Origin of the sequence: Novosphingobium sp. 9U (assembly GCF_902506425.1) — a bacterium.
Taxonomy (GTDB): Bacteria; Pseudomonadota; Alphaproteobacteria; order Sphingomonadales; family Sphingomonadaceae; genus Novosphingobium.
The window spans coordinates 2,350,775-2,464,923 of record NZ_LR732469.1; the positions used below are offsets into that span (position 1 = coordinate 2,350,775).

The window sequence follows — 114,149 nt, forward strand, 5'->3', positions numbered from 1 at the left end:
GTCGGAGCAGTCGCCGGCACGCTCGAACAGGGCGGTGGCGCGATTAAACACGTGCGTCAGCCTTCGCCGCTGTGAGGCTGCCTTCCGCGAGCAACTGAGGGCCAAGACCGTAAGTACGCAGCGCGGTACCTGCGAAAAGGTCAGCGCGCTCGCTTTCCGTCAATGCCCCGGTCAGGCGCTTGAACGCGTTCCACAGGGTTCGATACGAGTACATCGCCTTGTCGACCGGGAAGTTGCTCTCGAACATGCAGCGCTGCGCACCGAACAGCTCGATGCAGGTCTCGACATAAGGCCGCCAAGCTTCGGCAAGCTCTTCGGAGGTGGGCGGCAGCGGGCGCTCATGCCATGTCGGGCCGCACACGATCATGCCGAAGCCGCCGACCTTCACGTGCACGTTCGGGCATTGCGCGAGCGCCGCCATGTCCTTGCGCCACGTGGTGAGCAGTTCCGCCTCGCGTCCCTCGTATGGTCCGACGCCGAGAATGCAGCCGATGTGGTCGAGCACGATCGTCAGCCCGGGCAGCGCTTGCGCCATTTGTGTGAGTTCGGGAATCTGCGCGTGATAGAGCATGGCGTCGTAGACGAGGCCTTGCCGTTCCAGGGCCTGCAAGCCCTGACGGTAAGCTGCATCCGCAAGCAGACCTGCCGGCGCAGGGCGCAGGACGATGCCGTTGGGGAACAGCTCGTCGCGCGACACCGAGTGGCGGATGCCGCACAATGCATCGCTTGCGACATCGAAATGCGCTTCCAGCACGTCATTGACCAGTTCGCCCAAGGTGAGGTCGGCATGCGCAACGATGCCCTCGGCAATACGCGTCGCGCATCCACCCGCGCGTGCGGCGGCGCGGACCGCCATGAAGGCCTCGGTTTCACCCACGGGAGCGAGGCTGGCGGGGCCATGTTGGCGATAGGCATAGTGTGCCTGAACCGCGACAGTGGCGCGAACGTCATGCCCGTCGCTGGCGTCCGCGCACAATTCGTCGAGCAAGTACGGCTCGCCGTGCTCTTCCCACAAGTGATGATGCGGATCGATGATCGGCAGCGCCGGGTCGATGACCTCCTCGACGCGCTGCGACAGCCAGTCTGCTCGTGGTGGCGGGTACCGGAACTTGCCGGTCACATCCAAACCCATCAGTTCATCTCCATCCCGCTTCCGATCTTGTTTCGGGATTTTGCCGAATGCAACCGGAAAGAATCGCGTTTTATCCTGCGCGTTGTCGCTAGCACATGCTTGTAGACGAATTTTCATAATCCGACAAATCGTCGAATTTGAGATTGACGGCGGCAATGGTGCGGCATACCACCAAGCCAAGGGCGGTGGCTCCAGCCGATGAATCGGCGGCGCATAAGCCGGCTTTGCTGGAACGAGGATTGCACTGATGGCGCTAAAGAAGGTGGCGGTCGTAGCGACTGCCCAGACCGAATTGCGGCCTGCCTGGCGGGACGCACAGCATATCGACCTAATCTCGTCGGTCGTCACTTCCGTGTTCAAGGGATCGGGTTTCTCGATCGACGACGTCGACTTCGTGATCGACTCCGGGAGCGACGTGCTCGACGGCCGCTCAATCTCGAACTGCGGCTTTTTGGGTGCGCTCGGTGCGCACCACAAGGAAGAGGCGCGCGTCGAAGAAGACGGCATCTATTCGGCGCTCTACGGCGTCAACAAGATCCGCTCGGGCGCCGCTTCGCTGGGTCTCATCGTGGCCTACTCGAAGCCCTCGGAATCGATCGTCGACAACTACTGGGTCTCGCAGGTCGATCCTTATTACCAGCGGCCGGTCGGCTTCAGCCAGCGTGCCGCCAGCGGCATCCAGGCCCAGCGCTACCTCGCTGCGAGCGGCTTGTCGGAGCGCCAGATCGCCGAGATCGTTGCCAAGCGGTGGGAAGCTGCACAGGCGAACGGCGGCGTTCAGATCGACAGCCTGCCCGATGTTGACGCGGTGCTCGGTTCGTCCGAGTGCGCAGCGCCGCTCACCGACCTGATGATGGCGCGACCCCTCGATGGCGCTGTCGCCATCCTGATCGCCAGCGAAGACCTGGCGCGCCGCAGTGGCGGCAATCCGGTGTTCGTCACCGGCATGGGTTCGGGCACTGACAGCCACTCTTTTGCAGATCGCGATACCTCGCGATTGCGTTCGCTAGAGAGCGCAGCGGCCATGGCGGCTCGCGCATCGGGCTGGTCGGCGAAGGAAGCTGATATTGCCGAGATCAGCGCTTCGTCGGTCGTCGGCGAACTACTCGCGATCGAAGGCCTTGGTCTCGCCGAAAGCGGCAAGGGCCTTGATCAGGCCTTCGACGGCAAGGTCGCGGTGAACCGCTCGGGCGGCGCACTCCCTGCCGATCCGATCATGGCGACGGGCCTCGTGCGCATGGTGGAAGCGGTGCGCCAACTGCGCGAGCCGCAGCTCTACGGTGGCGGCAACCCGCAGCGGGCCGTCGTTCACGGCGCCATCGGCGTCGGCATGCAGGGCAACTGCGTCTTCAATCTCGAGGTTTGATCATGGGTCATCATGTAGGAATTGTCGGCGTTGGCCAGACGCACCACGCGCGCCGCCGTACCGATGTCGGCCCCGCCGGCCTCGTTCGTGAAGCGGTCGATCGCGCGCTCGCCGATGCGAAGCTGACGATCGAGGATATCGACAGCGTCGTCGTCGCCAGCGGCCCTGTGCTGTTCGCTGCCGTCAACCACCCCGAGCTGTGGGTCGCCAACGCGATCGGCGCGCAGAACAAGCCTGTCATGCGCGTCACCAGCGGCGGCGGTGCCGGCTTTGCCGGTGCACTCGCAGGCTATTACCAAGTGGCGGGCGGCTATGCCCAGCGCACCCTGGTGGTCGCTTACGACAAGCTGTCGGAAGGGCCGCTGCAGTACTCGATCTCGACGCTTTACGACCCGTTCTGGGGCCGTGAGTTCGCGGTCGGCATCATGGGCTTCTCGGCCGCTTACTGGCGTGCCCGCATGGACGTGCTCGGCCACACGGAGGAAGCGGCCGCGATGGTGGCGGTGAAGAACCGCGGCAATGCGGTGAACAACCCCTATGCGCACTTCAAGAAGCCGACGACGGTGGAGGAAGTGCTCGCGTCCAAGCCACTGTGCTGGCCGATCAAGCTGCACGACGTGCCGCCGATCTCGGACGGCGCTGCCGCCATCGTCCTCTCGAACGAGAAGATGGCGCATCACTCGACCGACCGTCCCGCCTGGATCCAGGGTATGGCTTACTGCTGCGAGGCCGACAATGCCGCCGAGCGTTCGCTGATGCTGTCGGAGCCGCTCGCGCTTGCATCGAAGATGGTCTACCGCGCCGCCGGCATCACCAACCCGCGCCGCCAGTTCGACGTGGTTGAGGTGCAGGAGCCGTACTCCTGCTTCGAGCTCAACTACTACGAGAGCCTCGGTCTGTGTCCTCCGGGCCAGGCGGCCGAGCTGATCGCTTCGGGCGCCACCCAGCTCGACGGCGACATCCCGGTCAACCCTTCGGGCGGCTGCATGGGCGCAAACCCGATCGGCGCGGTCGGCGTGATCCGCCTGATCGAGGCCGCGACGCAAGTCATGGGCCGCAACGAGAGCCACCAGATCAAGGACGCCAAGCTCGCGCTCGTGCAGTCCGGCGGAGGCTGGGCAAACTTGCGCGGCTGCGCCGTCCTGAGCGCTTGAGGGAGAGCAGACATGTACTCAGCACCCGAAACACAGCCGATCGAACTCCCCACGTTCCATGCGGAAATCAGCCTTCCCTACACGCTGACCCCCGGCAAGGCGGTGGGCACGTTCCTGGCCGAAGTGAAGAACCGCCGCATCGTCGGCACCCGCTTCCCCGATGGCACGGTGATCGCGCCGGCGCAGGACTTCTCGCCTACCCATGGCGAGATGATGGAGAGCTTCGTCGAGGCTCCGCAGACCGGCGAACTCACTGCCTTCACCCGCTCCGACGGCCACATCATCGGCTTCATCAAGCTGGATGGCTGCACCAACGAATTCGCCCATCGCATTCTGGGCGACTTTGGTGACCTCAAGATCGGCCAGCGCGTGCAGGCCGAGTGGGACGACAGCGTCCAGGAGTCCGTCCTTGCGATCAAGGGCTTCCGTCCGGCCGCCGATGCGCCGGTGGGTTCGGTCGCGCCGCTGAGCGAAACCGAGGAAGCGCTGGGCACGATCAAGTACGCACTCTCGCTCCCTTATGAGCATGCCTATGGTCCGTATTACGGGCGCATGTTCGACGAGATTAAGGAGAACGGCCGCGTCATGGGCGTGCGCTCGCCGGGTAGCGACCTCGCACTGTTGCCCCCGCGCGAGGTGGACGACATCTCGCACAAGCACACCGGCACCTGGAAGACGTGCGCCGACACCGGCACCATCCGCGGCTGCTCGATCATCAACATGGAGTTCCTGGGCCAGACCCGCGAGCCCCCTTACGTCTATGCCGAGATCGTGCTCGACGGCGCCTCGACCCGCCTCATCCATATGATCGAGATCGAGAGCCTGGAGCACGCCAAGGAGCACATCAAGCCGGGCACCCGCGTCCGCGCAATCTGGAAGGAAGGCGAACGCATCGGATCGATGGCTGACATCGACCGCTTCGAGGTGATCGAAGAGTGAGCAACTGGACCGTCACCTCCCTGCGCATCGGCGAGCTGTACCTGCCTCACGGGGCAGGGCTGCAGCGCGACCCGATCCATGTCTGGCTTGCCCGTGACGGTCAGCACAATGTGCTGATCGACACTGGGATGGCCGACGTGGCGCTGGTCACCAAGCGACTCAAGGTCGAGGGCTGGGGTGGCGGTCACGCGACACTGACCAAGGTTCTGGCCGAAGAGGGCCTGACGCCCGGTGATATCGACCATATCGTCCTGACACACGGCCACTTCGACCATGCCGAGAACCTCGACTTGTTCCCGGACGCCTGCGTGGTGATCCAGCGAGACGAGATCTCGCACGCGGCGGATCCGGTGCCTTCGCAGCGGATCTATTACTGGGCCTCGACGATCGGCAATCTTGTCGCACGCCGGCGGGGATCGCAGATCCGCGCGCTGGACGGCGACTGCGATCTGTTCGAGGGTTTCCGCATTCTCAAGGTGCCGAGCCACACGCCCGGCATGCAAGTGCCGATTATCACCACCGAGAAGGGCAAGGTGGCAGTCGCCTCGGACTTGGGCGACCACTATCGCTACTGGTATCCGGCCGACCCGCGCGCCACGGACCGCCCGCAGCGCTCGCTGTCCGACGCGTTCATGACCGGCAACATTCGCAGCGAAAGCGAGCGCGACTGGCAAGCGGCGATGCGCCGGGTTCGCGACGCTTCCGACATCGTCATCCCCGCCCATGACTTCCGCATTCCGGTCCGCGTGCCGGAGCAGTGGTTCGCAATCCCGGAATCGACCGCCGGCGACTTGGCTCACGAGCCGCCGCCGTCGCCGACCTCCTGAAAGGCCTCCCGAGCATGTCCTACGAAAACATCATCGTCGAGGTGAGCGACCGCATCGCCACTCTGACGCTCAACCGTCCCGACGCGATGAACGCGACCACCGATGGTCTCTATGGCGAGATGGCCGATGCGTTGCCCAAGCTGCGCAAGGATCCCGAAGTCTCGTGCGTTATTCTGACCGGGGCAGGCCGGGGCTTCTGCGCCGGCGCCGACCTCAAAAACCGCCGTACCGACCTGACGCCGCTGCAGTTGAGCGCGCGTCACCGCTGGATTCTCAAGAACGTGCTGCAGCCGCTGCACGATATCGAGAAGCCAGTGATCGCCGCCGTTAACGGTGCGGCCGCGGGCGCCGGTGCGAACATGGTGCTCGCCTGCGATTTCGCGATCGCCAGCGAGAACGCCAGCTTTACCCAGGCTTTCGCGAAAGTCGGCCTGGTGCCTGATCTGGGCGGCCTGTTCTTCCTGCAACGCGCCGTCGGGATCGCCCGGGCCAAGGAGCTCGCCTATTCCGCGCGCAAGGTGGCCGCGGCAGAGGCACTGGAACTCGGCCTCGTGCAGAAGGTCGTGCCACATGACGAGCTGCTGTCCACCGCACGCGAGATGGCGCTGGCGATCAGCCGAAATGCGCCAACCGCGATCGGCATGATGAAGACGCTGTTCAACAAGTCGCAATACGCCACCTTCGACCAGATGGTCGAGTACGAGGCCTACGCGCAGACCGTCGCCTTTGTGTCGCCCGACTACATGGAAGGTGTGATGGCTTTCCGCGAGAAGCGTGCTCCCGAGTTCAAGGGCGGCGCCGCGCAGACCGACGACCAGACCTGGCGCTGAAGGGAGGCAGTCGATGGACTTCAGCTATTCCCCCGATGAGGAAGATTTCCGCCAGCGCCTGCGCAGCTGGCTGAAGGACGCACTGCCGATCGGCTGGGGCGAGACCGTCTTCGAACCCGAGGACGAGGAGGAACGCTACATGTTCCGCCGCGACTGGGACCGTAAGCTGCACTCGGGCGGGTGGACCGGCATCAATTGGCCGATCGAATACGGCGGTCGGGGTGCTACCCTGGTCGAGCGGGCGATCTTCGCCGAGGAAATGGCGCGCGCGCGGGCTCCCGAAAGCCTGAACATCATCGGTCAGAACCTCGCCGGGCCGACGATCCTGACGTACGGCACGGAGGCGCAAAAGGCGCGCTTCCTGCCCAAGATCATCTCGTCGGACGAGATCTGGTGCCAGGGTTTCTCCGAGCCCAACGCCGGCTCCGACCTCGCATCGGTCCGCACGCGGGCGGAGCGGCGTGGCGACAAGTTCATCGTCAATGGCCAGAAGATCTGGACCAGCTACGCACAGTTCTCGCAGTGGTGCTTCGCGCTGGTGCGGACGGACCCCGACGCGCCCAAGCACAAGGGCCTGAGCTTCCTACTGATCGACATGAGCAGCCCGGGCATCTCGATCCGGCCATTGCGCCAGATCTCGGGCGAAAGCGAGTTCAACGAGACCTTCTTCGACGATGTCGAGGTGCCGATCGAGAACCTCGTCGGCGAGGTCAACGAGGGCTGGAAGATCGCCATGACCACGCTCGCCTACGAGCGCGGTCCGGAGGATTGCCTCGGTCGCCAGATCCGGTTCAAGCAGGAGTTGGAGCATCTGATCGATGTTGCGGCTGAGACGCCGCGTCAGGACGGGGTCCTGACCGACGATCCGTTGGTGCTCGAAAAGCTCGGCCGCTCGATCGTCGAAGTCGAAGCCATGCGCCTTGCCGCCCTGCGCAGCTTCAGCCGCTACCTGCACGGCGAGAGCCGCGGACCCGACGCCTCGATCATCAAGCTGTACTGGAGCCACGCGGCGCAGCGCATGTATGAAAATGCGCTCGACATCCTGGGCCCGGAGGCGGTGATATCCGGCAACGATCCGCAGGCAGCCGCCGGCGGCAGGTTCCAGATGAGCTACCTGCAGTCCAAGGCCTTCACGATCTACTCCGGCTCTTCGGAGATCCAGCGCAACATCATTGGCGAGCGGTTGCTCGGCCTGCCGCGCTGAGCGCATAACAGGGGTCAAATATGGATTTCGCCTTCAATGAGGAGCAGCGCAGCCTCGGCGAGACGGTCGCCAAGGTGCTGGCCGATTTCCCGGCGCTGACGGGACCCGATCCCGAGCGCGGGCAGGACGACGCGGCCTGGCAGGCTCTTGCCGAGCTCGGACTGTTCTCGCTGCTGGTGAGCGAGGCTGACGGTGGCGTCGGCCTGACGCTGATCGACGTTGCGCTTGCGGTAGAGGCGCTGGGCAGTGGCCTTGCACCCTCGCTGGTCGCGTCGACGCTGATAGCCACCGAACTGCTCAACCGTTTCGGCACGGCCACTCAAAAGGCCAAGTTCCTGCCGCAGGTCGCTGCCGGTGAACTGCGGATCGCGATCGCGGCGGCCGAGGCGGGCGTGGGCGACGCTCCCGGTGCTGTGGCTTGCAGCTCGACCGGTGGAAGGTTGAGCGGAACCAAGATTGCAGTTGCCGGTGCAGTCGATGCGGACTTGCTGCTGGTTCTCGCCAAGGGCGAGGCAGGCCCCGCGCTGATCCTGGTCGATCCAACGGCTTCTGGAGTCACGATCCGTGAGCATGAAGCGCTCGATCCCTCTGCTGGGCTGTGCGAGGTGCGCCTTGCCGATGTCGCCGTCGAAAGCACGGCCATCTTGGGGCAAGGCTCGGCAGGAGAAGCGGTTGAGACGCTGATCGATGTCGCTGCTACCTTCCATGCTGGCATGGCGATGGGCATCGCTGCGCGAATGCAGGACCTTGCGGTTGAGTACGCCAAGACACGGCAGCAATTCGGCCAGGCAATCGGCGCGTTTCAGTCGATCAAGCACCGCTGTGCCGACATGGCCGTGGCGGTCGAGGTGGGCAGGGCGACCGCATACTACGCATTCTGGGCTTGCACCGGCAACGAGCCTGACCGTTCGCGCAGTGCTTCGGCTGCCAAAGCCTACTGCTCAGAGATCGCGCGAGACGTGTGCAACGATGCGATTCAGATCCACGGCGGTATGGGTTTCACCTGGGAGCTTGGCCTGCATCGCTATCTGCGCCGCGCCAAGGTGATCGAACACGCGTTCGGCGGTCGTGCGTGGCACTATGCCCGTGTCACCACCGAGACGCTGGCGATGCGCGGCGACACCGGCGAGGCGTTGCCAGAGCGCCGGGTGGCTTGAGATGGCTGACACGAACGCCTCTGGCGACGACCGTCTGCTTCGTGACCTCGAACTCCTGAACGAGCTGTTCGCGCAAGGCGGCTACAAGGAGCTGCGCGTCGTTGGCCCCAACGTCAGCGTGCTGCTGTCGGCACAGGCGCAGAGCGCCTCCGTGCTTCAGTCGGGCGGCAATGCGCTCGCGCCGCTGCCGGCGTTCAGTGCCTCGACCGTACAGGCTGCCGCAGCTTCGCAACCTGCTCCGGCTGCGGCGCCGGCCAGCAAGGGAGCGATCGATCCCGCTTGGGTCGCGGTCAATGCGCCGAACCTGGGTACCTTCTACCGCTCACCCAAGCCCGGCTCTCCGGCCTTCGTGGAAGTCGGGCAGAAGGTTGCCGTGGGAACCGAGCTGTGCCTGATCGAGGTGATGAAGCTGTTCACCTCCGTCCGCGCTGAAGTTGCCGGCACCATCCGCCACATCGCCGCGGCCGACGCCGAACTGGTCGATGGCGGACAGCCGCTGCTCTACATCGAACAAGAATAACGCTGGGCGGCCGCCAGAGCCGCCAGGAGACATTGCTGATGGCCCATATCCAGTTCCTCGACGAAACCATGCGCGATGGCCAGCAGAGCCTGTGGGGCCTGCGCATGCGCGCCGGCATGGCGCTGCCCGTCTCGCCGCTGCTCGACCGTACCGGCTTCACCACCATTGACCTGACAGGCGGCGGCATGCTCGACGTGCTGACGCGCTATTGTCAAGAGAACTACTGGGAGGGTCTCGACCTCCTGGTCGCCTCGATGCCCAACACGCCGGTGCGGGCGGGCCTTCGTGCAAACGCCAACGTCACCTTCAGCGTCAGCCCAAAGGCGCTGATGGACCTGTGGGTGCGCCGCCTGTGCGCGCACGGCGTGCGCTCGTTCTGGATTTACGACGTGCTGTTCGGCATCGACAACATGCTGCGGCTCGCCAAGGTCGCGAAGGAATCGAACGCGCAAGTCGCCGCGGCGGTGATGTTCGCGCTCTCGCCGGTGCACACCAACGAGTACTTCGCCGAGAAGGTGCGCATCCTCGCCGCCAGCCCGGACGTCGATAGCATCCTGCTCTACGACACGGCAGGCGTGCTGGAGAAGGAGCGCCTAGTTGGCCTGCTCCCCGGCATCGTCGCCGCGGCGAACGGCAAGCCGATCGAGTTCCACGCCAACAACCTGCTCGGCATGTCGGCCAAGGCGTACCTCGATGCGGTCGACCTCGGCGTTTCGGTGCTGCACACCGCGAGCAAGCCGATGGCGAACGGGCCTTCGGTGCCCTCGACCGAGATCATGGTGCGCAACATCGAGCTGAAGGGACACACCCATTCGCTCGACACCAGCCTGCTCCAGCCGGTTGCCGACCACTTCCGTGCGGTCGGGAAGGCGGCTGGCTTCCTGGTCGACCAGTACGCCGAGTACGACGCCTTCTCCGAAGAGCATCAGATCCCCGGCGGCATGATGGGCACGTTCAAGGCCCAGCTCGACATGCACAAGATGACCGACCGCCTGTCGGACGTGCTCGACGAAGTCGCCGCCGTGCGCCGCGATCTTGGCTATCCGGGCATGGCGACCCCGTTCAGCCAGCTGGTCGGTATCCAGGCGGTGCTCAACGTCGTCACCGGCAAGCGCTACGGCACCGTACCTGACGAGGTCGTTCAATACGCAGCGGGCTTCTACGGCGACACCGTGGCACCGGTCGATCCCGAGGTCATGGACCGCATCATGAGCAGCCCGCGCGCCAAGGAAGTGCTCGACAACCCGCCGCCCGATCCCGATCTCGAGACCCTGGAAAAGCAGTACGGGACCACCGACCCGGACGAGCTGATCTTGCGCGCATCGGTGCCGCAAGCTGACATCGACAAGATGCGTGCGGCAGGTCCGGTACGCCGTGACTACCCGCTGCTCTCGACGCCCGAACTGGAGCAGGTGCGCAAGCTGATGGGTGTTGCGACGATGCCGGTCGTGGAGATCAAGTCGGCCGGGCTCGAGCTGTCGCTGCGCCGCTGATCGTCGATATTCGGGGACAAGGGGAGGGGCGCCAGGTTGGCGCCCCTTTCTCGTTTCAAAGAGCGGTCAGGCCGCCGTCGATAATGTACTCCGTGCCGGTGATGAAGCCGGCCTCGTCGGAAGCCAGGAAGACGACGAGGTTCGAAACATCCTCGACCTCGCCGACGCGCTTGATTGGCACGGAGCCGCTGGCGATGCCGATCTGCTCCTCGTCGAGCGCTGCGGTCATCATTGGCGTACGGATGTAGCCAGGGTGGACCGAGTTCGCGCGGATCTTGTGCTCGCCATATTCGATGGCGACCTGCTTGGTGATGCCGCGCACTGCGAACTTGCTCGCGGCATAGGCGACGTTCGGCGTGCCATAGATCGCAACGATGCCGGAAATGGAAGATACATTGACGATCGAGCCGCCGCCTGCGCGGATCATCGAGGGTACGACATGCTTGGTCCCCAGGAACACCGATGTCTGATTGATCCGGCACACCGTCTCGAAGGCCGCCAGGGAAAGCTCGGCCGCTTTCTCGCCCGGGCCCAAGATGCCGGCGTTGTTCACCAGCACGGAAACCGGGCCAAACTTTTCTTCGGCTTTGGCGACTGCATGTGCCCAATCGTCTTCCGACCCGACGTCGTGGCGCACGAACAGCGATCGCTCGCCAAGCTCTGCCTCCAACGCGGCCCCCGCTTCGGCGTTGATGTCGGTAAACACGGTGAAAGCGCCTTCAGCCACGAACCTGCGCGCGTGCTCCGCGCCCATGCCCTGTGCCGCACCGGTGATGATTGCGACCTTGCCATCCAGTCTGTTCATATTGCCTCTCTCAAATCCGACTCTTCATCGGTAAAACTTGTTGCAAGCAGCCAATACCGCTTGATCATTGCGGCATAGCATGGAAAAAAGCCGAGGAAAGTTTCTTTTATCGCACCTGCTGCAAGGGCGGGGCAGAGATCTTCCGGAGAGTTGAGTATGGAAATCGGAGCGCTCAATCCTAGCGATGTCCTGGCCCACGCGAGGCCGGCGAACGTGCCCGAAGACCGGGTGTTCGACTTCGACATCTACCGCGACATTCCCGAGGGCATAGACTTCCATCAGTTCTGGTTCGACCTGATGAAGACGGTGCCGCACCCGCTGATGTGGACTCCGCACAACGGTGGACACTGGGTGTCACTGCGTGGAGAAGCGTCGGATGTGGTGATGTCCGACTCGGAGCGGTTCTCGAACCACACCGTGCTGGTCCCCAAGGAGACTGCAGGCGAAGCGTATCGCCTGATCCCGCTTTCGCTCGACCCGCCCGAGCATCGCCCGTTCCGCAACCTCCTGAACGAGAACCTGGGGCCCAAGCCGCTCAAGCCGATGGAAGGCGCCATCGTCGATCTCACTGTCGAACTGATCGAAAGCTTCGCGTCCAAGGGCGAGTGCAACTTCGTCCATGACTTCGCCGAGCAGCTGCCGGTCACCATCTTCATGATGCTAGTCGATCTGCCGCTCGCCGATTTGCCCAAGCTCAAGCACCTGGCCGACCAGTTCACCCGACCCGACGGGTCGATGACTTACCCAGAAGTGCTGACCGCCTTCCGCGATTATCTGACGCCAGTCATTGCGGAGCGTCGCAACGGTGGCGGCGAGGATATGATCAGCCGCATGGTGAGCAGCCGCATCGATGGGCGTGAGCTGACCGACATCGAGGCGCTGAACATTTGCACCCAGGTGCTTGTCGGCGGGCTCGATACCGTGGTCAACATGCTCGGGTTCACGTTTTCCTATCTCGCGCGGGACCAGAAGCTGCGTCAGGCGATCGCCGCAGACCCTGCGCTGATCAACGACGCGCTACTCGAATTCTTCCGTCGCTTCCCAGTGGTCTCGTCGGCCCGCGAAGTACGCGACGATGTCGAGTTCGAGGGCGTGACGCTCGCAAAGGGCGACATGGTCATGTCACCGACGATCGTGGTCGCCATGGACACCGACGCTGGCGAAGATCCGCTCGACTTCCGCCTGAACCGCCCCGGCCGCAAGCACTCCACCTTTGGCAAGGGTTCGCACACCTGCCCGGGTGCCCACCTTGCGCGCATGGAGATGAAGATCGTGTTGCGCGAGTGGTTTGCGCGGATTCCCGAGTTCCGCTTGGCCGACGATGCGCCGCTCAGCTACACCAACGGCATCGTCGGCAGCGTCAAGCCGTTCCGACTGGTCTGGGACGTCTAATCTGGTGGGCCAGCCTCCTTACGGGAGGCCGGCCCTCAATCTGCTTCCAGTTCCAGCATCCTGACGATCCGCTCGGCGAATTCCGAGCCAGCCTTGGTGAGATTGCGCGGCTTGCGGTTCAGCAGCCAGGTGATGACGAGCTGGTTGGACCCGCCCAAGATCAGCGCCGACGTCTCAAGCAAGTTCTTGTCCTTGCTCATCCAACCCTCGGAAATGCCCTCGCGCAACAGAAAGCGGATTACGCGGGCGAAGTCGTTGAGGCTGTCGAGCAGCTCGGTCTCGGCAACAAAGACGCTGGGCCAGATCTCAAGGTAGAGAAGGCGTGCCCATTCGGCATGCTCGCGCGCGTAATCCGCCGACATGGTTAGGTAGAGAATCAGGCGTGCGCGCGCCGACAACGTCGAGGGTGCTAAAGCGCGATAGCCCTCGAAGAACTCCCCAAGGTGCGCCATGGGCACGTCGTAGGCGAGCTCCTCCTTGCTTTTGTAATATTCGTAGAACGTCGAGGTGGAGATCCCCGCCTCCGCTGCGATGTCTGCGATCTTGGAGCGAGAGATTCCGTCCTTAGCAAAGACGCGTAGCGCGCCCTTAAGAATCTGCTGCTCGGTTCGCCGACTCCGGTTTTGCTTGCGCTCGGTGTCCCGCTTCGCCCGTGTCGATATTTCCTCCAGCAGGTTATCCCAAGCTGTGCCGTCTGCCACATCGGCGGCTACTTCTGGCTGAGTCGCCAAACACTTTCTCCAAATCCGAACGCTTATCGACTTTGCCGTGCAGCACAGCCAGGGTCAACCGCCCAGCCATGGCTGCTCCGTAAAGCCGCGGAAAATGGCCAAGCTCCCAATGCGGCAAGCCTCGCTGGATGCTCCCATGAGGGGCTTGAGTACCCCAACCTAGCGGCGCTCATACAAAAATTTCCGACGAAATGTCGAATTAGGTTTGACGCCTCAGTTTGGCCCATGTACCTCTAAGTTCAACAGAGCGCGCCGATTGAGGTGACGCCGGGATGGGAGACGGAGATGCTGAGAGTGGCTATGACAATCGAACACTCCGTCGAAGACGTAGTTTGCGTGGTACAGCGAGCCGAGGTGTCGCGCTGATGCCTCTCGCTCAGGATCAGGCCGCTGCGCTGGTGGATGCATACAACCGCCAGGACTTTGCGGCGATGGAGCGGATCATCGCACCGAACGTCGATTTTGCGCATTTCAACCGCGACTTCGTTCTGAATGACCGAGACGAACTGATCGGCATTCTGAAGAAGTTTGCGAGCGACTTCATCCCCGATCGCCGCTTCGAAGAGCCGGAGCGGGTCCAAGTGGTCGGCGATACCGTAATTCGTGAAGGCTGGTACGTCGGCACGCCCCAAGTCGACCTGCCCGGCTTCGGCGATGCAGGGCAGGGCTTCCGGCTCAAGTTCTGCAGCGTCATGCGCTTCGATGACGCCGGCACGCTGGTCGAGTGGAAGGACTACGGCTGATCGACGCCGTCGCGTCCAAGTGCTTGTCCCATTTGCATAGGGTGAAGACATGAAGATCGGAATGTTTCAAACGCCGTTCCTGCGCCCCGAGCGCACCCCGCGGCAAGTTTTTCAGTGGGCGATCCAGCAGGCAGTCCACGCCGACAAGATCGGTTTTAGCGAGTACTGGATCGGTGAGCACGCGACCTTGAATTGGGAAGGCATTCCCAGTCCTGAACTGGTAATTGCGGCTGCCGCGCTGCAAACGCAGCAGATCAAGTTCGGCCCGCTGGCGCACTTGCTGCCATATCACCACCCCGCCACTCTCGCGATCCAGACGGCTTGGCTGAGCCAGATCCTGGAAGGGCGCTACATGCTGGGTGTCGCCAACGGCGCCTATCCCACTGACGCGGCGCTGCGTGGCATCAAGGACATGTCGCAAAACCACGCGATGATGCTCGAGGCCATCGACATCATGGAGCGCGTCTGGAAGGGCGAGCCGTTCGAGTTCGAAGGCAAGTTCTGGAACGCCGGCTTCCCCGAGGCGACTGGTGGCAAGCAGCTGCGCGACGTGCGGCCGTGGGGCGGCGACATCCACATGGCGATGACCGGCCTTTCCTCGCCGTCGCCGTCGATCGCTTTTGCCGGCACCCACGGTTACATCCCGGCATCGGTCTACGCCGGCAACGACTTCCTGCGCAGCCACTTCGCAACCTACCGCGAGAAAATGGAAGAAGCTGGCCGCCCTTCGGACCGCTCCATGCACCGCGTCGTGCGCGACGTGATCGTCGCCGATACCGACGAGGAAGCGCGCAAGCTGGCGATCGATGGCGGCATTGCGCACGCCTGGAACGAGTACATCAAGCCGACGTACACGCGCTTCGGCGTCCTCAAGGGCCTGTTGCACGATCCCAGCTTCGATCCGGACAAGGTCGACGGCGAATACCTGGCCGAGCATGTTTGGATCGTCGGTTCGGTCGAGACGGTTAAGCAAAAGCTCAACCACTGGATGGACGAACTGGGCGGCCCGTTCGGCACATTGCTGGTCTACAGCCACGATTACATCGACAATCCCGAGCCCTGGGAGCGGTCGATGGAGCTGCTGGTCAAGGAAGTCGCACCGCACGTCGGCGTCAGCCAAGAAGCGGCCGTGGCCTGACCCATGCGCCGCCTCGCCGGAAAGGTCGCGATTATCACGGGTGCCGCCCAGGGCATGGGCGAGGCGCACGCGCGGCTTTTCGTCGAGGAGGGCGCAAAGGTCGTCCTGACGGACGTGAACGAGCAGGGCGGTTCGGCTCTCGCAGCCGAACTTGGGCCTGACGCGATCTTCGTGCGTCACGACGTTTCCAGCCGGTCCGACTGGATGGACGTGGTGCAGCGCGCAGAGGATCACTTCGGCACCGTATCGGTCCTGGTCAACAATGCCGGGATCATCGGTCCGGTCAAAGGGATCCTCGATCTGAGCGAGGAGGAGTTCACCAGCGTGTTCCGGGTGAACGAGCTGGGACCCTTCCTCGGCATGCAGGCGGTGTTGCCGGGCATGATTGCGGCGGGAGGCGGTTCCATCGTGAACGTCTCCTCGATCGCGGGAATGCTCGGGACGCGGACATCGTCGAACGTCGCCTACTGTTCGACCAAGTTCGCGGTTCGCGGAATGAGCAAGCTCATCGCGGCGCAGTACGGCCATGCCGGCATCAGGGTGAACTCGGTCCATCCGGGTTACATCCTGACACCGATGATGGTGGCGGCGACGGACGAGAATGGCGGAGGCGCGGCGGACCTGATCCCGCTCGGCCGCTTGGCCAAACCGGACGAAGTCTCACGCGTGGTGCTGTTCCTAGCATCAGATGAATCCAGCTTCGTGAGCGGAGCGGAACATGTTGTCGACGGCGCAATGATCGCCGGTTGACGAGAAACCACGTCGGCAAGCTGCCTGAACAAGCGGCGCCCGACATCGGGAGGATGAGAAGCATGAAAGTCGATCTATTCCTGGCATCTGCCGGTATCGCCCTTATCGCTGCGGCAAGTCCTGCGCTGGCGCAGACCGCGCCCGGCGGAGCGCCATCAGGCGGCGAATCTACTCCGTCGTCCGCGGGCACGGCGGCCAACGCCCCCGGCACGAGCGCTAGCGTTGGTGCCAGCCAGACTGGCGACATCATCGTCACCGCCAACAAGCGTGAACAGTCCGCCAACGACGTGGGCTTGACGATTTCCGCCGCAAGCTCGGCCGATCTCGCGAACCGCGGTATCGCCGGCCCTGAGGATCTCGGCAAGCTGGTTCCCGGCTTCACGTTCACGCAATCGCTCTATTCGACGCCGGTCTACACGCTGCGCGGCATCGGCCTCTACGACGCGACCTTCGGCGCCGCACCGTCGGTGGCAGTCTACACCGACCAGATCCCGCGCAACGTGCCGACCATGTCTGACGCGCTCGATCTCGATATCGCCCGTGTCGAGGTTCTGAAGGGCCCGCAGGGTACGCTGTTCGGTCAGAGTGCGACCGGTGGTGCCGTCAACTATGTCCTGGGCAAGCCGAGCGACGAGTTCGAAGCTGGTGCCGACGCATCGTATGAGCGCTTCGATCGCTTCACTGCCAGCGGCTTCGTCAGTGGGCCGTTGGGTGAGGCTGTCAGCGCCCGCCTTGCGGTCAAGGGTGTCACCGGCGGCGCCTGGCAGCGGAGCATCTCGCGTCCTAACGACGAGAATGGCGACCAGCGCAAGATTATGGGCCGCCTCACGGTCGACATCCAGCCGATCGACGCGCTGAAGATCGAGCTGATGGCGACCGGCTCCAAGGACCGCTCGGATCCTCTCGCACCTCAGTATGCTGGCACGCTGCTCAACGTCTACGGATCGCAAGCTCAGTTGGCTGCATCTGGGAACCCTTACGGCTACGTCGATGCAGCCCGCTACGCCTCTCTTACGACGCCAACTTCGCCCGGCTATGACGCCAGCTTCACAGGCCGACAGACTGTCGTAGTTGGCCGGCTGCGCAGCCCCAATGCGAGAACCGCTGCCGGCGCCAACGCGCTGCTCGGTACGCCGATCAGCAACAACCCGCGCGACGCCGAATGGACCCCCGGTCTCTTGGGCAAGTCGGACAACAGCTACTACCAGTTCTCGGGCCGCGCCGACCTCGACCTGTCGGACACGCTCAAGCTGACTTACGTGGCAGCTATCGCCAAGAAGAAGCTCGACTATGCGCAGGATCTCGACGGTACGGTGGCCAGCGTTGTCGACGTTCCGCTCTCGGGCAATGTGCGTTCCTTCAATCAGGAACTGCGCTTGGCGATGGACACCGATACGCTCCATGCGATCGTCGGCGCCAGCTACGACAACGTGCGCACACAGCAGAACAACTTCTTCTTCCTGAACGACTACTCCGCGAACGCGGACCTGATCACGACCACGTCGAATGAGTTCTCGTCGCGGATGCGCAGCTACGGCATCTTTGGAAATGCAGAATTCGAAATCACGCCGAACCTGAACATCCAGGGCGGCATCCGCTATACGAAGAACAAGCAGGAAGCGACGTACTGCTACAGCGACCCTGCGTTCGATACGGGCCAAGGTGCCGCGACGCTGTTCGGGGCGGCCCTCAACAGCGTTCCAATCACCATTGCTCCGGGTCAGTGCTTCCCGACGACCGGCGATCTCCTGCTCGGGACCGCGCGTTCCACGCTCGACCCGGTCAATCGCAAGCTGACTGAGGACAACGTCTCGTACCGGATCGGCGTGAACTACAAGTTCGACCAGGGCACGCTGCTCTACGCTACGGTGAGCCAAGGCTACAAGGCGGGCATCTTCTCGGCGATCGGCGCTTCACGCGTGCTGCAGTACGCTCCGGCAACGCAGGAGAAGGTCGTCGCCTACGAAGTCGGCTTCAAGGCTCCGCTGGCGGATCGCGCAGTCCAGCTGAACGCTGCGGCGTTCTACTACGACTACAAGGATAAGCAGGTCCGTGGCCGCGTGCAGGACACCGTGTTCGGCTTGCTCGAGAAGATGTTGAACGTGCCCAAGTCGTACATCTACGGTCTCGAGGGCGAGCTGGTCGTGCGACCGGTGGAGGGTCTGCACTTCTCCGCCAGTGGCACGTACCTGAAGTCGAAGGTCAAGGGTGACTATGCCTTCACCGAGGACGGTGACGCGGTGTACAATGCTGCTGGCTATACCGGCAACTTCCGCGGGTCGCAGCTGCCCTATACCTCGAAATTCAGTGCGAACTTCGATGCGCAGTACGAGTTCCCAGTTACGGATAGCGCGAACGCCTTCTTGGGCGGCACCGTGGTGTACCAGGGCAAGCAGAACACCACGTTCCAGAACGCGGCGTTGCCGGCCGACGACTTCGAGATCAACGCCTATACGACGCTCGACCTTCGGGCCGGGGTCTCCAGCGCCGACGATCACTGGCGTTTGATGGTCTATGGCCAGAACGTGACCAACAAGGCCTACACCACGGCGATCTCGACCTACCTCGACACGCTGATCCGCTACCGCGGCAAGCCGGCGGTCTACGGTGTGTCGGTGAGCTACAAGTACTAAAGTTCTCCCCCCTGGGCGGGATCGGAATTCCCCTACCCCCTCCGATCCCGCCAATTTTCGATCTCTTCTTGAGGACAGCGCCGAATGAGTAGCGGTGAGTTGCCCGACAACCTGCAGACCTTGCTGGAAGAGTTCAGCAGATCGGGCCTGCGTGAACTGCATCTTCGCAGTGGGTCTTTCGAGCTTTACGTTTCCAGCGACAGTGCTGCGCCCAGCCCGTTGCAAGTACAGACAGCCCGCGCGCCGCAAGCCGCTCCGGTTGCTGCGGCTCAGGCTGCCCCGAAGCCGTCGGCGCCCCCTCCTGCTCTGGTGGCTCAACCTGCCTCCGCAACATCGGTGCCCGCCGGCGCCGTCATCGTCACCGCGCCAAACCTCGGCACGTTCTACCGCTCGCCCAAGCCCGGCGCTGCACCCTACGTCGAAGTGGGCGCCAAGGTCGCCGCTGGGGACGAGGTTTGCCTGATCGAGGTCATGAAGCTGTTCACGGCCGTGCGCTGCGAGACCGCAGGTACCGTGCACTCTGTCCTAGTCGAAGACGGCGCCATGGTCGAGGCCGGGCAGCCCCTGTTTGCAATTGTGGAGGCCTAATGGCGCTCAAGCGTCTCTTTGTCGCCAATCGCGGTGAAATCGCGCTTCGGGTCGTACGCGCAGCGCAAGCGTTGAACATAGAGACGGTGGTCGCCGTCTCCGATGCCGACCGGGATAGTGCCGCAGCCAGGCTGGCCGACCGTTCGGTGGTGCTCGGGCCCGCAGCGGCGGCGAGAAGCTATCTTGACCCGCGGCTCGTCGTTCATGCTGCGCGCGAGAGCGGGTGCGATGGTCTGCATCCGGGGTACGGCTTCCTGTCCGAGCGTGCCATCTTGCCGCGGCTCTGCGCGCAGCACGGCATCGCCTTCGTGGGGCCGGAGCCGGACGTCATCGATGCCCTGGGCGACAAGCTCCAGGCGCGCGCGATGGCCGGTGCAGCAGGCGTGCCATTGGTGCCCGGAAGCGAGTGCATCGCCTCAGCCGCCGATGCTCGCCGCGAGGGCGACCGCATCGGCTATCCGGTCCTGCTCAAGGCTTCGGCCGGAGGCGGCGGACGAGGCATGGTGATCGCCTACAATGGCGACGATGCGGAAGCCGGGTTCCACCGCGCCTCTGCTGAGGCCGTGGCTGCCTTCGGCGATGGCACGCTGTTCATGGAGCGCTTCGTGCCCGAGGCCCGGCACGTCGAGGTCCAGTTGATGGGCGACGGCAAAGGGAAGGTGCTGCACTTCGGCGAGCGCGACTGCTCCGTCCAGCGGCGCTACCAGAAGCTGATCGAGGAGGCGCCTTGTGCTGCCATGCCCGATCACTTGCGCGCGCAGCTGCACCGCTCCGCGTGCGATCTGGCCGCGAGCGTCAACTATCGCAACGCCGGCACGGCCGAGTTCCTGTATGACGTGCAGCGCCAGGAGTTCTATTTCATCGAAGTGAACGCCCGCATCCAGGTTGAGCATCCGGTCAGCGAGATGATCGCCGGCTTCGACTTGGTGCAGGAGCAGATCCGTATCGCGGGCGGCGCCGAGCTCTCGGTCAGCCAGGACCAGGTCAAGCTGACCGGCCATGCGATCGAGTGCCGCATCAACGCCGAGGACACCAAGCGTGACTTCCTCCCCAGCCCGGGCCGGGTGATGCGCTGGGAGCCGCCAACGGGGCCCGGCATCCGGCTCGACAGCCACATGTCGGCAGGGGCGATGATCCCGCCGTTCTACGACAGCATGGTCGGCAAGCTCATCGCGCATGGCAAGGATCGCAGCGAGGCGATCTCGCGCTTGGTCGACGCGATCGACAACTTCGCCGTTGAAGGCGTGGCTACCACGCTCGATCTGCAGCGCGCGATCATCACCCATCCGGACTTTGTGGAGAACCGGATCCATACTCGCTGGCTGGAGCAGGTCGTGCTGCCCGAATACAGCAAGAAGGCAGCCTGATCATGGGCGTCAAGACCGATCCCGCAGCAGCTGCGATCGACAACGCGCGCGCCATGCTCGAAACTTTCCTCGCGAGCGACTGGAAAGAGATTCACGTCGCGAGCGCAGAGCTGGAGTTGTTCATCGCGCGCGATAGCGGCGGTGCCAATCCGATGCGTGCGGCTTTGCCGGCAAACGAGGGCTCGGCGCTTGAGGCGCCCGCCGCGGGAGCCCATCACGAGGTGAAGGCGCCCCACGTGGCGACATTGGTCTCGGTGGTTCCTGAGGGCACCTGGGTCGAGCAGGGCGAGCCTGTCGCTCGGCTGTCAGTGCTCGACGAAGAAGAGGATCTACCCGCACCCGTGAGCGGGCGCTTGGCCTCGGCTACCCGGAACGCGGGCGACTTGGTCGAGTTCGGCGATGTCCTGCTGACGCTCGAGGAGGCCGCCTGATGTCGCAAGCGCCAGTGCGAATTGCCGTCTGCGGGGCAGGAGCCATGGGTTCGGGCATCGCCGAGATCGCTGCTCAGCGCGGTGCGAACGTCAAGGTGTTCGACGTCAACGCCGATGCGCTGGCCGGCAGCGAGGCTCGCATAACCAAGTCGATCGAGAAGCTCGCCGCTAAGGGCAAGCTCACGTCCGAAGATGCCGCTGCGATCCGTGGCCGCATGCAGTGGGTCTCCAGCCTCGACGAACTTGCGGACTGCGAACTGGTGATCGAAGCGATCATCGAGGACGCCGCCATCAAAGGTCGCCTGTTCGAGGGGCTTGAGGCCGTGGTGAGTCCGGAGGCGGTGATCGCCACCAATACATCGTCACTGCCGATCGGACGCCTCGCTCGCGCATTGAGCCGGCCAGAGCGCTTCGTCGGCATGCACTTCTTCAACCCTGCGACCGCGATGAAGCTTGTCGAGGTGATCAGCGGTCCGGCTACGGCGCCCGCGGCCGCACAACTGGTCATCGCTGCGGCCGAGACTTGGGGCAAGGTAGCGGTGCCGGTTGCCGACGTGCCCGGCTTCATCGTCAATCGCGTGGCGCGGCCTTACTACGCGGAGGCTTTCACCGCCTTGTCCGAGAAGGCGGCCGAAGCGCACGAGATCGACGCGCTGTTTCGCGCGGTCGGCTTCCGCATGGGCCCGCTTGAGCTGACGGACCTCATCGGCCAGGACGTGAACTTCTCCGTCGCCCGGTCGGTCTATGAGTCCTACTTCGGCCAGACCCGTTTCGTGCCGCAGCTGATGCAGAGCGCGCTGGTCGATGCCGGATGGCTGGGGCGCAAGAGCGGCAGAGGGATCTACGACCATTCCGAAGGCGCTCCACCATTGCCGGAGATCGCGGCTACTCGGGCGCAGGCGAACGGTGCTCACCGGACGGCCGCGGGCCAGCTCGCTCCGGGAGAACTGCTTGCGGTCGACGATGCGATGGTCGGAATGACGGCGGGCGCCACTGCCCGGTCGGCGGCGAAGCGGGTCGGCAGCGAAGTTGCCTTGATCGACTGGTTCACGCCCGACGGGCAAGGTCCCATTGGCTATTCCGCGTCGGGCCCGCAAGCGTCGGCAGCAGCCGAGGGCGTGATCGCCGCGCTCGGCCGTCCGGCAGTGCAGATAGCCGACCGCCCCGGGCTGATCGTCTGCCGCACGCTCGCGCAGATCGCGAACGCTGCGGCTGACGCGGTGTTCGAGCATGTCTCGGACGAACAGGGCATCGACTCCGCCCTGCGTTTTGGCGCCAACTATCCTTTCGGGCCTTTCGCCTGGGCCGACCGTGTGGGCCGCGCCACTGTGGCCCGGACGCTGCGCACGATCGCCGAGGAGACGGGCCAGGCGATGTACCTGCCCTCGCAATACCTGAGAGACTGATATGGCCGAGACTCCCGAGATCCTCCTCGTCGAACCGCAGGGCGAGGGCGTGCTGCTGCTGCGGCTCAACAGGCCGGAGAAGCGCAACGCACTTGCAACCGATCTCCTCACTCGCGTGGCCGACGCGCTGGATGCGGCCGCGGCTGACACGCAAGTGCGCGTCGTTGTGATCACGGGATCCGATCGCTTCTTCGCGGCAGGTGCCGACATCAACGAACTCGCGAGCCGCGACACCAGCGGCGCCTTGAGCGATCCGCGTCCGGCGATCTGGGCTCGGATTCGCACCTTCGCCAAGCCGTTGCTCGCAGCCGTCGAGGGTTGGTCGCTGGGCGCCGGCAACGAGCTGGTGATGTGCTGCGATCTGGTCATAAGCGGCGAGGGCGGCAAGTTCGGTCAGCCCGAGACCAACCTCGGGATCATCCCTGGTGCCGGCGGCACCGCGACGCTCCCGCGCCTGGTCGGACGTAGCCGGGCGATGAAGATGGTCCTGCTCGGCGAACCGCTGGGGGCTCGCGAAGCGATGGCTGCAGGGCTGGTCTGCGACGTGGTCGAGGATGGTCAGGCGCTCACCGCAGCTCTCGACATGGCGAAGACCTTGGCGAGCCGTGCTCCGCTCGCGATCCAGCAGGGCAAGGCCATGGTCCGCGCCGCCTTCGAAACGCAGCAGGCGGCGCATCTCGTCCTCGAACGGCACGCCTTCTCGGCATTGTTCGGTACCAAGGACAAGGCTGAGGGCACTGCCGCCTTCTTCGAAAAGCGCTCGCCCGAGTGGACCGGCGCCTGACGCGCGACGCGTGAAGACGCGCATCACAGAGCTGTTCGGGATCCGCTATCCCATCATCCAGGGCGGGATGCAGAACGTCGGCTATGCCGAGCTTGCGTCCGCCGTGTCGAATGCCGGCGGCCTGGGCTTGATCACCGCCCTGACCTTTCCCGATTCCGCAAACCTTGCTGCGGAGATCGCGCGCTGTCGTAGCATGACGGGCGCACCGTTCGGCGTGAACATCTCCGTTTTCCCGACGACGCGCCCGCCTGATTACCCGGCGATCGTCGCCGCCACTGCCGACGCCGGCGTGACCATCGTCGAGACCGCAGGTACGCCCGAAGTGCGCGGCGTCTGGGACATGCTGCTCGCGCGCGGCATCACGATCATCCACAAGTGCACCTCGGTGCGGCACGCGCTTTCGTCCGAGAAGCATGGCGTGCACGCGATCTCGATCGATGGTTTCGAGTGTGCCGGCCATCCCGGAGAGGACGACGTTCCCGGTCTGGTGCTGATCCCGGTCGCGGCCGACCAGCTAAAGGTGCCGGTCGTGGCGAGCGGTGGCATCGCCGACGGGCGCGGGCTTGTTGCGGCGCTGGCGCTCGGGGCAGAGGGCGTCAACATGGGCACGCGCTTCTGCGCGACCCGCGAGGCGCCGATCCACGCGCGGATCAAGCAGGCCTATCTCGACGGCGACGAACGCGAGACCGACCTGATCTTCCGCCCCTTCCGCAATAGCGCCCGCGTCGGACGCAATGCGGTCTCACAGGAAGTCCTGCGCCGCACCAGCGGTCCTGAGCCTCGCTATGAGGACATAGCCGAGCTCGTAAGCGGCGAGCGGGGCCGAGAGCTCCTGCGCACCGGTGAGATCGACACCGGCATCTTCTGGTCGAGCATGGCACAAGGCCTGATCCACGACATTCCAAGCTGCGCCGAGCTGATCGAGCGCATCATGGCCGAGGCACATCAGATCATCGAGCAGAGGCTGGCCGGTCGCCTGATCTAGATGCCCGGGCGGCCCAGGACGGCATCGACGCCCTTGCGGCTCGCCTCCGACCCGGCGAACCGTGCCGACGTGCGTTGCGCCGTCACGTAGGCGTCGAACCACTCGGTGCCTTCCAGCGATAGCGAGTTGCGCTTGCGCGCGCGCATGATCGCGCTGTCCTTGGCTGCAACCTGGCCAGCAAGCTCCAGCGCCTTGGTGAGTACTTCATCTTTCGGGACTACGTAGTTGAAGAAGCCGGTGCTTTCGATCTCTCGCGCGGTGAACTTGCGGCCGGTGTAGAGCATCTCGCGCAGTTTCGGTTCCGGCAGGCGCAGCGCCACGAAGCGGCCTGCGCAGCCGCTCAGCAGGCCATAGTCGATCTCAGGCAACGAGAAGGCGGCGTCCTCCGCGGCAACACGGAAGTCGCACAAGCTCGCGAGCACCATGCCGACGCCGATCGCGGCACCGTTGATCGCGGCGATGATCGGACGGTCGATCGCGTGGAAGCGCGGCAACTGCTCGTTGATAAAGGCGTAGCGCTCCAGCCGGCGCGCTTTGTCGATGCCCTTGAAGTCGTTGAGGTCCGCCCCGCCGCACCAGGCGCGCGCGAAGGAAGGTGCGGTGAGAACGAGTGCTTTCACGGCATCGTTGTCTTCGACAAGTGCGGCGATCTGCCCAAGGTCTTCATAGACCGAGAGCGAGACAGCATTCACCGGCGGCCTGGAGAAGACGATCTTCAGGACGCCTTGGTCGAGCCATTCGAGCGCGAACGACCCGATCTGGCGCGGATCAGTGGGCATCGAGGCCGCGGCGCAGTGCTGCTTGCACCGCCGCCTCGCTCTCGGGGCGTTCCACCAAGGCGGACGAGGCTTCCTGCGCCTCCAGGTAGGCGTCCATCCACTCCGGCCCTTCGAACATCAGCGAAGCCAGCTTGCGAGCGCGCAAGGCGGGCAGGGCCTTGCCGGCGATCTGATCGGCGAGGTCGAGCGCCAGGGGCAGCACTGCGGGCCGCGGCACGACGTAGTTGAAGAAGCCGGTGCTCTCCAACTCGCGCGCGGTGAAGGCGCGGCCGGTGTAGACCATCTCCCGGACCTTGGCCTCAGGCATGCGCAAGGTCGCGAGCAGGCCGGCACTGCCGCCGATCAGACCGTAGTCCACCTCAGGGCAGGCAAACTTCGCGCTCTCGCTGGCGACGCGCAAGTCGCACATGCCCGCCAGCATGACGCCGACGCCGATCGCCGCGCCATTAATCGCGGCGATCATCGGCCGATCTATGCGGTGGAAGCGCGGCAGGCGTTCGTTGATGTGGTCGTAGCGCTCCTTGCGACGGGCCGCGGTCATACCTTCGAACTCGCGCAAGTCGGCGCCGCCGCACCAGGCACGTGATTGCGCAGAGGCCGCAATGACGATCACCTTGATGCGGTCGTTCAAGTCGATGTGCTCGGCCAAGCGGCCGATATCGTCGTAGACCGAGAGCGACACGGCGTTCACCGGCGGTCGCGAGAACACCACCAGCGCCACGCCGTTTTCGCGCACCTCAAGCGAGAAGGCGCCAAAGCCCAATTGCTCGACAACTTGCGTCAGCATGTCAGGCCGCCATCTCGAGTTCGAGGCCAGTCAGTTCGCTCAGCTTGTCGAGAGTCAGGCCGTCCACCAGTTCGATCACGCGCGCGCCCTCGGGGCCGACGCTGAACACGCCCAGGTCCGAGTAGATGCGCGAGACGCAGCCCAGCCCGGTGAGCGGGTAAGTGCACACGTCCACCAACTTGCTCTCGCCGGTCTTGCTCAGCAGCTCCATCATCACAAAGACCTGCTTCGCGCCTACGGCCAGGTCCATGGCGCCACCCACGGCGGGGATCGCGTCCTTGGCGCCGGTGTGCCAGTTGGCGAGGTCGCCCTTAACCGACACCTGGTATGCGCCCATCACGCAGATATCGATGTGGCCGCCGCGCATCATCGAGAAGCTGTCGCCGTGGTGGAAGAAGCAGCCACCGGTGAGGAGGGTAACCGGCTGCTTGCCGGCGTTGATGAGGTCCCAGTCGATCGCGTCCTCGGCCGGTGCAGGGCCCATGCCCAGGATGCCGTTCTCGCTGTGGAGGAAGTAGTCGCGTCCACCCGGCAGGTAGTTCGCCACCTTTGTCGGCAAGCCGATGCCCAGGTTGACGTAGGCACCTTCGGGAATGTCGCGGGCGACCCTGGCGGCCAAGGTATCGCGATCCATGCGTTGCATCGTTTCCATCCTTCTTATGCCGCCTTTGCCGCAGGTGCCGACGCGAGCACAACCCGATCGACGAAGATGCCGGGCGTCACCACCGTCTCTGGGTCGAGCGTGCCGAGTTCGTCGATCTCGTCGACCTGCACGATCGTCTGCTTGCCGGCCATCGCCATGATCGGGCCGAAGTTGCGCCCAGCCTTGCGGTACACGAGATTGCCCCAGCGATCGGCAGCGCGGGCCTTCACCAACGCGAAGTCGGCATGGATCGGGTATTCCAGCACGTAGTGCTTGCCGTCGATCTCGCGGGTTTCCTTGCCCTCGGCCAGCATCGTGCCGTACCCCGTCGGGGTGAAAATGGCGCCGAGGCCGGAGCCGGCAGCCTGGATGCGGGCGGCAAGGTTGCCTTGGGGAACCAGCTCCAGCTCAAGGTCGCCGGAGCGATAGCGCTCCTCGAAGTGCGTGGATCCGGCCATGCGCGGGTAGGAGCAGATCACCTTGCGCACGCGATTGGCCTTGATCAGCGCGGCGATGCCGATCTCACCGGTCCCGGCGTTGTTGCTGATGATCGTGAGATCGGTAGCCCCGTGATCGACTACGGCCTCGATCAGCTCGGCCGGCACGCCGGCTTCGCCGAAACCGCTGATCATGATCGCGGAGCCGTCTCGAAGATCCTGCACGGCCTCCGCAAAGGAGGAAACGATTTTGTTGATCATGGCGTTGCTTTCTTCTTCGTTCGGGGCGGCGTCCTCCCGCCCTCGCGTTGTCTCACGAGACGGCCTCTTCCAGGTTCGTCGCTCGGCAATAGCTGCCTTTCATATAGACGAGCGGGTCACCCTCTGCACGTGCGCGCATGTCATGGATCAGGCCGATGAAGACCGAGTGTGTTCCGTATTGGTGATGCTCTTCCACTTGGCATTCGAAAGACGCAACGCTGCGCTTGAGCATGGGCTGACCCATGGGACCATCTTCCCAGGCACCGGCCACGAATCGATCGGCGCCGTTCAGCCCACGCTGGGCCGAGAAGATCGCAACCGTCTCGGTGTCGCTGCTGTCCAGCAGGTTTACGCTGAAGGCGCCGGAACGCAGGATGAGGTCATGGGCGCTTGCGCTGCGGTTGACGCAGACCAACAGCATGGGCGGATCGGCGCAGACCGAGTTCCATGCAGTTGCCGCCAATCCCGAGCGCTGGCCCTCTTCCGCAGAGCAGACGATAGCCACCGCGCCAGGCACCATACGCATTTGCGAAACAAAGCTGGCGCGATGGCTCTCCGCGTCGACGCGCGGCGGCATCGAAGCGCCCGAAATCGTCATTGCCCTCTCCAAATCCGATAAACTGTCGGATAACCCTACCGGCAATGGCGGGATTCGCAAGTGGTGATCACGCCGGGGATCTGCATGGCAGCTGCGGTTTCCCTGTGCTTGCGTATCGAGCGGTAGGACTGTAGGGCAGGCTACAAGCCGCACGATGAAGGTGGTTGTGCGTCAACACCGACGCGATGTCCGGAAAAACTCCGCTTGGGAAGGGGAACACTGTCCGATGAAGAAGCTCTACCCCGATGCCACCGCCGCGCTGGACGGCCTCTTGCGCGACGGACTGCTGATCGCCAGCGGCGGTTTCGGCCTGTGCGGCCTGCCCGAGCGGCTGCTCGATGCCGTGCGCGACAGCGGCGTCAAGAACCTGACGTTCGCCAGCAACAATGCCGGGATCGACAACGAAGGCATCGGCAAGCTGCTGCGCACCAAGCAGGTCAGCAAGATGATCTCGTCTTATGTGGGCGAGAACAAGGAGTTCGAGCGCCAGTACCTCTCGGGCGAGCTGGAGGTGGAGTTCTCACCCCAAGGCACGCTGGCCGAGCGCATGCGGGCGGGCGGTGCGGGCATTCCCGGCTTCTACACCAAGACTGGCGTGGGCACGCTGATCGCCGAGGGCAAGGAGACCAAGGTCTTCAACGGTGAGGAGTACGTGCTGGAGCAGGGCATCTTCGCCGACCTGGCGCTGGTCAAGGCCTGGAAGGCGGACGAGACCGGTAACGTGGTGTTCCGCAAGACCGCGCGCAACTTCAACGTGCCTGCCGCGACTTGCGGCAAGGTCTGCGTGGTCGAGGTAGAGGAAATCGTGCCTGTCGGCAGCCTCGATCCCGACGCGATCCACTTGCCCGGCGTCTACGTCCAGCGCCTGATCCTGGGCGCGCCCTACGACAAGAAGATCGAGTTTGTGACCACGCGCGAGAGGGAGACCGCCTGATGAGCTGGAACCGCGACCAGATGGCCGCTCGCGCCGCGCAGGAACTGCAGGACGGCTTCTACGTGAACTTAGGGATAGGCATTCCGACGCTGGTGGCCAACCACGTGCCCGCCGGCATGACGGTGACGCTGCAGTCGGAGAACGGGATGCTGGGCATCGGCCCGTTCCCCTACGCGGACGAGGTCGACGCCGACCTCATCAACGCGGGCAAGCAGACCGTCAGCGAACTGCCGCATTCCGCCTACTTCGATAGCGCGCAAAGCTTTGCCATGATCCGCGGCGGGCACATCGATCTCGCTGTGCTGGGCGCGATGGAGATCGCCCAGAACGGCGACATCGCCAACTGGATGATCCCGGGCAAGATGATCAAGGGCATGGGCGGGGCCATGGACCTCGTCGCAGGCGTCAAGAAGATCATCGTCGTCATGGAGCACACCGCCAAGGACGGCAGCCCCAAGTTCATCCCCGAATGCACCCTGCCGCTGACCGGCAGGAACGTGGTCGACATGATCGTCACCGACTTGTGCGTCTTCGCCCGGCCCGATCATGCAAGCGCCTTCAAGCTGGTGGAGCTTGCGCCGGGAGTGAGCGCCGAAGAGGTCGCGAGCAAGACCACGGCCAAGTACGAGTATGCATCGCCAACATCTACAATCACGTGAGGCATATCGCTCCACCGCCCCAGACATTTTCTCGCTTCATTTGCATCTTGAACGCTGTAGTCGGATCCTACCCTCTCGCGAGAGCCCGCCGCAGCAGTCCCCAGCAATTACTGGATCGGCAAATCGACAGAATTGCGGCATTGCTGACGCGAGATCGTTCCTTGCGGTTCGCGCATCTGCTGCGCACGGAGCAAATCGTGCCACCTGCAAGCTGCAGATACGACCTGAACCGCGGTCTCGCGCCTAGCAAGCGGGATGATCGATCTGGACCACCGAGTTGGCGCTGATCACTCGGATTAGCCGATAGCGCCAGTAGCAACGGTGAGGATGCCCAGGCCTATCGAAAGGGGATTGCGTAGGGCCATCCACCATGGGGGCGCTCGACCTGTGGTTGCGAGCCGGCGATCCACGAGGAGGCTGAGGAGTAGAGACACACCAAGCGCCGCCAACGATGGGCCCGGCCAAGTCGCGCCCACTGCCCAGGGTATGGCGGTGGCGAGGGCTAGCAGTGATGGTGCGACGGCGGCCAGCCAGACCCATGCCGGCGGCTCGTCGGCTGCGCGCGCGGCGAGGCCCCACCACATTCCACCCAGAAAACTCAGGATCAGCGCCGGATAGGCATAGCCGAGCGACAACGCGGAGAAGTGCCATCGGGCTGGGCCCAGGACCAGCACGGCGACCACAGCGGCTTGTGGAAGGAGGCCGGCGTACCCCAGGAGCCTCGGCAGCGCCGGGGGGCGTGCGGTGGCTTGCGACTTGCGGTTCATTGCTGCCGATCGCGCTCACGCCGAGCGCCGGCGACCATCTGCCGGGCGATCTCCCGCACCGCCTCGTCGTCCTTGGTAGCATCCTTGGCGTTGTCGCCGAGGTGATCGAGGCTGGCCTCTATGAAGTCGAGGAGACCGGGCTCGCGCTGTTCGACGTATTCCATAAGCTTGAACAGCACATGTTCGACGGCGATCTCGCGTCTGCGGGTCAGGACGGTTTCGTCGGTCATGTCACAGGCTCCTTGCTCGTGAGCGGAACGTTTCAGGGATCGCGGGGTGGCGCATGCGGTCATGCCTCAACGGGCACCTGGCTCGACGCGATCGCGGCAGCGGCCAGTTCGCGCACCGCGACACGCGCCTTTAGTCGGGCCGCCAGCAGCGCCGTGCCGCTCACCTTGCGCTGCACGAACAGCGTGTCCGCAGGTGGGACGTGCCAGGTGGCGCGGTCGGCGAGCAGGGCCTGCGCTTCCTCGCGGACCACCGGCGCAAAGGTGCGGTCACCGAAGTCGAACGGGCCGGGCCGGTTCATCGCTGCGTCGATCGCCGTGATGATGCGGTCGATTGCGGCGTGATGGCCCGTCATCGCGCCTTGTCCCAGGAAGCCGGCAGCCACCGCCGTCTCGCGAACCCGGTCGAGATCGCGCGCAAGTCCTGCCTCGATCAGCGCGCGATAGCCATTCGCTGTCTGCGGCGGCACCGGACGAGCGGCACCGAAATCCAGGAGCACCAAGCGCTTCGTATCCTGCTGCCAGCGATAGTTCGCGAAGTTCGGGTCAGTCTGCATCACGCCGAACGCGAACAGCTCACGCAACACTAGTTCGATCAGCGCCGTCATCGCGATGTCGCGATCCGCCTGCGGGGCTTGTTCCAGGCTCTCGATGGGGCCGCCTTCGACGAAGCTCATCGCCAGCACACGCGCGGTGGTGAGGCTCTCCTCCAAGTCCGGGACGACATAGCGCGGATCGTCCGCCAGTAGCTCGCCGAAGCGGCGCAGTTCGCGGCTCTCGCGCAAGTAGTCGGCTTCGTCCGCCAGCTGGCGTTTGGCCTCGGCGAGTAGCGGCGCAAGATCGATCGTATCGGGGAGAAGGTTGGAGAGGCGCAGCAGGGTCGCGACATTGTCGACATCGGCATCGATGCTGTCGGCGACGCCCGGATACTGGACTTTCACCGCCAGTGTGCGCCCGTCCGGCAAGGTGGCGCGGTGCACCTGGCCGATTGAGGCGGCTGCGATCGGTGTCGCGTCGAAACGGAGGAAGCGGCGGCGCCAGTCTGTGCCCCATTCCTGCCTGAGCACGCGATCGAGCTGCGCAGGTGGCATGCGCTGAGCCTGGTCGCGCAAGCGTGCGAGGATGAGGCTGAGCTCGGCGGGGAGGAAGTCGCCGGCGTCCATCGAAATCATCTGGCCCAGCTTCATCGCCGCGCCGCGCAAGTGGGCCAGCCGGTCCGCCAGGCGGGCGGCGTTCGCAGGTGTCATGATCATGTCGCTGAGGCGCGGCCGTTCGCCTTGCGCCAAGCGCCGCGCACCCTCAGCCAGCATCCCGCTCGCGACGCCGCCCGCCAACCGTCCGAACGTGCCCAATCGCGCCAACCGCCCGCGCGGAACTGCGCGGAAGCCGCTTCCTCGGTCTTCTGTCATGCGGGGATAGCAGTTGGCGCACGACAGGAGTTCCCTCGTGGTAGGTGTTTGCCCTCCGGGGTAGGTCGGCGTTCGTCTTGCCCAGCCAGGCTAAGCCCGCCGTCCCGATCGCAGCGCCGCCATGATGATGTCGCTGTAGACCCGGTGCGTTTCGCTGTCCGGACGGTCACCGACGATCGAAGGTGCAATCCCGAGCGATGCCGCCGGCGTGAAGGTCATCTCGCCGAAGTAAACGCCATCGGCACCGTTGTAGAGGTCGACGCGGACGAACTCGAAGCCTGCAGCCAGCGCCCGGGCGGCAGCTACCATCTCGGCGAGGCGGTTCGGCGTTGCCTCGATGAAGCTTGCGGGAGCCGCCAAGCCATCGCCAGGGTGCATCGGGGAGCAGTCTGGCAGGCGGAACAGGCGGCTCCAGGGCGTGCCGAAGCGGCTGTGGTCGACCTGGTACACCAGTGGCTCGCCTCCGACGCAGTAGAACTTGTAGTCGTCGGGCGAGCTGCCTCCTGTGGTCGGAACCATGGCTTCGACGATGACCTTCTTCGGCTGCTCGAAGTATTGCATCTCGCGTACGACCATCGCGTAGTCGCGGGTGGCGACGGCATGGAGCCGCTGCATATCGCCGGCGGACACGGTGCCGCTCAGGAAGATGGCGACACCGCTCGCATGCGTCGGCTTGGCAATCGCGGAGGTGCCGAAGAAGGGGCGCAGCAGGTCGTGTAGATCGGCGGCTGACGTGACCCCATCCATGTCGATGACGTGGAGCGTCTCGGGCGCTCGCAGCGTCGGAGCAAGGCGGCGAGCCTCGATCTTCGCCAGCTCCTTGTCGACGAACGCTCGCTCCGTCGGCGACCAGTCAGGATCGATCATCCGATGGAAGATGAAGTCATTCACCAGGGCCGCGGGATCGTAAGGCGCCAGCGGCGCACGTCCGAACCGGCGCTCGAACAGGGGAGCGGCGGCGAGGAGATTGCTCGCGCGCGTCAAGGACGGTGAGGAACTCGTGTCCGTTGGCCGAGCGCCGGCTGCAGCGCCTTTCACCGCGCCAAATCTGGAAGCATTCACTGCGGTTATCTCGCGCCGACCCGATAGATCGCGGTCTACCGGCAAAGGGCGCCCCGATCTACCATGCAGACGATTGCCCCTTGAACACGCTCGACAACACCGGTGTTTGGTGGTGACGCTTGGACCCAGGCGCGTGATCCCCTCGGCGCCGGTTTGAACGAGAGTGAGCGCGAGGCGTGGCATCGGTCCGTGTGACCCAGTTGAGCAAGCGGTTCGGACCGTTCCATGCACTGTGTCCGAGCGACCTGGATATCGAGGATGGCGAGTTCGTGGTGATCGTGGGGCCGTCCGGCTGCGGCAAGTCGACGCTGCTGCGCCTGATCGCCGGGCTGGAGGAGCCGTCCGGCGGTCAGGTGTTCATCGACAGCCGCGATGTCACCGATGTCGCGCCGGCGCAGCGCGGTCTGGCGATGGTGTTTCAATCCTATGCGCTCTACCCGCACCTCACGGTCGAGGAGAACATCGCCTTTCCGCTCAAGGTGCAGCGCCTCGGCAAGGCCGAAGTCCGCTCGCGGGTCGAGGCGGCCACCGAAGCGCTGCAGCTGACCGCGCTGCTGAAGCGGCGCCCCGCGGCGCTGTCGGGAGGGCAGCGCCAGCGCGTGTCGATCGCGCGCGCTATCGTGCGCGAGCCGCGGGTGCTGCTGTTGGACGAACCGCTGTCCAATCTCGACGCTGAACTGCGGGTCCGCATGCGGCACGAGTTCGCGCGGCTGCACGGCCGCTTGGGCGCGACAATGATCTACGTGACGCACGACCAGCTCGAAGCGATGACGCTGGCCAATCGGATTGTGGTCATGAGCGAGGGCCGGATCGAGCAGGTTGGCGCGCCGCTGGAGCTCTATGTGTCGCCGGCAACGCTCGCGGTCGCGCGGGCGATCGGCTCTCCGGGCATGAACCTGATCCCTGCGGTTCTCCAAGTCGTCGATGAACAGGGTGTCGTCGTGCGCTTACCCGGGGGCGAGAGGCTACGGGCGGACGTGCGCGCCCCCAGCGATGCGGTGGGCGAGGCGGTCACCGTGGGCCTCCGACCCGAGCACTTGGTGGCGGATGACGCAGGGCCCCTTGGCGGCGAGGTGGAGCTGTTCGAACGCCTGGGGCCGCTGTCGTTTGCGCACCTGGGTGCGCGCGGCGGGATCGACACGGTCGTCGCGCAGTTGCCGGGCGACCGGGTGATCACTTTGGGCGAGGCGCTGCGCTTCGGGGTGCCGCCGGCCCAGGTCCACGTCTTCGACGCGCAAGGGATCGCCTTGCCCCGGCTCAGCCCTTGACGCTGCCGCCCAGCAGCCCGCTGATGTAGTAGCGCTGCAGCGGCAGGAAGATCAGCAGCACCGGCAGTGTCGTCACCACGGATGACGCCATCATCAACTCGCCCTCGGAAGCATGTTCGCGCACGATCGCGGCGACGGCGACCGGGAGCGTGTACTTGTGCTGGTCCGTCAGCACGATCAGCGGCCACAGGAAGTCGTTCCAGCTGCCGAGGAACAGGAACAGCGCCAGGGTTACCGTGATCGGCGCCAGCAGGGGCAGCACGATCGAGCGGAAGATCCGCGCCTCGCTCGCCCCGTCCAGCCGGGCGGCATCGAGCATCTCGTCGGGGATGGAAAGCGCGGCCTGGCGCACGAACAGGATCGAGAACACGCCTGCCAGGCCCGGTAGGATCACGCCGGCATAGCTGTTCACCAGCCCCAGCTCCTTGAACAGCAGGAACAGCGGCAGCATCGCCACTTGCCCCGGCACCACCAGCGCCGCGATCAGCAGCTTGAGCAGCCGCTCGCGCCCGGTAAAGTGGAGCTTGGCGAAGGCATAGCCCGCGGGCACCGTCAGCAGCAGGCCCAGCACGGTTGCGATCACGGCCACCAGGAGGCTGTTGCCGAGCGCCGGCAGCACGCGATAGTCGAACCACGCGCCGTCGATCTCGCGCCGGACCAGCAGCTCGTAGTAGTTCTCCCATGACCAGCGCTCGGGCCAGAACGGCGGCGGGAAGTGGCTGGAGGCGCCGCGCGGCATGAACGAGACGGTGACCATCCACACCAACGGCACCAGCGTCACCGCCGTCAGCAGGGCGACCAGAGCGTTGGCGACGATCGCACGGGTGCGGCGGCGCCCCATCACAGCCACTGGTTCCGCTTGCCGATCCGCGTCTCGACGAAGGTGATCGCCAGGATCAGCACGAACAGCACCAGCGCCACCGCCGAGGCCTGCCCCAGGTTCCACCATTTGAACCCTTCGTCGAACATGAAGTAAAGCACGGTGACGGTGCTCTGCGCCGGCCCGCCCAGCGTCATCACGTAAGGCTCGGCGAAGATCTGCAGGAAGCCCGCGACGCTCATCACCGAGGCGAGCAGCAGCGTCGGCCCGATCGCGGGCAAGGTGACGTGGCGAAACCGCCCCCAGCGCGAGGCGCCATCGAGACGCGCGGCCTCCATCAGGTCCTGCGGCACGGCGGAGAGCGCGGCGGTGAACACGATCATGTTGTAGCCGAAGATCTTCCAGGTCACGAAGAGCAGGATCGCCGGGATCGAGGCATGCGGATCGCCTAGCCAGTCGACCGGCGGCAGGCCGAGCCATTCCAATGCGAAGTTGATCAGCCCGAAGCGGGTGTTGAGCAGGAAGCGCCACACCACGGCCGTCGCCACCACGGTGGTGACATAGGGCGCGAACAGCGCGACCCGCCACAGCGGCTTCCAGCGCACGGTGCTGTCATGCAGCAGCAGCGCCGAGGCAAGCGAAGCGCCGATCGCCATCGGCACGCCGAGCACCGCGAACAGCGCGGTATTGGCCAGAGCCCGCCAGAACAGCGCAGTGCGCAGCAGCTCCTCAAAGTTGCCTAGGCCGACGAAGCGCACGTTGTCCCAGTCGGCCAGCGCATAGATGCTGTAATCGGTCAGGCTGAGTGCCAGCGCCAGCGTGACCGGCAGCACCAGCACTGCGACGATGATCGCCAGTACCGGCGCGGTGAACAGCCAGGCGGTGCGCTCTTGGCGGGTCATGTGATGTGGCCTGCCTCGACCAGCGCGCGTCGCTTGGCGAGGATCTGGTCGACTCGCCCGTCGATCATCGCCAGGCCTTGGGGGATCGTCAGCAATCCGCGCACGATGCGTTCGGCGACCAGCTGGACCTCGATCTGGATGCGCTCCCACTCGACGATCTTGGGTGCCATCGCGGGCTGGCTCATCTGCTCGGCAAAGGGCCGCAGCACCGGCACCTTCAGCTGCGGCGAGGTCCAGGCGCTCGCGCGCGCCGGCAGGTTGCCGATCAACTGTTGGAAGCGCAGCTCGCTCTGTGTCGAGGTCAAGTGCCGGACCAGCGCCCAGGCGGCCTGCGGCTGCGCGGTCCTCGCGCTGACCGCCACGTTGGAGGCGATCATCGCCGCTGGTCCCACACCATCTCGCCCGGCAAGGCGCGCCACACCCCACGTCTCGCGCGCGATCTCGGCCCGGCGGCGATGCAGGTCGAGCAGCAGCGAGGGCCAGCTCGGCCACACCGCGTACCGCCCTTGCGCAAAGGCGGCGAAGGGATCCTGCACTTCGGTGGAGAGCGCTCGAGGGGCGAGATCTTCGGTGAACAGCGATAGGTAGAACGCGAAGGCGGCCTCAGCTTCCGGCGAGCGAAAGTTGCCGCGCGTGTCCTGATCGCGCAGCATCGTCATACCGGTCTGGTACAACATCGAGAACAGCGTGTCGGGCCAGTTCAGCAGCGTGAGGAACACGTATTCGTCGGGCTTACGCCGCTTAATCGCGCGGCCCATCGCGCGCCAGGCCTCCCAGGTGCTCGGCGGTGCCTCGTACCCTGCATCGCGCAGCAGATCGCGGCGGTAGAACTGCACTTGCGGCGCGGCGGACCACGGCACCGCAAAGTTCCGGCCTTTCACTTGCGCGAGCTTCAGCGCCGCCGGCACCACATCCGCCACGAGGTCGGGCGCTGGCACCGGAGCGATCGCACCGATCATCGTGAACTCGCCGATCCAGCCTGCCGGCAGGACCAGCACGTCGGGCAACGCGTCACCGGCAAAGGCCGTCAGCATCTTCTCGTGCGCCGCTGTCGAGGGGATCGACTGCACATCGACCGGGATGCCCGTCGACGCCGTGAACGCCGTCATCAGGAGCGGCGCGTAGTCACCCTCGTAGCTGGTTGCCCAGAACCTAAGCGGCACCCGCTCGGACCGCGATGCACAGCCGGACAGGGCCAAAGCGGCGGTGCCGGCCAGCATGCTCCTGCGCGTGATGTGATCGTGTCGGTGAACCCCCGCATATCCCATAAGCACGTATTGGCTAAGCGACCACGGTTGCGCCAGTTGCCCGAGGGGGCGACCGTAACAATTCGCATGTTCGTAGGTTCGCCCGGCACGGCTTTCTTTCGAAGCCGGCCAAGCAGGGGTGCTCAAGGCCATGACGACTACGATCACGATGCGCAGCGTGCTGCTCGCAGGCTCCGCCATGTTGCTGGCGTCATCGCCGGCGCTGGCACAGGAAGCGGCGCCCACCGCCGCGCCGAGCGCAGGGCAGAACGCAGCCGCGGCCGACACCATCGTCGTGACCGGATCGCGCATCCGCCGGCCCGACTATGCCGCGCCCAATCCGGTGGTTTCGTTCGATGCGGCCGCGATCGCGCAGTCTGGCAACACCAACGTCACCACCTTCCTCCAGCGCGTGCCGGCGCTGACCAACTCGCTCGACAGCACCCGCACAGCGGGCAACTCGCAGGCGGACGGCGCGCTGGGGCAGGTGGGCCTCAACCTGCTCGACTTGCGTGGCTTGGGTACTGCCCGCACGCTGGTGCTGGTCAACGGGCGGCGCCATGTCGCCAGCCAGCCCGACAGCGCCGCGGTGGACATCAACACCATTCCGACCGACCTGATCGAGCGGGTCGACGTGCTGACCGGCGCCGCCTCCGCAGTATACGGTGCAGACGGTGTCTCGGGCGTGGTCAACTTCGTGCTGCGCCGGGATTTCGACGGTATCGCCGCCCGCACCCAGTTCGGCATCTCCGAACAGGGCGATGCGGGCAACCGGTTCGCCTCGCTGATCGTGGGCCGCAACTTCGCCGAGGGCCGCGCCAACCTGACCCTCGCCTACGAGTACAATGCCGAGGACCCGCTCGCCAACGACGATCGCAAGTACCTGAGGAGCGCCAACCGCGCGAACTTCGTCAACCTGAACGGCTACGATCCGACGGTCGCGGGCAGCTACCAGAAGGGCCCGTTGCGCGACATCCGCTATCCGGACAGTTCGACTTACGGTTACGTCGACATCGGCGGCGTGCGTTATCGCGGCGACGGACGGATCTACACGCCGGGCACCGTCCTGCAGAACGACGGCTACTCGCTAGGCGGCGATGATACGCCGGTCGCCGGCTACATCGGCGACATCTTTCCCAAGACCGAGCGTCACGCCGTCAACCTGCTTGGCCGGTTCGAGGCATCGGAGGCTTTCAAGGTCAGCATCGAAGGCAAGTTCGTGCAGAGCACGGTGCGCACCTTCACCGGCTATGGCGGCAACTACCCGGCCACGGTCAGCCTCGACAACCCATACATCCCGGCAACCATCCTGAACGCGGCGCAGCAGGCGGGCCTCACGTCCATCGACATCAGCCGCAACAACTTCGACATTCCCCGCCACGGCGAGGAGGATCGCCGGCGCACCTACCGCGGCGTCGTCGATATCTCCGGCAAGATCTCCGACCACGCCAGCTACGACGCCTACTACACCTACGGCCGCACCGACGTGCGCGCGACCAAGCTGAACGACCGTTTGAGCGACCAGTTCACCGCTGCGCTCGACGCGGTGCGCGATCCTGCAACCGGGCAGATCGTCTGCCGCTCCGCCGCCGCGCGTGCCGCTGGCTGCGTTCCGGTCAACACCTTCGGGGCGAATACCGTCGACCCGGCATCTTACGACTACTATCTGTTCGATCCGGTCAGCAATGCCCGGCTGGAGCAGCACGTCGTCAACGCCTCGATCAGCGGTGATTTCGGCGCCTTGTTCGAGCTGCCCGGCGGTCCGGTCCAGTTCGCGTTCGGCGGCGAATACCGCCGCGAGTCCAGCCGCTTCCGCCCCGCGCAGGAACTGCTCGACAACGTCTTCTACCAGTACGACGAGTACGTGATCCCCACCGCGTCGAGCGGCAAGTTCGATGTCTGGGAGGCGTTCGGCGAACTCAACCTGCCGCTGCTCAAGGACCAGCCCTTCGCGCACCTGCTTTCGGTCGGTGCAGCAGGCCGGTATTCCGATTATTCGACGGTCGGCAGCACCAAGACCTATCAGTTCAACGGTGTCTGGGCGCCGGTCGAGGCGGTGACCTTCCGTGGCTCTTACGGCCAGTCGGTGCGTGCGCCCAACATCGCCGAGGTGTTCCGGCCGCGCACCGGTGACAGCGACTTCATCTCAGACCCGTGCTACCTCGGCGCTCGCGGCGACGGCACCCAGTACCGCGCTGCCAACTGTGCCGCGCTGATCAGCGGAGCCGGCGGCAATCCGGCGAACTTCTCCAGCGCCAACAATCCCAACGCCAACGTCAACATCCCGGGAGCCCGCCAGGGCAATGCCAATTTGAAGGCAGAGACCGCGCGCACCTGGACCGCCGGCGTGGTGCTGCGCCCCGGCTTCGTGCCGCGGCTGCAGATCGCGGTCGACTGGTACGACATCCGCATCAAGGACGCGATCAACACCGCCAGCGCTTCCACAGTCGCTGCCTTGTGCGTCGACCAGCCCAGCACCGACAACCCATTCTGCGACGCCATCAGCCGCCAGGCCGGCACCGGCTACATCGACAGCTACATCGTGCAGCCCGAGAACGTCGCGGCGTTCCGCACCGCCGGCCTGGAGTTCAACGCATCCTACCAGGTCGCGACCGACAGGCTGGGCACCTTCGACGTGCGCCTGGTCGGCGGGTACCTGCACCGTCTGGAGCAGATCCCCACCATCGGCGCGGACGTCGAGGACAACCGGGATCGTCCGTTCCGGCCCAAGTACAACCTGACCTTCTCGCCGAGCTGGACGCTGGGCGAGCTGACGGTGAACTACAACCTGCGCTGGCAGAACGGCGTGCGGCGCTTCGACCGGGTGGCGACCGACGGCGATCCCAGTTACGTCGAACCCAAGTACTTCCGCTTCAAGGAGCTGTGGCAGCACGACATCCGCGCGCAGTACCAAGTCGGCGAGGCGTTCGCGTTCTACGCGGGCGTGAACAACTTCACCGATCAGAAGCCGGACATCGGCTTCGAGACCAACGTGCCGATCTCACCAGTCGGGCGCTTCTTCTACGCAGGCGCGAAGATGACATTGGGAGCGAGTTGAAAAGCGGGGAGGGGGCCTTGTCCCTGCATGCTGCAGCGCACATAGCGGCGGCATGCACGACATCAACGAACTCTTCCCTACCGACCTGCCGCTGCCTGCCTACGACGTCGTCGTGCCCTGCTACAATCGTGCCCATGTGTTGGCTGATGCCGTCGCCAGCGTGCTGTCGCAGGAACATGTGCCCAGCCGGGTCGTGGTCGTCGACGACGGCAGCGTGGATGCAAGTGCCGCAGTCATCCGCGCGCTTGAGGACGCCCATCGCGGTGTCGTCATAGGCGCTACCCTGCCGCGCAACGTCGGCGCCTCCAACGCGCGCAATGTTGGCCTTTCGTTTTGCCGATCGCCTTGGGTCGCGTTCCTCGACAGCGACGATCTGTGGCTGCCCGGTGCGGCCGGAGCTTTACTCAGCGCGACGCTGATGGCGGAAGCAGACGTCATCGTTGGCCACTTCTGTCGCATGGAGGAGGACGGCGTCGTGCAGGCGCCCGAGTGCGGCTGGGATGGCGGGGATCTGCGTGCCGGGCTGGCCAGCGGCGGCGTAATCGGCCCCTCTTGGTCGATCGCGCGGCGCCAGACCGCCCTCGACGTTGGAGGTTTCGATCCGAGCTATCACAATTGCAATGACTGGGACTTCTACACGCGCCTGGCCGCCAATGGCGCTCGTTTCAGGCGCATCGAGGCGAGTGTCGCGGTTTACCGCACCGTTGCGGGCGCACGGCTCATGAACGACGCCAGTGTCGGTCTACAAAACGCCGAACGCGTGCTTGCACATCCCTACTTCAAAGGGGCCTAGCATACGACAGCTGACCACTGTTCAAGACGTCGCAGCCGTCCGCTGTCCGCGCCCGATTGTCTCAAAATAGCTGCCCATCAGCGAGCCGGGCCTGCTGCTGTGTCAAAGCGCTGAGTGCTAAACCCACGGATAGGACGAACGCGCTCCTCAGATGGCAGGCAGACCTTCGAGGAGCTTGTCGAGGGTGAGCGGATAATCCCGCACCCGAACGCCGGTTGCATTGTAGATCGCGTTGCCGATAGCCGCCGCGGCGCCGCAAATGCCCAGCTCGCCTATTCCCTTGGCATGCAAGGGGTTCGCCTGGATGTCACGCTCGTACAGGAAGTCCACTTCCAGCTGCGGCACGTCGGCGTTCACCGGCACGTGGTACTCCGCTAGGTCGCGGTTCACCACCTTGCCGCTGCGGGTGTCGTGGATCAGCTCCTCGGACAAAGCGGAGCCGATCCCGAAGGTCATGCCCCCCAGACACTGAGAACGCGCCGTTTTCTCGTTCAGTATGCGCCCGGCGGTGAACACACCCAGCATGCGCTTAACGCGAACTTCGCCCGTCACCACGTTGACTGCGACTTCGGCGAAATGCGCGCCGTAGCTTGCCTGATTGAACGTCTTGTCCTGGCGACCGCCGGTGATCTCGCCTGTCGCTTCCAAGCCGTCGCCGACGAGCTCGCGCAGAGGCACGCTGCGATTGCCCGATATGACCAGCCCGTCCTTCAGCGTCATGGACCCTTCGTCTACATCCATGGCCTTGGCGATCTGCTTGCGGAGCGCTTCGCACGCCAGGTAGACCGACGATCCCGATGAGGAAGCGCCCCACGAGCCGCCCGAACCGGCACCGGGAGGCGCATTCGTATCGCCCAGGTGCACGGTCACGTCCTCGAGAGGCAGGCCCAGGATTTCCGCGGTGATCTGACCCAGGATCGTGTAAGTGCCGGTTCCGATGTCGGTCATGTCGGTTTCGACGATCGCCTTGCCGTCCGCCGTGATCGACACCTTGGCTTCGGACTTCTGAAGCTTGTTGGACCGCGCGGCCGAGGCAACGCCGATACCGTACAGCCAATCACCGCGGCGATCGGTGCCGGCTGGCTTGCGGTTGTGCCACCCGAACTTCGCGGCACCCGCTTCCAGACAGGGGATCAACGCCCGAGACGAATACGGAATGTCCTTCTCGGGATCGACCTGCGGCTCGTTGCGCTTGCGCAGTTCGATCGGGTCGATGCCGATCTTCTCGGCAAGTTCATCCATCGCACCTTCGAGCGCGATCAAGCCCACCGCCTCGCCTGGTGCGCGCATGGACCCCGACAGCAACCAGTCGAGCCGGACGATGTCATGCGTGATCAGTCGGTTTTCGCCCTCGTAAAGGAAGTGCGTCGACATTCCTGTCGGTTCGAAGAAGTCCTCGCCCGGCAGGTTCGACACGAGCGTTTCGTGCCCGATAGCGGTCAACTTGCCATTGATTCCGGCGCCGAGCCTCATCCGCTGCTCGGTGTTCGACCGCCGGAGGGTCGCGTCGAATACCTGCTGGCGTGCCATTACTGCCTTGACCGGACGACCGAGCTGCTTGGCCGCAATGGCGGCCGCGACGCTCTCGGGCGCGATCCCAAGCTTCGATCCGAAACCACCGCCAACGAACGCCGAGACGATACGCACCTTGCTGGCTGAGACGCCGAGCGCCTTGGCGAGTTGCAGCTTGTCCGATGCGGGCATCTGGTATGAGCCGTAGAGGGTCAGGGCGTCGTCTTCCCACACTGCGAGGCTGGCGTGCGGCTCCATGGCGGCGGAGTTCTGGCTCGGCGTCGTATACGTCACGTCTATCGTGTGCGCGGCCTCGGCCATCGCCTTGTCGATGTCTCCCTGGCTGAAGTGCGGCGGGATCTGCTGCGGTTTGGGCTTCTCGGCTTCGCCGCGGTGGTCATCGAAGCTGTAACGTCCCTCCGCGGGGTCGTAGTCGATCTTGACCTGCAGCGCGGCGTCGCGTGCCGCCTCATAGCTTTCGGCGATGACGATCGCGACAATCTCACCGAAGTAGGCGATCTCCTTAACGCCTTGGGTCGGCGCCTTCGTCTCGCCACCCTGCTGCGGGTTGCGCAGGAAGGTCGCGTAATCCGTGATGACGTCGATCACGCCTGGCACGGCCTTGGCGCCCTCGGCGTCAAGCGACCTGATCTTCCCGGCACCAACTGTCGCCCGCACGAGGAAGCCGTAGGCGACGTTATCCAGCGTATACTCAGCTGCATAAGTCGCTTGCCCCGACACTTTCCTGGGGCCTTCGATCCGGTCGAGCGGCTTGCCGATCACATCCTGCGCCGATGTGTCGAGCAAGCTGTCAGGATGAGCCTTGTTCATGGTGAGCGAATTGGTGTCGCCGCCAAAGCCGAACATCGCTTATTCTCCCGTCAGATCGCGCAGGGTGGCGATCAGAACCCGGCGCGCGAGCGGGATCTTGAAGTCGTTCGAGCCGTAACCTTTAGCGTCCGACAGCAACGCGTCGGCCGCGGTCGTAAATACAGCGTCAGACGGTGCCTGGCCGATCAGCGCGGCTTCCACCGCAGGATCGCGCCACGGCATGTGGGCGAGGCCGCCGAAGGCGAGCGAAGCGGTCGCGATCCTGCCATCCTTGACGTCGACTACGCCAGCGATCGACACGAGCGCGAAGGCATAAGACGCGCGATCTCGGACTTTGCGATAGACCTGTTTACCTGCGGGCGGAGGCGGCAGTTCGATGTGGGTGATGAGCTCGCCCGCTTCGAGGCTATTCTCGATTTGCGGAGTGTCGCCGGGTAGCCGATAGAAGTCGGCGATGTGTATCCGCCGCTGGTCGCCTTCGTAAGTCTGGGTGATGATCGTCGCGTCGAGCGCACGCATCGCCACCGCCATGTCGCTGGGGTGGGTCGCAATGCAATGCTCTGAGGTGCCGAGCACCGCGAGCACGCGATTGAACCCCCCAATGGCCGAACAGCCAGTGCCGGGCTCGCGCTTGTTGCAGGGCGTTGCCGTGTCGTAGAAGTAATAGCAACGCGTGCGCTGGAGCAGGTTGCCCCCAGTTGATGCCTTGTTGCGCAGCTGCCCCGACGCACCGGCGAGCAGAGCCCGGCTCAGCACCTCGTACTTGTCCATAACCCGCGGATCGGCAGCCAGGTCGCTGTTCGGCACCATCGCGCCGATGGTCAGACCGCCATCGGCGCGCTCCTCGATGTCGCTGAGCGGCAGCCGGCTGATGTCGATCAGTTTGTCGGGCGTTTCGACCTGCAGCTTCATCAAGTCGAGCAGGTTGGTGCCGCCGGCTATATACTTCGCGCCTCTGACACGCGCATCGCGCACCGCGGTCTCGGCGGTATCCGCCTTAGTGTAGGCGAAGGTCTTCATGCGCCTGCCTCACTGGACTGGCGGGGTGCGACATCGATTGCGGCCTCGGTTTCTGCAAACTCCCGAATGGCATCGACGATGTTGGGGTAGGCTGCGCAGCGGCAAAGGTTGCCACTCATCCGCTCGCTGATCTCGTCATCATCGAACTCTGGCGCGCCCAGCTGGGCAGTCACGTGGCTCGGCCAGCCTTGACGCACCTCGTCGAGCATGCCGACGGCGGAGCAGATCTGCCCTGGCGTGCAATAGCCACACTGGTACCCGTCATGGCGAACGAAGGCGGATTGCAGCGGGTGCAGGTCCTCGGGCGTGCCCAGGCCTTCGATCGTCACGATCTCGTCATCCTGATGCATCACGGCAAGGCTGAGGCAGCTGTTGATGCGGCGACCGTTGATAAGCATCGTGCACGCACCACACTGTCCGTGGTCGCACCCCTTCTTGCTGCCGGTCAGACCCAGGTGTTCGCGGCACAGGTCCAGCAGGGATGTGCGGATGTCGGGCTCGGCGGTGTGGGATTGGCCATTGATCGTGAAGTGCAAGCGCTGTCTCGCAAATTTAGGGGCGTGTCACCCCTCAGATGATAGATAACGTAACGCGCTCGTTCGTGATTGTTTCCTTCGCCCCCTGGGTCACTACAGTCTGCCTGTCGCCCAAAGCCCTATCACTCGCGTCTTTCAATGAGTTGCAGGATCCCCATGTCGGCTCCGTCACGGTCGCCGCGCAGTGAGGCGAGGTCCAGTTTAAATGCGACTTCGCCGCCGGGCGACTGCACCGCAGGGTTTCCTGTCCAGTACACCACGCGGCAAACACGTTGAACGATGCGCCATCCGCGCGCTGTTCGAAGCCACTTGTCATCATAATAGCCGCTACCATCCCAAAGCGGTGAGCCGGCAACTGCATAGCGGATCAACCGCCACAACCCGTAGGTGTGGGACACGGCCGTATCGCCTTCAACAACCACGAGATGGTTCGTCATCATGTGCTGCGTGGCATCGAAGATTTCGTGAAAGGCGCCGAAGTCCTTCTTGAAGTCAGCGAGATTGGTCCAGCGGGACGTAGGGCCATAGTCCAGGATGCAGTCGTCATCGAAGATCCTGTCGAACAAGGCCCACCGCTGGGTGTCCATCGCGAGCCCGTAGAGATTGATTTGCTCGATGATTTCTTCGCGGTCTGCCATCTGCTTTTCCTTAGGTGCGGCACGGGGGCAGCATCTCTGTTCTCATAATGAGTTGCGCAGGGGCAATGACCAGCGGTGAGACCAGAGCGAACTCGCCATGCCACGATCCAACAGATCCGAAGCAACAGGCGCTGCACGAAGGTGCAACTGGCATGCGATGTGGAGGCATTTCAGCTGCGCGCCGGATCTGCCAGGACGTCCGAGGGCCTGAGACTTGGTGGCATTGTATGGAATTCGATGAGGTCATCCTCGGCCGCCGCAGCATCCGAGGGTACAAGCCGGATCCGGTGCCTGGGGACTTGATCGAAGAGGTCCTGCGGCTCGCAATGCGGGCGCCCTCGTCATACAACAGCCAACCCTACTACTTCCACGTCATCACGGGCGAGCCGCTGGACCGGATCAGAGCGGGCAACGTGGGCCGCATCCGCGATGGTCATCCGGATGCGCGTGAGTTTCGCACCGGTCAGCCATTTGCGGGAGCACACCGAGAGCGCCAGGTCGCGGTCGCCAAGCAGCTCCTGGGCGCGATGGGGATCAGTCGCGAGGATGCGCAAGGGCGTGACGAATGGGTGCTGCGCGGCTTTCGCCAGTTCGATGCACCGGTTTGCATCATCATCACGTACGATCGCCTGCTTGCCGACAGCGATGATACGGCGTTCGACTGTGGTGCGGTCGCCACCGCGCTCGTGAATGCCGCCTGGTCGCGGGGCCTGGGCGCTGTCATCAACAGCCAAGGCATCATGCAATCGCCGGTCGTGCGCGAAGCCGCTAGAGTGCCGCAGGATCAGGTGATCATGAAGAGCATCGCCTTGGGCTGGCCCGACATGAGCTTTGCCGCCAACACGGTCGTGTCCGAGAGGAGGACGGTGGCGGAAGCTACGACCTTCGTAGGCTTCGAAGACTGATAACCCGCGAGCCGAGAGCAAACCCGCCTCAGATATCCGAGTGCGGGAGCGGAGCGCTTTCAGGCCATTCAATGTCCAGGCGGACCCTGGTGAGTGTAAGCGTGGCGATGCGCCATGCTCCAACCTCCATGCGATAGCTCTCGTGGTAGTGGCCCCGGCCGGTAATGCTCTTCCAACCATAGGTGGGATGGTGATCATCCCAGACGATCACGTCCTGCATGGCCCAGATGGCCTTGGCATTCTGCTCGTCCACGATCTCGATTTCCGCAGTGAGACCTTGGTGACACGAGACGGCGAACGTCAGGCTGTTTCGCAAGCTCTCGGCATAGGTCAGCCCACTGGCGGAGTAGACTTCGCCAGTCGGCGTCAAGACCTTCATGTCGCGCGTGAATACGCTGGGGAGTTGGTCCCACAGCTTGCAATCCATGTAGCGGAAGTACCGCGCCTTCAGGTTCCGGATCTCCTCGATGGCGGTCAGCCGCGCGATCGGGTTCACATGTGCTCTCCTGTGGCGCTGCGAGTGTGTCGGCCGTCTTGTTCAGGCCGCGGCAGCTGGATCTTGCGTTCGCCGCAGCCGGTCGAACGCGAGCCCCGGGCCCTCGGCAAGGCGTTGCTCGATCATCTCGCACACGCTGATGGGATCGTGCTGGCTGGTGTCGATCTCGATATCGGAGACCGTGTTCGCGTAGATCGACTGATAGAACCAAGGCCGCAGCCGTGAGAGCCGATCGACGATCCTGGCGACCGCGTCGTCTCCGAGGATGTCGACGGGCAGCTTCTTGTCCATGGCGCGTTTGGCGACCCGGCTTTCCAGCACTTCGAAAGGCGGTTTGAGCGTCACCAGCAGGACCGGCAATCCGGCCAGCCGTCGTACGCAGTCTTCGAGCACGGGCGGATCGGTCAGCAGCAGGTGGTCGAAGATGATGTTGCAGCCCTGGCGCGATGCGGCCGCGAGCCATTCGTGCAGCGTGGCGAAGGCTTGCACGCCCTTGGGCCCAAACCTCCAGCGCAAAGGCCCGTTCGGAAGCGCCGGGTCGGCAGCCTCGGCATAGATCCCCTCGTGCGACTTGGGACCGTGATGCCCGTATTGCGCTGGCTGCGTGCCGGCGAGGAAGTGATCGATGCCGTACAGCAGCCAATAGTCGTCCGCGCGCTTCTGGAAGAGTTCGGCGGCGGTCGACTTGCCCGATCCCGAAGTGCCATTGATGATGACGATCTGTCCCGGCACGCTCACTCTCCCAGCCGCCGCTCGCCTCGCGCCATCTGGCGAAACCACTCGGAAGGGGCGAACTCCTGGTTGTCGCCCCAGTGCGTCACCCCGTCCCAGTCCCACTCGGCCAGCGACCAGACGACGGTGTGATCGGTGTACCCGGTGAAGACCAGGCCGGGGTCGATGATCCCCGACGCCTCCATCGTGCGGCCGAGCCGATCCGTCCCTTCGAACAGGACCTTCGCCGGACCGAAATCGCCATAGTCCACGATCGTTCGCTTACCCGAGACCAGGCTGCCGAGTTGGCCGTCCTTCCAGATGAAGCCGCCGATGCAGTTCGCTTCCCAGCCTTCACCCATGCACAGGGCATGGAAGGCGCTGTCCTGCGAAATCCCCCAAAAGTAACCGCCGCGCGCCAGCGACTCGTACTCCCGTGCACCGTACGAGGTGTCGCGCATGGAGAAGCAGTCCACCGCGAAGCTTTCTCCATGTCGGCGGATCGTCCCGGTCATGCGGCCGGGCTGCTCGATGTGAAACTTGGCGGTCGACTGCTGGCCTGGGTCGCCCGTGTGCAGCTCGTGGACGGGGCCAATCGCTTCCCAGGTCAGGTCGAGTTTGAAGCCTTCCTTGTCGTAGTCGATCTTGTAGCGCTGCAGCGGCTCGATCATCTTCACGCGCAGCGAGTTGCGCGCCTCCATGTCGAACTTGGACCCGCCCTCCGGCGCTGCCTGCAAGTGGCTCCAGTTGTAATACAGGCAGTTCCACTGAAACGTGCCGGTGGGATCCCACATGCACGGACCGCCGTTCAGCATGCCCATGTTCGGGCGAAAGTAGTACTGGATCATGCCGTGAATACGGCGTTCCGGGATCGAGAAGGAGAACCAGACGCTTTCGTTCCAGTAAGGACTTTCGGTGCGTCCTTCACCGAAGTGGTCGGCGAAACTCAGGTCGTTCATCGTCGCTCTCCCCGGTGCGTTCGTTCAGGTCGTGCGCTCTTGCACCCGCACGTTGCCGAACATCATGCCTTCGGCCGGGCCTCGCAGGACATCCATCGGGAAGACCGGCGGCACGGCGCTGACCTCGTCGAGGCGAGCGAGCTGCTCGGCCGAGATGTCTACGGCGAGTGCGCCCAGATTGTCCTCGAGCTGGGCCGGGGTGCGGACTCCGATGACCGGCGAGCTCACGGCCGGGTTGGTCAGGGTCCAGGCGACCGCGAGCTGGGCCGGCGTGCAGCCGATCTCACGCGCGACCTCGACCACGCGATCGGCGATGTCGAGATTCCTGGCGTTGAGCTTGCCGGTCACCGCGTTGATCGCCTTGCGCGAACCGATGTCGCTCATGTCGCCCGAGCCGAGGTCGGCGCGGGTGTACTTGCCGGTGAGCAGGCCGGCGCCGAGGGGCGACCAGGGCGAGACGCCCAGTCCCATCTCATGCGCCATCGGGATCAGCTCCCGTTCGACGGTTCGTTCCACCAGGCTGTACTGGATCTGCAAGGCGCAGAACTGCGTCCACCCGCGCAGCTCCGCAATGGCCTGCATGCGCGAGGCCTGCCAGGCCGGCGTGTCCGAAAGGCCGATGTAGAGCACCTTGCCCTGGCGCACGAGGTCGTCGAAACTGCGCAGGATCTCGTCCACCGGGGTGCGGAAATCCCACATGTGGAGGTAGAGCAGGTCGATATAGTCCGTGTTCAGGCGCCTGAGGCTATCCTCGACCGATCGGACCATGTTCTTGCGATGATTGCCGCTGGCGTTCGGGTCGCCCGGCTTGGTGGTCAACGAATACTTGGTGGAGATCACGGCGCCGTCGCGACGGCCCTTCATCAGCTCGCCCAACAGGACTTCGGACTGGCCCATCTGGCCGTAGAAGTCCGCCGTGTCGATGAAGTTGCCGCCGTGCTCGAGATACATGTCGACCATGGCGCGCGCCTCTTCGTCGCTGCTGCCCCATGAACCGCTGCCGACGCGGAACGTCATCGTGCCGAGCGCCAGCGGAGACACGCGCAAGCCGGAGCGCCCTAGCAGACGATAGTCATCGAGTTGCATGGCCACTTCAATCTCCCTTGCCACCGGGCTCGCCCGTTCGTGGGTCTGCTGCTGGCCCGTGGGTAACCGCTCGCCCCTGAACTCAGTAGCCAGCGCGCGGCATTGAAGGAAGGCGGCTTGCCGTGCACACAGATGAGCCGTCAGGCGACTACAAGTGAACCACGCTGCCGGCCGTATTAGGCATCGGCACCTGGGAGGCTACCAGGGCAGAAGCCCCGTCATGATGCGGAGGTTCACATGCGGTCAACTCTGCCTGATGCAGCACCCGCGGACTTGGTGAGCGAGTTTGAGCCGAGCCGTCCGGCGCATGATCCTATCGGCTCGTTCCTGCCAGCGCACGCCTGGCGCGCACGTCGGGCTCGATCCACTGCGAGGTCGGGTAGATCGGGGTCAAGGCGGTAGCCTCATCGAGACGCGCCATGTCGGCATCGTCCAGGTTCACGGCTGCGGCGCCGAGGTTATCCTCCAGCTGGTAGGACTTCGTCGCGCCCAGGATGATGCTGGTGACCGCCGGCTTCTGCAGCAACCAGCCGAGCGCCACTTGAGCGACCGAGATCTGGCGGGCGCCAGCGATGTCGCGCATCACTTCAAGCAGTTCGAAGCCTTTGTCGCGGTCGAACTTGAGGAGGTCGAAGCCAGAGAAGCGATTGTCCGCCTGGGACAGGCTTTCACGAGTGTAGGCGCCGCTCAGGAACCCGTAGGCGAGGGGGCTCCACACGGTCATGCCAAGGCCATAGCGCGCCATCATCGGCACGACGTCTCGCTCCACGTCGCGCCCGAGCAGCGAGTAGTACATCTGTCCGTGCGTGAATGGGGCCAGTCCCTTGGCTTTCTGAATCTCCATCGCCGCTGCAACGGTCCAGGCCGACCAGTTCGAAAAGCCTAGGTACCGGACCTTGCCCGCTCGGACGAGGGCGTCGAAGGCGTCGAGCGTTTCTTCCAGCGGAGTGTAGGGGTCTTCGCGATGGGCGACGTACATGTCGATCCAATCGGTGCCCAGGCGCCTGAGGCTCTCGTCCACAGACCACAGGATGTGGCGGCGCGACAAGCCGCCCTTCGTCAACTCGCGCTGTCCGGTTGATCGATTGCCCACCTTGGTTGACAGGATGACCTTGTCGCGATGCGGCCTCAGCGCCGCTCCGAGCAGGGTTTCGGACTCGCCGTCGGCATAGACGTCGGCAGTGTCGAAGTAATTGACGCCAGCGTCGATCGCGCGCGCGACGAGTTCGTCCGCCAGCTCGGCGCCGACCTTGTAGACCGAGCCAAGCGTGCGGTTGCCCTGCGTGAACGTCAACGCGCCCAGGGCGAGCCGCGACACGATGAGGCCACTGTTGCCAAGACGCGCGTACTGCATGGTCATCGATCGCCGATCCGGGGCCGCGCCGCTAGTCGCCAAAAGGGCGGCCAGCGGCGAGCGTTACATCATTTCGGACCCTTGCGGCCGCCCTTGCTGAGGCGCCATTCGGGCGGGTACATCTGGTCGTTGTCCTTGACCGCGTTGTTCAGGCCCTTGCCGAATGTCTCCTTGTCCAGGGTGAACTCTTCGGCATCGTTCTTCACCTGGCCGAGCATCGATTCCAGCCAAGCCGTCATGATGCTGCCCATGTACTCGCCCTGCTGCTGCTTGAAGACCTCGAACAGGGTCTTTTGCATGTAGACGACGTCGGTTGGCCGCGTAACCGAGCAGGCATGCGCGTACTTGGCCACTTCGTCCTCGAGCTGGTCCCTGGGCACGACGCTGTTGACGAAGTTGCAGTCGTACATTTCCTGGGCGGTGAAGGGCCGGCCGGTGAAGACCATCTCCTGGAATTTGCGCAAGCCCATCATCTGGGCCCACTGCCACATGCGCGGACCCCAGCCGACGTAGCGGAACGACGGGTGGCCGAACAATGCGTCGTCGGATGAGATGATCAGGTCGGCGTCGGCCGCCTGGTAGAAGTGCCAGCCATAGCAGTAGCCCTTCACCTCCAGGATGCTGATCTTTTTGAAGTCCTGCAGCGTGCGGCAACCGAAGTTGGGGTTCGCATAGAGCTGCGTCAGCTGCGCCAGGTAGCGGTAACTGCCCTTGGGCGGGTACTTGACGTCCTCGTCCTCGCCGATCCGGAACTCGTGCAGCAGCGAGTACTCGCCGTCCGAGGCCAGCATCTCTTCCTGCTCGGGCAAGTCGGCGCCGCCGCCCAGGTTGCTGCCGACGCCGCGGATCAGCAGCACCTTGACGTCGTCGTCCACATTGGCGCGGTGGATCAGGTCGGAGTAGCGCAACCGCGCCGCGATCGTCGGCGCGTTCAGGAAGTCCGGGCGATTGAGGGTGATCGTTGCGATCTTGGTCTTAGGGTCCTTCTCGTAGAGGATGATATCCTCTGGATCGGGGCGATCAGTCTTCGCCATGCATCCTGTCCTTTCCGTTTTCTGCGCCCGCTGGAATGCTGCTCGCCGCAGAACAAGCATGTCATTGCCAGCTTGTACCTTGGCGTCACAACCTCTTCACTCGGCGGTCGGCCCCGCAGCCGCAATGACTAACAGTGAACTCACAACACACTCGCCACGCCATGTGCCCGGCGAAGCTGATGGCCCGTGCGCCCGGGCGTCGACGGACTGATGATCCCAGCTACACGCTCCTCAAGCTCGATTGCGCTACCGCCCCTGAAACACCGGTGTCCGCTTCTCGGTGAAAGCCTTGGCGGCCTCGGCAAAATCTTCAGTGAGCAGGCCCACCACCTGTACGTGGTTCTCCAGCTCCAGAGCGCTCTCGAAGTTGGCCTCGAGATTGGCCCACATCACCTGCTTGGTGTGCTTGACCGAGTAGGGCGCGTTCGTGCCGATAGCTCTTGCGACGTCCAGCGCGCGATCGAGCAAGGCATCCCGGTCCATCAGGTCGATGACCAGGCCGATCGCCTGGGCCTCGGTGCCGCTCACCGCACGGCCGGTGAGCATGATCTCGAAAGCGCGGCCGGCGCCGACGAGCCGCGGCAGGTGGTAGCTGATCCCGCACTCGCCGGCGCTGAGACCGAGCTTCACCGCACCGACCAGGAACTTGGTCGAGGGTGTTGCGATGCGCACGTCGCAAGCCAGTGCGATGCCGAGCCCGGCGCCGACGGCAGCGCCTTGAATGGCGCCGATCACCGGCTGGCGCATCTTGTGCACCTGCGTCATCAGCCCCGAGAACACCTCCTGCAGCGCCATCCACTCGCCCGCGCCAAGCGGCGGGGCGTCGGCGGAGCTGACCGCCTTGAGGTCGAGCCCGGCGCAGAACGTCTCACCATCGCCGGCGAGCACGACGACCTGGCAGCTGCTGTCCTGGCTGACCTGCTGCAGCGCGGCCGTCAGCTCCGCCGCCATCGCGACAGTCAGCGCATTGCGTGCCTCCGCGCGCGCCATCCGCACGACAGCGATGTTCCCGTGGCGCTCGGTGATGATCTCAGACACGCAGGGGCTCCTGATGGTATGGGTGTGTCGTAGGCGTGGGCGCGATCTTGCGGACGTCGATGGGAATGCCGGAGAATAGCGGCATGAAGTTGATCGGCTGCAGGCGCTCGCCGAGCGATGTGAGCTGGCCGACGTTGCTGCCTCCGTCAGTGACCGGGTCCTCACCGCCGACCAGCGGACCGAACATGTGCGTCATCGAAACCACACCACGACGCAGCCGCGCGTCTTCCCTGGCCAAAGCTTTCAGAGTGCCGTGAGCGGAACGCAATTCCACCAGGTCACCGTCCTGCAGTCCGAAGGCGGCCATGTCGACGCTTGCCATATAGGCGTAGTTCACCGGCAGGCGGCTGCGGGTTCGCGCCGAGTCCCGGAATGCTCCATTCAAGGCATGAAGCACGCGGCGGCAGATCAGCTGCATCGAGACGGGCTGGGGCACCTCTCGTGCGAGTTCGGCCAGCTCGTGCGCAACGTCTGCCGGGCAAAGCTCTAGCTTTTGCTGCCAGCCCACGGGTGCCGGTTGAACGAAGTGCGGCTCCACTTCGGGTCGCACGCCGCCGGGACTGGCCTTGAGCGTGTCGAACGGCACGCGGCTCTCGCTGCACAGGAAGCGGCACAGGTCTTCAGGATCGGGCGGCTCTACCGTCGACAGCGACAGGGCAAGCGGAACGTCTTCATAGCGCAGGCCATAGGACCAGAACTTGAACTCGAGCGGCACGCCCATGCGGCTGGAGATGCGCCAGAAGAACTCCCAGTCGTCGATCAACCCGGCGGGCTTGGCGACGACCGGCTCGGTGTATTGCACGAACGGCTCCGGCGCGAGGGAGTCGGCCGAGACCGACAGGTCGTGGCGTTCGAGCGGGTGCGAGGAGGCGATGACGTAATCGGCCAGCTTGCCGGTCTCGTTCAGGCGCGAGTCGACCGATACGAGCAGCTCCAGCGCCTCGAACCCCGGCTTCGCTCGCGCGGGGTCGCCCACTGCCACGAGCGGATCGCCGCCGAACACGATCAGCGCGCGGATCCGGTCAGGGGAATCCGCCAGGATTTCGGCTGGCAGCAGTGCGGTCGGAAACTCACCCATGATCGGCCCGACATCCTGCGAGACGCACTTGGGTGCGTGCTCCCAGCTGCGCGTGGGTGCCAGCGCCATTTCGCGCGCGACCTTCGGCTTGAGAGTCCCGGGGTTGCGCACGCGGTCGCCAGCGCGGCGATAGCCGCCCGAGAGCACGTTGACCGCCTCGATCATGTGATCGGCCAGGTTCGAGTGCGCCGCCATCGACGGACCGGTGCCGCTGCCCACGGTGGGTCGACGCGCCTCTCCGAGCCAGCGGGCGGCGGTCTCGATCGCCTCGACCGGGACATCGGCCCGGGTCGAGGCAAGCTCGGGCGTGAAGGGCACTACAGCGGCGCGCAGTTCCTCCAACTGGCTGCAGTGCCGGGTTGCGAAGTCCCGGTCGTAAGTGCCATCGCGCAAGAGGATGTGCGCGATCGCGGCGAACACGGCGGCGTCGTGCCCCGGCAGCGGCTGGATCAGCAGGTCGGCATAGCGCGCGGTTTCGGTGCGCCGCGGATCGACGATGATGATCCGGCCGCCGTTCTGCTTGATGTGCTCGAATGCCCGGCCGGGCGCGCCGCTTTCGGACAACGCGAAGGGCGCCCCTTGATGCGTGACGACCGGATTGCCGCCGGCCAGCAGGACCAGATCGGCATCGCGGAACGCATGCCGCCCGCTGGCCATGATCCCCATGCGACCCATCGTGACCCACTTGGCCGACTGGTCGATCGTCATCGACGAGAAGAAGCTCGGTGTGCCGATCGCCGAGACCCAGGCTCGCTCCATCAGCCCGCCCAGCACGCTGCGATAGGCGCCGGTGCCGTGGTAGACCGCGATCGAGCGAGGGCCGTGCTCGGCCAGCAAGGCGGCCAGCTTGTCGCCGATCTCCTGCGTTGCGGTGTCGTTCGAGATTGGCGAGAGTTGTCCATGTGCCTGACGCTTCAGGCTGGCGAACAGGCGGTTCTCCGCCCCTTGCTGAAATTCGATGCTGGAGATGCCCTTGGGGCACAGATAGCCGCCGTAAGGGGAGTGGCTGGCATCGGGACGCGCGCGCAGCGGCACTCCGTCCTCGACGTCGATCTCCATGGCGCACAAGGCGCTGCAATTGCGGCAGAAGGTCTTGACCGTCTGCATCGTCATGCTGCGGGGGACTTCATGCTGCAACGAACTTGGCCATGTCAGGTCACCGCCGGTTCGAGTGTGGCCGCGACGTCCCGGTTGGTGGCGCGTGCGGCGATGTCACTGGCAGCGATGTAGCCGAACACCATTGCCGGCCCGATCGTGCCACCCGCGCCCGGGTAGTTGAGCCCGAAGGGGCTGCCGGTCGCGTTGCCGGCCGCATAGAGGCCCGGGATCGGCTTGCCGCTGCCGTCCACCACGCGCGCCTTATGATCGGCCTTGAGGCCGCCCTTGGTGCCAAGATCGCCAAGGTGGATTTGCACCGCGTAGAACGGCGCCTTGCGGATTGCGCCCAGCGCAGGGTTGGGCTTGCAGGTCGGATCGCCGAAGGTCTTGTCGTAGATGGTGGAGCCCCGGCCGAACTCTGGATCCTCGCCACGGGTGGCGTACTCGGTCATGCGCCGGGTCACGTCCTCGAGCTTGGCGGGGTTGAGATCGATCTTGCGAGCCAGCTCGGCAACGGTGTCGGCCTTGAAGATGTAGTGATCCCACCAATCGGCCGGGATCGACTTGTCCGACATGATCGCGGTCGGCAGGATGCCGCCGGCCGTGAACTTCTGGCGGAACACCGCGTCAAACACCAGCCAGCACGGCGTGTTGGCACCGGTTGCCAGCTGGTCTGCTGCCATTGCCGCGCCGAAGCGGTCATAGCTGCAAGCCTCGTTGACGAAGCGGTCGCCATTGCGGTTCACGCAGACGCTGTAGGGTCGGCCGACGTCGAACACGGCCTGGTGCACTTCCTCGAAGTTGGAGGCGGATCGGTTCGGCAGGATCATGGTCGGGGCCCACCAGCCCTCGTCCGTGTGTTCGGTCGCCGCGCCAAGCGCCTCGGCCGCGATCAGCGCATCGCCGGTGTTCGCGCCCTGCGGGGTGCTGGTCCACCAAATCGAGGTCTTGACCGGGTAGAAGCGGTCGCGCAGTTCCTGGTTCCACTCGAACCCGCCCGCGCAGACCACCACGGCATGGCGAGCTTCGATGTCGTAACGGCGGCCCAGGTGGCTGACGGTGACTCCGGTGACCTTGCCCTCGGCAGTGATCAGCGTCTCCAGCCTCGTCTCCAGCCGGATCTCCACGCCTTTCGCGTCCAGCCTAGCCAGGATCGGGCCGATCAGCGCCGCGCCCGACACGTAGAGTCGGTCACGCCTGGTGATCTTGCGGGTGCTGCGGTCCCGCCAGTAGCGGCCGATGACGTTGGCGACCATCTTCTTCCAGCCGGGCCCGCGCGCGGCGATGGTGAAGGTTTCTTCCAAGTTCATCGCATAGCGGTTGAACAGCTTGAAGCGCGGGTACTGCTCGCGCACCAGTGGGAACTTGTCGCCGAGCTGCCGACCGTCCCAAGGTGCCATGACCAGGCTGCGGTCAGTGCGCGAGCCGGGCAGCTCGGCGAAGTAATCGGGCCAGGGCATCGAGATCATGTTGATCCCTTCGCCGCCCAACCAGCCGAGCATCTCGCGGCCGGTATCGACATAGGCCTCCAGCCGTTCGCGATTGACCGGCTCCTTGATCACCGCATCCAGGTAGGTCAGCGTCTCTTCGCGGGTATCGGTGCTATCTCCCAGGCCGTGGTTCGGGATCCATGCGACGCCGCCGGAGGTTGCCGAGGTCCCGCCGTACTTGTGAGCCTTTTCCACCACGAGCACCTGCAGGCCGAGATCGCGAGCGCGCAGCGCCGCCGTCATCCCCGCCGCGCCGGAGCCGACGACGATCACGTCAAAGGTCTCGCTCATCGACATCCTCCCATTCTCTCGTATCTGGTGCCTAGCCATGATCGGCGTGGGGTTCGACTGCCCTTGGAGCGACACTGCGCCGCTGGGCTGGTAGGGCTGCTGATCAGGACAACTACCCCCGCGCATGGCAAGCATATACCGCGGTTCAACGTGCACCGGGACGCAGGGGAGAGCCAGTGTCGGCATTGAAGGGCCTGAGGATCGTCGAACTCGCCGAGCACGTCGCGGGCGAGTATTGTGGCAAGCTGCTTGCCGATTTCGGCGCGGAAGTGATCAAGGTCGAGCGGCCGGGAGGCAGCCCGACGCGGCATCTCGGGCCGTTCCTTGGTGACGAACAGGGCCCCGAACGCAGCGGGCTGTTCGCCTACCTCAACACCAACAAGCAGTCGCTCGTTCTCGATATCGGTACAGTCGAGGGCCGGGCAGGGCTGAAGGCGCTTCTGGCCAGTGCCGATGCGGTGATCGACGACCATGGGGCGCAGTGGCTGGAGACGGCGGACCTTTCGCCCACGCGCTTCCTTGATGAGCACCCTGGGCTGATCTTGTGCTCGGTCACGCCGTTCGGGCTCGATGCCCCTGCAGAGCGTGCCCATGCCACCGACCTCACCGTCATGCATGCCAGTGGCCTGGGCTATCACACGCCGAGCGCCGGCGATGCTGCCAAGCCGCCGTTGAAAGGCGCAGGGCGCTTCCAGGCGAGTTACGAGGCTGGGCTCGAAGGTGCGCTGTGCGTGGCCGCCGCGATCCACCGTCAGGCGCGAACGGGGCATGGCACTTTCATCGACGTCTCGGCGCAGGAGGTGCTCGCGGGGCGGCTGGACTACGTGCTGGGCCAGATGATCGCCGGCGACATGGACGTGAGCGAAAGCCGGCACCAATTCGATCTTGGCGGGCCTGCCGGCATCTTCCCGTGCCGCGGTGGCTTCATCTACATCTTCCTGTCGACGCCGGGGCACTGGCAGGCCTTGCGCACCTTGATGGGCGATCCCGAGGAGGTGCGAGAGTTTCCGGCCAATTGGCTGGAAGTGGGCCTGACGCCAGAGCGTATCGCCTTGTGCCGCAAGCACCTGGTGTCCTGGCTGGCGGGGCTCGACAAGGACGAAGCCGCTGCAATCGCACAGGAGAACGGCATCACGCTGGTGCCCGTGAATGACATGGGAGATCTCGCCCGGTCGCCCCAGGTGCAGCATCGCGGCTACTTTCAAACGGTCGAGCACCCCGAGGCGGGGCCCACGCTGTACCCGACGGTGGGCTACAAGCTTGGTGCGTCTCCGGCCAAGATCGAGGCACCGGCTCCGAAGCTGGCCAGCACGACGGCGGCTGCGCAGCGACCCGCGCGATCGCGCACTTTGCAGGCGCCGGGCAAAGGACCACTCGCGGGTGTTCGGGTGTTGGAATTGACCAAGGTCTGGGCTGGTCCCTTCGCCGGCAAGCTGCTCGCCTTCCTGGGGGCTGAGGTGATCCGGGTTGAAAGCCGGGGGTCGCTCGATGTGACGCGCACATTCGGGGTGAGCGACATGAACAAGGCGCCTGGCTTCATGGCGGTCAACCCGCAGAAGCTGTCCGTGCAGATCGACATGAAGAGCAAGGAAGGCCTGGCGCTGCTCAAGCAACTGGCCGGCACGTGCGACATCGTCATCGAGAACATGCGGCCCGGCGCGCTCGAGCGGCTGGGGCTGGGGTACGAGGCATTGAAGGCGGTACGTCCTGACATCATCCTCACCTCGATGAGCATGTACGGAGCGGAGGGTCCGCTTGCCTACCAGACGGGATATGCACCGTGCTTCGTGGCGCTCAGCGGGCTGAGTTCGCTGGTCGGCTATGAAGGCGAGCCTCCTTCGGGCATGAACATCCGCTACTCCGATTCCAGCTTCGGCGCGGCGGCGGCGTTCGCGTCGTTGGTAGCGTTGCGGCACCGCGAGGGCGTCGGCGAGGGACAGTTCGTCGACGTTTCCGCGGTGGAGATCCTCACCAGCCTGATCGGCGACACGGTAATGGACTTCAGCCTGAACGGGCGCGCTGCGGCATGCGACGGCAACCGCCACGCCGACATGGCCCCGCATGGGCTCTATCGCTGCACCGGCGACGACTGGATCGCGATCGCGGTACAATCGGATGCGCAATGGCGGGCGCTTGCAACCGCCATCGGCATAGGCGCCGATCCGCGGTTCGAGACGCTTGCCTGCCGAAAGGAAAACGAGGCGGAGTTGGACGCGATCGTGTCGGGCTGGACACGTGATCGGGAAGCGGGCCCCCTCTCGGGCGAGCTGCAGGCGCTGGGGATTGCCGCGGCAAAGAGCGCCAACTCGGTCGATCTGATCGGTGATGGCCATCTCTGGTCGCGCGGGTTCTACCGGCATGTCGATGACCAGGACGGTGAGGCGCGCGCCGTGCTCGGTCCTTCGTGGCGGATGAGCGACGAGGCCGAGATCACCCGCCCCGCACCGCGCTTGGGCGAGCACAACGCCTACATCCTGGGCGAGGTCATGGGGCTGGGTGCGGAGGAGCAGGACCGGCTTCGTGAAGCCGGGGCGCTGCGATAACCAGGTTACCCGCGGCGCTACCTCGTATGACCTCGCCCACCTCTCAGAGCGGGCGAGGTCGGAAACTCAGGTACGGTCCCGCACGAGTTCGTAGTCTCCGGCATCGTCCACCACGGCTCTCCAGCCGCCATATACGACGATGGTGGTGAAAGTCTCTTCGATGATCGCGGGCCCGGTGATCTCGTGTCCAGGGGCAAGCGTAGCACCGGCGTAGATCGGCGTTCCGCTGAACCCCTGGCCCAGGTTCGCGCGGCGCAGCTTGGCTGGCTCGGGCGTTCGCGGCGCCACACTCGTGCCTTTGAGGACCGCAGGGGAGGGCGTCTCGACGAAACTGGCAAGGCGCACGCCGGTGATCTCGGGCAACTCGTGCTCGCGGATGTGGCCGTACTCTTCCTGGTGGCGCCGGTTGAACAACTCGATCGCACGCGTGGAAATCGCGTCGTCGATGAAGCTCGAGTCGCCCAGACCCTTCCCCACATGCACATCGAAGGTGAGGGCGAAGTTCTGGCCCGGATAGCGCATGTTCATCTGGTAACGCGCGGTGATCTGGTCGGGCTCAAAGTTGGCTGCCTTGAAGTATCGGACTGCCCGGTCCGACAGGTCTTGCCACATCGCCGTCAGCCGCGCCGTGTCGGCCGACATGACCGGCACGATGTACGAGCGCTCCTCGTCGATGCTCGGATTGGCGACCAGCGTGCCCAGCGCCGAGAACGTCGGGGATGCCTTGGGCACCAGGACGCGCTCAATGCCCAGATCCTCGGCCTGGATCGCGGCGAACACCGGTCCATTGCCTCCGTAGGCGAGCATGACCATTTCCGATGGGTCGATGCCCTTGCCGGCGGTGATCCGGCGCACGCCTTGCGACATGTTGGCATTGACCACGCGCCAGCAATCGAACGCCGCCTCCTCCGCGCCGTAGCCCATCTGCCGTCCAATCTCGGCGAACGCCTCTTCGACGCCGGCGCGGCGCAGCGAGAAACTGCCGCCAGCGAAGCCTTCGTCGGTCGAGAGGATGCCGAGCATGACCAGCGCATCGGTAATCGTCGGCTGGGTGCCGCCCCGGCCATAGCAGATCGGCCCCGGTTCCGATCCGGCCGACGCCGGGCCGACCTGCAGTGCGCCGTTGTCGACGTGGCAGATCGAACCGCCACCGGCGCCCAGCGTCTCCACCTTCACCATCGGCACGCCGATCAGATAGCGGTGGTGCATGTTCCACCCCGCCTCGGCCGGAGCCTTGCCGCCGATCACGACCGAGATGTCGTAGGAGGTGCCCCCCATGTCGACGCACAGGATATCGTCGTAGCCCTTGGCCGACCCGACGTGGGCCGACCCGATCACGCCGCCGGCCGGGCCCGACGCCAGCACGCGGATCGGTGAGCCTTCGATGTAGTCGACGGTCATCACGCCGCCGCTGGCCTGCATGACCATCAGCTGGTTGGTGTAGCCCGCGTCACGCACGCGGTGCACCAGCTTTTCCAGATACGAATAGACGCGCGGCGCCACGTAGGCGTTCACGATGGTGGTGCTGGTGCGATCGTACTCGGGCGCGCGGGGCAGCACTTCGTGGCTGGTGGACACTTGTACGCCGGGCATCTCCTCCGCGACGATCTGCGCGATGCGCTTTTCGTGCGCCGGGTTCACGAACGAGAACAGGAGCGAGATGGCGACCGACTCCACGCCCTGCTTGCGCAGCCGGGCACAGGCTTCGCGCACCGCAGCCTCATCGAGCGGCTTGTGCACCGAGCCGTCGTGCAGCACGCGCTCGGGCACGGTCAGGCGGCGACGACGTGGCGTGATCTGCACGGGGGGCTCCAGGCGGACATCCCAGATGTCCTCCTTGAAGCCGCGCCGATACTCGATCTCGTCGCGAAACCCCTCGGTGGTGATGAGGCCCGTCACCGCACCGTTCATCTCGATCAGGGTGTTATCCGCCACCGTGGTGCCGTGGACGATCGCGTCGCACTGTCCCAGGAACTCGGCGAGCCCAAGTCCCTCCATCTCGGCGAGCTTCTGCAGCCCCGTCATCACCCCGATCGAGCGATCTTCCGGCGTGGACAGGTTCTTGTGAAGTCGAACTTGTGTTCCCTTGAGCAACGCGAAATCGGTAAACGTCCCCCCGATGTCGATGCCGACGCGATAGCCCATCAATTCCCCCTCAAGCGGCCGCAGCCCCAGTCAGTCAACGGTGGCCAACTCACGGCGCAGCGCATCCGTGGCGGCGTGATCGACAGCGATGTCGTAGTCCTCGATGCTGCCGGTGAGCACCACACCGTACTTGGCGCGCGCAGCCTCGATGCTGACGTATTCGTCCAGTACGTCTTCCTTCACGGCTTCCACGTCACGCTCCAGCGGGCGGCCAAAGCCGGCGCCGCCACCGTGCTGGTAGGCGATGACCGCGCCGGCCGGCAGCATGGCCTGCGCCGTCTGCTCTATCTTGCGCTCGTTCGGCGTCCCGACTTCGAAGTGGTTGGAGTAGGGGATGGCATCGTCGCCACCGCACATGCCGCGCAAAGGGTGGTCGGCGGAGACCATCCACGCCATCGCGGTGGTGGGTTGCAGCACCTGCTTCACGTTGAGACTGCCCGGAGCGCCGCGCCACTGCCCAGCGCCGCCGCCGTCCGTCTTCATCTCGCGGCTGATGTTGAGGATGGGGAAGCGCGTTTCGGCATCCTCGGCCTCGGAAAGGATGAGGCTGCCGAGACTTACCGGGCACGAGCCCCACCCGTCGATCCCCGGAACGGCTGAGACGTCCATCGAGCGGCAGTCGACGCCCTGGTCCATCCACATCGTCCCGGTTTCGTCGAAGCCGATGACGGCGTTGGGCATCCCAATCTTGTAAAGCTGGGGTGCGGAGCGCTCCGGTGCGACGTTGCTGAGCGCGAGGCACACCGCCTCGGTGATCTCGCAGGCCGGGTGGAAAGACCCGAGCGCGGCGGGCTTGTTCGGCGGCGGCTGGGCGATCGACCCTTCCGGAATCACCATGTCGACGGCGTTGAAGTAGCCTTCGTTCTTGACGATCTGCGGGTCCATCGCGGCCACGACCTGCGTCATGATGTAGCTGCGCGTGTTGGCGAAGGTATTCCACACGCCCACCAGGTCGGGGCGATCGTCGGTTCCGGTCAGGTCGACCGTCAGCTGGTCGCCTTCGATGCGGCACGTGACCTGGACCTTGATGTCCTTGGTGCCGGCCGTGTCATGATCGATGAAGACGACCGCTTCGTAGGTACCGTCCTTCCATCGGGAGACCTCCTGGCGGCAGCGAGCCTCGGTGTGGTCGATCGAGTGGTTGATCGCGGCCTTGACCGTTTCGGACCCATACTTGCGGATCAAGGCCTGGAGCCTCGTCGCACCCTTTTGTACGCCGGTGACCATCGCGGCGAGGTCTCCCGCAAACGAGGGGAAACGGTTGTTCCGCTCCACCATGCGGATCACGTCCAGGCGCTTCTCGCCGCGATGGACCAGCTTCAGGCACGGGTAGGAAACGCCTTCGGTGAAGATATCGGTTGCCTCGAGAGTGAAGCCGCCCGGATCCTTGCCGCCGGTGTCGCCCTGGTGCGCCTGCAGCGTCTGCACCACGATCAGCTCGCCGGCATCGTCGAACACCGGGGCATAGACGCAGTAATCCGGCAAGTGGCCACCGCCGTGGTCGGGATCGTTGGCGACGAAGACATCGCCTGGACCCCAGTCGTATGTGTCGAAGTTCAGCAGGCCCCAGCGGACCATCATCTGATTGACGAACGTCAGGTGCGGGGTGCCGATGGCGCCCATGGCAAGGCGTCCGTTGGCATCGACGATAGCGGCGTTGCGCTCGTTCGACTGGTTGATGATGGGCGAGGAAGCGGCCCGGCCGAGATGGGTGGCTGCCTCGAAACAGACAGTCTCGAATGCGCCGCGGATGATGTCGGCGGTGACCGGATCGATGTTGGCCCCGGTCTTCAGTGCCGGAGGCTTGGCCGCGAGCTTGCGATTGAGTTCAAAGGACATGAGGCGCATCCTTTCTCACTGTTCGGTCGGCCAGGTGCCGGCGGCAGATTGCTGGGCAAGCGGCGAAGTGGTGTCGCCGATCTCGAACAGCGAGCCATCCTTGTCCTTGCCATAGACGGAGAGCGCGAGGCCGAGATCGACGGCGCTGACCGAGGAGTGCTTCGCCTGCTGAGAGGCAATGCCGCCATTGCCGGAGTCCGTTCTGGGGCTTCGCCGCATCGCGCAATTCTCCCGAGCGCCGCCCATCGTGACGTGCATCTTCAGCCTGCTCGCTAGGCCGCGTCCGGATGGTCCGCAAGGTGCGGCACCGCTGCTGCCACATCCGGCAAGACACAGTGCAGCGTGAGCACAGCGCAGCCGGCGTCATGCGTGCTAGCGCCGATGCCGGTATTGCGAACGAACGGACGATGTTTCTATGGGCGACCCGACCTTCCTGCGAATCCTGCCGCAGAGCGAACTGCAGACGGGCGAGAAGAGGGCGGTCGACGTCGCCGGCAAATCCATCCTCATCTGCCATGTCGGCGACAAGCTGTTCGCCGTCTCCAACATCTGCTCGCATGCGGACGAGAAGCTGGAGTGTGGGCGCTTGGGCAACGGCTGGATTGCTTGTCCGATCCACGGTGCCCGGTTCGACCTGGCGAGCGGCAAGGCAAAGAACCCGCCAGCCAAATGGCCGATCGCCACGTATCGGATACGCGTCGTGGACGAATGGATCGAAGTCGCGGTGTAGACAAGGCCCCGACTTGCGACTGGGTGACCTGAAAGCCCGCCTGAGCGACGGAACGGAAGTGCTATGCCAACGCGGGCACCTGGCGCCCGCGGAACTCGCGCGGGGCAACGTTGTAGCGTGACTTGAACATGCGGCTGAAGTGGGCGCTGCTCTTGAAGCCGGCGAGATAGGCGATCTCGCTGATGGCGTAATGCTGCATCTTCTCGTCGCTCAGCCAGTCGTGCGCGGTGGCCATGCGCTTGTCCCAGACGAGGGTCGAGAACGACAGCTCGCTCTTCTTCAGCACGTGACACAGGTAGCGCAGCGAGATCCCGCAGCTGTCCGCGACCATCCGCGCATTGAGATCCGGATTGGCGAAGTTCTGATTAATGTACCGCGTGATGTCGCCGATCCGCTTGTCGGAGATGGACTCGCGCGCCGGCGGATTGCCGGAGAGACGCGTGATGGTCTTGCTGATCCCGGTGAGCAGCGCCTGCACCAGTTGCTCGGCCATGTCCTGGTCGATCTGGTCATCCTGCTCGAACACCAGGTCGAGGATGCGATCGGTCAGCGCCAGTTCGCCGCTGGATGTCGGGAAAGGACGGCCGACTTCGATGTTGTCGCCCAGTACGGCGTAGATCTTGTGGGAAGGCACGACGACGTGCATCACCTCAAGCTCGCCGTTCTCGGGTGGAACCAGTTCCATGTAGAACGGCCGGGTCGAGCGGGTGATGGCGCACTCGCCCGCGTGAACGACATGGCGCCCGGCGGCATGGGCGATGCTCATGTGCCCGCGCCGCATGAACCAGAAGATCACCAGGTTCGTCTTGTCGTTGCGGATGTGCCCCCAGGACCGGCGGAACGCGAGCCCCGACCGCGACACTTCCTTGCAGATGGCATACTCGCCCGCGAGGCTCTTCTCGATGCGCACGTCGACGTTGTGCGACGACAAGGGCTTCAGATCGCCGTCGTAGTAATCCGCCTTGTTCCGGCCGCGGAACTCGAACCGCCGCGATTCGTGGTTAGCGGTCGTCATGTCGAATGCGAGCACAGGCATATTCTTATCCTTCTCCAGGAACGCTCTTACGGCGTGATGCCACGATAGAGTGCCTTCCGATCCGAGTCACGGTGTAAGGGGGCTCAGAAGGCGAACGACAGCTCCATACCGTACGTGCGCGGCTTGCCGACGACCGCGCCATTGTGGCCGAGCGCAACCGCCAGCTGCATGCCGCCCACGAAGTACTCCTCGCCCAGCAGGTTCTCGCCAAAGAGCGCCGCCGAGAAGTTCGATCCCATGATCTCCTTCCAGCTTAGCCGCCCGTTCACCAGCGCATAGCCGGGCAGGCGGGTGCGGGGCGACACACTTGCCGCGGCGTTCGAGAAGTACTGCCCCGATTGCGCATAGACCTCGCCTCGTAAGGTGATCTCGCCCGCATCCTGCGTGCCTGGCACGGTCAGTTCCGCCCATGCAGTGCCCGACGCTTTGGGCGTGTCGCCAACGGGGCCATAGGAATAAGTACTGCCGAACAGCTCCACCCGGTTCTTGGTGAAGTCGGCGTCCGTCAGTGCAAGCTGGCCGCCCAGCCTGAGCCAGTCCGCCGGGATGAGCGTTCCCTCCGCCTCGATGCCGCGCACGCGTTCTGCCGGCACGTTGGTGGTGAAGGCGATTGAGGCGAGGGGGCCTGCCGGGCCGTCTGGATCGGGGAATTCGACCCGTTGCACATCCTGGATCCACTGGTTGAACAGGGCCAGGCTCAGCGACGCGGGCCTGCCGAAGGCGCGACCGCTGAACTTGATGCCGCCTTCGATGTCCTGCGTCGTCTCCGACTTGAAGAAGTTGCTGCCCCCCAGCGTGACGATGCCGACTGGATCGAGCGTGCCGTTGTAGCCGCCGCTGCGGAAGCTCCCCCGCGTCTTGAGATAGAGCAGCAGATCGGGCGAGGGCTTGTACTCCAGGCCGACTTCCCAGCTCGGATCCTTGTAGGTGCGTTTCTGCTGGGGCGGGCCGAAGTTGTCCGAGCCGGCAAGCTGCACGCCGAAGACCCGCTCCCGCGTATAGCGCAGGCCTGCTGTCAACTTGAAGCCGGGCGCGCCGATCCGCTCCAGGTCGTAAGTACCCTGCGCATAGAGCGCGTCGGTGTAGTTCTTGATCCGGAAGTGGTTGATTGCATACGTCGGAAATCCGGGGTTCGGCGCAAGGTCGAAGTACGTCTGCGGATAGAGCGATCGGTTCTTCTGCCGCTGAAGGTACAGGCCAACGATGAACTCGAGCGCGCCATCGGCCGCTTCGCCCTGCAACTGCAGTTCTTCCGAATAAGATCGCAAGTCTTCGACGTTGCCGAACTCGCCCACTGCGGCATTCGCCGTCAGAATGGTCGCATAAGGCGCGCCGAGTTGGGGTTGCTGTGAGTCCGTATAGGAGTCGACCAGGCCGAAGATGTTGCGCAGGCGCAGCCCGGCGCCGAGGTCGACCTCAGTCGTGTTGGAGATATTCCAGTTCTCGCCGAAGTGGTTTGCACCGCTGGGGTGGTTGGTCCGGTAGGGACCCAAGCGCCTCTGCTCGTCGACATAGGCCAGCAAGCCAGGCGCATAGGCATTCGGGTGCGCCGCCAGGTATCGCGCCCAGGCACCGGGCCCCAGCACGGTGTCGAGCGTGGGGCCGAACAGCAGACCCGCGCTGCACGATAGCGTAAAGCCGTTGTTGGTCTCGCCACAGCCATAGACGCTGTAGGTGTACGAGGCGCCGGTGTTGGTGCCGCGGCTCTTGGCGTATTGCACGACCGTGGTGTTGACGATGTCGGGGGTCGGCTTGAGCGTCAGGGACAGCCGGCCACTCTCCCGGTTGATCTTGCCCAGGTCCTCACCTGTATACAGGTTCCGGATATAGCCGTCGGCATAGGAGAGGTTGAACGCGCCGCGCAGCAGCACCTTGTCATCGACGAGCGGGATGTTGATCGCGCCTTCGGCCTCCCGCCGATCATAGTTGCCGTACCGGCCGCGCACGAAGCCTTCCAACGCATTCGTCGGTTTTGCCGAGGTGAACAGCACCGCGCCGCCGGTCGCGTTGCGGCCGAACAACGTGCCCTGGGGACCCTTGAGCACTTGCACGGATTGCAGGTCGAAGAAGCTGGACGAGCCGCTGACGGGCATCGGCACTTCGTTCAGGTACGTCACCACCGCGGACGGCGAGCCGCTGAAGATGTCGGCGCTCTGCCCCCGCAGCGAGTAGGTGAGCGAGTTGTTGCCCTGCGTCTGGCGGATGGTGAGGCCGGGAACGGTGCGTTGCAAATCGGCATCGGTGACGACTGCACGCGTCACCAGATCGTCGGAGCCCAAGGCCGTGATCGAGATCGGAACATCCGCGAGGCTCTCTTCACGGCGGCGCGCGGTGACGACGATCGGTTCCGAACCGTGATCATCGGCCACCCCGGCCTGAGGAGCGGCGCCGTCGTTCGCACCTCGCTGCGCGAACGCGGGCGATGCAGCCAATGCCAGAGCGGTGGCGAGTGCCGAGCCAACGCCAAACTTGCGCCCCGATCCGTTGCGGTTGAGCTTCACGTGATCCTCCCGGATTGCCCTTGCTGGGCATTCTCTTGTGCCGGGTCACCTTAAGTTGCCTCAGAGTGCCATGCCATGTCTGCACGAGCAGCCGGACGCGCCTGTGGGCGAGATGCCTCATCGGCCCCGCGCCGCTTTGCCCAGGACTGACATGGCACTTGCTCTTGTCTGTCAGCAGAATGCAATCGCTCCTTTTGGCTTGGCGGGCTGCTCCCGGCTGGGTCTATGTGGAGCGACAGGCCGTGCAGCTGGCGTCGACCCACTGCCCTGAGCCGCAGACGATCCAAGAGCGGAGTGGGATTGGGAATGGGCGAGCATACGGTCTTGGGTATGGGGTCGGTGCAGGACCCGACTGCGAGGCCGGTTGTCCTCATCACCGGCGCGAGTGCGGGCATCGGAGAGGCGATCACGCGACGTTTCGCGGCAGCGAATTACCGGATCGTCGCCATCGCGCGGCGTCCGGAGAAGCTCGCCGCCCTCGCGGACAGTCTGGCCGGGCAGGCCGAAGTCGCGACCCTTTCGCTCGATGTGGCCGAGCCGGACAGCGCGGCACGCGCCATCCGCTTTGCCATCGACACCTTCGGTCGGCTCGACTGCCTGGTGAACAACGCCGGATCAGGGCGCTGGGCTCCAGTTCACCAGACCGATGACGCGGCCATGGACGAGGTGATCGACATCAGCCTGAAGGCCACGTTCCGCTTCTGCCGCGAAGCGGTGCCGGTCTTGCGTCCCGGCTCGGCGATCGTCACCGTAGGTTCGACTTTCGGCCTCATCGGCGGACTGGACGGCGGCATCTATTGCGCGGTCAAGGCCGCCTTGGTGGGGCTGACCCAGACGCTCGCAGCGCAGTATGGGCCGCAGGGCATCCGCTCCAACCTGGTTGCGCCTGGCGTGATCAAAACGGACATGACCAAGGACTATTGGGACGCCCGCGGCTTTCAACGCTTGAACCACGAGATGACCCCCTTCGATCGCGAGGGTACGCCCGAGGACGTGGCCAATGCCGTGTACTTCCTGGCCTCGCCCGAAGGCAGCTACATCAACGGCCAGTCGATCGCTCTCGACGGTGGCTGGACCACCACCAAGTTCCTGGCGACCGACGCTCTGGTGTCGGATCGCGTTCCCCCGCAAGCGGCCAGCGCCGCGGTGAACGGCTAATCGGAGACACGACATGTCTGCCACTGACACCCAGACCGCACGGCAGTGCCCCGTCCCGCACGGATCGGACCTGCTGCAGGACGCCTCGCTGATCGACCCGGTCATCTCGGCACAGCCGACCGCCTATTACACCGCGATGCGCGAAGCGGACCCGGTCCACTATGACGAGAAGCTGGGCATGTACCTGATCTCGCGCTACGAGGACATCCAGACGGTTCAGCGCGATCCCATCACCTACTCGGTCGAGCATGGCTACAAGGCGCAATATGCCGCCGGGTTCTTCGCGGAGTTCCAGGAAATCCTGGAACGGGAAGGGCAGGGCTTCTTCCCAGACGCCATCATGTCCGATCCGCCCTATCACACGCGTATCCGCAAGCTGATGGACAATGCGTTCTCCGCCCATCGCGTGCGTCAGCTGGAGCCGCTGATCGAGGACATCGTTCGCGAGAGTATCGACGAGTTCGTCGACCGCGGCGAGTGCGATGGCGTGAAGGACTTCGGTGTTCCCGTCACCATCCGCGTGATCTGCAAGCAGCTTGGCATCGAGGTCTACGATGCGGAGAAGATCCAGCGCTGGTCGCACGCGGTGACCCAGCAGATCGGTCGCATGCAGGACCGCGAGCAGATGGTCGAGAACGCCCGCGAGATTTGCGATCTGCAGAACTTCCTGATCGCGCAGATCCGCGACCGTGAGGCGAACCCGAGGGAGGACATGATCTCCGATCTCGTCCACGCGCGGGCTGAGGGCGAGGAGAACCCGACGCTGACCTTCGCGGAAGTGGTCTCGCTGGTCCGCGCGCTGATGATCGCGGGCAATGAGACGACCGCGACGGCGATGTCGAACCTCCTCTACATCCTCGCCACCCAGCCCAAGGTCGCGCAACTGCTGCAGGATGCGGCGGACGATGATCGCCTGCTCGGTCGCTTCGTCGAGGAACTGCTGCGGATCGAGCCGCCGGTGCGCGGCCTCTCGCGCATGACGACCAAGGAGGTCGAACTGGGCGGCAAGACCCTGCCCAGCGGCGCACACTTGCTGCTGATGTATGCCTCCGCGAACGATCAGGATGACGTCTTCGCCTGCCCGCGCGACTTCGACATGGAGCGCAGCAATCTGGGCCGCCACGTGTCGTTCGGCGGTGGTCCGCACCGCTGCATCGGATTGTCGCTGGCACGCATGGAGATCCGCGTCGCGGCGCGTGAGGTGATCCGCAAGCTCCAGGACATCAAGCTGGCGGTCCCGGTCGAGGAGTTGCGCTACCTGCCCACGGTCGCCACCCACTCGCTCGCGAGCCTGCCGATCACGTTCACGAAACGGGCATAGTCCCCGCGCGTGCCGGATCGCAGTTGAACCCAAGGAAAGAGCGAGATTTGAGTCAGGAACTGGCAGGCAAGGTGGCGATCGTCACCGGTGCGGCGTCCGGGATCGGGCGCGCGACCGCGGAACTGTTCGTGGCGGAAGGCGCCCGCGTGGTCATCGCCGACATCAACGATGGGGCTGGCGAGGCAACGGCTCGCGAACTGGGTGATGCCGCGTTCTACCATCGCGCGGATGTCGGCGTGGCGGAAGACATCGACGCCCTGGTGGCGGCCGCCGTCGATCGGTTCGGCGGCTTGCACGTGATGTTCAACAACGCCGGCGTGTCCTGCAAGCCCAGCGTGAACTTCCTCGACGACGAGTTGCCGGATTTTGCGCGGGTCATGCAGGTCAACGTGCTTGGAGTGATCTGGGGGACGCAGCGCGCGGCCCGGCATATGGCCCGCAATGGCGGCGGTTCGATCATAAACAACGCTTCGATCGCCGGGCTTATCCCGGGTCTGGCCATGCTTGCGTACCGCACGTCGAAGGTGGCGGCGATCCACGCCAGCAAGTCGATGGCGATTGACTTGGCCCAATACGGTATTCGGGTGAATTGTCTGGCGCCAGGGCATATCCCGACCGATCTCAACGCGTTCGCGCCTCCTGGCGCCACCGTGCAGCAGGCCGAGCGGATCCAGGTGGCGATGAAGCCGGTCTGGGACGCCAACAAGCCGCTCAAGCGCCAGGGCGTGCCCCACGACGTGGCCCAGGCGGCGCTGTTCCTGGCCGGCGATCGTGCGGCGCAGATCACCGGCACCGTGCTCGCAGTTGACGGCGGCATCTCGGCAGGCGACCCTGTCAATCACTTCAAGGAGCTGATGGACGCGCGCGCCTCGGCCATGGCGGACGGAGAGTAAGCAGAAAATGGGTGTTACGGTCACTTTCGTGGAGGAAGATGGGACGGAACGGACGTTCGAGGACGTGAGCACGGCGCAGTCGCTGATGGAAGTCGGCCGCACCAACAGCGTCGCCGGCATCCTGGCTGACTGCGGTGGCGCCTGCGCTTGCGCGACGTGCCACGTCTACGTCGATGATGCCTGGATGGAGAAGGTAGGAGCACCGGACGCCATCGAGGAAGAAATGCTGGATCTCGTATCCGAGTTCTACAAGTCGAATAGCCGCCTAGCCTGTCAGATCAAGCTGAGCGCCGAACTCGATGGTCTCAAGGTGGCAGTGGCGCCGACCGGCTACTGAACGCCCGCAAGCAATCCATCGCGCGCCACGCCGCCGCTCAAGCAGCGACCTGTCGGTGTGGCGGCGCTGCCGTTTCCGTTTCGAGCCGTGCCAGCAACTCTGCCAACTGCTTGCGGTAAGCGGCGACACCCGCTTCCTTGACCGGACCGAAGCCGGCGACCAGCGCCGCAGCGTCGGCGATCTCGGTGCAGAGTTCCAGGTTCTCCTGCGTTGCGCGATCGGCAACGGACAGGATCAGCGCCCGATACTCGCCGATGAGCGCGCGCTCCATGCGGCGTTCCGCAGTCATGCCGAACACGTCGAGCGGCGTCCCGCGCAGCCCCTTCATCCTTGCGAGCAATCCGAAGACGGGAAAGATCCAACGCCCCATCGCGATCTTGCGCGGGCGCCCGGTCTTGAGGTCCTTGCGGAAGGCGAGCAGCGGCGGAGCCAGGTTCACTTCGATCTTGTAATCGCCGTCGAACTGGGCGGCGACGCCCGCCTTGAACTCGGGCGCGCTATAGAGGCGCGCGACCTCGTACTCGTCCTTGTACGACATCAGCCGCGACAGCTGCGCGGCGACTGCCATGAGGAAGGGTTCAGCCGCCTCGACCTTGCGGGCACTGAGCCGTGCCGTGACGTCATCGAGGAACGCACGATACTGCGCCGCGTAGTTTTCGCTCTGGTAGCCTGCGAGATGCCGGCTGCGGCTCTCGACCGTCGCGGGCAGGTTCTCTGGTTCGGGCAGGGCGGGGTCGAGCTGGGCGAAACGCTCCATCTCATCGGGAAACGCCGCGGCGATCCGACCCAGGGTCAGCGCAAGCAGGTTCGCCTCCACGGCCGTGCCGTTGAGCCGGACTGCTTGTGTGATCGCATCGATCCCGATCGGCAGAAGCCCGGTCTGCGCTGCGTAGCCGACCATCAGCAGATTGGTGAAGATCGTGTCGCCCATCAGCTTGGCGGCGAGCGCGTTGGCGCGCACCAGAGCGATGTTCTGCCCCTCGACCCGGCGGCTGATGGCGGGAACGAAGGCGGCGGCGCGAAAATCCAGGTCCTTGCGCGTCTGGAACTCACCCGTCGGCACCACGTCTTCGTTGGCGATCACGTGGCTGTCAGCGCGCACGGTCTTGGCGACGTCCGGGCCGGCCGCGACGACGAGGTCGCAGGCGATCAGCAGGTCCGCTTGGCCGACGCCTAGTCGTGCGCTGGGGATCCGCTCGGCATCGTCGGCGAAGCGGATGTGGCTCATCACGCCGCCGCCCTTCTGGGCCATGCCGGTCATGTCGAGTACCTTGGCGGCCTTGCCTTCGATGTGCGCCGCCATGCCGAGCACTGCGCCGACGGTCAGCACGCCGGTGCCGCCGATGCCGGTCACCAGCATGGCATAGCTGTTGGACACGTCGACGATGCGAGGGTCACGCAGCCTGGCGATTAGCGGCTCCAGCGCCCCAATGTCAATCGCGCGCTTGGCGATCCTGGCACCCCGTACGGTGACGAAGGAGGGGCAGAAGCCTTTGACGCAGCTGTAGTCCTTGTTGCAGTTCGACTGATCGATCGCACGCTTGCGGCCGAACTCGGTCTCGAGCGGCGTGATGCTGACGCAATTCGATTGACGCGAGCAGTCGCCACAGCCTTCGCAAACGGCGGGGTTGATGTAGAGCCGCATGTCCGGATCGGGGTAGTTGCCGCGCTTGCGGCGGCGGCGCTTCTCATTGGCGCAGGTCTGCTCGTAGATGATGGCGGAGACGCCCTTCACCTCGCGCAGCTCGCGCTGCAGCGCGTCGAGGCGATCGCGTTCGAGAACGCGGACTTCGGCAGGAAGCTTGCCTGCCCATTTCTCCGGCTGGTCGCTGACCATGACCACTGGCGTCACACCCTCGGCGATTAACTCCGCGACGATCTGGTCGGGCTGGATGTTGCCCTCCAGGGGCTGGCCGCCGGTCATGGCCACTGCATCGTTGTAGAGGATCTTGAAGGTCACGTTAGTTTTGGCGGCCAGCGCCGCCCGGATCGCTAGGATGCCGGAATGGGCGTAGGTGCCGTCGCCCATGTTCGAAAAGACGTGCTCGGTTTCCGTGAAATGCTGCGCGCCGAGCCAGGGCAGACCTTCGGCGCCCATGCCCACGACGTTCATCGTCCGGCGCTCGGGCATGAAGGCGGCGAGACCGTGGCAGCCGGTGGCGCCCATCGCCAGGCTGCCATCGGGCACGTTCGTGCTGGTGTTGTGCGGGCATCCCGAGCAGAAGTAGGCGGGCCGAACGGCGCCGGCCGGAGCGATGGCGGCGGACTCCATGGTCGCCAGCCGCTCACCAGCAGCGCGGGTAGGGGCATCGAGAACGCCAAGGCCATCCAGACGGGAGACGATCGTCCGGCGCACGAGGCCGGCGTCCAACACGTTGTCGAGCGGCAGGAGCACGCGTCCCTGCTCGTCGCGCTTGCCGACGATCGTGGGGCGAGCGCCAGGCATGGCGAAGAGCGCGGAGGCAAGCTGCTCTTCGATGACCGGGCGCTTTTCCTCGACGACCAGGACCTCGCGCGCGCCGGCGCAGGCGCTGCGCAGGAAGTCCTGATCCATCGGCCAGGTCATGCCCAGCTTGACCAGCGATATCCCGAGCACGCGGCAGCGCGCTTCGTCCAGGCCGAGCGCCAGAAGCGCCTCGCGCACGTCGAGATAGGCCTTGCCGGCGGTCAGGATGACGAGGTTGCGCTGCTCGGGCGCGATCACCACGCGGTTGAGCCCGTTGGCCCGGGCGAACTGTACCGCAGCCGGTAGCCGCTCGTTCACCACCAGGGATTCCTGCACCAGCGGCGGCAAGCTGCGGCGGATGTTGAGCTGTGCGCCAAGCGGCAGTTCAGGGTGTACGATGGAGATTTCGGGCAGCGTCACCGAGGAGGTCAGGTCGAGGGTGTCGGTCACCGCCTTGAGGCTGACGTAGAGGCCGCTGAAGCGCGACATCTCCCAGCCGAGCAGTCCGTAGGCGATGATCTCTTCGGTCGTGGATGGCGCCAGGATCGGCAGGAAGCCGGCGATCAGCGTGTGCTCGGACTGGTGCGCGGAGGCCGAGGATTTCGCCGCATGGTCGTCACCCGCGACGACCAGCACGCCTCCCTTTTCGTGCGTGCCCTCGAAGTTGGCGAGCTTCAGCGCCTCGCAGGCGCGGTCGACGCCCAGGCCCTTGGCGTACCACATCGCGAAGACGCCTTCGAAGCGCGATTTGCCGAACCAGTGCACCTGTTGCGCGCCGCGCAGGCTGGTAGCGGCAAGCTCCTCGTTGAGGCCCGGCTCGAAATGGATGTCGTGCGCATCGAGCAGTATCTTTGCGGCCCACAGTTGCGCATCGAGAGTGGTGATCGGCGATCCGCGGTAGCCGGTGACATAGCCGCCGGTCTTCAGTCCGGCGGCACGATCGCGCCGCGCCATATCGAGCGGCAGGCGAACGAGCGCCTGCATCGAAGTGAGGAACACTCGCCCGGAGGTCTGCTCCAGGCGATCCTGCAATGTCACGACGGTTTTGGTCACGGGCTACCTTGAGCGCAGCGCTCGCGCGGGCGCTAGGCACAGCGTGTCCGCTAGCCATGGCGGACAAGTGTGCCTTCCGTTCGGGTCACCATTCCGGCTTGTAGGGCTCCATCGCCATGTACTTGTCGACTGCGGCCTCGAAGTGGCGAATCCGGATTTCCTGGTAGTTGGCGAGCGTAATGCCGGGCTTGGCGCTGGCTTCTAGACCCTCTTGCTGGGCGTAGAGGTTGTCCGTGTCCTGGTCGAGGATGCGACCAAAGCCCGGGTCCATGCCCTCCGCCTCCGCGAACGACTGGTCGTCGTCGAGGATCTCGACCTCTGCGGTCTCGGGCCGCGGTCCATCCTTGGGGATCGGCCGCATGAACATGACTTCGTAGATGCACCGCCGGTGATCGCGCGCGTCCGGGCGGAAGCGGTAGAGCATCGGCAGCGAGATACCCGGGAAGACGTAGAGGTTCGGGAACATCGTGTAGGAGTATGTGTCCAGCAGCTCGGTGTCGGACACGTGGCTGAGGTCGGTGTTTGCCGCCTGCTCGAACATCGACCGGAACATGTCCGCGACCACCTGCCGGGCGCGCTCGCCCTCTTTCAGTTGCGGCTTGGCACCACCCATTGCGGAGCTATCGCCCATCGTGAAGTTCTCGATGATGTCCTGCTCGGTGTACTTGCCCTCCAGCATCGGACTGACTACGCCGAGCGTCGAGATGAATCGGTTCACGTGCTCGCCGTAGACATCGTATTGCGAGTTCACATCGCCATTGGCAGGTTGAACCTGCGGGTGGGTGTCGCCGACGTGGTAGGCCTCTTGGAACGCCTCGACGGTCAACTTCCAGTTGGCCGGATAGCTCTTCTGCACGTGCAGGTAGATATACCGGTCTTCCAGCCGCCATGCCGCAAAGTGCTTCATGATCTCGGGGCCGAAGTACTCCGCCAGCGGTGGCGCGTTCGGGTCCATGTTGATGAATACGAAACCGCCCAGCACTTCGACCCTCGCATCCGGCAGTCGCATGCGCTCCTTGTCGACATGCGCGAAGTCCCACTGGCATGGGATGGTCTTATTGGTGCCATCGAGGTTCCAGCTCCAGCCGTGGAACGGGCACTTGATCTGGTTGCCAGAGCCCGTCGTGTTGGACGGCTTCAGCTTGGTGCCGCGATGGAGGCAGGCGTTGAAGTGCGCCTTGATCTCGTTCTCGGCCACGCGCGTGACGATGAAGCTGTAGGGACCGATGTCGTAGACGTAATAATCGCCGACTTCGGGAATGTGCTCCTCGCGGCAGGCCATCTGCCAGGTGCGCGTCCACAGCCGATCGAATTCCTTCTTCTGGAACTCGGGATCGACGTAGCGGTCCTTCGAAACGTCCTGACTGCCCAGGTACTCGTAAGATTCCGAACGGGCCCACTCCGGAGCGGGCACCTTGTCGCGGGCGATAATTTCCTGGGTGCTTTCCGCAGGGCAGCGCGCCTCTCCCAATACGGCAGGCTTGGGCGCGATGGTGCCGGTCTCGAAATTCATCCCACGTTCTCCAGGTTCCGCGCGGCCGCGGGTTTGGTGACCCTGCTGGCGCTCTCATTCTTGTGGATCTGCCCGTCCTTCATGATCAGGACGAGCTTGGAGTGGTCTGACAGCACGGCGACATCCGCCAGAGGATTGCCGTCCACCAGGATCATGTCGGCCAAAGCCCCGTCGGTCAGGGTGCCGAGATCGCCTTCGGGGCGCATCGCCAGCCCACCATTGCGCGTGGCGCATACGAGGGCGTCGGCCGGGCTGTAGCCGTAGTACTCGACGAAGAACTGCAGGTCGCGGGCCTGCTCGCCCTGCTTGCTCCAGCCGAAGCCATAGTCGCCGCCGATCAGGTGGCGCACGCCGCGCTTGCGTAGCTCGGTGTGCGTGCGGATGGAGTTCTCCATCAGCTCGGGAATGTTCATGTAGCCGCCGACCTCAGGCGTAAGCCCGTGTGCCGAAGCCTCGCCCTGGAGGATTTGGTGGAACAGACCAACGGTCGGCACGATGAAGATCCGATCCCGGGCCTCCTCCATCATGTCGAGCAGTTCGTCGTCCGAATACTCGCAATGGAACAGGCCGTCCACGCCAGCCCGAATGCACGCCTTCGATCCCTCGATCGAGCGGGTGTGCGCATTGATCTTGCGGCCATAGGCATGCGCCGTCTCCGCAGCGACGCGAATTTCCTCGAAGGTCATCGGCGTGGTATGGCCTGGCGTCGAGGGGTAGAACGGGTCGCCGGATACATCGAGCTTGATGTTGTCCACGCCCTCGCGGCAGTGCAGCCGTACCGCGCGACGCATCTCCTCCACGCCGTCGACGATGGTGGCCGGGCCACCGCTGCGAGGATCATGCTCCTTACCCTCGTCACCCATCGCCCCGGTGACGCTGATCTCCAGCCCGCCGGCGCGGATGCGGGGGCCGGGCAGGCGTCCGGCGTTCACCTCGTCACGCACCGCAACCGCCAGCCGCAGCTTGGCTTCGGAGGCGCCATAGGCACTGGTAAAGCCGGCATCGAGCAGCGCCTTGGCGCCCCGTGCGGCGGTGAACACCTGCTGCTCTGGCGATGGGGTGATCAGATCCTCGGTACGCGTGACGTTCTCGAACGAGAGGTGAGCATGCCCTTCGGTCATGCCCGGCATGAGGAACAGTCCGGTGCCATCGACGATCTCGGCCCCGTCCTGCGCAAGGCCGCCCGAACCGCGGGATACGGAGCGGATGCGGTTGCCTTCGATGAGCACGTCACCGGCAAACGGATCGCCGCCGGTCGCGTCCCAGATGCTGGCGCCCCGGATCATTATGCTGCCCATTGGACCGGCCCTCTCTACCATTCGCCTTGCAGCATTTCGCTTTACTGCTTCCCGAGCGCGCGCCCGATGACGTGATATGCACCGCGACTTGTCTGCCCATGCCAGTGGGCGCCGGCGGTGTTGTTCCGGGTCGGGCGCTCCGGCACCTCACCGCATGCAGACCCCGGAGAGCCCGCCATGATCAGAGGAATCCACCATGTCTCGATCCACGTTCACGACCTGGATCGGATGATCGCTTTCTATAGGGATGCGTTCGGGTTCGAAGTGGTGGGCGAACAGTTCAGCTGGAAGGATGAACCTGTTCTCGACAGCCTGATCGACGTGAAAGGCTCCGCGGCGCGAGGCGCCATGCTGCGGGCCGGCAGCTGCTACATCGAAATGTTCGAGTTCCAGGCGCCGCAGGGCAGGACAGAGCCTTCGACGCCATACGACAAGGGCTACACCCACTTCTGCGTGGACATCGCCAGCGACATCGAAGGCGAGTACGAGCGTCTGAAAGGCCTCGGCATGACCTTTGGCGCGCCCGCTCCGATCGACATGGGCCACGTGAAATCGGTCTACGGCCGCGATCCGGAAGGCAATGTGATCGAGCTGCAGCAGACCGCCGAACATTGCGACTTCCGCCTCGACATGCTCCCGGTAACGGAGTGATCGGGGGCGCAATCGGATGAGCGGTTCGGGCACACTGACGGCGGAGGCGATCGACCACGCGCGCGGGGACGACACCGGCATCCTGATGCCTGCGCACGAAGCGGCGTTCCGTCGTGGCGGCGAGGCTTTCCTGACCGAGGCGTTCCGCGCGTTCGGCTCGATCTCGCCAGCGAACAGCGTGACGCGGATCGTTCGGCTGGACCCGTGCCCAGGTGGAAGTACCGGGCACAAGCTGTTCCTGTCGGTCGAGTACGCTTTTGACCAGCCGGGCCTTGCGCGTGATCTCTTCGTCAAGTTCTCGCGCGATTTCGCCGACAGCCGGCGCGACCATGCCCGCTACGAGATGGAGAGCGAAGCCCGCTTCGCGCCGGTATCTCGCGCGCCAAATTTTCCGATCCGCGTGCCGACTGCGTACTTCGGCGACTTTGAGCATGCGAGCGGCACCGGATTGCTCATCACCGAGCGAGTGGCCTTTGGTCGGGACGGGATCGAGCCGCAGCACGAGAAATGCTGCGATCACCGGATCGACGATCCGCTGCCCTACTATCAGGCGCTGATCACGGCTCTCGCGCGCCTCGCCGCGGCGCACAAGGCAGGGCAGCTCACGGACGATATCGAGCAGCGTTTCCCCCTGGACCTCGACAAGGCGGGGCCCGATCCGATCGCGTACGACGAGGCGGCGCTGCGCAAGGTGGTAGATGGCGGGCGGCAGTTCGCGCTCGATCTGCCGCAGCTACTACCGTCCGAGCTGCGAGCGCCCGAGCTCTACGACCGCGTTCTGGCCCATGCCTTGCGGATCCGCGAGCATGGCACTCGGCTGACCGAATACCTGGTCGCCGATCGCGACCTTGTTGCCCTGTGCCACTGGAACGCGCACATCGACAACGCGTGGTTCTGGCGAGACGGGCAGGGCGTGCTCCAGTGTGGTCTGATGGACTGGGGCCGGGTGTCGCAAATCACCTTCGGCGCGGCCCTGTGGGGCTGCCTCAGCGCGGCGCACCTGGACATCGCCAGCAACGATGTCGATGGGCTGATCGCCCTGTTTGCCGACCAATATCGGGTGCATGGCGGACCGGTCGTCGAGGCGGATCGGCTGAAGCAGCACTTCTTCGTCCACGTCGCAGTCATGGGCGTTGCTCGCGTGCTGGCTTTACACAAAGCCGTACGGCTGCGCGTGCCGGGTGCGTCGCAGGCCAGCGGTCCGCTCGACCCGCAAATCGTCGACGACGAGGGCGCGCGCACCGTCCTGCACATCTACACGGTCCTGCTCACGCTCTGGTCCAAGTCGGACTTCCAGCATGCGCTCGATGGCGTGCTGGACGCAGCGAGCGAAGAGGTCAGCCGCTGAAGAACTCGGCCAGCATGGGCGTGAGCAGGGGCCAGCGCTCGAACCGGCCGCGGCGGTTCGCCGGGTCCATCGGGAAAGTCGACACGTAGTTCCACTCGTCCTCGCGCCATGGGGGCTCGACCATCGTGGAGTTCGGCAGCAGCTCGTGCACCCATTCGGAGGTGCGCCGCGTATGTGCCATGTCGCTCTTGCCCGAACGGAAGGTCATGACCGGCATTGTCAGGGCAGCGAAGTCCTGCGCACTCAGGCCCGGCATCGGAGTATCGTCACGGTAGCCGAAAGCCTGGGCCCAGCGCTGCATGGTCTCGATGAAGGTGTCGGCGTCCTGCGCCAAAAGGATGTCGCGGATCTTCGGATTGCGCGCGATCTGGTCGGCCCAGCTTGGCAGCTGCACCACCGCTTCCATGCCGCCCCTCGATGCTGCGGTGATCTGGTCACCGCAGTAGAACCAGGCGAGGCCGGCCAAGCCGACCGGACCGCCGCTCAGCCACCAGATCGCGATCTTGCGCACGTTCTGCGGCATGCGCGCGGCCGCCATCAAGGTCACCCGCGATCCGGCCGAGCCCCCGGCCATGCGGATATCCTTCAGGTCCAGCGCTTCGATCAGTCCGACCAGAGCCTGCGCGTTCATCACCGACTCCGATGGCGCGGTAAAGGCGATGTCCGAAGCGCCGCATCCGGGGCGGTCCCACAACAGCACGCGATACCCCGCTTCGGCCAACTGGGCGCCCAGTTCGGGCACTCCCGCCGTGTCGCGCGCGTAGCGGCCGCCCGGTGTGATCACCAGCGGCGGCGCACCTTCGTCACCGATCAGCTCATAGTCGAGCATCAGGCCGTCGACTTCGATCTTCGCCAAGGGTGATCTCCGCTGTTCTGGAACGTCAGGCCATGGCGTCGGCGTTCACCGGCTCCACGGGCGTGGTCTCCCAGCGGCCCAGCTTGTAGTCGCCGGCGATGGTCGTGCGATACATCAGCCGCTCCTCGTCCGGGTTGTTGCCCGAGACACAGTGGAGCATGCGGGTGTTGTCCCAGATCACCATGTCGCCCTCGCTCCATTTGTGGTGATAGCTGCAGCTTGCGCCGATGCGGTTGATTTCCTGGCAGACTGCTTCGAGCAGCTCGTCACCCTCGGCAGTCTCGTTTTCGACTAGCCCTTCCGCCATGTAGGCCGAGACGTGCAGCACCTTTTCGCCTGTCGGGCGGGCCCAGACCGCCGGGTGGATGGCGCGAGACATCTTGGCGACCTGCTCATAGAACGAAGCGGGGATCGGCTTGGGCTCGACCATGCGGTACTGCGCCGGCTTGCCGAACTTGAGCTGGTCGTATTGGGTCGCGAGCTTGTAGACCACTTCGGTGCCCTCGATCCGAACCCGGAGATCTTCGGGGAACATCCGGTAGAGCGCGACACCGTCCAGAAAGCCGGTGATGCCGCCTTCCTCGACGCGTTCGACCGAACGCAGCACGCCGGCGCGGTTCAGTTCGTCGTTATAGCAGTGATCGAAGTGCCACGGCAGCCAGTGGGAAAGCTGCTGGCCATCGACTTCGACGATGCCCTGGCCGCGGCGGCTGCGGATCTCGATCACGCCGGGCAAGCGGCTGGAATCGACACGGCTAACCGCCTTTACCGGGTGTTCCTTGAGCGGACCGAAGCAGCTGCTGATCGCGAGCTGCATCTCGTCCGTCTGTTCGACATCCTCGAACACGATCATGCCGTGCTCGATAAAGAGATCATCGATCTGCTTGCGAACGGCCGGGTCATCCAGCTGTGCTCTATCGAGTTTGCCGATCCGGATGCCGAAGGTCAGCCCTTGCTGCAGAGGCTCCACTGTAAAGGCCTTAGAGTCGGACATACGACACTCTCCTTGCACTCGCCACCTAAGTGTGTCACATAGTAACACGTTGTGTTGTATAGTAACACGCATACAGGAGTGCGGTAGTGCCGGTCAAGCGCGGTTCGAGTGGTCGGCGCATGCTGGAAGTCTTCGAAGCCGTCGCGGCTTCGCAGCCCATTGGCGTGAGCGCCTTGGCCCGCTTGCTTGAAGCCGACAAAAGCGCGGTGCAGCGCGATCTCATGACCTTGGCGGACGCCGGCTGGATCCGCGCGGCTCAATCGGGGTGGGAGTTGACGCCGCGTATCCTGACACTCGCGCGCACGCCGCACTCCAGCAACGATCTGCGGCAGCGTGCGCGCCCGGTTCTCGAAGCCCTGCGATCTTCTACGGGCGAGACGACCTATCTGACGGTGCCCGATGGCGAGAACTTCGTCGTCATCGACGCCCTGGAAAGCCCGCAGGTGCTGCGTACGGTTCCACCAATCGGTCTGGTCGTGCCCACGCGCGGCAGCGCGACCGCGCGCGCCGTGCTACCCTACATGGGCGCAGCCGAGCAAAGACGCTTGCTGGGAGCGGACCCGACGAAGGAACTGCTCGACCAGTTCGCCCACACGCGCTTGCTAGGCTTCGCCGTGAACGACGGCGATATCGTGGCCGGCGCCGTCGCCATCGCATCTGCTATCCTGGACACGGGCGATCGTCCGCTCGGAGCCTTGGTGGTCACAGCCCCGGCCGAACGGCTCGATCAAGAACGACGAGAGCGCATCGGCTTGCAACTGGTCGAGGCGGTGCGGACACTGGGAAGTGAGATGTGATGCCGGACTGTCCGGTGTAGGCCTGCGCGTACCGGTTTCACCCGTCGTGTCTGGCCGGCGAGCGAACATGACGGCGAGCCAGCGACGCAACGTCGTTTACCCCTGCAAGCGCCAGGGTGCGCTCGAACTCTTCGGTCAACAGCGTCAGCACGCGGTCTACTCCTGCCTCTCCGCCTGCCGCGAGGCCATAGAGATAAGGGCGACCGATCGAACAGGCGGTTGCGCCCAGTGCGATTGCTTTGACGATGTCCGAACCGCGCCGGATGCCACCGTCGCAGATGACGTCGGGTGCATCGCCCACGGCCTCGCGCACGGCGGCAATCTGATCGACGGGTGCGGGTGCGCCGTCCAGCTGGCGGCCGCCATGATTGGAGACGATCACGCCGGTCGCTCCTGACGCGACCGACCGGCGAGCGTCCTCGGGCGTCATCACGCCCTTGATGGCGAGCGGACCGTTCCACTCGCCTGCTAGCCACTCGACATCGCGCCAGCTGACGGATCGGTCGAACTGCCCTCCGATATAGTCGAAGAGGCTCATGGGACCTGACGCCAGCGCATCCACCTTGTGGCTGACGTTCGCGAGGTCGAACTTAGATCCTGTCAAGGCGGGAATGGACCAGGAGGGGTGGAGCGCGAAGCTGAGCATGGATCTAAGGGTAAGCTTGGGAGGCAGCGACAGCCCGCTCACCCGGTCGCGCTCGCGATTGCCGGCGACCGGCGTGTCGACAGTGAGTGCGAGACCGTGGAAGCCCGCGTCCCTGCAGCGGGCCACGAACTCGGCGGTGAGGCCGCGATCCTTGAAGATGTAGATCTGGAACACCTTCGGCCCGGCGTAGGCTTGCGCCAGATCCTCGAGCCGGGTCGTGCCCATGGTCGACAAGCTGTAGATGAGCCCGTGCCGTTCCGCGGCCTTTGCGACCGCAAGCTCGGCATCGCCGTGAAACATGCGGGTCAAACCCGTCGGCGACAGCATCAGCGGCCAGCGCGAGGGTTGGCCGAAGATGGTGGTGCCCGTCCGGATCGCCGACACGTCGTTCAGCACGTCGGGCAGAAGCTCGTAATGTGCGAAGGCATCGACGTTGCGCCGCAACGAGACTTCATCGTCAGCGCCGCCATCGATGTAGTCGAAGATCGGCCGTGGCAAACGGCGCCGGGCCATCAGCCGGATGTCGGCGACATTGTTAGCACGTTGAAGCTGCGTCAGGTGCGATCCCCTTCGATCATGATGCCGGCGACCTGCATAACGCCAAGCGAAATTTTACACTTTGGAGGCGCCATCGGCGATCGTTTCGGGTGTGCAATGCGGCTAGAAGAATATGCCCGGTGATCGGGACTGTGCCACGGCAGGTCAGCAACGCGGTGCCCGCGCCGGACCAACGGGAGCGAGGCCACCTGCCGTTTTCCGGCCCTTACTCGCACATGGTTGCGTGTGCCGGCGACCAGCGCTACTTGGCGGCATTCGCTTGGACCCGGTGAGACTCCGGGTGGCTATTCCGGCCGCCAATCCGCCGGACAACGCACCTGCATCCGACATCATGCCCCGGCGGCACAACGGTTGCTGTGAATGCGGATCAATACATGAACACCCAATCCCTTTCTCGCTATCGTGCCGAGTGGTTCGATGGCGCGCATGCCGCCCGGCGTGACATCCTGGCCGGTATGGTCGGCACCTTCGCCCTCATTCCCGAAGTCATCGCGTTTTCGTTCGTCGCCGGCGTGGACCCCGAAGTGGGTCTGTTCGCCTCCTTCGTCATCGGCATTGTCATCGCATTCGCGGGAGGACGGCCGGCGATGATCTCTGGAGCAGCCGGCTCGGTCGCCCTCGTGGCTGCCGCGCTCGTCCATGCTCACGGGCTGTCGTACTTGCTGGCGGCGACGCTACTCGCCGGCGTCTTGCAGATCGTCTTCGGCCTGCTGAAGCTCGACGTGCTGATGCGCTTCGTTTCCCGGTCGGTGCGGACGGGCTTCGTTAACGCTCTGGCGATCCTGATCTTCTCGGCGCAGATGCCACAGATGCTGGGTGTGGCGTGGCAGACCTATGCCATGATCGCTTTGGGGCTCGCCATCATCTACCTCCTGCCGAAATTGACCTCGGCGATCCCGTCCCCGCTCATCTGCGTCGTCGTGCTGACGGTCATCAGCGTCGTTTTCCCCATGCCGTTGCGCGTGGTCGGCGACCTTGGACGACTGCCTGGCTCGCTGCCTTCTCTGGCATGGCCCCAGGTTCCGATCGACATCGCCACCCTGACGATCATCGCTCCTTACGCGTTCGCGATGGCCGCGGTAGGATTGTTGGAATCGATGATGACCGCCCGTGTCGTCGACGACCTGACGGAGAGCACCAGCTCGAAGGCACGGGAGTGCACGGGCCTGGGTCTGGCCAATGTTGCGGCCGGGCTGTTCGGTGGCATCGCCGGGTGCGGGATGATCGGGCAGACGGTCGGCAACGTGCGCTATGGCGGCCGTGGCCGCTTGTCGACCCTGGTCGCCGGAGTGTTTCTGCTGATCGTCATGGTCCCGCTGCGTCCATGGGTCGCGCAAGTGCCGGTGGCGGCCCTAGTCGCGATCATGATCATGGTGTCGGTCAGCACCTTCTCCTGGGGATCGCTGCGCGACCTTGCACGCCATCCTAAGGTCTCCGGTGTCGTCATGCTGGCGACGGTGGCGGTCACCGTGGCGACGCACGACCTCTCGGCCGGGGTCGCCGTCGGCGTCCTTCTGAGCGGTGTGTTCTTCGCATTCAAGGTCACCCGGCTCATGGCCGTGCACGTCGAGTACGATCCTTCGAGCGACACCCGCATCTACACGGTGTCGGGACAGGTCTTCTTCGCCAGCGCCGAGATCTTCGCCGATCGCTTCGACCTTCGCGACCCGGCACGGCGCGTCCTCATCGACCTGACGAATGCGCACTTGTGGGACATCACAGCGGTCGGCGCGCTCGAGGATGTCACCTCGACCATGCGCCGCCATGGCATCGAGGTCGAGGTCGTCGGCTTGAACGAGGCGAGTGCCGTCCTCGTGGACCGCCACGCACCGCTGCTGCGGCAGCCGGCGACCTGAATGCCTGGCGGCTCCCGGGTAATCGCAGAAGCTACCTCGATGCCTGGAAGCAGGTCATCGCACGCTTCAGGGGATCAGTCGCTCAGCCCGCAGCCGCTCGAACAACGCGAAGAACGCATCATCGGTCGGCTGATATGCAGTGAAGCCCAGCCGCCGGCTCTTGCTCATGTCGGTGACCACCTCGATCGGCCGGCCAAGGTCGGCGTCGGTGTGCCAAGGTGAGGCAAGGCGGCCGAGATCAGGTTCGGCCAAGCCCTCGCGCAAGGCGATCTCGCGCCACAGTGCGGCGTCCTCCGCCATCTGCTGCTCGAGCGGACGAACGGTGCCGTCGAACGGCGCCGCTTCTACCTCGAACCATCGGGCGATGCGCTCCCACATCCATTGCCAGCGGAAGATGTCGCCGTTGACGACGTTGAACGCCTGATCGTGCGCTGTCTCTGTCTCCGCAGCCCAGATCAGGTGCCGGGCAAGCTGACCCGCGTCCGTCATGTCGGTGAGCCCCGACCATTGCGCGGCCGAGCCGGGGAACGTGAAGGGCCGCCCTTTCTCGCGGCAGAGTGTCGCATAGACGGCCAGCGTCGTGCCCATGTTCATGGCGTTGCCTACGGCCATGCCGATCACGGTGTGCGGACGGTGCACGCTCCAGGTGAAGCCATCGCGCGCTGCAGCGGCGAACACCTCGTCTTCCTGGGCGTAGTAGAAGTTCTCGACGTCGAGCCGTCCCTGTTCCTCACGGAACGGCGTCTGCGGCAGCGTGCCTTTGCCGTACGCCTCGAAGGGGCCGAGGTAGTGCTTGAGGCCGGTGACCAGCGCCACGTGCCGCGGCACCGAAGGCTTTGGAAGAGCGTCCAGCAGATTGCGCACCATGGCGGAGTTCACGCGGATGTTCTCCGCCTCGCTGTCCTGGCGCAACCAGGTGGTGATGAACACCGCATCGGGATTGAGATCGCGCAACGCCGCAGCGGTCGCAGTCGCGTCCTGAAGGTCCGCTGCGATCGGCTGGACGCCGGCCTGGCCTGCGGGGCGCCGTGCAAGACCGTGGACCGACCAGCCCTGCGCTGCCAACAAGGTCGATGTCGCGCTGCCGACGATCCCGCTCGCGCCAACCACCAATGCCGTCTTCGTCATCATGTTCTCCAATCAAAGCTGGAGCTAGGCACGAAAGTCCCGCGATTCTAGACGGCACCATTCGCACCCCCAGGAACCAGAAGGTAACCACATGCAGCCCGGAACGCCGGATGAAGAGTGGAGAGAAGATTGTGCGCCGCGCCGGGTGCTGGAGCTGTTCGCCACCAAGTGGACCAGCATGGTGCTGCACACGCTGCATGCCCGCCACGACGGTGTCGCCCGCACGGGCATGCTTCAACGCAGCGTCCCGGGCATTTCCAAGAAGATGTTGACCCAAACGGTGCGCGACATGGAAGCGAGCGGCCTGCTGAGCCGACATGTCCAGAGCACACTACCGCCGATGGTCGAGTACCGCCTGACGAACTTGGGCCGGCGCTTCGTGGAGCCTGTCGAATTGCTCTACGCCTGGGGCCGTGACAACGCCGACGCGCTGGACCGTCTCAAGGCCCGCCCCAGCTCACGTCGCACTTAGCCCTACCACGGCGATGCTCCCTTGAGCGGAAGACCTGTCCCAAATGGCGGCTTCACGTCAGCAGCTGCAAGGGGTGAAATCGGGCCTAGGCTGCTACGCGGTCGCGGCCGGCCAGCTTCGCTGCATACAATTGCCGGTCGGCACGGTCGATTGCGTCGGTGAACGACGTGTCGTGCGGCTCTATGACGGCCAGCCCGGTGCTTACCGTGTACTCGAACGGGCCCGGGCGACTGATCGCCGCCCTCGCGTTTTGTGCAAGGCGCTGCGCCGTAAGCAACGATGCCTCGGGCATGATCACCAGGAACTCGTCGCCACCCATGCGCACGACGTGCCCCGGACGAAGCGCCTTGCTCTCCTGCGTCGCCGAGGTCAGCGCCTGCGCCAGACCGACTAGCGCGGCGTCTCCTGCGGCATGGCCGAACCGGTCGTTGATGGACTTGAAATGATCGACGTCGATGTGGGCCAGCCAGGTTCCGGCTTTCAGGAGTGCGTGCTCGTTGCTCGCCAGCCAGGCGCGGTTGTACACTCTGGTGAGGCCGTCGCGCCACGTGCTCTCACGCAGTGCGGCCAGAGCAGCCTCGGCAGCATCGCGATCAGGCTCAAGTTGAGCAGCATGAGCAACGATTGATCCGAAAGCGGAGCGGCAATCGCCAGCGTGCTGGGCGTGGCCAGATCCAGGACCTCGCCTGCGATCACGTAAAGGTAGCAGGGGATGTACGCCAACATCGCAGATCCCGCGATGGGTCCGCCATATCCCTGCGGCATCGCTCGGCGGGATTGCCGGATGATGTCGAGCCCGAATAGGCCCATGCCGAACGCGAGACCGAGGGTGGCCAGCACTTGTTCGCTCTGAGCCGGCAGATGGATATCCGTCGTGCGGGCAAGGTGAGGCAGCAGGAAGCCGATCATTGTCGCCAGCGGCGGCACCGCCATCCACCAGCGCCACAGCGGCTGCTTGGCGAACAGGCGGACGCCGGTCACCACCGGGATATTGGACGCGGTCAGTGCGGCCAAGAGCAGGGCCCGGATCAGCACGGCGTCGGGCAGGTAGATCCATTCGAGGCCGGCAAGCGCAACGCAGTAGAGGAGCAGGCTCGCCGCCCAGTGTGCATGGTGCAGCTGATCTTTGCGTCCCCGCCAAAGCGCTACGAAGATGATGACGAACGTGACGCACGCGAGCACGCTGCAGAGGCGCAAAGTGGCAAGATCGAGAGAGATGAACATATCGCGCAGCCGACATACGCGCGATTGCTTAAGAAGGCTTCTATGTTGCGCAGGCTATGGTCATGCGGATGCCTCAGAGCATCTCGAGCGGCCGGCGCTCGCGCGGTCGCGGAAAGGCAGCGTCCAACGCGGCGATGACCGCGTCAGGTAGTTCGAGGTCGGCGGCGGCGCGGTTTTCGCGGACATGTTCCACGGTGCCGGCCTTGGGGATGGCAATGACGCCCTGCTGCTGCATCGTCCAGGCAAGCGCAACTTGCGCCGGGGTGGCATCCATCCGCTGGGCCCCGTCGATGAGGGCAGGGTGCCCAAGCAGCCTTCCCTGCTCGACAGGGCTGTATGCCATGATGGGCATGCGATGATCCTGCAGCCAGGGCAGCAGGTCGTGCTCGGGCCCCCGTCTCGTCAGGTTGTACAGGATCTGGTCGGTAGTGCAGGCGTCGCCTCCCACTGCGACGAGTTCCTCCATGTCATCCGTGTCGAGGTTGCTGACGCCCCAATGACGTATCTTCCCGGCTCTCTTGAGCGCCTCCATCGCCTCCACTGTTTCGCCAAGGGGGACAGAGCCGCGCCAGTGCAGGAGATACAAGTCGATCCGGTCGGTGCCGAGCCGCTTCAAGCTGGCTTCGCAGGCAAGAGGCAGGCGCTTGCGCGAGGCGTTCTGCGGATAGGCCTTGCTGACCAGGAACAGCGTCTCGCGCATGGGCCCGAGTGCCTCGGAGACAAGCGTCTCTGCCGCGCCCTCGCCATACATCTCGGCAGTATCGATCAGCGTCATGCCCAGTTCCACGCCCGTGCGCAGTGCCGCGATCTCGGCCGCTCGCTGATCTCTACGCTCGCCGATCATCCAGGTGCCCTGGCCGAGCGCGGGTACTCTCTCGCCGCCGGGAAGGAGCACTGTCTTCATGATTGTCTCGCCGGATAGTTCACTCGCAGCCCAACGCGCCGAGCGGGTCTCTGGTTCTCCCGACAGGGCCAATCGCGAGAAGTCGACGCCGCAAAGGGTTTTCAATAGTGGATTGATCGCAGTTGCCAGCCGGTGGAGCAAAGCTTGCTGCGAACACGCTAGACGCTGTGTTGAACCAGCGCACGATCCTATGCGTTGCTGGTGATGACAACGGCAGGATCGTGAGGAGAGAGCCATGGCCGGCGGATGGTCGCGCGATGGGGCAGTACAGGATCAGATCGACGACACGGTCACCGATGCCGTCCGGAGCGCACGTGCACGGCTTCCGGGCGGAGACGGGCTGGAACACTGCGAGGATTGCGGCGAACGCATCCCAAAGCGCCGACGGGAAGCATTGCCTGGCGTGCGGACCTGCGTCTCCTGTCAGAGCGAACGCGACAAGGCGGTCATCCACTCGAGCATAAATCGGCGGGGCAGCAAGGACAGCCAGTTGCGCTGACCGCCGTGGCTGCATCAAAGCGGCTAGCAGCAGTTCGCACGTTTGAAGGGGCAGAACGGCTTTTTCCGTGTTCCCACTTCGTTCCTGATCCCGTATGATCAGGTGATGATCGCCGTCACCCGCAAGATCATCCATGTCGACATGGACGCATTCTTTGCGTCCGTGGAGCAGCGCGACAATCCGTCACTGCGCGGGCGTCCAGTGGCGGTCGGTCATGCCGCCGCGCGTGGCGTCGTGGCAGCGGCAAGCTATGAAGCGCGGCAGTTCGGCGTGCGGTCCGCCCTGCCATCGGTGACCGCGCTGCGACGTTGTCCGGATCTGGTGTTCGTGCCGCCCAGGTTCGAGGTTTACCGCGACGTCTCTCGCCAGGTGCACGAGGTGTTCTCGCGGTACACCGACCTGATCCAGCCTCTCTCGCTGGATGAGGCGTACCTTGATGTGACCGTCAACAAGCGCAGGATCGAAACCGCCTGGCTTACAGCCAAGGAGATCCGTGCTGCGATCTTGGCTGAAACTGGCCTGACCGCATCGGCCGGTATCTCGTACAACAAGTTCCTGGCCAAGCTGGCGTCCGATCATCGCAAGCCCAACGGCCAGTTCGCGGTAACGCCGGACATGGGTGCGGCTTGGGTCGAGACCATCCCGGTCAGCCGTTTCCATGGTGTCGGGCCAGTGACCGCGCAGAAGATGAAGCGGCTCGGCATCGAGACTGGAGCGGATCTGCGCGCGAAGTCGATGGAGTTCCTGCAAGCGCACTTCGGCAGCTCTGCCGAGTGGTATCATGCGATCGCGCGTGGCGAGGACGAGCGGCCGGTCAATCCCAACCGCGTGCGAAAGTCATCCGGCTCCGAGACGACCTTCGATCGCGACCTGACAGAGCCGAGCGAGATCGAAGCGGGTGTGCTGCGGATGGCAGATGACGTGTGGCGCTGGTGCGAGGCGCGGCAGACCTTCGGCCGCACTGTGACGGTCAAGGTCAAGTACGGCGACTTTCAGCAGATCACCCGCAGCCGCAGCCAGCCTGGGCCGCTCGCGACGTCAGAGGCCCTCAACCGGTTGGCGCTCGATCTGATCAGGTCGGTGCTGCCCACGCCGAAGGGCATCCGGCTTGTCGGCGTGACGGTGTCCAACTTCTCGGAGCTGCAAACCGAGCCAGAGAGCGAGCTGCCGATGTTTGCCCAGGCAGCCGCGTGACGCATGGCGTGTTGAGGGCAACGCCGGGCGGCGAGGCGGAGATGAGGACGCCAGCGCCTGATCCCGTCGGTTCGGCCTCGTCCGATGCGGTCACGCCCGATTTCGTGGTTGTCGATGTGGAGACCGCCTGTTCCCGCGTCAGCAGCATCTGCCAGATCGGGATCGTCGGCTTCAGGAACGGTGTGGAGGTGTTCGAGTACGAGACTTTGGTCGACCCGCTCGACCACTTCTCATCGTTCAACACGCGCATCCACGGCATCACCAGCGACCACGTCGTCGGAGCACCGCACTTCGGCCAGATCCACGCAGTGATCGACCGGCACCTCTCCAGCCGGATCACCGTCGCGCATTCGTTCTTCGACAAAGGTGCACTCGGGGCTGCCTGCGCGATCCACGACCGGGCTGTGATCGAGACCACGTGGCTCGACAGCGTCCGAGTGGCCAAGCGGGCATGGCCCGAACTGCCCAGCCACCGGTTGAACGTGCTGACCAAGTTCCTGGGCGTCCGGCACAAGCACCACGACGCGCTCAGCGACGCGCGCGCCGCGGGGATGGTGATCGTGCGCGCCATCGAGCATACCGGCATCGAGCTCGCGGCGTGGCTGTCATCGAACAACACACGCCGCGGCCGGGCTCCGGTCGCGGCCGAAACCGGACCGCTCAAGGGTCAGCGGGTGGCGATCCTCGGCGCGGGGCGGGACGGGCAGCTTGCGCGGTCCCTGGCCGCGGCGGGCGCGCGCATCATGTCCTGCGTCGGTGCGACCACGACCAAGCTCGTCATCAGTGACACTCATCCCTTTGGTCGCTTTGTCACCGCGCACGCGGAGCACCGCCGCGCAGAAGAGTTGCAGCGCGGAGGAGCGGCGATCGAGATCGTATCTGAGGGAGAGCTGCGCAGGATCTTCGGCTCGACGCATAAGGCTGCGGCTGGCACGGAGTGAGCGCTTGCTCTTGAGATGGCGTCAAGTCGGCTCGTCCGGTTTCAGGCGCTCTTCAGAGCGTGCTCGTGCCCGTGCAGTCCATTCCGACTTTGCATTCACGGCAGCCCGGACTAGGCGCGCGCCATGATGGACATTCCCTGGGACCAGCCCGCAACGCTGATCGATCTGGATGGCAAGACGCCGATGACCGGATCGATCCTTGACTGCGTGACGCACTTCTCGCTTTTTAAGCCATTTGCCAAGGAGCAGGCGCGCATCCTGCTGACGCGGCCCGTGTTTCGCGAAGGCCGCAAGACGCGGACCTGGCTCCTCAATCCTGATGAGATCGAAAAGCTCGCCGAACGGCTCGATGCCGAGAAGAAGGCGGCTCAGTAAGCCAGAACATCAGGCGGGATTACTCGCGTCGATCGTGGCGGAAAGGGTGAGGATCGTGCTCGCATGCCGCAAGGCCACGGCTTCACGGTCCGCGCCATAGCCGCCCCCCAGCGTACTCGCCATGGGTATGCCGCGGCGTTCTGCCTCTAAAGCCACGAAGCGATCGCGGCCTGCGAGGCCTTCGTCGGTCAAGGAGAGCCGGCCCAGCTTGTCGTCCGCGTGCACGTCGACACCCGCCTGCAACAGGATCAGCTCGGGCGCGAAGCGATCGAGGACGTTGGGCAGCGATCCAGCCAAGGCGTCCAAATAGCCGGCATCTCCCGTCGCATCGGGCAGTCCGACGTCCAGAGACGAGCGCACCTTGCGGCTCGGAAAGTTCTTCTCCGCATGAATGGAGAGCGTGAAGATGTCCCCACGCCCTGCAGTCAGCGCTGCGGTGCCGTCGCCCTGGTGTACGTCGAGGTCGAGGATGAGGATGCGCGAGACGTCTCCCTCCTCGATCAGCCTGTTGGCAGCGACCGCCAGGTCATTGAACACGCAATAGCCCGCGCCGGTATCCGCCAGGGCGTGGTGGCTGCCGCCCGCCGCATTTGCCGCGTACCCGTGCTGAAGTGCCAGCTTAGCCGCCAGCCATGTCCCGCCGGGGGAGAGCTGCGATCGTCGGGAAATCCGCTCATCGATTGGGAAGCCGATCCGGCGCTGCTTGGCTGCCGGTACCATGCAAGCGATCACTTCATCGACATAGACCGGGTCGTGGACGGCCTCCAGCCATTCTCGCGGCATGATATCGGGCGCGTGGATCGTCATGGCGACGCCGCTTTGCGACAGCATGCGCATGACCAGCGCATACTTGTCGTGCGGGAAAGTGCCCGTGGCTTCGGTGTCGACCACGTAGCCGGGATGATGGACGACATGCAGCATGCGGCTTCAGGTAGGACGCGAAAGCCTGCAGGTCGACCTGAACATACGGCCGCTTTCGCAACGTGTGTCGCTATTCACTGGCCGTTCGCACCCGCCGCGGAGGCGCCAGGCTTCGGCCTAGATGTCGCGCTCGTCGAGGAGGAGTAACTGACGCAGACTGAGGTAATCGTGCCTAGTGAACGGCGCAGCGACTGCAGGTACCGCGCACTTCGATTACCGGGCGCGCGGCCAGGAAGCCCATCCGACCTGCGGCCTGGCGCACGCCTTCGGAGATCATGTCGTCATCGACGTGCTGAGTTTCACCGCAGGCATCGCAGATCAGGAAGATGCAATCGTGCCGGCACTCGGGGTGTGCGTTGGCGATATAGGCGTTTTCGCTCTCGATGCGCTGTGCGACATTGGCTGCCACGAAGAGGTCCAGGATCCGATAGACGCTGTTGGCAGCGATGCGGCGGCCTTCCGATTTCGTCATGGCCTCGGCCACGTCGTAGGCAGACGCGGGCTTCTCGAACCCTGTCAGTACGCCGAACACGCCCGCCCGCATCGGCGTCCACTGTTCCCCAGCGGCCAGCACGGCATTGCGGGCCGCCTCTTCCAGGTCTTTGCCGCGAAGGGCCGTGTGCTGATGCGAACTGTCCATGCCGGCTCATATATTGGCGCAAGCCCCTTGGCGCAATCGGGCTAGGAGGGCACGGCAGCGCGGTAGCGCGGTAGCGCGATATAACGTTACAGAAATTGTTTGATATAACGATACATCGAGCATAGTGGCGTCGCATCCGGTCCAGGGAACGTCACCATGAGTCTTATCTTTCGCTTTTCCGTCAGCTCCCTTGTCCTCGCCTGGGCTATGCCGGTCCTTGCGCAGACGGCGAGCGACCCGGCTGCTCAAGTCAGCGCCCCGTCATCACGCCAGTCGGCAGTCGGCCGCGAGATTATCGTCACCGCGCCAGTCTCGCGCAGCGAGCAGGACGTGCTGCAGGGAACCTCGGTGCTTGCCGGCGAGGCGTTGACCCGAAACTTGCGTCCCTCAATCGGCGAGACGCTGGCCAAGCTGCCGGGCGTTTCGGCCACCTCATTCGGCCCCAGCGCCTCGCGCCCGATCCTGCGCGGCTTCCAGGGCGAGCGCGTTCGCGTGCTGACCGACGGGATCGGATCGGTCGACGTCAGCAACACGTCCGTGGACCATGCCGTGGTGATCGACCCGCTGCTCGCCGAGCGTGTGGAAGTGCTGCGCGGGCCCTCCGCGCTGCTGTTCGGTTCTTCGGCGGTCGGGGGCGTCGTCAACGTGATCGACACGCGCATACCCCGTACCATCCCTGGGAACGGCTATCGGGTCAGTGGCATCGCCAGCTACGGCTCGGCGGCGCAGGAGCGTTCGGGCGAGGTCGCCGGCGATGTCGCGCTGGGTGACAAGTTCGTGGTCCACGCCGATGGTTCGTATCTGAAGACCGACGATCTGCGCATCGGTGGCCATGCGCTTTCACCTACGGCGCGAGCGGCCGCACTCTCGCAAGTCGGGCTGCCCCAGGACTCGGAAGAGCCAATCGACTTCGCGGGCTCCGCAGCAATCAAGGGCCGGCTGCCCAACAGCGCCGCCAAGACCTGGACCGCGGGCGTTGGCGCTAGCCTGATCACCGACACCGGACAACTGGGCGTCAGCTACAGCCACTATGACAGCTTCTACGGCGTGCCGGTGCGCTATGCGACGGAAATCGGGCAGGAGCAGGAGGCGCCGCGGCTGGACCTCAAGCAGGACCGCGTCGACTTGCGCGGGGAGGTGGACACCGGCGGTGGTTTCCTGGATCGCATTCGCGTTCGTGCCGCCCATGCCACCTACCGCCATTTCGAGCTGGAGGAGAATGGCGAGATCGGCACCGCCTTCTACAACAACGGGCTGGAGGGGCGGCTCGAGTTTGTGCAGGCGCGCCGCGGGGTCTGGTCGGGCGCATCGGGCGTGCAATACTTCAATCGCCGCTTCAATGTGGTGGGCGAAGAAGCCTTCCTGCCGCGCAACGAGAGCGACCAGACCGGCCTGTTCACGCTGCAGCAGTTCAACTTCGGTGCGCTCAAGGCCGAGGCGGGCGCCCGGTACGAGTGGTCGAACCTCAAGGCCGGCAGCGATGAAGACGCGCGTTTCTTTGAAGGGCGGCGCAGCTTTCATGCCTTTTCGGGATCGCTCGGCGCCTCGTACGGGCTGACCGATGACATCCGCATCGGTGTCAGCGGATCGTACACCGAGCGCGCGCCTTCGGCCGAAGAGCTGTTCGCCAACGGCGGCCATGCCGGCACCCAGGCCTACGAACTGGGCAACCCGAACTTCGGCCTGGAGAAGGGCTGGGGTCTAGAGGCGACCCTGCACGCGCACACCGATCGTGTGAGCTTCGACGCCTCGGCCTATTACAACCGGTTCTCGAACTACATCTATCAGAACCAGCTGGATCAAGGCGTGTGCGCCGCCGGGGCGCTGCAGTATGGCGCCGTCGGTCGCCAGGTCGATCTGCCGTGCTTCCAGTACCAGCAAGCCGATGCGCGTTATTATGGCTTCGAGGCGGACGTGTCGGCACAGCTCCTGACGCTGGGCACGACGAAGATCAACGCCGACATCCTGGGCGACTACGTCCGCGCCAACGTCATCGATGAGGGGCCGGTGCCGCGCATCCCCGCGCCGCGTGTGCTCGGCGGTCTTGAAGCACAGGGCGACACCTTCAGTGCCCGCGCCGAAGTTGAGCATGTGTTCGAGCAGAACCGCACTGCCGACTTCGAGACATCGACCGATGCCTACACGATGGTCAACGCCAGCGTCAGCTTGTCGCCTTTCGGCAAGGACAACAAGACGCAAGTGATCCTCAGTGCCAACAATCTCTTCGACGTGACGGCGCGCCGGGCGGCGAGTTTCCTCAAGGATTTCGCGCCGCTTGCTGGGCGGGATCTGCGCGCGACCATACGTTTCGCGATCTGACGACCGGCAGGCCTCGGCTTTACGGCTGAGTGCCGAGCGGCTGAGTGTCGGGTGCCACTTCTTCCGCCTTGCGCCTGCCGTCGAGCAGCAGGAGCAGGGCGGCGCCCGCCAGCACGGCTGTGGCGACGATCCGCAGGTACAGATCGTAGCTTCCGGTCCTGGCCAGCGTGTAGCTGAGCAACAACGCGCCAGAGGCTGTCGAGAGCGACATGGCCGCCGTCAACAGACCGAGCGTGGAGCTGTAGACGCGCACGCCGAAGTGGCGGGCAACCAGGAATGCGACGACGTCGCCCTCCGCTCCGAATGCGAAGCCCAGGCAGAAGACGGCAAAGGTGATGACGGCCGGTGTGTCGAAGCTGGAGGCGAGGAGGAACAGGCCCAGGCTAGGCAAGGCCAGGCTGATGACCGAGGTGAGCCTGGCATTGAACCTGTCCAGCGCTGCTCCAGTCACGAAGCGGCCGGCCAGCATGCCCACAGACACCGTGCTGAGCATCACCGCCGCATCGCTCCCGCTGATGCCGTTCGCCAGCAGCACCAGCTTCAGCTGCACCAGGATGATCGTCTGGGGCAGATTGCATAGCAGCATGGCGCCGAGCAGGATCCAGAACGCCGGCGTACGCAGGATCTGCGGATAGTCCTCGCGCGCGCGTCGCTTGGGTGCCGCTGCAGTGCCGGCGGGGCGATCGCTCGGCAGCAGCAGGAAGGTTATCAAGCCCGCGACCGCCGTCGCAATCGCCACCGCCTGATAGCTCGCTCGCCAACCATTCGCTTCGACATAGCCATTCAACAGCGGCGCGATGACGATGCCCGCCAGCGCTGGGCCGGACGCGACGATTGCTAGGGCAAGGCCGCGCGCATGGACGATGTGCTGCACCGCCGCCCGGGTGTAGACGGTCGATGTCGTCGTGACGCAGATCAGGCTGTGAAAGGCGAAGATTGTGACATAGACCCACAGCGCTCCGTCCATCAGGCTGTAGGCGAGGTAGACCAGCGGCAACGTCACCTGGCCGATCAGCGCGGTCCAGCGCACGCCGATGGTATCTGCGAGGCGGCCCACGAAGGGGAAGACGAAGGACATCAGCAGCGCCAGGCTACCCACCGCGGCGAACTGGGCCATGGGCCAGCCCGTATCCTTCAGCAGCGTAGGCGCGATAGTGCTGGTGATCACGCCCACCACTGACATGCCGCTGCCCATGCCGATGGTCGCGGCCAGCAGAGGGCGCCAGTTTCGGCTCAGTTCCGCAAGGTAGGTCAATCGCAAGCCTCTCGTCACGCGGAGCAGTACGCGCTGCCCCGATCTCTACGGTTTCCGCTCGCTCAACTGACGGGCAGACGATGCTGCAGAGAAGCCCGCACGCACCATGGTCGACGCCTCCGGCTCAGGCGGGGGCTCGGCGCGCGCAGTCAATCCGAATGCAAGCGCATCATCAAGCTTTGGCAACCAACCGCGGCGGCGATGACGCCGTGGCGATATCCCCACATGATCACTGGTTGAGCCTGCGTCTAATTGACACCATCGTGTCAAACTGACATCTGAGCACCATGTCGACACGCTGGAAAGCAAGGCACCCGCTGGCGGGACTCTCGGACGAGGTGATCCGCCTGAACGGCCGCCTCAAGAGCCTGTTTGCGGATGCGCGGCGGCCCGACGGGCTTGGCGACTCCGAACTGACTGTCCTCAACGCTGTGGTCGAGGCGGAGCGGCCGCCGACCGTTTCTCAGATCGGCCGCTCGCTCGGGCAGCCAAGGCAGATCGTACAGCGTGCCGCGAACTCGCTGATCGACGCCGGTCTGATCGAGACGCAACCCAACCCGGATCACAAGCGCGCCGTCCTGCTCTGCCCGACTAAGCTGGGCACCGACAAGAAGCGCGCATTCGATGCGCGGGCCGATGCGCTGGCCGCCGCGATCGCGGGCGGAATGGATGCGCAGCAGATCGAGGCGGCTGCCGCGGCGCTGCGGGTCCTGCGCAAGGACCTCGAAGTGCGGCTTCGCGAATACGAGCGCGCCAACGACGCGGTGGGAGCCTGACGTGGACGCCGATCTCGACAAACTTGCACCCACAGGGCCGCTGACCGAATGGCTCGACGCGAACGTACCGGAGCTTGGCTCGGGCCCGCTTCGCTCCTCGCTCCTGTCCGGGGGCACTTCCAACGTGGTGCTGACGCTAGATCGTGGCGAGAAGCCGATGGTGATGCGCCGCCCGCCCGCCGTGCCGCCTCCAGGCGCCGAGAAGGGCGTGCTGCGCGAGGCGCGGATCCTAACCGCTCTCAAGCAGACCGACGTGCCGCATCCAATCTGCTACGGCGCCTGCGCGGACGATAGCGTCGTCGGCGCGCCGTTCTACGTGATGGAGAAGGTCGAGGGTTGGGCGCCCAACTTGCGCGACGAGAAGATCCACAACGAGCCGCCGTTCGATCGCATGCCTTACGAGTATGGCATCCCCTTCGCGATCGTCGACGGGCTGATCGCGCTCGCCAATGTCGACTACGAGGCGATCGGGCTGGGCGACTATGGCAAGCCGGGCAAGTTCCTGGAGCGGCAGGTCGATCGCTGGGCTGGCCAGCTCTCCAGCTATCCAGAGAGATACAAGGGTTATGAGCGGCGCGAGCTGCCGGGCTATGCCGAGACCGAGGAGTGGCTTCGTGGCTCGACCCTGCCCACCGAGGTGCGCGGAATCATCCACGGCGATGTCGGCACGCCCAATATGATGTTCCATCATGGACCCCCGGCGCGGCTGGCGGCGATGATCGATTGGGAGCTCTCCACCATCGGCGACCCGATGATCGACATGGGCTGGTTCACCGGCGGCATGCGCGACGAGGACGATCTCGGCCGCACGTTTCCGACCGCACTGAACAACCCGGAGCACTTCCCGACGCGGCAGGAGCTCGGGCGCTATTATTGCGCCGGCACTGGCCGCGACATTCGCGACTTCGACTGGTTCAGCGTTTTGTCGAAGTTCAAGTCGGGATGCCTGCTGGAATACAAGGTGGCCCAAGCGGAGGCGGGCATTCTGCCTAAGGACGTCGGACGGTTCTTCGCGCGCATCGTCGAGAGCTGCTTTGTGGACACCGCCAAGATGGTGAAAAGACTGAAGTGATCCTCTCCCGCAGGGGAGGACTGGGAGAGACCATGATTGATTTTTCCATCGAACCCGAATTCCAGGCCAAGCTCGACTGGATGGACCGCTTCGTCCGCGACGAGTGCGAGACGATGGACTTGCTGTTCCCCGAGCAGGGCGCACAGTTCGATCCCGGCTACAAGGCGGCCAAGCGCCACCTGAAGCCGCTGCAGGAGCAGGTGAAGGCGCAAGGCTTGTGGGCCTGCCACCTTGGCCCACACCTGGGCGGACCCGGCTATGGCCAGGTCAAGCTCGGCCTGATGAACGAGATCATCGGCCGCTCGACCTGGGCGCCGACCGTGTTCGGCACCGCCGCGCCCGACACCGGCAATGCCGAGATCCTGGCGCTGTTCGGCACGCCTGAGCAGAAGCAGAAGTATCTCGGGCCCCTGATGGCCGGCGACATCGTCTCGTGCTTCTCGATGACCGAGCCGCAGGGCGGCGCCGATCCCGACGTGTTTACGTGCCGAGCCACGCTGGACGGTGACGAGTGGGTGATCGATGGTGAGAAGTGGTTCTCGTCCAATGCCCGGTTCGCCAGCTTCCTGCTGGTCATCGCGGTGACTGATCCCGAAGCTGCGCTGACCGAGCGGATGAGCATGTTCATCGTGCCCGCCGAGACGCCCGGCATCGAGATCCTGCGCAACGTCGCCATCGCCGGCGACTTCGACCCCGAGAACGGTCACCACGCGCACATCCGCTACAACCAGGTGCGCGTGCCCCTCGACCACATGCTGGGCGAGCGTGGCGGTGGCTTCAAGGTGGCGCAGGCGCGGCTGGGCGGCGGGCGCATCCACCATGCCATGCGCACCGTCGGCATGTGCAACCGTGCGCTCGACATGATGCTGGAGCGTGCCGCGTCGCGCACCACCAAGGGCAAGCCGCTGGGCGAGCACCAGATGGTGCAGGCCAAGATCGCGGACTCGATCATCGAGCTCGAGCAGTTTCGCCTGTTGGTGCTTAAGACCGCCTGGCTGATCGATGAGATCGAGGCCGGCCGCATGAAGCACGGGGCCGCGCGCAAGCACATCGGCATGTGCAAGGTAGCGATGGCCTCGGTCTACGCCAACGTCGTGGGGCGGGCGCTAGAGATCCACGGATCGCTGGGGATCAGCCTCGATATGCCGCTCGCCAAGTGGTACGGTGGCAACATGGCGCTGGCCTTCGCCGACGGCCCGACCGACGCGCACCGCAGCCAGCTCGCCCGTGCCTACCTCAAGCGCGCAAAGCCTGCCGATGGCGTGTTCCCCTCCGAACACATCCCCACCCGCACCGCCAAGGCGCTGGAGCGCTACCCCGATGCGCGCAATCCTGAGATCGTGGCGGAGACCGTCTGAGTGGACCCGCTGTTCGACTTCACCGGCAAGGTGGCGCTGGTCACCGGCGGCTCGCGCGGGCTGGGCTACCAGATGGTGCGTGCCTTTGCCGAGCGCGGGGCGAACGTCATCGTCGTCAGTCGCAAGCTGGAGGCGTGTGAGGCAGTCTGTGAGGAGATGCGGGGGCTAGGCCGGACGGCTCTGGCGATCTCCGCGCACGTCGGCCGCTGGGACGAGTGCGATCGGTTGGTCGAGGAAGGCTATGCCGCATTCGGGCGTGTGGATATCCTTGTGAACAACGCCGGGATGAGCCCGCGAGCGCCCAGCCACGAGGTTACGGAAAAGCTGTTCGATTCCGTGCTGAACCTGAACTTCAAAGGGCCGTTCCGGCTATCCAGCCTGATCGCCAAGCGCATGTTCGATGCTGGCGAAGCTGGAGAGGCGGGCGGGTGCATCATCAACGTCACCTCCTCAGGCTCGATGATGCCGTTGCCGCAGGTCGTTCCCTATGGCTCGTCCAAGGCGGCGTTGAACGCGATGGGTCGTAGCCTCGCCTGGGAGTACGCGCCACACGTGCGGGTCAACACGCTCTCGCCTGGCGCCTTTCGCACCGACATCGTGGAGGCTTGGCCGGACAAGGGCAGGGGACCGATCCCGATCCCGCGCGGCCATGCCGCCGAGCCCGAGGACATTGTCACGGCGGCACTGTTCCTGGCGAGCCCGGCTTCAGCGAACGTCACTGGCTCGATCGTACGGTGCGATGGCGGGCAGCATTGACCGACTCCCCTCTCGCTTGCGGAAGGGGGGACGTGACCATATCCTTTGTCCTTGGGAGTTTTGGATGCCCCTAGCCGTCGTCGCCGACGCATTCGGCCCCCCGGAAAGCTATGAACTGCGCGAGTTCGATCCCGGCCCACCGAAAGCCGGAGAGGTGCGCGTGAGCATCAAGGCGGCGGGCGTGTCCTACGTGGATGTGCTCACCGCCATGGGCCAGTACCAGTTCAAACCGCCCCTGCCGTTCATTCCGGGCAGCGAGGCCGCCGGCGTGGTCGAGACCTTGGGCGAAGGCGTGACCAACCTGCAGGTCGGCGATCGCGTGTTCTGCGGCGGCATCGGCGGGCTGTTCGCGCACGCCAACAACTTCGTCGCGGAGCGCATGGCGAAAGTCCCCGATGCCATGTCGCTGGAGACCGCCGCGGTGTTTCCGGTCAATTACATGACCGCGCACTATGCGCTGGCCGATCGTGCGCGTGCTCGTGCGGGCGAGACGCTGCTGGTGCTCGGTGCCGCGGGCGGAACGGGCTACGCCGCGGTGCAAGTCGGCAAACACCTTGGCCTGCGCGTGATCGCCTCCGTGTCCACACCAGAAAAGGCAGCCGCTGCCCTGGCCGGCGGCGCCGACGCGGTGGTCACGACGGGAGCGGACGACTGGCGCGAGCAGGTCAAGGCAGCCAATGGCGGCGAGCCGATCGATATCGTGTTCGACCCCGTAGGCGGTGACCTGACCGAACTCGCCTTCCGCAATCTGGGCTATGACGGTCGGCACCTGATCATCGGCTTTCCGGCCGGCATCGCTGCCCTGAGGACCAACTTGCCGCTGCTCAAGAGCGCCAGCCTGATCGGCGTGCAGATGCGCGATCATGCGCTCAAGCGTCCGGCCGAGGCGGAGGAGAACCGCCGCCAGGTCATGGCGCTGGCGGAGAAGGGCACGTTCCAACCGGAGATCGCGCAATGCTACCCGCTGCGAGATTACGCCCAGGCCATGCACGCGGCGTTTTCCGGCAAGGCGGCCGGGCGGCTCGTCCTGCAGATGTGAGGCGCCCAGCGGCTTGAAAGCGGGTAGAGGGGTAGCATGCGCAGCTTGGGCATCGACTACATCAGCATCTTCGGGCTGCCGCCGGTGGCATTCGTCGAACTCGCGGCTGAGCTTGGGTGCGACAGCATCAGCTTCGGGCTCAACCTGTCGAACACCAATCCCGAAGGCTTCCCACGCTACGCGATCCGCGAAGACAAGGCGCTGCGCTGCGAGATGAAGGCGGCGCTGCAAGCAAACGGCATCCACATCGCATTGGGCGAGAACCTGCCGGTGCTGCCCGATGTGGACGGCATGGACACGTGGCGCGCCAGCCTCGACGTGCTGAGCGAACTGGGCACGCGGCGGATCAACTCGGTCAGCCTGGAGGCCGACTTCGCGAGGAACGTGGACCAGTACGGGCGGCTCGCCGAAGCCTGTGGCGAGTACGGGATCGTACCGCTGATCGAGTTCGTGCCGATCTTCGGCATCGCCGATCTGCCCGGTGCTATGTCGGTGATCGAGGCGGTGGGCGCGCCCGACCTTGGCCTCATCATCGACACCATGCACTGTGCTCGCACCGGGCTTACCGGCGCCGACCTCGCGGCGGTGCCGAACGAGCGCGTGGGCTACATCCAGCTATGCGACGCACCGCTCGCATCCGATGCGGACTACATGGACGAGGCCATGCACGAGCGGCAGGCGCCCGGTGATGGCGAGCTGCCGCTGGCGGAGTACCTGGTGGCTTTGCCACGCGACGTGGTGTTGAGCCTTGAAGTCCCGCAGCTCTCGCGGGCGAAGGCGGGCCAAGGACCAAGGGAGCGGCTCGCGCATTGCGTGGCAAGGGCGCGCGAGTTGCTACGCTGAACGCCAGGTTCCTTGCATATGCGCTATGTAGTCGGAGGTCGCAGCAGAGGGCTCAGCGGATCACCAGCGGGTGGTGGACGTGTGGCACGACATTGTGCGTGTCGCGATAGGAGGGGGGCTGGCGCCCGCCTTCGTCCTGGATGCCGTACTTGACCGCCAGTTCCGCGCCGATCAGCGTTCGCCCGCTCAGCGAATGCAGTTCCGGGTCGCTGTGAAGCGCCCAGATCACGTGACCGGTGAATTCGGGAGTCTCGATCTGATCGCGCAGATAGCCGAACTTGTCAGGATCGGCCTCCATCATGGCAAGCAGGCGATCGGTGGCAAGCGCGCCCATCCAGATCGACAGCGCGGCAACGTTCGCGCCGGCGTCGCGGAAGTCGACGGCCATGTCGAACGCCATCTTGTCCATGCCCGCCTTGTGCGCGCCGTAGGCCGGTCCCATGGAATAATGCGCCGCGCCGGATGCTGAGGTGAAGACGATCAGCCCATGATCCTGCGCCACCATCATCGGTGCCGCCAGCCAACTGGCGACGTAGCCGCTGCGCAGGCCGACATCGATCATGTCACCCAGCTTCAGAGGCTTTTCCCAGAAGTTGCCCGGCATGCCGAGCTCGTCGTAGATGGCGGCGGCATTGTTGACGAGGATGTCGAGGCGGCCTTGCTCCGCCCGGACCTGGTCGAACAAAGCCTGGACCTGCGCATCGTCGGAATGATCGCAGCGCACCGCGATGCCGGTGCCGCCTGCCGCGGTGACGGCTTGCGCGGTCTCGTAAATCGTCCCGGGCAGAGCATGGTCGCCCACTTTCTCCGATCGGCCAGTCACATAGACGGTGCAGCCATGGCTGCCGAGAGCCACGGCGATGCCGCGTCCGGCGCCGCGGCTGGCGCCGGTGACGATCGCGACCGGTGCTGTGTCGGACATGCTTTTACTCTCCCCGTTGATCTTGTGTGCAGCGGCGCTGGCGGCCGTCAGCGCAGCTGGAAGCGCGTGGGCTCCAGCTTGAGGCCCGGCGTTTCCGAGCGGCCGCGGAACAGGAAGGAGTCGCCGGCCTTGATCTCGCCGCCGTCCTTCAAGGTGTCCCCGCCGTCCGCCGGTACCGAGTTGAAGTAGATGTCCCGCATGTCCGCGCCTCCGAAACGCAGTTGCGTGATGGAACCGCCGGGCGTGGGATAGTCGGGAAGGCGGATTCCTTCGGTCGTCAGGCGGGTGAAGAAGTTCGAGCGGAAGCCGGTCACCCACAGGTTCCCTTCTGCGTCGAGGCACATGCCGTCCGCGTCTTCCTTCTCGATCACCATGCGACGGTTGGAAAGGCTCAGATCGGCCGCCACGTCGAATGCCCAGGTGCCATGGAACGTATCGTTGCAGTAGAAGCGCTGACGTGTCGCGTCGAACATGATGCCGTTCGTGAAGCCGAGGCCGTCGGCAAGCTTGGTCAGTTCGCCCTCGACAGAGAGACGGTAGAGCTGGGTCGGGCGTGGCGCCTTGCCCTCGATCACCATCTCGATGTCGTTGGTGCCGAAGAAGAGCCCGCCCATGCCATCGGGCATGAGTTCGTTGATGCCGTTGATCGGCTTGCCGTCGATCTCCTGGAGCAGCCAGCCCGACTTGCCGGTGTCGGGATTGTTCCACATGATGCCGCCCTGACCGGTGGAGAGCACCGATCCATCCGCGTTCATCGCCACGCCGCCCGTCCACATCCGTTCGGGATTGAGGGTCGCGACCTTGGTGCCGTCCGGCTTCACGCCGTGGATGCCGCCGGCGATCACGTCGCTGTACCAGATGAGGTCGCGTTCGTGGTCGATCGCCAGACCTTCGATGTAGACGCCCGAGGACACCTTCTCGAAGGCGTCCGTCTCTGCCTGTGTCATCCGCACCTCACCCGCTGCGTTTCGGCCCACTCGCTCGATGACGGGGAACCTTTTTGTCGTTCGTCACAGTGTTAGCGCCACCTTGCCCTGTCAAGCGACATGGATCGTGGCACCCCAGGGGACGGCTCAAAGCATCACCGCGCCGCCCTCGACGCCGATCGTCTGGCCGGTGATGAAGTTAGACGCGTCGCTGGCCAGGAAGACGGCGGCGGGCGCGATATCTTCGGGCGCGCCGAAGCGTCCCATCGCGACCTTGGCGAGTTCCTGATCGTAGGTCTTACTCTCTTCCAGGTACCAGACCGCCTTGGGCGAAAGGGCGCTCGGCAGGATCGTATTCACGCGGATGCCATGCTTGCCCCACTCGCGCGCGGCGGTCTTGGTGAGGGTGCGGATGGCTTCCTTGCTGGCGGCATAGGCCAGGAAACCCGGCTCGCAACGGATGCCGTAGCTCGATCCCATGTTGATGATCGAGCCGCTGCCTTGGTCGCGCATGTGCGGAAAGCACTGCTGCATCAGCTGGAGCGAGCCGAAGAAGGCGGATTGGAAATCGACCTTGCAGTGCTCTTCCATTCTCGGGTCTTCGAGCGGGAGAAAGTCGGTGAAGGAGTGGGCGTTGTTCACCAGCACGTCGACGCGGCCCCAAGCGGAAACCGCGTTTGCGACCGTGGCCTCGGATTGCTCTGCTTCGCCGGCAACGGCATCGAGGACGATGCACTCGCCGCCGGCTTGCTTAATCTTGGCGGCGACGGTTTCCAGCTTGCTCAGCGTACGCCCAGTGATGAGGACCTTGGCGCCCGCCGCGGCATAGCCGAGTGCGATCGCTTCGCCGATGCCCTGGCCCGCTCCGGTGACGATTGCCACTTTGTCGGCCAGCGGCTTGCCTGCGTCCCCCATGTCGCCTCTTCCCTTGTTGTTCGTCACGTTGTTAGCGCGGCGCCGCCAGGCGGTCAATTCCGCGCTGCGGATGCTGTTTGCATGGCTGTCGTCAGGTTGTTAGCAGCCTGGGTTCGTGGCAGAACGCCGGTGGGCGCCGGTATAGGGCGCGGGCGTTTGATGAACGGGGCCGCATGGACACGAAGCAGGAGGTGGCCGGCAGGCGCATGGGGCCGGTGGGGTCCGACAACTGGCACGCCATGCTTGATGGAGCCGAGACGATCCTGCGCGAAGAGGGGCATGCCGCGCTGACATCCCGGCGCATCGCCGAGCAGATCGGCGTCAAGCAACGGCTGGTCTACTACTACTTCCGCACGATGGACGACCTGATCGTCGAGACCTTCCGCCGCATGTCGGCGCGCGAGTTGGCCCGCCTGAGCGCGGCGCGCGAGTCAGCGCAGCCCTTGCGCGAAATCTGGGCCGTGTGCGTCCACACCGCCGATGCCAGGCTGGTGTCGCAGTTCATGGCGCTGGCGCATAGGATCGACGACCTAAGGCGCGAAGTCGTGCACTTCATCGACGCCTCGCGAAGCATTCAGGTCGAGGCGATTGCCGAGGCCATGGAGCGTTCGGGCACGAAGAGCCGCGTCTCGCCGGCAGGGCTGACGCTTCTGGCGACCAGCGTTGCCTTGGCGATAACGCGGGAGAGTGCGCTCGGGATCACCACCGGACATCACGATGTCCGCACGGTGATATTCGCGCTTATGGATGATCTTGAGCCAGGCTAGCCCCCGGTCGAGAGGAGGGCTAGCCTCGGCTTACCAGCGTGCGCCTGCTCCACCGATCTCGTAGGGCCGGTGGTAGGACAAGTCCTCCCGATCGCGCGTGCCCTTGAGGAAGCCCTTGACCGGCGGCGTATGCAGCCAGGAGGCATCTCCCTGGATCGCAGCCTCGACCGTCGAGCGGCGCCACAGGATACGCCACTCGCCGTCGCGTCGCTCGAGCTGATCCATGTAGCGGCCCGCTGCCATCGTGCAGGTCAGTCCGTCGTGCGACAGCAGGGTGCCAATCACGTACGTCTCGCAGTAAGCCGTATCGCCGTCGATCTCGCACGTGTGGTTGGCGAGGTTGTGCTGGTTCATCGCGAACGCGTGCGCATGCCCGCGATTGGCGATTTCCGGGTATTCGGTCGCCGCGAAGGGCACCGGGCCATGCTCGTCCGCACCTTCGGGCCAGTAGCAGCTTGCCGTCAGGTCCGCATCGTGGCGGTCGCGCCCGCGCGATTCGCGGACGATCACGTCCAGGATGTCCTGCCGGTCCTGCAGCCGTTGAACCTGCGCCGCGATGCGGGCGATCTCGCTCTCGTTGTTCATTGGAGCACTCCTCTCGCGCGCCGGAGTGCCCCAGTTCTTCGCGGCTGGGAAGTCAGTCCAGGATCACATAGACCCGGTCGCCGAGGAACATCATGTCCGCGTCGAGCGCGGGAGGCGTCTTCTGCGAGCCGAACGCGAAGAACTTGCGCTCGGTCCGCCCGTCCGGCTGCGTCATCGTGATGGTGTAGTTCTTGATCTGGTAGCGGCCGGCGCTGGCATTGCTGCCGTGAACGCTGACGCCGACGCCACTCGTCGCACCGGTGTTCATGCCGCCGCCACTGCCCTTGCGACCGAAGCTGCCGTCCGGGGAAAAGGTCAGATCGGTTCGCCCGCCGACGATCACGTCGCCGCCCAGTGCCGTGTTGCCGCCACCGGAGACGCGTGAGTAGGTGGCCGCCAGCTTGCCGCCACTCGCCTCCGCCGGGAACGCCTTGAAGAACTGGCCGTCCTGGAGTGCCACCGGATCCGATCTGCCATCCTTGTCGTCATCGTCGACCAGCGTGTAGCGGGCGCCGGTCTTCTGCCACTTGCCGAAGTGGCCCGGCTTGGCGGCGTGCTCCGCGGCAAGGTCGACATCCTCGAGCGCCGCTTCGTCGATCGCGTAGTACGTGCCGTCACGGAACAGCACGAGTGGCTCGAACTCCTGCACCATCATCCCGCCAACGCCGAAGGTGAACGCGGAGCGGAAGTAGACGCCTTCGACGTTCTTCCAGTTCTCGGGATGGAGGGGTGCCACCCCGGCCGGCACAGGCGCAGTGCGGGCGCTCGGCCGATTGCCGGCGCTCGCCGGCGTCTTGGGTGTGAAGCCTTGCGGGGTGAGCGTGACCGCGCGCAGATCGGTCTTGAGCATCTGCTGCGCCTCGCCCGCGATCGCGTCGCTCATCTGCTTGCGCTGTGCGGCCGGCTGCTTGGCGACGGCCTGCATGCGGGCATCGACCAGCAGGCCCTGGATGATCATGGTGTCGGCGATATCCTGCTTCTGCGCGTCGGTCATCTTGGCCAGGGCAGGGTTCTTGGCGAGCACACCGGCGATCTGCCGCCGCGCGCCCTGAACCAGAGCGCGGTCGGGCTCACGGCCAACTAAGCCGTTGGCGGCCTCCCAGGCATTGACCCAGTAGACGGTGGTCATGTCCGCCACGTCGTCGGGATCGAGCCCGACCGTGCGCAACTGCGGCGCGATCTGGGCGATTATGTCCTGGCTAAAGGCTTTCTGCAGCGCGTCCGCCATCGCCGGGTTCTGCGCCCGGGTCGCTGCGATCAGCTCCTGCTCCTTGGCGGCCAGCAATGCCGGATCGCGGGTGAAGTGGGTGGGGGAGGGAGCCTGCGCCAGAGTCGCGCCGGGCCAGGCGAGCGCGCCGGCTATTGGCAACACGTGCAGCGCCAGCGCGCAAACGGGATCACGGAAGTTCATCGGCGGGCCTCCTCTCCCCGAACGGAGATCAGGAGATTATGGCACCTGGCTTGCGAGCGAACCGATCTGCGGTAAGTCGTGCGTGCCTGCGGGATGAGCAGCACGAATGGCGAGCCCACACGGCGCATTAGCTGACACGAAGCGTGCAGTTGCGGCGCTGCGAAAAGTTCGATCGACTGGGATCCGACGGTGAGATCGAGAGCATAGGCAATGCGACGCCGTTCCTTACGTGCTATCCCTTAGTGAAGCTAACCTATTAGACCTTAGTCTAAAAATCGAAGTTTGCTGGGGCACTCTGAAGCATCGTTAACTGTCTCGGCGCCAACTGCACCTCGCGAGCAGGGGTGCGAGTAACGTGATAGGGGCGATCTGCAAAGGCAGTGGGAAGACTTGGGCCAGCGCTATCGCTGCGGTCCTGGCCCTCCTGCCTGCCGCACGCGCCGTCGCCGCAATCGCGGCGGGCGAGCCTGTCGTCAACACCGCACGCGCCACCTACGAAATGGACGGCGCGAGCGGTTCGGTCTCCTCGAACACAGTATCGACGACGGTGCCCGAGGTTCTGGATCTGACGCTGCTCAACACAGCGCTGGAACCGCTTCCGATCGAAGGCCAGGACCCGGCTACGTTCGGCATCCCTTTCGTCCTGACGAATACCGGCAATGGCAACGAAGCCTTCCATGTGGAGGCAGCGGCGCCACGCCAAGAAGTTGCCCCGACGGTCGCAATAGATGTCGACGGAAACGGGGCGTACGACCCCGCCGTCGACATCACCCTTTCCGCGGATCAAGCCACTCCGATCCTGGCACCCGGTGCGCAGCTCAAGCTGCTGCTGCGCTTCGCCAAGCTGCCGACAAGTGCGGGCAGCGCCACCATCACCGCCCGCGCGGTGACCGGCAGCGGCGTGCCCGGGACGCTTTTTGCCGGTGCTGGGGACAGCGGCAGCGACGCCCTGGTGGGCCGCACGCATGCCGAAGCGACGCTGCCGATCGCCTACCAGCTGGGCTCTGCAGGACCTGCCGCGCAGCTCATCAAGTCGCAGATGGTACGAGCGCCCGATGGCGGCGCCACTCCCGTGCCGGGAGCCGTGATCACCTACCGTCTGGCGCTCACCGCCGGCGGTGATGCGCCATTGTCCGACGCCGAGATCGTCGACCCCATTCCGGCCGGCACGGCTTTCGTGCCCGGCTCCATCCAGATCGAGGACGTCGCCGCCAGCGATGTCGCCGATGCCGACGCCGCCTTCTTCGACGGCCAGGCCATTCACATCGCCCTTGGCGAGATCAGCCAACCCACGACCCGCGTCGTGACCTTCCAGGTGACCATCCTATGATCAAGTCCATCCACTTCGCGATCGGGAGCAGTGCGCTGGCTGCTCTTGCAAGCATCGCCGTGATCGCCCCGGTGCAGGCTAAGACCAGCGGCGTGACGCTGAACAACAGCGTGCTGGTGCAGCAGAAGAGCGCCGCAGCCGACGGCACCACGCGCGTGGCGCTGGTGCCCGCCAAGCGCGTCGTCCCCGGCGACCGCGTGGTCTTCCGCATCGCCTACAAGAACAATCTGGGCCAGCCCGTCAGCGGCATGGTCGTCAGCAACCCGGTTCCGCCCAACTTGTCCTACCGCGGACCAGCTGAGGGTTCTCCCGCTCCCGAGGTGTCGATCGACGGCACTCACTTCGCACCGCTCTCGGCGCTCAGCACCGCAGGACAGCCAGCCCGGCCCGATCAGGTCCGCGCGGTTCGGTGGAACGCCAAGGGAGCGGTGCCGGCCGGAGGAGCAGGTCAGTACTCCTACGAGGCATCGGTCAAGTAACGGCATCAACAACAACGCAGCATAACCACCACAATCGCACTGGATTTATTCAAAATGCGCAACACGATGATCAAATCCGCGCTGCTATGTGGCAGCGTGACACTCTTTGCTTGGGCCAGCAGCGCGCAAGCTGCAGGCACTGAGGCTGGCACCAGCATCCCCAACCAGGCCAGCGTCAGCTACTCGGTAGGCGGTACGACGACGAGCGTGGACTCGAACGTCGCCACCTTCGTCGTCGACAAGAAGGTTAACCTGACGGTCACCGGCGGCGTGATCACGCAGACCGCGATCGGCACCAGCGATCAGGTGACCGCGTTCCAGGTGACCAACCTCACCAACGCCACGCAGGACTTCCATCTTTCGCCCGACCAGCAGAACCTCTCGATCCCGATCCTGGGTGCGGACAACTTCGACGTGTCGAACCTGCGCGTCTTCGTCGACGTCAACGGCAACGGTACGTATGAAGCGGGCATCGACACGGCGACCTACATCGACGAGCTCCATCCGGAAACCTCGGTGACCGTGTTCCTGGTCGGTAACATTCCCAACGTGCCGGGTGAGGACATCGCGATCGTCTCGCTCTCGGCGCAGGCTGCGGCCGGCGGTTCGGTCGGTACGGAAGGTGCGACGCTGGTGGCAACCTCGCTGCTGCAGGCGGACTCGCCTTCGACCATGGACATCGTGTTCGCCGATGCGAGCGGCACCTTCGACCTGGCGCGCGACGGTATCGGCCGTGCGTTCAACGCCTACAAGATTGGCACGGCGGCCGTGTCCATGACGAAGACGGCGCGCGTTCTCTCCGATCCGGTGAACCTGCTCGTCAATCCGCGCGCCATTCCGGGCGCGGTGCTGGAGTACTGCCTCACCGTCAGCAATGCCGGTCCGGGCATCGCGACTGGGGTCAACCTGACTGACCAATTGCCCGCAGGCACCACCTACGTGCCTAACTCGCTCAGCGTGGGCGGCGTCGGTTCGGGCGGCCAGTGCGTGCTGAACGGCACCACCGAGGACGACGATACCACGGGTGCGGATGAGACCGACCTCTATGGCGGTTCTTTCGACGGCACCGTGGTACGTGGCACCATCCCGACACTTCTGGTGGGAACCTCGCTCACCGCGGCGTTCCGCGTCACCGTCAACTGACCTCTCGACAGCGCTGAATACCAAACTCCGGCGGGCAGGGCGCTCGCTGGAGCAAGGAGAAGTCGTGCTCCATCTCCGCCGCATTCTGTGCCTTGCCGCAGCCCTCATGGGTTTGACGAGCGGGATCGTCGCGCCCGCGGCAGCACAGACGCGCGTCGAGAACACGGCGCGTTTTCAGTACAGGATCGCAGGCAGCGGCGCCCTGCAGACTATCGCATCCAACACGACGATCCTGGACGTGCAGGCGGCCGCCACGCGACAGAAACGTCCGACCAAGCTCAGCTTCCGGCGCATTGGCAACTACACCTTCAAGCCGGACGATCCGGCCGATTGCCGGGCCGGCCCGCCTGTGCAGTTCACTCCGAGCGACGTGAGCGAGGATGAACTGAACGACCAAGCCGAACTGGCATCGCTCGACATCAGCGATCCTTTCATGATCGTCCTCGACAACGAAGGCGGCAACCACGATCCAAACGTGCGCGAGACCGCATGGATCACAGCGAGCGCCGTCGAGACGATCCAGATCGTGCTCACTGAAACAGGTCCGGACACCGGCGTCTTTGCCGGGGCTCTGCCTTCAGGCGAGGCGGCCAATCGCGCCGAGGCCATCAACAACCCCTGCAATATCCACGTCGACCAGGCGAGCAGGTTCACCCTGAAGTTCACCGAAGACGATTTCAGCTACGGCTCTGAAGACTCGATGATGATCGATCCGCTCGGCTTTGTCTTTGATTCCACCACCGGCACAGTCGTCGAAGGCGCCACGGTCAGCGTCGTCGACGACGCGACCGGTGCCCCGGCGCCGGTGCTGGGCGACGATGGCGTCAGCGCCTATCCGTCGAGCCTGGTCGTGGGGGCGCGGATCAAGGATGCGAGCGGGTTCGAGTACCAGCTCAAGCGCGGTCAGTTCCGCTTCCCACTGATGAACCCGGGCACGTATCGCCTCATTGTCACTCCTCCCGTCGGGTATCGCGGTCCGTCGACGGCGAGCCCGGCGCAGTTGGCGGGGTACAGCGGGCCGAATGGGCGGTACCACATCAGAGATGCCTCGTTCAGCCGCAGGTTCGTGCTGAACTCGCCCGAGCCGCTCAGCGTCGATATCCCCGTCGATCCCGATGTCAGCGGCGAACTCCTGCTGGAGAAGACGGCCTCGGCTCGAACCGCTTCGCCCGGTGACATGGTCGAGTACCGCCTCCGCCTGACCAATCGCGATACGAAGCGTACGCTTGCCCCTTCGACAATCGGCGACAGCCTGCCGGCCGGGCTGCGCTATCGGCGGGGCAGCACGCGCGGAGCCGACGAGCCGCAGGTGTCTGGCGACGGCAAGACGCTGACCTTCAAGGCGCGCGCGCTAACCGGCGCTGCCGCTCTCGACATCCGCTACGTCGTCGAAGTCGCCCCAGGTGCGTCGCAGGGCGAGGCGATCAACCGCGCGCAGGCGACTTCGGGGCGCGCGACCAGCAACGAGGCGATCGCATCGGTCCGCATCAAGCCACTGCTGTTCAGCGACGCCATGACGCTGATCGGCCGCGTGACGGAGGGCGACTGCGCCGATCCACTGCAAGGCCGCAAAGGCGTGCCCGGCGTGCGCATCATGCTGGAGGACGGCACCCTGACCGTCACCGACCGCGATGGCCTCTACCACTTCGAAGGCGTGAAGGCCGGCACCCACGTCGTCCAGCTCGATCGGCAGAGCATCGCAGCGACGCATCAGCCCGTGGCCTGCGACCGCGACACGCGCCAGGCGGGCAGCGCGATCTCCCGCTTCGTCGAGGCGAGCGGCGGCAGTTTGCCGCGCGTGGACTTCCAGCTGCGTCGCACCGGGAAGGCCGCTGCAGAGACCTCCGCAAGGCCGATCGCCGTCGCCACCGACGCCGATGCTGCGGGCAGCAACCGCGAGTGGCTGAAGGACGCGAGGCCCGGCATCGACTGGCTCTTCCCGGCCATGGACCACAATCCGCGCGCACCGGCGCTGCGTGTGGTCGTCAAGCACAAGCCCGGCCAGCGCGTTGCGTTGCGGGTGAATGGGCAGGCGGTCGATCCGATCAACTTCGATGGCATCACCAGCGACGAGGCGCGCGGTGCCGCGGTGTCGGTCTGGACCGGCGTGCCCCTCAGCCAGCGCGACAACCTGCTCGAAGCGCGCGTGCTCGAAGCCGACGGCGCTCTTGCCACCACGCTGACCCGGTCCGTCCATTTCGCAACCGAGCCGGTGCGCGCCGAGTATGTCGCCGAGCACTCGCGCCTGGTCGCCGATGGTTTGTCCCGCCCCCTGATTGCCGTGCGCGTGACCGATCGCGACGGCAAGCCAGTGCGTGCAGGCACTGCGATTG

105 protein-coding genes and 1 other annotated feature (2 of these 106 running past the window's edge) are annotated in these 114,149 nt (G+C 64.9%); of the genes, 53 read left to right on the top strand and 52 right to left on the bottom strand.

Going from position 1 to position 114,149, the window contains the following annotated elements; genetic code table 11:
* Both GV044_RS11000 and GV044_RS11005 read right to left on the bottom strand, forming a co-directional pair.
* Window positions 1-51, bottom strand: partial view of a class I adenylate-forming enzyme family protein gene (locus GV044_RS11000; protein ID WP_236554869.1) — the 5' portion only. It extends 1,449 nt beyond the left edge of the window; only the first 51 of its 1,500 coding nucleotides appear in the window; its start codon is at window positions 49-51; its stop codon lies beyond the left edge, outside the window.
* Window positions 44-1,132: an amidohydrolase gene (locus tag GV044_RS11005; protein WP_159869392.1), complete on the bottom strand. Its 1,089-nt coding sequence runs from the start codon at window positions 1,130-1,132 to the stop codon at window positions 44-46. The genes GV044_RS11000 and GV044_RS11005 overlap by 8 nt, the downstream gene beginning before the upstream one ends.
* 247 nt (window positions 1,133-1,379) lie before the next feature.
* Here GV044_RS11005 and GV044_RS11010 point away from each other — a divergent pair, with 247 nt between their 5' ends.
* The 9 genes from GV044_RS11010 to GV044_RS11050 are packed head-to-tail and all read left to right on the top strand — an operon-like array spanning window position 1,380 to window position 10,622.
* On the top strand, window positions 1,380-2,498 hold the full coding sequence (locus GV044_RS11010) for a 3-ketoacyl-CoA thiolase (protein ID WP_159869395.1): 1,119 nt from the start codon (window positions 1,380-1,382) through the stop codon (window positions 2,496-2,498).
* Window positions 2,499-2,500: 2 nt separating this feature from the next.
* Complete coding sequence (locus GV044_RS11015; RefSeq protein WP_159869398.1) at window positions 2,501-3,652, top strand: propanoyl-CoA acyltransferase; 1,152 nt, start codon at window positions 2,501-2,503, stop codon at window positions 3,650-3,652.
* Between the two features lie 12 nt (window positions 3,653-3,664).
* Window positions 3,665-4,591, top strand: a complete 927-nt coding sequence (locus GV044_RS11020; RefSeq protein ID WP_159869401.1) for an OB-fold domain-containing protein — start codon at window positions 3,665-3,667, stop codon at window positions 4,589-4,591.
* Window positions 4,588-5,418 carry an N-acyl homoserine lactonase family protein gene (locus tag GV044_RS11025; RefSeq protein ID WP_159869404.1) on the top strand — a complete coding sequence of 277 codons (831 nt, stop codon included), beginning with the start codon at window positions 4,588-4,590 and terminating at the stop codon, window positions 5,416-5,418. The genes GV044_RS11020 and GV044_RS11025 overlap by 4 nt, the downstream gene beginning before the upstream one ends.
* Before the next feature lie 14 nt (window positions 5,419-5,432).
* Window positions 5,433-6,248, top strand: coding sequence for an enoyl-CoA hydratase/isomerase family protein (locus tag GV044_RS11030; RefSeq protein WP_159869407.1), 816 nt, complete (start codon window positions 5,433-5,435; stop codon window positions 6,246-6,248).
* A 13-nt stretch (window positions 6,249-6,261) separates the two neighbouring features.
* Window positions 6,262-7,452, top strand: a complete 1,191-nt coding sequence (locus tag GV044_RS11035; RefSeq protein ID WP_159869410.1) for an acyl-CoA dehydrogenase — start codon at window positions 6,262-6,264, stop codon at window positions 7,450-7,452.
* Window positions 7,453-7,472: 20 nt separating this feature from the next.
* Window positions 7,473-8,609, top strand: coding sequence for an acyl-CoA dehydrogenase family protein (locus GV044_RS11040; protein WP_159869413.1), 1,137 nt, complete (start codon window positions 7,473-7,475; stop codon window positions 8,607-8,609).
* 1 nt (window position 8,610) lies between these two features.
* On the top strand, window positions 8,611-9,129 hold the full coding sequence (locus tag GV044_RS11045) for a biotin/lipoyl-containing protein (protein ID WP_159869416.1): 519 nt from the start codon (window positions 8,611-8,613) through the stop codon (window positions 9,127-9,129).
* Between the two features lie 38 nt (window positions 9,130-9,167).
* Window positions 9,168-10,622 (top strand): pyruvate carboxylase, encoded by a 1,455-nt coding sequence (locus tag GV044_RS11050; protein ID WP_159869419.1) that lies wholly within the window; start codon window positions 9,168-9,170, stop codon window positions 10,620-10,622.
* A 55-nt stretch (window positions 10,623-10,677) separates the two neighbouring features.
* Here GV044_RS11050 and GV044_RS11055 read toward each other — a convergent pair whose 3' ends face one another.
* The gene (locus GV044_RS11055) at window positions 10,678-11,427 is read right to left on the bottom strand and encodes an SDR family NAD(P)-dependent oxidoreductase (RefSeq protein WP_159869422.1); all 750 of its coding nucleotides are present in this window, start codon (window positions 11,425-11,427) and stop codon (window positions 10,678-10,680) included.
* 156 nt (window positions 11,428-11,583) lie between these two features.
* On the opposite strand from GV044_RS11055, the gene GV044_RS11060 reads away from it, so the two are divergent.
* Window positions 11,584-12,819, top strand: coding sequence for a cytochrome P450 (locus GV044_RS11060; RefSeq protein WP_159869425.1), 1,236 nt, complete (start codon window positions 11,584-11,586; stop codon window positions 12,817-12,819).
* Between the two features lie 35 nt (window positions 12,820-12,854).
* Here GV044_RS11060 and GV044_RS11065 read toward each other — a convergent pair whose 3' ends face one another.
* Window positions 12,855-13,550, bottom strand: a complete 696-nt coding sequence (locus tag GV044_RS11065; protein ID WP_236554870.1) for a TetR/AcrR family transcriptional regulator — start codon at window positions 13,548-13,550, stop codon at window positions 12,855-12,857.
* Window positions 13,551-13,915: 365 nt separating this feature from the next.
* Between GV044_RS11065 and GV044_RS11070 the strand changes: the two genes are divergently transcribed.
* The 10 genes from GV044_RS11070 (at window position 13,916) to GV044_RS11115 (ending at window position 24,375) form a co-directional block, all read left to right on the top strand.
* On the top strand, window positions 13,916-14,293 hold the full coding sequence (locus GV044_RS11070) for a nuclear transport factor 2 family protein (protein ID WP_159869428.1): 378 nt from the start codon (window positions 13,916-13,918) through the stop codon (window positions 14,291-14,293).
* Between the two features lie 49 nt (window positions 14,294-14,342).
* Entirely contained in the window at window positions 14,343-15,431 is a 1,089-nt protein-coding gene (locus tag GV044_RS11075; RefSeq protein ID WP_159869431.1) for an LLM class flavin-dependent oxidoreductase, read from the top strand.
* 3 nt (window positions 15,432-15,434) lie between these two features.
* Complete coding sequence (locus GV044_RS11080; protein WP_159869434.1) at window positions 15,435-16,181, top strand: SDR family NAD(P)-dependent oxidoreductase; 747 nt, start codon at window positions 15,435-15,437, stop codon at window positions 16,179-16,181.
* Between the two features lie 62 nt (window positions 16,182-16,243).
* On the top strand, window positions 16,244-18,814 hold the full coding sequence (locus tag GV044_RS11085; protein WP_159869437.1) for a TonB-dependent receptor: 2,571 nt from the start codon (window positions 16,244-16,246) through the stop codon (window positions 18,812-18,814).
* Between the two features lie 84 nt (window positions 18,815-18,898).
* Window positions 18,899-19,402 carry an acetyl-CoA carboxylase biotin carboxyl carrier protein gene (gene accB, locus GV044_RS11090; RefSeq protein ID WP_159869440.1) on the top strand — a complete coding sequence of 168 codons (504 nt, stop codon included), beginning with the start codon at window positions 18,899-18,901 and terminating at the stop codon, window positions 19,400-19,402.
* Entirely contained in the window at window positions 19,402-20,769 is a 1,368-nt protein-coding gene (locus GV044_RS11095; protein WP_159869443.1) for an acetyl/propionyl/methylcrotonyl-CoA carboxylase subunit alpha, read from the top strand. The genes accB and GV044_RS11095 overlap by 1 nt, the downstream gene beginning before the upstream one ends.
* Before the next feature lie 2 nt (window positions 20,770-20,771).
* On the top strand, window positions 20,772-21,200 hold the full coding sequence (locus GV044_RS11100) for a biotin/lipoyl-containing protein (protein WP_159869446.1): 429 nt from the start codon (window positions 20,772-20,774) through the stop codon (window positions 21,198-21,200).
* A complete protein-coding gene (locus GV044_RS11105) occupies window positions 21,200-22,606 on the top strand; it encodes a 3-hydroxyacyl-CoA dehydrogenase NAD-binding domain-containing protein (protein WP_159869448.1) in 1,407 nt (468 codons plus the stop codon). Before GV044_RS11100 ends, GV044_RS11105 begins: the two co-directional genes overlap by 1 nt.
* Window position 22,607: 1 nt before the next feature.
* A complete protein-coding gene (locus tag GV044_RS11110; protein ID WP_159869451.1) occupies window positions 22,608-23,390 on the top strand; it encodes an enoyl-CoA hydratase-related protein in 783 nt (260 codons plus the stop codon).
* A 10-nt stretch (window positions 23,391-23,400) separates the two neighbouring features.
* Window positions 23,401-24,375, top strand: coding sequence for a nitronate monooxygenase family protein (locus tag GV044_RS11115; RefSeq protein ID WP_159869454.1), 975 nt, complete (start codon window positions 23,401-23,403; stop codon window positions 24,373-24,375).
* Here the strand turns inward: GV044_RS11115 and GV044_RS11120 are convergent.
* The 5 genes from GV044_RS11120 to GV044_RS11140 are packed head-to-tail and all read right to left on the bottom strand — an operon-like array spanning window position 24,372 to window position 27,880.
* On the bottom strand, window positions 24,372-25,154 hold the full coding sequence (locus GV044_RS11120) for an enoyl-CoA hydratase/isomerase family protein (RefSeq protein WP_159869457.1): 783 nt from the start codon (window positions 25,152-25,154) through the stop codon (window positions 24,372-24,374). The two genes, GV044_RS11115 and GV044_RS11120, sit on opposite strands and share 4 nt — an antisense overlap.
* Window positions 25,144-25,941 (bottom strand): enoyl-CoA hydratase/isomerase family protein, encoded by a 798-nt coding sequence (locus tag GV044_RS11125; RefSeq protein ID WP_159869460.1) that lies wholly within the window; start codon window positions 25,939-25,941, stop codon window positions 25,144-25,146. Before GV044_RS11125 ends, GV044_RS11120 begins: the two co-directional genes overlap by 11 nt.
* A 1-nt stretch (window position 25,942) precedes the next feature.
* Window positions 25,943-26,593, bottom strand: coding sequence for a 3-oxoacid CoA-transferase subunit B (locus GV044_RS11130; protein WP_201299052.1), 651 nt, complete (start codon window positions 26,591-26,593; stop codon window positions 25,943-25,945).
* A 5-nt stretch (window positions 26,594-26,598) separates the two neighbouring features.
* Window positions 26,599-27,282: a 3-oxoacid CoA-transferase subunit A gene (locus tag GV044_RS11135; RefSeq protein WP_159869466.1), complete on the bottom strand. Its 684-nt coding sequence runs from the start codon at window positions 27,280-27,282 to the stop codon at window positions 26,599-26,601.
* Between the two features lie 52 nt (window positions 27,283-27,334).
* Window positions 27,335-27,880, bottom strand: a complete 546-nt coding sequence (locus GV044_RS11140; RefSeq protein ID WP_236554871.1) for a flavin reductase family protein — start codon at window positions 27,878-27,880, stop codon at window positions 27,335-27,337.
* 226 nt (window positions 27,881-28,106) lie between these two features.
* Here GV044_RS11140 and GV044_RS11145 point away from each other — a divergent pair, with 226 nt between their 5' ends.
* Together GV044_RS11145 and GV044_RS11150 are read left to right on the top strand one after the other, a co-directional pair.
* Complete coding sequence (locus tag GV044_RS11145) at window positions 28,107-28,814, top strand: CoA transferase subunit A (protein ID WP_159869469.1); 708 nt, start codon at window positions 28,107-28,109, stop codon at window positions 28,812-28,814.
* Window positions 28,814-29,473, top strand: a complete 660-nt coding sequence (locus GV044_RS11150) for a CoA transferase subunit B (protein WP_159869472.1) — start codon at window positions 28,814-28,816, stop codon at window positions 29,471-29,473. The genes GV044_RS11145 and GV044_RS11150 overlap by 1 nt, the downstream gene beginning before the upstream one ends.
* Window positions 29,474-29,769: 296 nt before the next feature.
* On the opposite strand, the gene GV044_RS11155 is transcribed toward GV044_RS11150, so the two are convergent.
* From GV044_RS11155 to GV044_RS11170, 4 genes are all read right to left on the bottom strand, one after another.
* Complete coding sequence (locus GV044_RS11155) at window positions 29,770-30,240, bottom strand: DUF3429 domain-containing protein (protein WP_159869475.1); 471 nt, start codon at window positions 30,238-30,240, stop codon at window positions 29,770-29,772.
* On the bottom strand, window positions 30,237-30,470 hold the full coding sequence (locus GV044_RS11160; RefSeq protein ID WP_159869478.1) for a hypothetical protein: 234 nt from the start codon (window positions 30,468-30,470) through the stop codon (window positions 30,237-30,239). The genes GV044_RS11155 and GV044_RS11160 overlap by 4 nt, the downstream gene beginning before the upstream one ends.
* Before the next feature lie 59 nt (window positions 30,471-30,529).
* Window positions 30,530-31,876 (bottom strand): AarF/ABC1/UbiB kinase family protein, encoded by a 1,347-nt coding sequence (locus tag GV044_RS11165; protein WP_159869481.1) that lies wholly within the window; start codon window positions 31,874-31,876, stop codon window positions 30,530-30,532.
* Window positions 31,877-31,966: 90 nt separating this feature from the next.
* Window positions 31,967-32,860, bottom strand: coding sequence for an ATP-grasp fold amidoligase family protein (locus GV044_RS11170; protein ID WP_159869484.1), 894 nt, complete (start codon window positions 32,858-32,860; stop codon window positions 31,967-31,969).
* A gap of 254 nt (window positions 32,861-33,114) precedes the next feature.
* On the opposite strand from GV044_RS11170, the gene GV044_RS11175 reads away from it, so the two are divergent.
* A complete protein-coding gene (locus tag GV044_RS11175) occupies window positions 33,115-34,206 on the top strand; it encodes an ABC transporter ATP-binding protein (RefSeq protein ID WP_159869487.1) in 1,092 nt (363 codons plus the stop codon).
* Here GV044_RS11175 and GV044_RS11180 read toward each other — a convergent pair.
* From GV044_RS11180 to GV044_RS11190, 3 genes are read right to left on the bottom strand one after another with little or no spacing between them, the layout of a single operon-like run.
* A complete protein-coding gene (locus tag GV044_RS11180) occupies window positions 34,196-35,047 on the bottom strand; it encodes a carbohydrate ABC transporter permease (protein WP_236554872.1) in 852 nt (283 codons plus the stop codon). The genes GV044_RS11175 and GV044_RS11180 overlap by 11 nt on opposite strands.
* On the bottom strand, window positions 35,047-35,928 hold the full coding sequence (locus GV044_RS11185; protein ID WP_159869490.1) for a carbohydrate ABC transporter permease: 882 nt from the start codon (window positions 35,926-35,928) through the stop codon (window positions 35,047-35,049). Before GV044_RS11185 ends, GV044_RS11180 begins: the two co-directional genes overlap by 1 nt.
* Window positions 35,925-37,148 (bottom strand): extracellular solute-binding protein, encoded by a 1,224-nt coding sequence (locus GV044_RS11190; RefSeq protein WP_159869493.1) that lies wholly within the window; start codon window positions 37,146-37,148, stop codon window positions 35,925-35,927. The genes GV044_RS11185 and GV044_RS11190 overlap by 4 nt, the downstream gene beginning before the upstream one ends.
* 178 nt (window positions 37,149-37,326) lie before the next feature.
* On the opposite strand from GV044_RS11190, the gene GV044_RS11195 reads away from it, so the two are divergent.
* Together GV044_RS11195 and GV044_RS11200 are read left to right on the top strand one after the other, a co-directional pair.
* Complete coding sequence (locus tag GV044_RS11195) at window positions 37,327-40,233, top strand: TonB-dependent siderophore receptor (RefSeq protein WP_236554873.1); 2,907 nt, start codon at window positions 37,327-37,329, stop codon at window positions 40,231-40,233.
* 52 nt (window positions 40,234-40,285) lie between these two features.
* Window positions 40,286-41,026, top strand: a complete 741-nt coding sequence (locus GV044_RS11200) for a glycosyltransferase (RefSeq protein ID WP_159869496.1) — start codon at window positions 40,286-40,288, stop codon at window positions 41,024-41,026.
* A gap of 147 nt (window positions 41,027-41,173) precedes the next feature.
* Here the strand turns inward: GV044_RS11200 and GV044_RS11205 are convergent, their stop codons facing one another.
* From GV044_RS11205 to GV044_RS11220, 4 genes are all read right to left on the bottom strand, one after another.
* Window positions 41,174-43,405: a xanthine dehydrogenase family protein molybdopterin-binding subunit gene (locus GV044_RS11205; protein ID WP_159869499.1), complete on the bottom strand. Its 2,232-nt coding sequence runs from the start codon at window positions 43,403-43,405 to the stop codon at window positions 41,174-41,176.
* A gap of 3 nt (window positions 43,406-43,408) precedes the next feature.
* Window positions 43,409-44,389: a xanthine dehydrogenase family protein subunit M gene (locus tag GV044_RS11210; RefSeq protein ID WP_159869502.1), complete on the bottom strand. Its 981-nt coding sequence runs from the start codon at window positions 44,387-44,389 to the stop codon at window positions 43,409-43,411.
* Window positions 44,386-44,925: a 2Fe-2S iron-sulfur cluster-binding protein gene (locus GV044_RS11215; RefSeq protein ID WP_159869505.1), complete on the bottom strand. Its 540-nt coding sequence runs from the start codon at window positions 44,923-44,925 to the stop codon at window positions 44,386-44,388. Before GV044_RS11215 ends, GV044_RS11210 begins: the two co-directional genes overlap by 4 nt.
* A 122-nt stretch (window positions 44,926-45,047) precedes the next feature.
* Window positions 45,048-45,563, bottom strand: a complete 516-nt coding sequence (locus GV044_RS11220) for a nuclear transport factor 2 family protein (protein ID WP_159869508.1) — start codon at window positions 45,561-45,563, stop codon at window positions 45,048-45,050.
* A gap of 227 nt (window positions 45,564-45,790) precedes the next feature.
* On the opposite strand from GV044_RS11220, the gene GV044_RS11225 reads away from it, so the two are divergent.
* Complete coding sequence (locus tag GV044_RS11225) at window positions 45,791-46,468, top strand: nitroreductase (protein ID WP_159869511.1); 678 nt, start codon at window positions 45,791-45,793, stop codon at window positions 46,466-46,468.
* 28 nt (window positions 46,469-46,496) lie between these two features.
* On the opposite strand, the gene GV044_RS11230 is transcribed toward GV044_RS11225, so the two are convergent.
* From GV044_RS11230 to GV044_RS11270, 9 genes are all read right to left on the bottom strand, one after another.
* On the bottom strand, window positions 46,497-46,964 hold the full coding sequence (locus GV044_RS11230) for a nuclear transport factor 2 family protein (protein ID WP_159869514.1): 468 nt from the start codon (window positions 46,962-46,964) through the stop codon (window positions 46,497-46,499).
* A gap of 42 nt (window positions 46,965-47,006) precedes the next feature.
* Window positions 47,007-47,696, bottom strand: a complete 690-nt coding sequence (locus GV044_RS11235; protein WP_159869517.1) for an AAA family ATPase — start codon at window positions 47,694-47,696, stop codon at window positions 47,007-47,009.
* Between the two features lie 2 nt (window positions 47,697-47,698).
* Entirely contained in the window at window positions 47,699-48,634 is a 936-nt protein-coding gene (locus tag GV044_RS11240; RefSeq protein WP_159869520.1) for a hypothetical protein, read from the bottom strand.
* Between the two features lie 24 nt (window positions 48,635-48,658).
* Window positions 48,659-49,720 (bottom strand): aldo/keto reductase, encoded by a 1,062-nt coding sequence (locus tag GV044_RS11245; RefSeq protein ID WP_236554874.1) that lies wholly within the window; start codon window positions 49,718-49,720, stop codon window positions 48,659-48,661.
* 313 nt (window positions 49,721-50,033) lie between these two features.
* On the bottom strand, window positions 50,034-51,080 hold the full coding sequence (locus GV044_RS11250; RefSeq protein WP_201299054.1) for an aldo/keto reductase: 1,047 nt from the start codon (window positions 51,078-51,080) through the stop codon (window positions 50,034-50,036).
* 62 nt (window positions 51,081-51,142) lie between these two features.
* The gene (locus GV044_RS11255; RefSeq protein WP_159869523.1) at window positions 51,143-52,108 is read right to left on the bottom strand and encodes an enoyl-CoA hydratase/isomerase family protein; all 966 of its coding nucleotides are present in this window, start codon (window positions 52,106-52,108) and stop codon (window positions 51,143-51,145) included.
* 246 nt (window positions 52,109-52,354) lie between these two features.
* Window positions 52,355-53,146: an enoyl-CoA hydratase/isomerase family protein gene (locus GV044_RS11260; RefSeq protein ID WP_236554875.1), complete on the bottom strand. Its 792-nt coding sequence runs from the start codon at window positions 53,144-53,146 to the stop codon at window positions 52,355-52,357.
* A complete protein-coding gene (locus GV044_RS11265) occupies window positions 53,139-55,337 on the bottom strand; it encodes a molybdopterin-dependent oxidoreductase (protein ID WP_159869526.1) in 2,199 nt (732 codons plus the stop codon). Before GV044_RS11265 ends, GV044_RS11260 begins: the two co-directional genes overlap by 8 nt.
* Before the next feature lie 38 nt (window positions 55,338-55,375).
* The gene (locus GV044_RS11270; RefSeq protein ID WP_159869529.1) at window positions 55,376-57,103 is read right to left on the bottom strand and encodes an FAD-dependent oxidoreductase; all 1,728 of its coding nucleotides are present in this window, start codon (window positions 57,101-57,103) and stop codon (window positions 55,376-55,378) included.
* Window positions 57,104-57,279: 176 nt separating this feature from the next.
* Here GV044_RS11270 and GV044_RS22135 point away from each other — a divergent pair, with 176 nt between their 5' ends.
* Window positions 57,280-59,646, top strand: a complete 2,367-nt coding sequence (locus GV044_RS22135) for a CaiB/BaiF CoA-transferase family protein (RefSeq protein ID WP_159869533.1) — start codon at window positions 57,280-57,282, stop codon at window positions 59,644-59,646.
* 66 nt (window positions 59,647-59,712) lie between these two features.
* Here the strand turns inward: GV044_RS22135 and GV044_RS11280 are convergent, their stop codons facing one another.
* Genes GV044_RS11280 through GV044_RS11290 form a run of 3 tightly spaced genes read right to left on the bottom strand, consistent with a single transcriptional unit; the run spans window position 59,713 to window position 63,849 of the window.
* Window positions 59,713-61,791, bottom strand: coding sequence for a hydantoinase/oxoprolinase family protein (locus GV044_RS11280; RefSeq protein WP_159869536.1), 2,079 nt, complete (start codon window positions 61,789-61,791; stop codon window positions 59,713-59,715).
* A 30-nt stretch (window positions 61,792-61,821) separates the two neighbouring features.
* A complete protein-coding gene (locus GV044_RS11285; protein ID WP_159869539.1) occupies window positions 61,822-63,630 on the bottom strand; it encodes a hydantoinase B/oxoprolinase family protein in 1,809 nt (602 codons plus the stop codon).
* A 15-nt stretch (window positions 63,631-63,645) separates the two neighbouring features.
* Window positions 63,646-63,849, bottom strand: a complete 204-nt coding sequence (locus GV044_RS11290) for a hypothetical protein (RefSeq protein WP_159869542.1) — start codon at window positions 63,847-63,849, stop codon at window positions 63,646-63,648.
* A 196-nt stretch (window positions 63,850-64,045) separates the two neighbouring features.
* Between GV044_RS11290 and GV044_RS11295 the strand changes: the two genes are divergently transcribed.
* On the top strand, window positions 64,046-64,360 hold the full coding sequence (locus GV044_RS11295; RefSeq protein ID WP_159869545.1) for a non-heme iron oxygenase ferredoxin subunit: 315 nt from the start codon (window positions 64,046-64,048) through the stop codon (window positions 64,358-64,360).
* Window positions 64,361-64,421: 61 nt separating this feature from the next.
* On the opposite strand, the gene GV044_RS11300 is transcribed toward GV044_RS11295, so the two are convergent.
* Together GV044_RS11300 and GV044_RS11305 are read right to left on the bottom strand one after the other, a co-directional pair.
* Window positions 64,422-65,396: an AraC family transcriptional regulator gene (locus GV044_RS11300; RefSeq protein ID WP_159869548.1), complete on the bottom strand. Its 975-nt coding sequence runs from the start codon at window positions 65,394-65,396 to the stop codon at window positions 64,422-64,424.
* Between the two features lie 83 nt (window positions 65,397-65,479).
* Window positions 65,480-67,897, bottom strand: a complete 2,418-nt coding sequence (locus tag GV044_RS11305) for a TonB-dependent receptor (RefSeq protein WP_159869551.1) — start codon at window positions 67,895-67,897, stop codon at window positions 65,480-65,482.
* A 306-nt stretch (window positions 67,898-68,203) separates the two neighbouring features.
* On the opposite strand from GV044_RS11305, the gene GV044_RS11310 reads away from it, so the two are divergent.
* Genes GV044_RS11310 through GV044_RS11325 form a run of 4 tightly spaced genes read left to right on the top strand, consistent with a single transcriptional unit; the run spans window position 68,204 to window position 71,606 of the window.
* Window positions 68,204-69,055: an SDR family NAD(P)-dependent oxidoreductase gene (locus tag GV044_RS11310; protein ID WP_236554876.1), complete on the top strand. Its 852-nt coding sequence runs from the start codon at window positions 68,204-68,206 to the stop codon at window positions 69,053-69,055.
* A 13-nt stretch (window positions 69,056-69,068) separates the two neighbouring features.
* On the top strand, window positions 69,069-70,376 hold the full coding sequence (locus GV044_RS11315; protein ID WP_159869554.1) for a cytochrome P450: 1,308 nt from the start codon (window positions 69,069-69,071) through the stop codon (window positions 70,374-70,376).
* Window positions 70,377-70,423: 47 nt separating this feature from the next.
* Window positions 70,424-71,269 (top strand): SDR family NAD(P)-dependent oxidoreductase, encoded by an 846-nt coding sequence (locus GV044_RS11320; protein ID WP_159869557.1) that lies wholly within the window; start codon window positions 70,424-70,426, stop codon window positions 71,267-71,269.
* A 7-nt stretch (window positions 71,270-71,276) separates the two neighbouring features.
* Window positions 71,277-71,606 (top strand): 2Fe-2S iron-sulfur cluster-binding protein, encoded by a 330-nt coding sequence (locus GV044_RS11325; RefSeq protein WP_159869560.1) that lies wholly within the window; start codon window positions 71,277-71,279, stop codon window positions 71,604-71,606.
* A gap of 37 nt (window positions 71,607-71,643) precedes the next feature.
* Here the strand turns inward: GV044_RS11325 and GV044_RS11330 are convergent, their stop codons facing one another.
* The 3 genes from GV044_RS11330 to GV044_RS11340 all read right to left on the bottom strand — a co-directional run bounded on the left by GV044_RS11330 (window position 71,644) and on the right by GV044_RS11340 (window position 77,904).
* Window positions 71,644-75,105: an indolepyruvate ferredoxin oxidoreductase family protein gene (locus tag GV044_RS11330; RefSeq protein ID WP_159869563.1), complete on the bottom strand. Its 3,462-nt coding sequence runs from the start codon at window positions 75,103-75,105 to the stop codon at window positions 71,644-71,646.
* Between the two features lie 85 nt (window positions 75,106-75,190).
* The gene (locus GV044_RS11335) at window positions 75,191-76,618 is read right to left on the bottom strand and encodes an SRPBCC family protein (RefSeq protein ID WP_159869566.1); all 1,428 of its coding nucleotides are present in this window, start codon (window positions 76,616-76,618) and stop codon (window positions 75,191-75,193) included.
* Window positions 76,615-77,904 carry an amidohydrolase family protein gene (locus tag GV044_RS11340; RefSeq protein WP_236554877.1) on the bottom strand — a complete coding sequence of 430 codons (1,290 nt, stop codon included), beginning with the start codon at window positions 77,902-77,904 and terminating at the stop codon, window positions 76,615-76,617. The genes GV044_RS11335 and GV044_RS11340 overlap by 4 nt, the downstream gene beginning before the upstream one ends.
* Before the next feature lie 189 nt (window positions 77,905-78,093).
* Here GV044_RS11340 and GV044_RS11345 point away from each other — a divergent pair, with 189 nt between their 5' ends.
* Both GV044_RS11345 and GV044_RS11350 read left to right on the top strand, forming a co-directional pair.
* Entirely contained in the window at window positions 78,094-78,567 is a 474-nt protein-coding gene (locus tag GV044_RS11345) for a VOC family protein (RefSeq protein ID WP_159869572.1), read from the top strand.
* A gap of 16 nt (window positions 78,568-78,583) precedes the next feature.
* Complete coding sequence (locus GV044_RS11350) at window positions 78,584-79,915, top strand: hypothetical protein (protein ID WP_159869575.1); 1,332 nt, start codon at window positions 78,584-78,586, stop codon at window positions 79,913-79,915.
* On the opposite strand, the gene GV044_RS11355 is transcribed toward GV044_RS11350, so the two are convergent.
* Window positions 79,905-80,771: an alpha/beta fold hydrolase gene (locus GV044_RS11355; protein WP_236554878.1), complete on the bottom strand. Its 867-nt coding sequence runs from the start codon at window positions 80,769-80,771 to the stop codon at window positions 79,905-79,907. The two genes, GV044_RS11350 and GV044_RS11355, sit on opposite strands and share 11 nt — an antisense overlap.
* Window positions 80,772-80,796: 25 nt before the next feature.
* Window positions 80,797-81,765 (bottom strand): TauD/TfdA family dioxygenase, encoded by a 969-nt coding sequence (locus tag GV044_RS11360; protein ID WP_159869578.1) that lies wholly within the window; start codon window positions 81,763-81,765, stop codon window positions 80,797-80,799.
* An 86-nt stretch (window positions 81,766-81,851) separates the two neighbouring features.
* Between GV044_RS11360 and GV044_RS11365 the strand changes: the two genes are divergently transcribed.
* A complete protein-coding gene (locus GV044_RS11365) occupies window positions 81,852-82,562 on the top strand; it encodes an IclR family transcriptional regulator (RefSeq protein ID WP_159869581.1) in 711 nt (236 codons plus the stop codon).
* Window positions 82,563-82,599: 37 nt separating this feature from the next.
* Here GV044_RS11365 and GV044_RS11370 read toward each other — a convergent pair whose 3' ends face one another.
* A complete protein-coding gene (locus GV044_RS11370) occupies window positions 82,600-83,721 on the bottom strand; it encodes an alpha-hydroxy acid oxidase (protein ID WP_236554879.1) in 1,122 nt (373 codons plus the stop codon).
* Window positions 83,722-84,024: 303 nt separating this feature from the next.
* Window positions 84,025-84,080: a sequence feature (sul1 is cis-regulatory element that is thought to sense ions involved in sulfur or methionine metabolism; They are found in Alphaproteobacteria), on the top strand.
* Window positions 84,081-84,140: 60 nt separating this feature from the next.
* Here GV044_RS11370 and GV044_RS11375 point away from each other — a divergent pair.
* The gene (locus tag GV044_RS11375; protein WP_159869584.1) at window positions 84,141-85,622 is read left to right on the top strand and encodes a SulP family inorganic anion transporter; all 1,482 of its coding nucleotides are present in this window, start codon (window positions 84,141-84,143) and stop codon (window positions 85,620-85,622) included.
* Between the two features lie 66 nt (window positions 85,623-85,688).
* Here GV044_RS11375 and GV044_RS11380 read toward each other — a convergent pair whose 3' ends face one another.
* Window positions 85,689-86,750: an SDR family oxidoreductase gene (locus GV044_RS11380; protein ID WP_159869587.1), complete on the bottom strand. Its 1,062-nt coding sequence runs from the start codon at window positions 86,748-86,750 to the stop codon at window positions 85,689-85,691.
* Window positions 86,751-86,841: 91 nt separating this feature from the next.
* On the opposite strand from GV044_RS11380, the gene GV044_RS11385 reads away from it, so the two are divergent.
* A complete protein-coding gene (locus GV044_RS11385) occupies window positions 86,842-87,222 on the top strand; it encodes a helix-turn-helix domain-containing protein (RefSeq protein WP_159869590.1) in 381 nt (126 codons plus the stop codon).
* 85 nt (window positions 87,223-87,307) lie between these two features.
* Here the strand turns inward: GV044_RS11385 and GV044_RS11390 are convergent, their stop codons facing one another.
* The 3 genes from GV044_RS11390 to GV044_RS11400 form a co-directional block, all read right to left on the bottom strand.
* The gene (locus GV044_RS11390; RefSeq protein ID WP_159869593.1) at window positions 87,308-87,748 is read right to left on the bottom strand and encodes a GGDEF domain-containing protein; all 441 of its coding nucleotides are present in this window, start codon (window positions 87,746-87,748) and stop codon (window positions 87,308-87,310) included.
* Window positions 87,703-88,446: a hypothetical protein gene (locus GV044_RS11395; RefSeq protein WP_159869595.1), complete on the bottom strand. Its 744-nt coding sequence runs from the start codon at window positions 88,444-88,446 to the stop codon at window positions 87,703-87,705. The genes GV044_RS11390 and GV044_RS11395 overlap by 46 nt, the downstream gene beginning before the upstream one ends.
* 73 nt (window positions 88,447-88,519) lie before the next feature.
* Window positions 88,520-89,350, bottom strand: coding sequence for an aldo/keto reductase (locus GV044_RS11400; protein ID WP_159869598.1), 831 nt, complete (start codon window positions 89,348-89,350; stop codon window positions 88,520-88,522).
* A 235-nt stretch (window positions 89,351-89,585) separates the two neighbouring features.
* On the opposite strand from GV044_RS11400, the gene GV044_RS11405 reads away from it, so the two are divergent.
* The 4 genes from GV044_RS11405 to GV044_RS11420 all read left to right on the top strand — a co-directional run bounded on the left by GV044_RS11405 (window position 89,586) and on the right by GV044_RS11420 (window position 92,359).
* On the top strand, window positions 89,586-89,849 hold the full coding sequence (locus GV044_RS11405; protein ID WP_159869601.1) for a DksA/TraR family C4-type zinc finger protein: 264 nt from the start codon (window positions 89,586-89,588) through the stop codon (window positions 89,847-89,849).
* A gap of 105 nt (window positions 89,850-89,954) precedes the next feature.
* The gene (gene dinB / locus GV044_RS11410; RefSeq protein ID WP_159871378.1) at window positions 89,955-91,043 is read left to right on the top strand and encodes a DNA polymerase IV; all 1,089 of its coding nucleotides are present in this window, start codon (window positions 89,955-89,957) and stop codon (window positions 91,041-91,043) included.
* A 41-nt stretch (window positions 91,044-91,084) separates the two neighbouring features.
* Entirely contained in the window at window positions 91,085-91,984 is a 900-nt protein-coding gene (locus GV044_RS11415; RefSeq protein ID WP_159871381.1) for an exonuclease domain-containing protein, read from the top strand.
* Between the two features lie 123 nt (window positions 91,985-92,107).
* A complete protein-coding gene (locus GV044_RS11420) occupies window positions 92,108-92,359 on the top strand; it encodes a hypothetical protein (protein WP_159869604.1) in 252 nt (83 codons plus the stop codon).
* A gap of 9 nt (window positions 92,360-92,368) precedes the next feature.
* Here GV044_RS11420 and GV044_RS11425 read toward each other — a convergent pair whose 3' ends face one another.
* Window positions 92,369-93,280, bottom strand: coding sequence for a histone deacetylase (locus GV044_RS11425; protein ID WP_159869607.1), 912 nt, complete (start codon window positions 93,278-93,280; stop codon window positions 92,369-92,371).
* A gap of 172 nt (window positions 93,281-93,452) precedes the next feature.
* Window positions 93,453-93,920, bottom strand: a complete 468-nt coding sequence (locus tag GV044_RS11430; protein ID WP_159869610.1) for a Fur family transcriptional regulator — start codon at window positions 93,918-93,920, stop codon at window positions 93,453-93,455.
* Window positions 93,921-94,076: 156 nt separating this feature from the next.
* On the opposite strand from GV044_RS11430, the gene GV044_RS11435 reads away from it, so the two are divergent.
* Window positions 94,077-96,239 carry a TonB-dependent receptor gene (locus GV044_RS11435; protein WP_236554880.1) on the top strand — a complete coding sequence of 721 codons (2,163 nt, stop codon included), beginning with the start codon at window positions 94,077-94,079 and terminating at the stop codon, window positions 96,237-96,239.
* A 19-nt stretch (window positions 96,240-96,258) separates the two neighbouring features.
* On the opposite strand, the gene GV044_RS11440 is transcribed toward GV044_RS11435, so the two are convergent.
* Window positions 96,259-97,494, bottom strand: a complete 1,236-nt coding sequence (locus GV044_RS11440; RefSeq protein WP_159869613.1) for an MFS transporter — start codon at window positions 97,492-97,494, stop codon at window positions 96,259-96,261.
* Window positions 97,495-97,781: 287 nt separating this feature from the next.
* Between GV044_RS11440 and GV044_RS11445 the strand changes: the two genes are divergently transcribed.
* From GV044_RS11445 to GV044_RS11470, 6 genes are all read left to right on the top strand, one after another.
* On the top strand, window positions 97,782-98,270 hold the full coding sequence (locus GV044_RS11445; protein ID WP_159869616.1) for a MarR family winged helix-turn-helix transcriptional regulator: 489 nt from the start codon (window positions 97,782-97,784) through the stop codon (window positions 98,268-98,270).
* Between the two features lies 1 nt (window position 98,271).
* On the top strand, window positions 98,272-99,342 hold the full coding sequence (locus GV044_RS11450; RefSeq protein WP_159869619.1) for a phosphotransferase family protein: 1,071 nt from the start codon (window positions 98,272-98,274) through the stop codon (window positions 99,340-99,342).
* Between the two features lie 32 nt (window positions 99,343-99,374).
* A complete protein-coding gene (locus tag GV044_RS11455; RefSeq protein ID WP_159869622.1) occupies window positions 99,375-100,700 on the top strand; it encodes an acyl-CoA dehydrogenase family protein in 1,326 nt (441 codons plus the stop codon).
* A complete protein-coding gene (locus tag GV044_RS11460; RefSeq protein ID WP_159869625.1) occupies window positions 100,701-101,456 on the top strand; it encodes an SDR family NAD(P)-dependent oxidoreductase in 756 nt (251 codons plus the stop codon).
* A 64-nt stretch (window positions 101,457-101,520) separates the two neighbouring features.
* On the top strand, window positions 101,521-102,495 hold the full coding sequence (locus GV044_RS11465) for an NADPH:quinone oxidoreductase family protein (protein ID WP_159869628.1): 975 nt from the start codon (window positions 101,521-101,523) through the stop codon (window positions 102,493-102,495).
* A gap of 36 nt (window positions 102,496-102,531) precedes the next feature.
* Window positions 102,532-103,338: a sugar phosphate isomerase/epimerase gene (locus GV044_RS11470; RefSeq protein ID WP_159869631.1), complete on the top strand. Its 807-nt coding sequence runs from the start codon at window positions 102,532-102,534 to the stop codon at window positions 103,336-103,338.
* A 52-nt stretch (window positions 103,339-103,390) separates the two neighbouring features.
* On the opposite strand, the gene GV044_RS11475 is transcribed toward GV044_RS11470, so the two are convergent.
* The 3 genes from GV044_RS11475 to GV044_RS11485 form a co-directional block, all read right to left on the bottom strand.
* Window positions 103,391-104,260, bottom strand: a complete 870-nt coding sequence (locus tag GV044_RS11475) for an SDR family NAD(P)-dependent oxidoreductase (RefSeq protein ID WP_159869634.1) — start codon at window positions 104,258-104,260, stop codon at window positions 103,391-103,393.
* 47 nt (window positions 104,261-104,307) lie between these two features.
* On the bottom strand, window positions 104,308-105,207 hold the full coding sequence (locus GV044_RS11480; RefSeq protein ID WP_159869637.1) for an SMP-30/gluconolactonase/LRE family protein: 900 nt from the start codon (window positions 105,205-105,207) through the stop codon (window positions 104,308-104,310).
* 126 nt (window positions 105,208-105,333) lie between these two features.
* A complete protein-coding gene (locus tag GV044_RS11485) occupies window positions 105,334-106,101 on the bottom strand; it encodes an SDR family NAD(P)-dependent oxidoreductase (RefSeq protein ID WP_159869640.1) in 768 nt (255 codons plus the stop codon).
* A 173-nt stretch (window positions 106,102-106,274) separates the two neighbouring features.
* Between GV044_RS11485 and GV044_RS11490 the strand changes: the two genes are divergently transcribed.
* Entirely contained in the window at window positions 106,275-106,868 is a 594-nt protein-coding gene (locus GV044_RS11490; RefSeq protein WP_236554881.1) for a TetR/AcrR family transcriptional regulator, read from the top strand.
* A 30-nt stretch (window positions 106,869-106,898) separates the two neighbouring features.
* On the opposite strand, the gene GV044_RS11495 is transcribed toward GV044_RS11490, so the two are convergent.
* Both GV044_RS11495 and GV044_RS11500 read right to left on the bottom strand, forming a co-directional pair.
* Window positions 106,899-107,453, bottom strand: a complete 555-nt coding sequence (locus GV044_RS11495; protein ID WP_159869643.1) for a nuclear transport factor 2 family protein — start codon at window positions 107,451-107,453, stop codon at window positions 106,899-106,901.
* Window positions 107,454-107,505: 52 nt separating this feature from the next.
* Window positions 107,506-108,864, bottom strand: coding sequence for a DUF6683 family protein (locus GV044_RS11500; protein ID WP_159869646.1), 1,359 nt, complete (start codon window positions 108,862-108,864; stop codon window positions 107,506-107,508).
* Window positions 108,865-109,219: 355 nt separating this feature from the next.
* Between GV044_RS11500 and GV044_RS11505 the strand changes: the two genes are divergently transcribed.
* The 4 genes from GV044_RS11505 to GV044_RS11520 all read left to right on the top strand — a co-directional run.
* Window positions 109,220-110,194, top strand: coding sequence for a DUF11 domain-containing protein (locus GV044_RS11505; protein WP_159869649.1), 975 nt, complete (start codon window positions 109,220-109,222; stop codon window positions 110,192-110,194).
* Entirely contained in the window at window positions 110,191-110,673 is a 483-nt protein-coding gene (locus GV044_RS11510) for a hypothetical protein (RefSeq protein WP_159869652.1), read from the top strand. The genes GV044_RS11505 and GV044_RS11510 overlap by 4 nt, the downstream gene beginning before the upstream one ends.
* Window positions 110,674-110,739: 66 nt before the next feature.
* A complete protein-coding gene (locus GV044_RS11515) occupies window positions 110,740-111,816 on the top strand; it encodes a DUF11 domain-containing protein (protein ID WP_159869655.1) in 1,077 nt (358 codons plus the stop codon).
* 64 nt (window positions 111,817-111,880) lie between these two features.
* Window positions 111,881-114,149, top strand: the 5' end (the start) of a protein-coding gene (locus GV044_RS11520; protein WP_236554882.1) for a hypothetical protein. Its footprint extends 2,753 nt past the window's final position; only the first 2,269 of its 5,022 coding nucleotides appear in the window; its start codon is at window positions 111,881-111,883; the stop codon falls past the right edge of the window.

Coding starts and splice junctions, on each gene's coding strand:
- GV044_RS11005 (WP_159869392.1), bottom strand. CDS start 1,132: ATGGGTTTGGATGTGACCGGCAAGTTCCGGTACCCGCCACCACGAGCA.
- GV044_RS11010 (WP_159869395.1), top strand. CDS start 1,380: ATGGCGCTAAAGAAGGTGGCGGTCGTAGCGACTGCCCAGACCGAATTG.
- GV044_RS11015 (WP_159869398.1), top strand. CDS start 2,501: ATGGGTCATCATGTAGGAATTGTCGGCGTTGGCCAGACGCACCACGCG.
- GV044_RS11020 (WP_159869401.1), top strand. CDS start 3,665: ATGTACTCAGCACCCGAAACACAGCCGATCGAACTCCCCACGTTCCAT.
- GV044_RS11030 (WP_159869407.1), top strand. CDS start 5,433: ATGTCCTACGAAAACATCATCGTCGAGGTGAGCGACCGCATCGCCACT.
- GV044_RS11035 (WP_159869410.1), top strand. CDS start 6,262: ATGGACTTCAGCTATTCCCCCGATGAGGAAGATTTCCGCCAGCGCCTG.
- GV044_RS11040 (WP_159869413.1), top strand. CDS start 7,473: ATGGATTTCGCCTTCAATGAGGAGCAGCGCAGCCTCGGCGAGACGGTC.
- GV044_RS11045 (WP_159869416.1), top strand. CDS start 8,611: ATGGCTGACACGAACGCCTCTGGCGACGACCGTCTGCTTCGTGACCTC.
- GV044_RS11050 (WP_159869419.1), top strand. CDS start 9,168: ATGGCCCATATCCAGTTCCTCGACGAAACCATGCGCGATGGCCAGCAG.
- GV044_RS11055 (WP_159869422.1), bottom strand. CDS start 11,427: ATGAACAGACTGGATGGCAAGGTCGCAATCATCACCGGTGCGGCACAG.
- GV044_RS11060 (WP_159869425.1), top strand. CDS start 11,584: ATGGAAATCGGAGCGCTCAATCCTAGCGATGTCCTGGCCCACGCGAGG.
- GV044_RS11070 (WP_159869428.1), top strand. CDS start 13,916: ATGCCTCTCGCTCAGGATCAGGCCGCTGCGCTGGTGGATGCATACAAC.
- GV044_RS11075 (WP_159869431.1), top strand. CDS start 14,343: ATGAAGATCGGAATGTTTCAAACGCCGTTCCTGCGCCCCGAGCGCACC.
- GV044_RS11080 (WP_159869434.1), top strand. CDS start 15,435: ATGCGCCGCCTCGCCGGAAAGGTCGCGATTATCACGGGTGCCGCCCAG.
- GV044_RS11085 (WP_159869437.1), top strand. CDS start 16,244: ATGAAAGTCGATCTATTCCTGGCATCTGCCGGTATCGCCCTTATCGCT.
- accB (WP_159869440.1), top strand. CDS start 18,899: ATGAGTAGCGGTGAGTTGCCCGACAACCTGCAGACCTTGCTGGAAGAG.
- GV044_RS11095 (WP_159869443.1), top strand. CDS start 19,402: ATGGCGCTCAAGCGTCTCTTTGTCGCCAATCGCGGTGAAATCGCGCTT.
- GV044_RS11100 (WP_159869446.1), top strand. CDS start 20,772: ATGGGCGTCAAGACCGATCCCGCAGCAGCTGCGATCGACAACGCGCGC.
- GV044_RS11105 (WP_159869448.1), top strand. CDS start 21,200: ATGTCGCAAGCGCCAGTGCGAATTGCCGTCTGCGGGGCAGGAGCCATG.
- GV044_RS11110 (WP_159869451.1), top strand. CDS start 22,608: ATGGCCGAGACTCCCGAGATCCTCCTCGTCGAACCGCAGGGCGAGGGC.
- GV044_RS11120 (WP_159869457.1), bottom strand. CDS start 25,154: ATGCCCACTGATCCGCGCCAGATCGGGTCGTTCGCGCTCGAATGGCTC.
- GV044_RS11125 (WP_159869460.1), bottom strand. CDS start 25,941: ATGCTGACGCAAGTTGTCGAGCAATTGGGCTTTGGCGCCTTCTCGCTT.
- GV044_RS11130 (WP_201299052.1), bottom strand. CDS start 26,593: ATGGAAACGATGCAACGCATGGATCGCGATACCTTGGCCGCCAGGGTC.
- GV044_RS11135 (WP_159869466.1), bottom strand. CDS start 27,282: ATGATCAACAAAATCGTTTCCTCCTTTGCGGAGGCCGTGCAGGATCTT.
- GV044_RS11140 (WP_236554871.1), bottom strand. CDS start 27,880: ATGACGATTTCGGGCGCTTCGATGCCGCCGCGCGTCGACGCGGAGAGC.
- GV044_RS11145 (WP_159869469.1), top strand. CDS start 28,107: ATGAAGAAGCTCTACCCCGATGCCACCGCCGCGCTGGACGGCCTCTTG.
- GV044_RS11150 (WP_159869472.1), top strand. CDS start 28,814: ATGAGCTGGAACCGCGACCAGATGGCCGCTCGCGCCGCGCAGGAACTG.
- GV044_RS11155 (WP_159869475.1), bottom strand. CDS start 30,240: ATGAACCGCAAGTCGCAAGCCACCGCACGCCCCCCGGCGCTGCCGAGG.
- GV044_RS11160 (WP_159869478.1), bottom strand. CDS start 30,470: ATGACCGACGAAACCGTCCTGACCCGCAGACGCGAGATCGCCGTCGAA.
- GV044_RS11165 (WP_159869481.1), bottom strand. CDS start 31,876: ATGACAGAAGACCGAGGAAGCGGCTTCCGCGCAGTTCCGCGCGGGCGG.
- GV044_RS11180 (WP_236554872.1), bottom strand. CDS start 35,047: ATGGGGCGCCGCCGCACCCGTGCGATCGTCGCCAACGCTCTGGTCGCC.
- GV044_RS11185 (WP_159869490.1), bottom strand. CDS start 35,928: ATGACCCGCCAAGAGCGCACCGCCTGGCTGTTCACCGCGCCGGTACTG.
- GV044_RS11190 (WP_159869493.1), bottom strand. CDS start 37,148: ATGCTGGCCGGCACCGCCGCTTTGGCCCTGTCCGGCTGTGCATCGCGG.
- GV044_RS11195 (WP_236554873.1), top strand. CDS start 37,327: ATGACGACTACGATCACGATGCGCAGCGTGCTGCTCGCAGGCTCCGCC.
- GV044_RS11200 (WP_159869496.1), top strand. CDS start 40,286: ATGCACGACATCAACGAACTCTTCCCTACCGACCTGCCGCTGCCTGCC.
- GV044_RS11205 (WP_159869499.1), bottom strand. CDS start 43,405: ATGTTCGGCTTTGGCGGCGACACCAATTCGCTCACCATGAACAAGGCT.
- GV044_RS11210 (WP_159869502.1), bottom strand. CDS start 44,389: ATGAAGACCTTCGCCTACACTAAGGCGGATACCGCCGAGACCGCGGTG.
- GV044_RS11220 (WP_159869508.1), bottom strand. CDS start 45,563: ATGGCAGACCGCGAAGAAATCATCGAGCAAATCAATCTCTACGGGCTC.
- GV044_RS11225 (WP_159869511.1), top strand. CDS start 45,791: ATGGAATTCGATGAGGTCATCCTCGGCCGCCGCAGCATCCGAGGGTAC.
- GV044_RS11240 (WP_159869520.1), bottom strand. CDS start 48,634: ATGAACGACCTGAGTTTCGCCGACCACTTCGGTGAAGGACGCACCGAA.
- GV044_RS11245 (WP_236554874.1), bottom strand. CDS start 49,720: ATGCAACTCGATGACTATCGTCTGCTAGGGCGCTCCGGCTTGCGCGTG.
- GV044_RS11250 (WP_201299054.1), bottom strand. CDS start 51,080: ATGACCATGCAGTACGCGCGTCTTGGCAACAGTGGCCTCATCGTGTCG.
- GV044_RS11255 (WP_159869523.1), bottom strand. CDS start 52,108: ATGGCGAAGACTGATCGCCCCGATCCAGAGGATATCATCCTCTACGAG.
- GV044_RS11265 (WP_159869526.1), bottom strand. CDS start 55,337: ATGACGATGCAGACGGTCAAGACCTTCTGCCGCAATTGCAGCGCCTTG.
- GV044_RS11270 (WP_159869529.1), bottom strand. CDS start 57,103: ATGAGCGAGACCTTTGACGTGATCGTCGTCGGCTCCGGCGCGGCGGGG.
- GV044_RS11280 (WP_159869536.1), bottom strand. CDS start 61,791: ATGGGCTATCGCGTCGGCATCGACATCGGGGGGACGTTTACCGATTTC.
- GV044_RS11285 (WP_159869539.1), bottom strand. CDS start 63,630: ATGTCCTTTGAACTCAATCGCAAGCTCGCGGCCAAGCCTCCGGCACTG.
- GV044_RS11290 (WP_159869542.1), bottom strand. CDS start 63,849: ATGCGGCGAAGCCCCAGAACGGACTCCGGCAATGGCGGCATTGCCTCT.
- GV044_RS11295 (WP_159869545.1), top strand. CDS start 64,046: ATGGGCGACCCGACCTTCCTGCGAATCCTGCCGCAGAGCGAACTGCAG.
- GV044_RS11300 (WP_159869548.1), bottom strand. CDS start 65,396: ATGCCTGTGCTCGCATTCGACATGACGACCGCTAACCACGAATCGCGG.
- GV044_RS11310 (WP_236554876.1), top strand. CDS start 68,204: ATGGGCGAGCATACGGTCTTGGGTATGGGGTCGGTGCAGGACCCGACT.
- GV044_RS11315 (WP_159869554.1), top strand. CDS start 69,069: ATGTCTGCCACTGACACCCAGACCGCACGGCAGTGCCCCGTCCCGCAC.
- GV044_RS11325 (WP_159869560.1), top strand. CDS start 71,277: ATGGGTGTTACGGTCACTTTCGTGGAGGAAGATGGGACGGAACGGACG.
- GV044_RS11335 (WP_159869566.1), bottom strand. CDS start 76,618: ATGAATTTCGAGACCGGCACCATCGCGCCCAAGCCTGCCGTATTGGGA.
- GV044_RS11340 (WP_236554877.1), bottom strand. CDS start 77,904: ATGATCCGGGGCGCCAGCATCTGGGACGCGACCGGCGGCGATCCGTTT.
- GV044_RS11345 (WP_159869572.1), top strand. CDS start 78,094: ATGATCAGAGGAATCCACCATGTCTCGATCCACGTTCACGACCTGGAT.
- GV044_RS11350 (WP_159869575.1), top strand. CDS start 78,584: ATGAGCGGTTCGGGCACACTGACGGCGGAGGCGATCGACCACGCGCGC.
- GV044_RS11360 (WP_159869578.1), bottom strand. CDS start 81,765: ATGTCCGACTCTAAGGCCTTTACAGTGGAGCCTCTGCAGCAAGGGCTG.
- GV044_RS11370 (WP_236554879.1), bottom strand. CDS start 83,721: ATGGCCCGGCGCCGTTTGCCACGGCCGATCTTCGACTACATCGATGGC.
- GV044_RS11375 (WP_159869584.1), top strand. CDS start 84,141: ATGAACACCCAATCCCTTTCTCGCTATCGTGCCGAGTGGTTCGATGGC.
- GV044_RS11380 (WP_159869587.1), bottom strand. CDS start 86,750: ATGACGAAGACGGCATTGGTGGTTGGCGCGAGCGGGATCGTCGGCAGC.
- GV044_RS11385 (WP_159869590.1), top strand. CDS start 86,842: ATGCAGCCCGGAACGCCGGATGAAGAGTGGAGAGAAGATTGTGCGCCG.
- GV044_RS11395 (WP_159869595.1), bottom strand. CDS start 88,446: ATGTTCATCTCTCTCGATCTTGCCACTTTGCGCCTCTGCAGCGTGCTC.
- GV044_RS11400 (WP_159869598.1), bottom strand. CDS start 89,350: ATGAAGACAGTGCTCCTTCCCGGCGGCGAGAGAGTACCCGCGCTCGGC.
- GV044_RS11405 (WP_159869601.1), top strand. CDS start 89,586: ATGGCCGGCGGATGGTCGCGCGATGGGGCAGTACAGGATCAGATCGAC.
- dinB (WP_159871378.1), top strand. CDS start 89,955: ATGATCGCCGTCACCCGCAAGATCATCCATGTCGACATGGACGCATTC.
- GV044_RS11415 (WP_159871381.1), top strand. CDS start 91,085: ATGAGGACGCCAGCGCCTGATCCCGTCGGTTCGGCCTCGTCCGATGCG.
- GV044_RS11420 (WP_159869604.1), top strand. CDS start 92,108: ATGATGGACATTCCCTGGGACCAGCCCGCAACGCTGATCGATCTGGAT.
- GV044_RS11425 (WP_159869607.1), bottom strand. CDS start 93,280: ATGCTGCATGTCGTCCATCATCCCGGCTACGTGGTCGACACCGAAGCC.
- GV044_RS11430 (WP_159869610.1), bottom strand. CDS start 93,920: ATGGACAGTTCGCATCAGCACACGGCCCTTCGCGGCAAAGACCTGGAA.
- GV044_RS11435 (WP_236554880.1), top strand. CDS start 94,077: ATGAGTCTTATCTTTCGCTTTTCCGTCAGCTCCCTTGTCCTCGCCTGG.
- GV044_RS11445 (WP_159869616.1), top strand. CDS start 97,782: ATGTCGACACGCTGGAAAGCAAGGCACCCGCTGGCGGGACTCTCGGAC.
- GV044_RS11455 (WP_159869622.1), top strand. CDS start 99,375: ATGATTGATTTTTCCATCGAACCCGAATTCCAGGCCAAGCTCGACTGG.
- GV044_RS11465 (WP_159869628.1), top strand. CDS start 101,521: ATGCCCCTAGCCGTCGTCGCCGACGCATTCGGCCCCCCGGAAAGCTAT.
- GV044_RS11470 (WP_159869631.1), top strand. CDS start 102,532: ATGCGCAGCTTGGGCATCGACTACATCAGCATCTTCGGGCTGCCGCCG.
- GV044_RS11475 (WP_159869634.1), bottom strand. CDS start 104,260: ATGTCCGACACAGCACCGGTCGCGATCGTCACCGGCGCCAGCCGCGGC.
- GV044_RS11480 (WP_159869637.1), bottom strand. CDS start 105,207: ATGACACAGGCAGAGACGGACGCCTTCGAGAAGGTGTCCTCGGGCGTC.
- GV044_RS11485 (WP_159869640.1), bottom strand. CDS start 106,101: ATGGGGGACGCAGGCAAGCCGCTGGCCGACAAAGTGGCAATCGTCACC.
- GV044_RS11490 (WP_236554881.1), top strand. CDS start 106,275: ATGGACACGAAGCAGGAGGTGGCCGGCAGGCGCATGGGGCCGGTGGGG.
- GV044_RS11495 (WP_159869643.1), bottom strand. CDS start 107,453: ATGAACAACGAGAGCGAGATCGCCCGCATCGCGGCGCAGGTTCAACGG.
- GV044_RS11500 (WP_159869646.1), bottom strand. CDS start 108,864: ATGAACTTCCGTGATCCCGTTTGCGCGCTGGCGCTGCACGTGTTGCCA.
- GV044_RS11510 (WP_159869652.1), top strand. CDS start 110,191: ATGATCAAGTCCATCCACTTCGCGATCGGGAGCAGTGCGCTGGCTGCT.
- GV044_RS11515 (WP_159869655.1), top strand. CDS start 110,740: ATGATCAAATCCGCGCTGCTATGTGGCAGCGTGACACTCTTTGCTTGG.